The 110542-nt window shown below is 59.8% G+C and carries 114 protein-coding genes, 1 tRNA gene and 1 riboswitch (2 of these 116 running past the window's edge); of the genes, 40 read left to right on the top strand and 75 right to left on the bottom strand.

Annotated elements, in window-relative coordinates; all coding sequences use genetic code 11:
- Both B9Z41_RS01640 and B9Z41_RS01645 read left to right on the top strand, forming a co-directional pair.
- On the top strand, nt 1-756 hold the final stretch of the coding sequence (locus B9Z41_RS01640) for a bifunctional 3-(3-hydroxy-phenyl)propionate/3-hydroxycinnamic acid hydroxylase (protein WP_233202457.1). Its footprint begins 783 nt before the window's first position; 756 of the gene's 1539 nt are visible here — the last part of the coding sequence; its start codon lies off the left edge, out of view; its stop codon occupies nt 754-756.
- An 18-nt stretch (nt 757-774) separates the two neighbouring features.
- On the top strand, nt 775-1755 hold the full coding sequence (locus tag B9Z41_RS01645) for a tripartite tricarboxylate transporter substrate binding protein (RefSeq protein ID WP_100144337.1): 981 nt from the start codon (nt 775-777) through the stop codon (nt 1753-1755).
- 42 nt (nt 1756-1797) lie between these two features.
- Here the strand turns inward: B9Z41_RS01645 and B9Z41_RS01650 are convergent, their stop codons facing one another.
- The 4 genes from B9Z41_RS01650 to B9Z41_RS01665 form a co-directional block, all read right to left on the bottom strand.
- On the bottom strand, nt 1798-2310 hold the full coding sequence (locus B9Z41_RS01650) for a RidA family protein (protein WP_233202459.1): 513 nt from the start codon (nt 2308-2310) through the stop codon (nt 1798-1800).
- 76 nt (nt 2311-2386) lie between these two features.
- Complete coding sequence (locus tag B9Z41_RS01655) at nt 2387-3382, bottom strand: tripartite tricarboxylate transporter substrate binding protein (protein WP_100144339.1); 996 nt, start codon at nt 3380-3382, stop codon at nt 2387-2389.
- 42 nt (nt 3383-3424) lie between these two features.
- Entirely contained in the window at nt 3425-4303 is an 879-nt protein-coding gene (locus B9Z41_RS01660; RefSeq protein WP_100144342.1) for an alpha/beta hydrolase, read from the bottom strand.
- The gene (locus tag B9Z41_RS01665; protein WP_100144344.1) at nt 4300-5265 is read right to left on the bottom strand and encodes a tripartite tricarboxylate transporter substrate binding protein; all 966 of its coding nucleotides are present in this window, start codon (nt 5263-5265) and stop codon (nt 4300-4302) included. The genes B9Z41_RS01660 and B9Z41_RS01665 overlap by 4 nt, the downstream gene beginning before the upstream one ends.
- An 87-nt stretch (nt 5266-5352) precedes the next feature.
- Here B9Z41_RS01665 and B9Z41_RS01670 point away from each other — a divergent pair, with 87 nt between their 5' ends.
- The gene (locus B9Z41_RS01670; RefSeq protein ID WP_158236113.1) at nt 5353-6204 is read left to right on the top strand and encodes an alpha/beta fold hydrolase; all 852 of its coding nucleotides are present in this window, start codon (nt 5353-5355) and stop codon (nt 6202-6204) included.
- On the opposite strand, the gene B9Z41_RS01675 is transcribed toward B9Z41_RS01670, so the two are convergent.
- The 8 genes from B9Z41_RS01675 to B9Z41_RS01710 all read right to left on the bottom strand — a co-directional run bounded on the left by B9Z41_RS01675 (nt 6190) and on the right by B9Z41_RS01710 (nt 12978).
- A complete protein-coding gene (locus tag B9Z41_RS01675; RefSeq protein WP_100144346.1) occupies nt 6190-6615 on the bottom strand; it encodes a universal stress protein in 426 nt (141 codons plus the stop codon). The two genes, B9Z41_RS01670 and B9Z41_RS01675, sit on opposite strands and share 15 nt — an antisense overlap.
- A gap of 151 nt (nt 6616-6766) precedes the next feature.
- Nucleotides 6767-7801 carry a DctP family TRAP transporter solute-binding subunit gene (locus B9Z41_RS01680; RefSeq protein WP_100144348.1) on the bottom strand — a complete coding sequence of 345 codons (1035 nt, stop codon included), beginning with the start codon at nt 7799-7801 and terminating at the stop codon, nt 6767-6769.
- Nucleotides 7802-7835: 34 nt separating this feature from the next.
- On the bottom strand, nt 7836-9134 hold the full coding sequence (locus B9Z41_RS01685) for a TRAP transporter large permease (RefSeq protein ID WP_100144350.1): 1299 nt from the start codon (nt 9132-9134) through the stop codon (nt 7836-7838).
- Nucleotides 9131-9658: a TRAP transporter small permease gene (locus tag B9Z41_RS01690; RefSeq protein ID WP_100144352.1), complete on the bottom strand. Its 528-nt coding sequence runs from the start codon at nt 9656-9658 to the stop codon at nt 9131-9133. Before B9Z41_RS01690 ends, B9Z41_RS01685 begins: the two co-directional genes overlap by 4 nt.
- A 26-nt stretch (nt 9659-9684) precedes the next feature.
- Nucleotides 9685-10641 (bottom strand): alpha-ketoacid dehydrogenase subunit beta, encoded by a 957-nt coding sequence (locus tag B9Z41_RS01695; protein WP_100144354.1) that lies wholly within the window; start codon nt 10639-10641, stop codon nt 9685-9687.
- A complete protein-coding gene (locus tag B9Z41_RS01700; protein WP_100145072.1) occupies nt 10632-11606 on the bottom strand; it encodes a thiamine pyrophosphate-dependent dehydrogenase E1 component subunit alpha in 975 nt (324 codons plus the stop codon). The genes B9Z41_RS01695 and B9Z41_RS01700 overlap by 10 nt, the downstream gene beginning before the upstream one ends.
- Nucleotides 11607-11673: 67 nt before the next feature.
- Nucleotides 11674-12285, bottom strand: coding sequence for a LysE family translocator (locus B9Z41_RS01705; protein ID WP_100144356.1), 612 nt, complete (start codon nt 12283-12285; stop codon nt 11674-11676).
- Nucleotides 12286-12978: a glutathione S-transferase family protein gene (locus B9Z41_RS01710; RefSeq protein ID WP_100144358.1), complete on the bottom strand. Its 693-nt coding sequence runs from the start codon at nt 12976-12978 to the stop codon at nt 12286-12288. It abuts the gene before it with no gap.
- Between the two features lie 100 nt (nt 12979-13078).
- On the opposite strand from B9Z41_RS01710, the gene B9Z41_RS01715 reads away from it, so the two are divergent.
- Entirely contained in the window at nt 13079-14251 is a 1173-nt protein-coding gene (locus B9Z41_RS01715) for an ABC transporter substrate-binding protein (RefSeq protein ID WP_100144360.1), read from the top strand.
- Nucleotides 14252-14269: 18 nt separating this feature from the next.
- Nucleotides 14270-15541 (top strand): MFS transporter, encoded by a 1272-nt coding sequence (locus tag B9Z41_RS01720; RefSeq protein WP_100144362.1) that lies wholly within the window; start codon nt 14270-14272, stop codon nt 15539-15541.
- Here the strand turns inward: B9Z41_RS01720 and B9Z41_RS01725 are convergent.
- From B9Z41_RS01725 to B9Z41_RS01735, 3 genes are read right to left on the bottom strand one after another with little or no spacing between them, the layout of a single operon-like run.
- Nucleotides 15514-16158, bottom strand: a complete 645-nt coding sequence (locus tag B9Z41_RS01725; protein ID WP_100144364.1) for a glutathione S-transferase family protein — start codon at nt 16156-16158, stop codon at nt 15514-15516. The genes B9Z41_RS01720 and B9Z41_RS01725 overlap by 28 nt on opposite strands.
- 18 nt (nt 16159-16176) lie before the next feature.
- Nucleotides 16177-16782 (bottom strand): nuclear transport factor 2 family protein, encoded by a 606-nt coding sequence (locus B9Z41_RS01730; protein ID WP_100144366.1) that lies wholly within the window; start codon nt 16780-16782, stop codon nt 16177-16179.
- 2 nt (nt 16783-16784) lie between these two features.
- Entirely contained in the window at nt 16785-17666 is an 882-nt protein-coding gene (locus B9Z41_RS01735) for a tripartite tricarboxylate transporter substrate binding protein (protein WP_158236114.1), read from the bottom strand.
- A 248-nt stretch (nt 17667-17914) separates the two neighbouring features.
- Here B9Z41_RS01735 and B9Z41_RS01740 point away from each other — a divergent pair, with 248 nt between their 5' ends.
- A complete protein-coding gene (locus tag B9Z41_RS01740) occupies nt 17915-18553 on the top strand; it encodes an NAD(P)H-dependent oxidoreductase (RefSeq protein ID WP_100144370.1) in 639 nt (212 codons plus the stop codon).
- A 13-nt stretch (nt 18554-18566) separates the two neighbouring features.
- Here the strand turns inward: B9Z41_RS01740 and B9Z41_RS01745 are convergent, their stop codons facing one another.
- Nucleotides 18567-19538 (bottom strand): tripartite tricarboxylate transporter substrate binding protein, encoded by a 972-nt coding sequence (locus B9Z41_RS01745; RefSeq protein WP_233202461.1) that lies wholly within the window; start codon nt 19536-19538, stop codon nt 18567-18569.
- Between the two features lie 246 nt (nt 19539-19784).
- Nucleotides 19785-20774 (bottom strand): tripartite tricarboxylate transporter substrate binding protein, encoded by a 990-nt coding sequence (locus B9Z41_RS01755; RefSeq protein ID WP_199172909.1) that lies wholly within the window; start codon nt 20772-20774, stop codon nt 19785-19787.
- 82 nt (nt 20775-20856) lie between these two features.
- Between B9Z41_RS01755 and acnA the strand changes: the two genes are divergently transcribed.
- The 4 genes from acnA (at nt 20857) to B9Z41_RS01775 (ending at nt 25240) form a co-directional block, all read left to right on the top strand.
- The gene (gene acnA, locus B9Z41_RS01760) at nt 20857-23610 is read left to right on the top strand and encodes an aconitate hydratase AcnA (protein ID WP_100145078.1); all 2754 of its coding nucleotides are present in this window, start codon (nt 20857-20859) and stop codon (nt 23608-23610) included.
- Nucleotides 23611-23621: 11 nt separating this feature from the next.
- Nucleotides 23622-24518 (top strand): GntR family transcriptional regulator, encoded by an 897-nt coding sequence (locus B9Z41_RS01765; RefSeq protein WP_100144372.1) that lies wholly within the window; start codon nt 23622-23624, stop codon nt 24516-24518.
- A gap of 72 nt (nt 24519-24590) precedes the next feature.
- Nucleotides 24591-24821, top strand: a complete 231-nt coding sequence (locus B9Z41_RS01770) for an antitoxin (protein ID WP_100144374.1) — start codon at nt 24591-24593, stop codon at nt 24819-24821.
- 2 nt (nt 24822-24823) lie between these two features.
- Entirely contained in the window at nt 24824-25240 is a 417-nt protein-coding gene (locus tag B9Z41_RS01775) for a type II toxin-antitoxin system VapC family toxin (protein WP_100144376.1), read from the top strand.
- Nucleotides 25241-25286: 46 nt separating this feature from the next.
- On the opposite strand, the gene B9Z41_RS01780 is transcribed toward B9Z41_RS01775, so the two are convergent.
- Nucleotides 25287-26141 carry a DUF6671 family protein gene (locus B9Z41_RS01780; RefSeq protein WP_100144378.1) on the bottom strand — a complete coding sequence of 285 codons (855 nt, stop codon included), beginning with the start codon at nt 26139-26141 and terminating at the stop codon, nt 25287-25289.
- A 7-nt stretch (nt 26142-26148) separates the two neighbouring features.
- A complete protein-coding gene (locus tag B9Z41_RS01785) occupies nt 26149-27156 on the bottom strand; it encodes a sodium-dependent bicarbonate transport family permease (RefSeq protein WP_100144380.1) in 1008 nt (335 codons plus the stop codon).
- 85 nt (nt 27157-27241) lie between these two features.
- Between B9Z41_RS01785 and B9Z41_RS01790 the strand changes: the two genes are divergently transcribed.
- Nucleotides 27242-28150: a LysR family transcriptional regulator gene (locus B9Z41_RS01790; protein ID WP_100144382.1), complete on the top strand. Its 909-nt coding sequence runs from the start codon at nt 27242-27244 to the stop codon at nt 28148-28150.
- A 68-nt stretch (nt 28151-28218) separates the two neighbouring features.
- Here the strand turns inward: B9Z41_RS01790 and B9Z41_RS01795 are convergent, their stop codons facing one another.
- The 3 genes from B9Z41_RS01795 to B9Z41_RS01805 form a co-directional block, all read right to left on the bottom strand.
- Nucleotides 28219-28620 carry a type II toxin-antitoxin system MqsA family antitoxin gene (locus tag B9Z41_RS01795; RefSeq protein ID WP_100144384.1) on the bottom strand — a complete coding sequence of 134 codons (402 nt, stop codon included), beginning with the start codon at nt 28618-28620 and terminating at the stop codon, nt 28219-28221.
- Between the two features lie 2 nt (nt 28621-28622).
- Nucleotides 28623-28919, bottom strand: coding sequence for a type II toxin-antitoxin system MqsR family toxin (locus B9Z41_RS01800; RefSeq protein WP_100144386.1), 297 nt, complete (start codon nt 28917-28919; stop codon nt 28623-28625).
- Nucleotides 28920-28980: 61 nt separating this feature from the next.
- On the bottom strand, nt 28981-29958 hold the full coding sequence (locus B9Z41_RS01805) for a tripartite tricarboxylate transporter substrate binding protein (RefSeq protein WP_100144388.1): 978 nt from the start codon (nt 29956-29958) through the stop codon (nt 28981-28983).
- A 211-nt stretch (nt 29959-30169) separates the two neighbouring features.
- On the opposite strand from B9Z41_RS01805, the gene B9Z41_RS17200 reads away from it, so the two are divergent.
- The 7 genes from B9Z41_RS17200 to B9Z41_RS01840 all read left to right on the top strand — a co-directional run bounded on the left by B9Z41_RS17200 (nt 30170) and on the right by B9Z41_RS01840 (nt 43942).
- A complete protein-coding gene (locus B9Z41_RS17200) occupies nt 30170-30382 on the top strand; it encodes a hypothetical protein (protein WP_100144390.1) in 213 nt (70 codons plus the stop codon).
- Between the two features lie 435 nt (nt 30383-30817).
- The gene (locus B9Z41_RS01815) at nt 30818-32563 is read left to right on the top strand and encodes a class I SAM-dependent DNA methyltransferase (protein WP_100145080.1); all 1746 of its coding nucleotides are present in this window, start codon (nt 30818-30820) and stop codon (nt 32561-32563) included.
- Nucleotides 32564-32596: 33 nt separating this feature from the next.
- The gene (locus tag B9Z41_RS01820; protein WP_199172910.1) at nt 32597-35362 is read left to right on the top strand and encodes a hypothetical protein; all 2766 of its coding nucleotides are present in this window, start codon (nt 32597-32599) and stop codon (nt 35360-35362) included.
- A complete protein-coding gene (locus B9Z41_RS01825; RefSeq protein ID WP_100144392.1) occupies nt 35346-39554 on the top strand; it encodes a DEAD/DEAH box helicase in 4209 nt (1402 codons plus the stop codon). The genes B9Z41_RS01820 and B9Z41_RS01825 overlap by 17 nt, the downstream gene beginning before the upstream one ends.
- A 12-nt stretch (nt 39555-39566) precedes the next feature.
- A complete protein-coding gene (locus tag B9Z41_RS01830) occupies nt 39567-41774 on the top strand; it encodes a hypothetical protein (RefSeq protein ID WP_100144394.1) in 2208 nt (735 codons plus the stop codon).
- Between the two features lie 25 nt (nt 41775-41799).
- Nucleotides 41800-42660, top strand: coding sequence for a phospholipase D-like domain-containing protein (locus B9Z41_RS01835; protein WP_158236115.1), 861 nt, complete (start codon nt 41800-41802; stop codon nt 42658-42660).
- Nucleotides 42661-43084: 424 nt separating this feature from the next.
- Nucleotides 43085-43942: a fumarylacetoacetate hydrolase family protein gene (locus B9Z41_RS01840; RefSeq protein ID WP_100144398.1), complete on the top strand. Its 858-nt coding sequence runs from the start codon at nt 43085-43087 to the stop codon at nt 43940-43942.
- A 47-nt stretch (nt 43943-43989) separates the two neighbouring features.
- Here B9Z41_RS01840 and B9Z41_RS01845 read toward each other — a convergent pair whose 3' ends face one another.
- The 7 genes from B9Z41_RS01845 to B9Z41_RS01875 are packed head-to-tail and all read right to left on the bottom strand — an operon-like array spanning nt 43990 to nt 51022.
- The gene (locus B9Z41_RS01845; RefSeq protein ID WP_100144400.1) at nt 43990-44988 is read right to left on the bottom strand and encodes a tripartite tricarboxylate transporter substrate binding protein; all 999 of its coding nucleotides are present in this window, start codon (nt 44986-44988) and stop codon (nt 43990-43992) included.
- Between the two features lie 30 nt (nt 44989-45018).
- On the bottom strand, nt 45019-45699 hold the full coding sequence (locus tag B9Z41_RS01850) for a CoxG family protein (protein WP_100144401.1): 681 nt from the start codon (nt 45697-45699) through the stop codon (nt 45019-45021).
- A 7-nt stretch (nt 45700-45706) separates the two neighbouring features.
- Nucleotides 45707-46444, bottom strand: a complete 738-nt coding sequence (locus tag B9Z41_RS01855; RefSeq protein ID WP_100144403.1) for an enoyl-CoA hydratase/isomerase family protein — start codon at nt 46442-46444, stop codon at nt 45707-45709.
- Nucleotides 46441-47268: an alpha/beta fold hydrolase gene (locus B9Z41_RS01860; protein ID WP_158236116.1), complete on the bottom strand. Its 828-nt coding sequence runs from the start codon at nt 47266-47268 to the stop codon at nt 46441-46443. The genes B9Z41_RS01855 and B9Z41_RS01860 overlap by 4 nt, the downstream gene beginning before the upstream one ends.
- A 1-nt stretch (nt 47269) precedes the next feature.
- Nucleotides 47270-49666: a xanthine dehydrogenase family protein molybdopterin-binding subunit gene (locus tag B9Z41_RS01865; protein WP_100144407.1), complete on the bottom strand. Its 2397-nt coding sequence runs from the start codon at nt 49664-49666 to the stop codon at nt 47270-47272.
- On the bottom strand, nt 49659-50147 hold the full coding sequence (locus B9Z41_RS01870) for a (2Fe-2S)-binding protein (protein ID WP_100145085.1): 489 nt from the start codon (nt 50145-50147) through the stop codon (nt 49659-49661). Before B9Z41_RS01870 ends, B9Z41_RS01865 begins: the two co-directional genes overlap by 8 nt.
- Nucleotides 50148-50149: 2 nt before the next feature.
- Nucleotides 50150-51022 (bottom strand): xanthine dehydrogenase family protein subunit M, encoded by an 873-nt coding sequence (locus B9Z41_RS01875; protein WP_100144409.1) that lies wholly within the window; start codon nt 51020-51022, stop codon nt 50150-50152.
- Nucleotides 51023-51200: 178 nt separating this feature from the next.
- Between B9Z41_RS01875 and gcvA the strand changes: the two genes are divergently transcribed.
- The 5 genes from gcvA (at nt 51201) to B9Z41_RS01900 (ending at nt 55782) form a co-directional block, all read left to right on the top strand.
- A complete protein-coding gene (gene gcvA / locus B9Z41_RS01880; protein WP_100144411.1) occupies nt 51201-52127 on the top strand; it encodes a transcriptional regulator GcvA in 927 nt (308 codons plus the stop codon).
- Between the two features lie 98 nt (nt 52128-52225).
- On the top strand, nt 52226-53857 hold the full coding sequence (locus tag B9Z41_RS01885; protein WP_100144413.1) for a UbiD family decarboxylase: 1632 nt from the start codon (nt 52226-52228) through the stop codon (nt 53855-53857).
- A gap of 8 nt (nt 53858-53865) precedes the next feature.
- On the top strand, nt 53866-54471 hold the full coding sequence (locus tag B9Z41_RS01890) for a UbiX family flavin prenyltransferase (protein ID WP_100145087.1): 606 nt from the start codon (nt 53866-53868) through the stop codon (nt 54469-54471).
- Entirely contained in the window at nt 54468-55463 is a 996-nt protein-coding gene (locus tag B9Z41_RS01895) for a tripartite tricarboxylate transporter substrate binding protein (protein ID WP_100144415.1), read from the top strand. The genes B9Z41_RS01890 and B9Z41_RS01895 overlap by 4 nt, the downstream gene beginning before the upstream one ends.
- Before the next feature lie 10 nt (nt 55464-55473).
- Nucleotides 55474-55782: a DUF4936 family protein gene (locus tag B9Z41_RS01900; protein ID WP_100144417.1), complete on the top strand. Its 309-nt coding sequence runs from the start codon at nt 55474-55476 to the stop codon at nt 55780-55782.
- A 2-nt stretch (nt 55783-55784) separates the two neighbouring features.
- Here B9Z41_RS01900 and B9Z41_RS01905 read toward each other — a convergent pair whose 3' ends face one another.
- Genes B9Z41_RS01905 through B9Z41_RS01920 form a run of 5 tightly spaced genes read right to left on the bottom strand, consistent with a single transcriptional unit; the run spans nt 55785 to nt 58878 of the window.
- Nucleotides 55785-56762, bottom strand: coding sequence for an NADPH:quinone reductase (locus tag B9Z41_RS01905; protein ID WP_100144419.1), 978 nt, complete (start codon nt 56760-56762; stop codon nt 55785-55787).
- A gap of 31 nt (nt 56763-56793) precedes the next feature.
- Nucleotides 56794-57423 (bottom strand): hypothetical protein, encoded by a 630-nt coding sequence (locus tag B9Z41_RS01910; RefSeq protein WP_100144421.1) that lies wholly within the window; start codon nt 57421-57423, stop codon nt 56794-56796.
- 48 nt (nt 57424-57471) lie between these two features.
- Nucleotides 57472-57693, bottom strand: a complete 222-nt coding sequence (locus tag B9Z41_RS17010) for a hypothetical protein (protein ID WP_158236117.1) — start codon at nt 57691-57693, stop codon at nt 57472-57474.
- Between the two features lie 9 nt (nt 57694-57702).
- Nucleotides 57703-57915, bottom strand: coding sequence for a hypothetical protein (locus B9Z41_RS01915; protein WP_100144423.1), 213 nt, complete (start codon nt 57913-57915; stop codon nt 57703-57705).
- 54 nt (nt 57916-57969) lie between these two features.
- Complete coding sequence (locus B9Z41_RS01920; RefSeq protein WP_100144425.1) at nt 57970-58878, bottom strand: LysR family transcriptional regulator; 909 nt, start codon at nt 58876-58878, stop codon at nt 57970-57972.
- Between the two features lie 147 nt (nt 58879-59025).
- Here B9Z41_RS01920 and B9Z41_RS01925 point away from each other — a divergent pair, with 147 nt between their 5' ends.
- Nucleotides 59026-60678 carry an FAD-dependent monooxygenase gene (locus B9Z41_RS01925; RefSeq protein ID WP_100144428.1) on the top strand — a complete coding sequence of 551 codons (1653 nt, stop codon included), beginning with the start codon at nt 59026-59028 and terminating at the stop codon, nt 60676-60678.
- Nucleotides 60675-61637, top strand: a complete 963-nt coding sequence (locus B9Z41_RS01930; RefSeq protein ID WP_100144430.1) for a VOC family protein — start codon at nt 60675-60677, stop codon at nt 61635-61637. Before B9Z41_RS01925 ends, B9Z41_RS01930 begins: the two co-directional genes overlap by 4 nt.
- Here the strand turns inward: B9Z41_RS01930 and B9Z41_RS01935 are convergent.
- Both B9Z41_RS01935 and B9Z41_RS01940 read right to left on the bottom strand, forming a co-directional pair.
- Nucleotides 61626-62030 (bottom strand): RidA family protein, encoded by a 405-nt coding sequence (locus B9Z41_RS01935; RefSeq protein ID WP_100144432.1) that lies wholly within the window; start codon nt 62028-62030, stop codon nt 61626-61628. The two genes, B9Z41_RS01930 and B9Z41_RS01935, sit on opposite strands and share 12 nt — an antisense overlap.
- A 33-nt stretch (nt 62031-62063) precedes the next feature.
- Nucleotides 62064-62528: an Lrp/AsnC family transcriptional regulator gene (locus B9Z41_RS01940; RefSeq protein ID WP_100144434.1), complete on the bottom strand. Its 465-nt coding sequence runs from the start codon at nt 62526-62528 to the stop codon at nt 62064-62066.
- 104 nt (nt 62529-62632) lie between these two features.
- Here B9Z41_RS01940 and mdeB point away from each other — a divergent pair, with 104 nt between their 5' ends.
- Nucleotides 62633-65251 (top strand): alpha-ketoglutarate dehydrogenase, encoded by a 2619-nt coding sequence (gene mdeB, locus B9Z41_RS01945; protein WP_100144436.1) that lies wholly within the window; start codon nt 62633-62635, stop codon nt 65249-65251.
- Here the strand turns inward: mdeB and B9Z41_RS01950 are convergent.
- The 4 genes from B9Z41_RS01950 to B9Z41_RS01965 are packed head-to-tail and all read right to left on the bottom strand — an operon-like array spanning nt 65243 to nt 68093.
- Entirely contained in the window at nt 65243-66244 is a 1002-nt protein-coding gene (locus B9Z41_RS01950; RefSeq protein ID WP_100144438.1) for an ABC transporter substrate-binding protein, read from the bottom strand. The genes mdeB and B9Z41_RS01950 overlap by 9 nt on opposite strands.
- 15 nt (nt 66245-66259) lie before the next feature.
- Nucleotides 66260-66541: a hypothetical protein gene (locus tag B9Z41_RS01955; protein WP_100144440.1), complete on the bottom strand. Its 282-nt coding sequence runs from the start codon at nt 66539-66541 to the stop codon at nt 66260-66262.
- A gap of 18 nt (nt 66542-66559) precedes the next feature.
- Complete coding sequence (locus B9Z41_RS01960; RefSeq protein WP_100144442.1) at nt 66560-67261, bottom strand: RraA family protein; 702 nt, start codon at nt 67259-67261, stop codon at nt 66560-66562.
- Between the two features lie 7 nt (nt 67262-67268).
- Nucleotides 67269-68093 carry a TauD/TfdA family dioxygenase gene (locus tag B9Z41_RS01965; protein ID WP_100144444.1) on the bottom strand — a complete coding sequence of 275 codons (825 nt, stop codon included), beginning with the start codon at nt 68091-68093 and terminating at the stop codon, nt 67269-67271.
- 112 nt (nt 68094-68205) lie between these two features.
- Between B9Z41_RS01965 and B9Z41_RS01970 the strand changes: the two genes are divergently transcribed.
- The gene (locus tag B9Z41_RS01970; protein ID WP_233202463.1) at nt 68206-69168 is read left to right on the top strand and encodes a tripartite tricarboxylate transporter substrate binding protein; all 963 of its coding nucleotides are present in this window, start codon (nt 68206-68208) and stop codon (nt 69166-69168) included.
- 21 nt (nt 69169-69189) lie between these two features.
- Here B9Z41_RS01970 and B9Z41_RS01975 read toward each other — a convergent pair whose 3' ends face one another.
- From B9Z41_RS01975 to B9Z41_RS01990, 4 genes are all read right to left on the bottom strand, one after another.
- Complete coding sequence (locus B9Z41_RS01975) at nt 69190-70134, bottom strand: dioxygenase (protein ID WP_100144446.1); 945 nt, start codon at nt 70132-70134, stop codon at nt 69190-69192.
- Nucleotides 70131-70826, bottom strand: a complete 696-nt coding sequence (locus B9Z41_RS01980; protein WP_100144448.1) for a class II aldolase/adducin family protein — start codon at nt 70824-70826, stop codon at nt 70131-70133. Before B9Z41_RS01980 ends, B9Z41_RS01975 begins: the two co-directional genes overlap by 4 nt.
- A complete protein-coding gene (locus B9Z41_RS01985) occupies nt 70826-71695 on the bottom strand; it encodes a VOC family protein (RefSeq protein WP_100144450.1) in 870 nt (289 codons plus the stop codon). The genes B9Z41_RS01980 and B9Z41_RS01985 overlap by 1 nt, the downstream gene beginning before the upstream one ends.
- Nucleotides 71696-71827: 132 nt before the next feature.
- Nucleotides 71828-72742, bottom strand: a complete 915-nt coding sequence (locus B9Z41_RS01990) for a LysR family transcriptional regulator (protein ID WP_100145092.1) — start codon at nt 72740-72742, stop codon at nt 71828-71830.
- Nucleotides 72743-72892: 150 nt separating this feature from the next.
- Here B9Z41_RS01990 and hpaH point away from each other — a divergent pair, with 150 nt between their 5' ends.
- Both hpaH and B9Z41_RS02000 read left to right on the top strand, forming a co-directional pair.
- Nucleotides 72893-73675: a 2-oxo-hept-4-ene-1,7-dioate hydratase gene (gene hpaH, locus B9Z41_RS01995; RefSeq protein WP_100144453.1), complete on the top strand. Its 783-nt coding sequence runs from the start codon at nt 72893-72895 to the stop codon at nt 73673-73675.
- Between the two features lie 9 nt (nt 73676-73684).
- On the top strand, nt 73685-74443 hold the full coding sequence (locus B9Z41_RS02000) for an aldolase/citrate lyase family protein (protein WP_100144455.1): 759 nt from the start codon (nt 73685-73687) through the stop codon (nt 74441-74443).
- A gap of 28 nt (nt 74444-74471) precedes the next feature.
- On the opposite strand, the gene B9Z41_RS02005 is transcribed toward B9Z41_RS02000, so the two are convergent.
- The 3 genes from B9Z41_RS02005 to B9Z41_RS02015 are packed head-to-tail and all read right to left on the bottom strand — an operon-like array spanning nt 74472 to nt 75423.
- Nucleotides 74472-74750, bottom strand: coding sequence for a YqjK-like family protein (locus tag B9Z41_RS02005; protein WP_158236118.1), 279 nt, complete (start codon nt 74748-74750; stop codon nt 74472-74474).
- Nucleotides 74743-75135: a phage holin family protein gene (locus tag B9Z41_RS02010; RefSeq protein WP_100144459.1), complete on the bottom strand. Its 393-nt coding sequence runs from the start codon at nt 75133-75135 to the stop codon at nt 74743-74745. The genes B9Z41_RS02005 and B9Z41_RS02010 overlap by 8 nt, the downstream gene beginning before the upstream one ends.
- Before the next feature lie 12 nt (nt 75136-75147).
- Entirely contained in the window at nt 75148-75423 is a 276-nt protein-coding gene (locus B9Z41_RS02015) for a YqjD family protein (RefSeq protein ID WP_369823277.1), read from the bottom strand.
- A 212-nt stretch (nt 75424-75635) separates the two neighbouring features.
- Here B9Z41_RS02015 and B9Z41_RS02020 point away from each other — a divergent pair, with 212 nt between their 5' ends.
- Both B9Z41_RS02020 and B9Z41_RS02025 read left to right on the top strand, forming a co-directional pair.
- Complete coding sequence (locus B9Z41_RS02020) at nt 75636-77165, top strand: thymidine phosphorylase family protein (protein WP_100145094.1); 1530 nt, start codon at nt 75636-75638, stop codon at nt 77163-77165.
- Nucleotides 77165-78058: a ribose-phosphate diphosphokinase gene (locus B9Z41_RS02025; protein WP_100144463.1), complete on the top strand. Its 894-nt coding sequence runs from the start codon at nt 77165-77167 to the stop codon at nt 78056-78058. The genes B9Z41_RS02020 and B9Z41_RS02025 overlap by 1 nt, the downstream gene beginning before the upstream one ends.
- Here B9Z41_RS02025 and B9Z41_RS02030 read toward each other — a convergent pair.
- The 3 genes from B9Z41_RS02030 to B9Z41_RS02040 form a co-directional block, all read right to left on the bottom strand.
- Nucleotides 78038-78880, bottom strand: coding sequence for a class I SAM-dependent methyltransferase (locus B9Z41_RS02030; protein WP_233202464.1), 843 nt, complete (start codon nt 78878-78880; stop codon nt 78038-78040). The genes B9Z41_RS02025 and B9Z41_RS02030 overlap by 21 nt on opposite strands.
- Nucleotides 78881-78979: 99 nt before the next feature.
- Nucleotides 78980-79795: a class I SAM-dependent methyltransferase gene (locus tag B9Z41_RS02035; protein ID WP_100144467.1), complete on the bottom strand. Its 816-nt coding sequence runs from the start codon at nt 79793-79795 to the stop codon at nt 78980-78982.
- Between the two features lie 7 nt (nt 79796-79802).
- Complete coding sequence (locus B9Z41_RS02040; protein ID WP_100144469.1) at nt 79803-80786, bottom strand: tripartite tricarboxylate transporter substrate binding protein; 984 nt, start codon at nt 80784-80786, stop codon at nt 79803-79805.
- A 232-nt stretch (nt 80787-81018) separates the two neighbouring features.
- Here B9Z41_RS02040 and B9Z41_RS02045 point away from each other — a divergent pair, with 232 nt between their 5' ends.
- From B9Z41_RS02045 to B9Z41_RS02060, 4 genes are read left to right on the top strand one after another with little or no spacing between them, the layout of a single operon-like run.
- Entirely contained in the window at nt 81019-81567 is a 549-nt protein-coding gene (locus tag B9Z41_RS02045; RefSeq protein ID WP_158236119.1) for a DUF5132 domain-containing protein, read from the top strand.
- 1 nt (nt 81568) lies between these two features.
- Entirely contained in the window at nt 81569-82180 is a 612-nt protein-coding gene (locus tag B9Z41_RS02050; RefSeq protein WP_100144473.1) for a cation transporter, read from the top strand.
- On the top strand, nt 82161-84299 hold the full coding sequence (locus B9Z41_RS02055; RefSeq protein ID WP_158236120.1) for a heavy metal translocating P-type ATPase: 2139 nt from the start codon (nt 82161-82163) through the stop codon (nt 84297-84299). The genes B9Z41_RS02050 and B9Z41_RS02055 overlap by 20 nt, the downstream gene beginning before the upstream one ends.
- A 10-nt stretch (nt 84300-84309) precedes the next feature.
- The gene (locus B9Z41_RS02060; protein ID WP_233202465.1) at nt 84310-84594 is read left to right on the top strand and encodes a polyhydroxyalkanoic acid system family protein; all 285 of its coding nucleotides are present in this window, start codon (nt 84310-84312) and stop codon (nt 84592-84594) included.
- Nucleotides 84595-84615: 21 nt separating this feature from the next.
- On the opposite strand, the gene B9Z41_RS02065 is transcribed toward B9Z41_RS02060, so the two are convergent.
- Both B9Z41_RS02065 and B9Z41_RS02070 read right to left on the bottom strand, forming a co-directional pair.
- Complete coding sequence (locus B9Z41_RS02065; protein WP_233202466.1) at nt 84616-85290, bottom strand: heme-binding protein; 675 nt, start codon at nt 85288-85290, stop codon at nt 84616-84618.
- A complete protein-coding gene (locus B9Z41_RS02070; RefSeq protein WP_100144479.1) occupies nt 85283-86275 on the bottom strand; it encodes a MerR family transcriptional regulator in 993 nt (330 codons plus the stop codon). The genes B9Z41_RS02065 and B9Z41_RS02070 overlap by 8 nt, the downstream gene beginning before the upstream one ends.
- 117 nt (nt 86276-86392) lie before the next feature.
- Here B9Z41_RS02070 and B9Z41_RS02075 point away from each other — a divergent pair, with 117 nt between their 5' ends.
- From B9Z41_RS02075 to B9Z41_RS02090, 4 genes are all read left to right on the top strand, one after another.
- Nucleotides 86393-86890, top strand: a complete 498-nt coding sequence (locus B9Z41_RS02075) for an Rrf2 family transcriptional regulator (protein WP_100144481.1) — start codon at nt 86393-86395, stop codon at nt 86888-86890.
- 81 nt (nt 86891-86971) lie between these two features.
- Nucleotides 86972-88822, top strand: coding sequence for a M14 family zinc carboxypeptidase (locus B9Z41_RS02080; protein WP_233202488.1), 1851 nt, complete (start codon nt 86972-86974; stop codon nt 88820-88822).
- Between the two features lie 21 nt (nt 88823-88843).
- Nucleotides 88844-89131: a TIGR03643 family protein gene (locus B9Z41_RS02085; RefSeq protein WP_100144485.1), complete on the top strand. Its 288-nt coding sequence runs from the start codon at nt 88844-88846 to the stop codon at nt 89129-89131.
- Between the two features lie 243 nt (nt 89132-89374).
- Nucleotides 89375-90223, top strand: a complete 849-nt coding sequence (locus tag B9Z41_RS02090; protein WP_100144487.1) for an endonuclease — start codon at nt 89375-89377, stop codon at nt 90221-90223.
- 52 nt (nt 90224-90275) lie between these two features.
- Here the strand turns inward: B9Z41_RS02090 and B9Z41_RS02095 are convergent.
- From B9Z41_RS02095 to B9Z41_RS02115, 5 genes are all read right to left on the bottom strand, one after another.
- A tRNA-Asn gene (locus tag B9Z41_RS02095) sits at nt 90276-90351 on the bottom strand.
- Nucleotides 90352-90388: 37 nt separating this feature from the next.
- A complete protein-coding gene (gene thiE / locus B9Z41_RS02100) occupies nt 90389-91285 on the bottom strand; it encodes a thiamine phosphate synthase (RefSeq protein WP_100144489.1) in 897 nt (298 codons plus the stop codon).
- On the bottom strand, nt 91282-92076 hold the full coding sequence (locus B9Z41_RS02105) for a thiazole synthase (protein ID WP_100144492.1): 795 nt from the start codon (nt 92074-92076) through the stop codon (nt 91282-91284). Before B9Z41_RS02105 ends, thiE begins: the two co-directional genes overlap by 4 nt.
- Before the next feature lie 18 nt (nt 92077-92094).
- The gene (gene thiS, locus B9Z41_RS02110) at nt 92095-92310 is read right to left on the bottom strand and encodes a sulfur carrier protein ThiS (protein WP_100144494.1); all 216 of its coding nucleotides are present in this window, start codon (nt 92308-92310) and stop codon (nt 92095-92097) included.
- Nucleotides 92303-93388: an FAD-dependent oxidoreductase gene (locus B9Z41_RS02115; protein ID WP_100144496.1), complete on the bottom strand. Its 1086-nt coding sequence runs from the start codon at nt 93386-93388 to the stop codon at nt 92303-92305. The genes thiS and B9Z41_RS02115 overlap by 8 nt, the downstream gene beginning before the upstream one ends.
- Nucleotides 93389-93441: 53 nt before the next feature.
- Between B9Z41_RS02115 and thiD the strand changes: the two genes are divergently transcribed.
- Entirely contained in the window at nt 93442-94293 is an 852-nt protein-coding gene (gene thiD, locus B9Z41_RS02120; protein WP_100144499.1) for a bifunctional hydroxymethylpyrimidine kinase/phosphomethylpyrimidine kinase, read from the top strand.
- A gap of 8 nt (nt 94294-94301) precedes the next feature.
- Here the strand turns inward: thiD and B9Z41_RS02125 are convergent, their stop codons facing one another.
- The 18 genes from B9Z41_RS02125 to B9Z41_RS02210 form a co-directional block, all read right to left on the bottom strand.
- The gene (locus B9Z41_RS02125; RefSeq protein WP_100144501.1) at nt 94302-95084 is read right to left on the bottom strand and encodes a 3-oxoacyl-ACP reductase; all 783 of its coding nucleotides are present in this window, start codon (nt 95082-95084) and stop codon (nt 94302-94304) included.
- Nucleotides 95081-96103 (bottom strand): ABC transporter substrate-binding protein, encoded by a 1023-nt coding sequence (locus B9Z41_RS02130; RefSeq protein WP_100144503.1) that lies wholly within the window; start codon nt 96101-96103, stop codon nt 95081-95083. Before B9Z41_RS02130 ends, B9Z41_RS02125 begins: the two co-directional genes overlap by 4 nt.
- A 3-nt stretch (nt 96104-96106) precedes the next feature.
- Nucleotides 96107-96871, bottom strand: a complete 765-nt coding sequence (locus B9Z41_RS02135) for an ABC transporter permease (RefSeq protein WP_100144505.1) — start codon at nt 96869-96871, stop codon at nt 96107-96109.
- A complete protein-coding gene (locus B9Z41_RS02140) occupies nt 96871-97653 on the bottom strand; it encodes an ABC transporter ATP-binding protein (protein ID WP_100144506.1) in 783 nt (260 codons plus the stop codon). Before B9Z41_RS02140 ends, B9Z41_RS02135 begins: the two co-directional genes overlap by 1 nt.
- Nucleotides 97643-99103 carry an acyl-CoA reductase gene (locus B9Z41_RS02145; RefSeq protein WP_100144508.1) on the bottom strand — a complete coding sequence of 487 codons (1461 nt, stop codon included), beginning with the start codon at nt 99101-99103 and terminating at the stop codon, nt 97643-97645. Before B9Z41_RS02145 ends, B9Z41_RS02140 begins: the two co-directional genes overlap by 11 nt.
- On the bottom strand, nt 99100-100185 hold the full coding sequence (locus tag B9Z41_RS02150; RefSeq protein ID WP_100144510.1) for a long-chain fatty acid--CoA ligase: 1086 nt from the start codon (nt 100183-100185) through the stop codon (nt 99100-99102). The genes B9Z41_RS02145 and B9Z41_RS02150 overlap by 4 nt, the downstream gene beginning before the upstream one ends.
- A gap of 70 nt (nt 100186-100255) precedes the next feature.
- Nucleotides 100256-100358, bottom strand: a riboswitch (TPP riboswitch).
- Nucleotides 100359-100381: 23 nt separating this feature from the next.
- Entirely contained in the window at nt 100382-101413 is a 1032-nt protein-coding gene (locus tag B9Z41_RS02155; protein ID WP_100144512.1) for an NAD(P)/FAD-dependent oxidoreductase, read from the bottom strand.
- Nucleotides 101414-101424: 11 nt separating this feature from the next.
- Complete coding sequence (gene fdxA, locus B9Z41_RS02160) at nt 101425-101751, bottom strand: ferredoxin FdxA (RefSeq protein ID WP_100144514.1); 327 nt, start codon at nt 101749-101751, stop codon at nt 101425-101427.
- A gap of 74 nt (nt 101752-101825) precedes the next feature.
- Nucleotides 101826-103094 (bottom strand): sulfate adenylyltransferase subunit 1, encoded by a 1269-nt coding sequence (locus B9Z41_RS02165; protein ID WP_100144516.1) that lies wholly within the window; start codon nt 103092-103094, stop codon nt 101826-101828.
- Complete coding sequence (gene cysD, locus B9Z41_RS02170) at nt 103094-104044, bottom strand: sulfate adenylyltransferase subunit CysD (protein ID WP_100144518.1); 951 nt, start codon at nt 104042-104044, stop codon at nt 103094-103096. The genes B9Z41_RS02165 and cysD overlap by 1 nt, the downstream gene beginning before the upstream one ends.
- A 47-nt stretch (nt 104045-104091) precedes the next feature.
- Nucleotides 104092-104847 (bottom strand): phosphoadenylyl-sulfate reductase, encoded by a 756-nt coding sequence (locus tag B9Z41_RS02175; RefSeq protein ID WP_100144520.1) that lies wholly within the window; start codon nt 104845-104847, stop codon nt 104092-104094.
- Between the two features lie 45 nt (nt 104848-104892).
- Entirely contained in the window at nt 104893-105267 is a 375-nt protein-coding gene (locus B9Z41_RS02180) for a DUF934 domain-containing protein (protein ID WP_100144522.1), read from the bottom strand.
- A 17-nt stretch (nt 105268-105284) separates the two neighbouring features.
- Nucleotides 105285-107075: a nitrite/sulfite reductase gene (locus B9Z41_RS02185; RefSeq protein WP_100144524.1), complete on the bottom strand. Its 1791-nt coding sequence runs from the start codon at nt 107073-107075 to the stop codon at nt 105285-105287.
- A 9-nt stretch (nt 107076-107084) separates the two neighbouring features.
- Complete coding sequence (locus tag B9Z41_RS02190; RefSeq protein WP_100144526.1) at nt 107085-107876, bottom strand: sulfite exporter TauE/SafE family protein; 792 nt, start codon at nt 107874-107876, stop codon at nt 107085-107087.
- Nucleotides 107877-107995: 119 nt separating this feature from the next.
- Nucleotides 107996-108367, bottom strand: a complete 372-nt coding sequence (locus B9Z41_RS02195) for a DUF5615 family PIN-like protein (protein WP_199172911.1) — start codon at nt 108365-108367, stop codon at nt 107996-107998.
- Nucleotides 108364-108594, bottom strand: coding sequence for a DUF433 domain-containing protein (locus tag B9Z41_RS02200; RefSeq protein ID WP_100144529.1), 231 nt, complete (start codon nt 108592-108594; stop codon nt 108364-108366). Before B9Z41_RS02200 ends, B9Z41_RS02195 begins: the two co-directional genes overlap by 4 nt.
- 59 nt (nt 108595-108653) lie before the next feature.
- Nucleotides 108654-109781 (bottom strand): ring-opening amidohydrolase, encoded by a 1128-nt coding sequence (locus B9Z41_RS02205; protein WP_100144531.1) that lies wholly within the window; start codon nt 109779-109781, stop codon nt 108654-108656.
- Between the two features lie 17 nt (nt 109782-109798).
- Nucleotides 109799-110542 carry the 3' portion of a LysR family transcriptional regulator gene (locus tag B9Z41_RS02210; RefSeq protein ID WP_199172912.1) on the bottom strand. 198 nt of this gene lie beyond the right edge of the window, so the window shows 744 of its 942 coding nt (coding positions 199-942); its start codon lies off the right edge, out of view; it ends in the stop codon at nt 109799-109801.

Here is a 110542-nt window from a genome sequence, read left to right on the forward strand (position 1 = left end):
GCCACGCTGTGGCGCCAAGCCAGTTACCGATTCCATGCCTTGGTGGCCCAAGACTGGCGCCAAGGTCGCGTGTTCCTCGCCGGCGATGCTGCGCATCAGCAGCCGCCGTTCCTGGGCCAAGGCATGTGCCAAGGTGTGCGCGATGCCGCCAACTTGAGCTGGAAGCTGGCCGAGGTGTTGAGTGGTCGCGCCCACGCCAGCTTGCTCGACACCTACGGCGAAGAGCGCAAAGCCCACGTGACCGAGCTGACCCGGCGCATCAAAGGCATTGGGCAATTGGTGGGCCAGCGCGATGTGGCCAAAGCCCGCGAACGCGACGCCCAGTTGTTGGCCGAGTGTGGCGGTGTGGTTCAACCCATGCCGCGTCAAAACGTGCAGCCCGCCTTGGCCCAGGGCTGTCTGGTGCCCGGTACTGCGGCGGCTGGCACGCTGTTTCCGCAAGCGTGGTGGCAGCAGGGCGCGCACAAGCAGCGCATGGACACGGTGCTGGGCACAGGCTGGCGCGTGTTTGTGGCTGCCGGTGCCGATGCGGGCTTGGAGGCCGCACTGGCCGCAGCCCCTGCGTCGCTGCAACTCAAAGTTGTGCGCTTGGGCACCCCCGACGCGGCTGAGTGCGATGGTGTGCTCGCCGCATGGTTCCAAGCCAACGGCTGCCAAGCCGCTTGGGTGCGCCCCGATCACTATGTGTTTGCCACGGCCCACAACGTGGCAGAGCTCACCGCACAGCAACAAACGTTGCGCGCTTACTTTTCATAAATACAACCGGAGACCTTCATGACACGTCGTCACTTTCTGCACACCGCCTTGGCCACGGCTGCGGGCTTGAGCACCACCACCTTGTGGGCGCAAAGCGCTGCATGGCCTGACAAACCCATCAAAGTGGTGTTGTCGCAGCCCCCAGGCTCGGGCCCCGACAACGTGGCGCGTTTGTTGGGCGACCGCATCAGCAAGCCCTTGGGTCAACCTTGGGTGATCGACAACAAACCCGGTGGTCAAAACATCATCGGTGCGCAGGCGGCAGCGCGTTCGCCGGCCGATGGTTACACCTTGTACTTCGCCACCACCGCAGCCTTGGTGACGAACAAACACCTGTTCAAGACCATGCCCTACGACCCACAGAAAGACTTTGTGCCGGTCGCCTTTGTGGCCAAGAGCCCGTTTGCGGTGTTGGTGAGGGCCGAATCACCCATTGCCTCGATCCAAGACCTGATCGCCCGTGCCAAAGCCACGCCGGGCAAGCTCTCGCTGGCCAATGAGGGCCCGCGCACCTTTGGCGGCATCATTGCGCGCCTCATCAATGCGCGTACCAAGATGGAAGCCAACTTGGTGTCTTACGCCTCGGTCAGCGTGGCGGTGCAAGACGTGTTGGGTGGACATGCTGAAGCCGTGGTGGCCGACTTGGCCTCGACCGCGCAACTGGTGCGCCAAGGCCGTCTGCGTTTGTTGGCTGTCACAGCGGGCAAGCGTGTGGCAGGTTGGGAGCAAGTCCCTGCCTTGTCTGAGCTGCTGCCCAACTTTGAAATGGTGGGCTGGTTTGCCTTGATGGCACCGACTGGTACCCCGGCGGCGGTGATTCAAAAGCTCAACGTCGAAGTCAACAAATTGTTGGCAGAGCCCGAGTTTGCGCAGCGCATGCTCACCATGGGCCCGATTGCCGAGCCTTTGGGCGGAGCCGACAAGGCCGAAGCCTTCTTGAACCGTGAGCATGAGCGCTGGGCCGAAGTGGCCAAAGAGATTGGCCTGTTGCCCGAATAACGCTGATCAAGGGCCCTCACGCAGGGCCCTGACTCCGAGCGCTTACTTCTTCTTGGCCATGCCCTCGGCCGAGCAGGGGTTCTCGGTTGAGCAGCGGTCGCCAATCACACCCACGGCTTGAATTTCAATTTCAATGCCGGGGCGTGCAAAGTTGGTCACGGTGATCAGGGCGCTGCCGGGGTAGTTGCCGTTTTGAAAAAAGTCTTTGCGCATTTCCACAAAGCGGTCGCCATAGCGTGACTCTTTGATGAACACCGTCATGCTCACGATGTTGGCCAAGCTGCCCCCAGCTTTGCGCATCACTTGGTCGATCTGCGACACCACTTGCTTGGTTTGCGCTTCAAAGTTGTTGGAAATATCTTTCCCGTCGTTGTCGCGGGTGGCGGTTTGCCCGGCCACCCAGACCGTCTTGCCGCCTTCGGTGATGACGCCGGGTGAGAAGGCACGCGACAACTGGAATGGTGTTTTTTCCATGTACTCGGCTGCAGAGGCAGCGGGGAGATAGCCAGCAGCCAGCGTCACAAACGCAAGAATCGATGCAGTGAATTTTTTCATAGGGCTCTCTGTGTCAATGCATGGTCAAGATCAACCACCGCCCCAATGTAATTCAGACCGAGCGCCTTGACTGTGCTTACTCCGCCTGCACACCCGCCAGGCGAACGGCCTTGCGGGTTTGTTCAATGTCACGCGTCAAAAACTCGCGGAAAGCCTCGCCTGTGGTGCTGATTGGCACAGCGCCGTTCAGGGCAAACGCGTCGCGCAGCTCTTTGCTTTGCAAGGCTTGCGCCAGTTGACGGCGCAGCAGATCGGTCACTTCGGCGGGCAGGCCTTTGGGGGCCATCAGCCCAATCCAGCTCGCAAACTCAAAACCAGGCAAGGTCTCGGCAATCGACGGCACCGCGCCCAGCGGCTGCGTGCCTTTGGGCATGCTGTGGCCCAGGGCTTTCAAGCGGCCGCCTTTGACCAGGGCCATGGCGGCGGGTGCGGGGGTGAGCGTCCAGTCGGTCTCGCCACTCACCACCGATCCCACCGATTGGCTGCCGCCTTTGTAGGGCACATGCAAGGCTTCAAAACCCGCCGCTGCACTCAAGGCCACACCTGCCAAATGGCTTACCGAGCCCGGCCCGGCTGAGGCCATGTTGAACCTGCCGCCCTGTGCCTTGGCATAGGCCAAAAACTCCGACAGCTTGTTGACGGGCAGGGAGGTGCGACACACCAGCACATTGGGTAACAAGGCGATGAGCGAGATCAGCTCGAAGTCTTTCAGCGGGTCGTAGTTGACCGCTTTTTGCAGCAGCGGGGCCACCGTGGTCGAGCTGCTTGACGCCACGATCAAGGTGTAGCCATCGGGGGTGGCGAACTTGCCTGCATCCATGCCCACAGCGCCTGCGGCACCGGCCTTGTTGTCCACCACCATGGCTTGTCCCAACAGCGGGGTGAGCTGTTGACCCACCAGGCGACCCATGGTGTCGACCGAGCTGCCCGGCGCATTGGGCACGATCAAGCGCACCGGACGTGACGGGTAGCGTGGCGCTTGCGCCCACAGTGTGGCGGGGGCAGACAAACCAGCGCCACAGAGCAGGGCGCAAGACAACAGTTGGCGGCGAAATGGATCGGCAGATGGCATCCGTGACTCCTAGGTGTGTGGGGCCGATCTGGCGCAGTGGGCTCAGCCCTGCATCAGCTCTTGCAAAGCCTGCGCCATCAGGCCATCGGCTTGGGCAAAGGTTTCCAAAATTTCAAAATGGTTCAAACCCGTGCCCCATCGGAAGGTCAGTTCAACCTCTTGCCCAGACAGGTCTTTGGCAAAGTCACGCGCCTGGCGCTTGAACTCAGGTGACTCTTTGTCGCCACACAGCAACATCACGGGCATGGTGAATTTGCGTAAGTGCCTCTGCGGGCTCAATGCATAGACGTTCTCGTCTGTGAAGGCCACGTACTGGCTGCGTGCCGACAGGCGCACCGGCTCCAGGTCGTACATGCCACTGCAACACAACAAACCATGGATGGGGGTGTGGGCCAAGCCCTCTTGTGCCCAGTTGTGTGTGGCCAAGCAGGCGGCCAGGTGTGCGCCTGACGAATGGCCCACCACGTAAATGCGTTCTGGGTCTGCCCCCATCGCCGCTGCGTGCTGAGCCGTGAAAGCCAGGGCGCGCTGCAATTGTTCGGCCAGGGTCATCAAGCGACCTTCGACGTCGGTGACGGCTGCAAAGTCTGGAATCACCACATGTGCCCCACGCTTGAGCAGCCATGCCACGGCCATCGCATAGTCCTGCGCCTGACCACGTCGCCACGCGCCGCCATGGATGAAAAAAACCAGCGGCGCGTTGGCGTTTGGGCTGGGGTACCAATCCAACGCTTCTATGGGGGTGGGGCCGTAGGCCATGTGCTGCACCTGCGTGCCTTGTGCATGCACGTACGCACGCGCTTCGGCGCTGCGCGCGGCACAACGTGCCATCACCTCCACCATGTTGGGGGCATGTTGGGTCTGGTCATAGGCCCAGTCGAGTTGGTCTTGCGTCAAGTCTCGCCAGATGGTTGTTTTCATTCGATCACTGCTCCTGATGCTTTGATGGTGGTTCTGCGGGAAGCACTTTCGCTGCGGATGTGGCGACGAAACTCGTCCGGTCCCAAACCCACAAAGTCGTACGACTTGCCTTCGATCTCTTTGCTGCGAAAGTCGGGCTCGCTGATCACCGCCAAGATATCGCGGTGCATGCGATTGACCAGGGCAGGCGCAAAGCTGGCTGGTGCAAACACGCCCACCCAGACATTGGCATCCACTTCTGGAAAACCCAACTCGGTCATGGTGGGCACATCGGGGTAGGCCGCTGCACGGGTTTTGCCGCCATAGGCCAAAGGCTTGATGCGCTTGCTGGCAATGTGGGGGCGTGCCGACACAATGCCCGACCACGTGAGCGGCACTTCGCCACTGACCACAGCGGTCACCGCCTGCGGAATGCCGCGGTAAGGAATGTGCACGATGAACACGCCCGCTTTTTGTTTGAGCATCTCGGTGGCCAGCTGCGGTTGGCTACCCGGCCCATACGACGCGTACGACAAAGACCCGGGCTTGGCTTTGGCCATGGCCAGCAATTCTTTGAGGTTGTTGGCAGGCAGGCTGGCGTTGGCCACCAGCATTTGGCTGAACGCCACCAGTTGCGTCACAGGCGCAAAGTCTTTGTCAGCGTCGTAGGGCAGCTTGCTGTAGAGATGTGGGTTGATGGTGAAGGTGGCATCGGTGGTGAACAGCAAGGTGTGGTTGTCCGTGGACTTGGCCACCGCTTCGGTGCCAATCAAGGTGTTGGCGCCGGGGCGGTTGTCGATGGTGATGGGCTGCTGCCATTTGTCTTGCAAGCGTTGGGCCAGGGCCCGTGCCATCACATCCACGCCGCCGCCTGCGGGGTAGGGCACGATGAGTTTGACGGGGCGTGTGGGCCACTCTTGCGCGCTTGCTGAACCTGCGGCCACACAGAGCGCCGCGAACAAAACCGCCATCCAATGTTTCATGTGTGTATCCAAATACCAAAGGTTAGGATGCGGCCCAACGTCCAAGCACCCACAGAACTCAAATCGGCCCCGATCATGACACACCCCATGGCCTTTCCTTCTCTGCCTGAAGTGCGATTTGCACGTATCCCGCAAGAGTCCCAAGCACGCTACTTGGGCGACCGCTTCTCTTACATCGAAGCTGGACCTGCGGATGCGCCGTGTGTGTTGTTTTTACATGGCATTGGCAGCAATGCCACCTACTTTCGCTTTCAATTTGCGTCACTGAGCCATCGCTTTCGCGTGGTGGCCTGGAACGCACCCGGCTACTGGATGAGCGACAACTTGAAGACCGAGCACCCCAGCGATGCCGACTACGCACAGGCCGTGGCGGACTTTACCCAGGCATTGGACATCCATGACATGGTGTTGTGCGGCAACTCGTTTGGTTCGGTGGTGGCGCAGGCCTTTGCCATACGTCACCCGCAGCGCGTGCAGCGTTTGGTCTTGACGGGCACAGGCGTGGGCCAAAAGCAGCTCAGTGCACAACGGCGCGAAGCCTTTGAGGCACGGGCCCGACGCATACGCTTGGGTAGCTACCAATACGGTGATGCGGGGGTGGACAACCTGGTGGGGCCTCACGCCTCGCCCGCGTTGCGGGCCATGTTGGTGGCCGTCACGCGCGGCACGCAAGCGGCGGGCTTGTTGCGGGCGGTGTCATTCAGATTGAGCGACTTTTACACGCCTGATGTCGCAGCCGCTCTCACCATGCCCGTGTTGCTGGTGCAGGGCAGCGAAGACCGCACCAACCCCAGACAAGACAATGCCGACCTTCTCTTGCCCCAATTGCCGCATGGGCGATTGGTTGAGTTGGTCGGCATTGGGCATTTGCCCGAGGTGGAAGCCCCGGACACCTTCCATCAGTTGCTGGAGAGTTTCCTCAGCTCACTTGACCAGTAGCACCGGCACTTTGGCCACAGCCAGTACCTTGTGAGCCACCGAGCCCACCACCAAGTCTTTGATGGATGAGCGGCCTTTGGAGCCCATCACGATCATGTCGAACTTGCCCGATTCGGACTCGGCCTTGATTTGATCGGCAGGGTGACCATAGCGAATCACCATGTCGTGGGCCACGCCCATTTTGTCGAACAGCTTTTGTGCGCTGCCAATGTCTTTCTCGCTCAGCCCGCGCAGGTAGTCGCTGACCGCGTCTTTGGGCACGTATTTTTTGAAATGTTTCAAAGCCGTGTCGTCATGCACAGAAATGATCGTGATGTGACTTTTGCCCTTGAGTGACGCAGCCAATGTGGCGGCGTACTTGGCGCCAGACAGCGAATTTTTTGAACCATCGATCGCGACTAAAAGCTTCATGCGTTGCTCCTTGGAAATGAGTTGGTGAACTATAGAGTGAATAAACAGCACCTTGCGTGATCTTGATCAAACTAACTTGAATCAAGATTCGATGAAGATGCTGTGTTTGCCCCTTTGCTCCAGAAATTCAGATGTGCTGACTCTGCGCCGCTTATTTCTTGCGAGCAGCAATGGCTTTTTCAGCCATGTCCACCAGCTCGACGCCGACGGTCTTTTTCCACTTCTCGTACACGGGGCGAGTGACTTTCACAAACGCGTCGCGTTCGGCAGGAGTGAGTTGGGTCACAGTCACGCCCATGGCAGCAATGTCTTTGAGCACCGGTTTGTCGGCTTCGATCAAGCCTTTGCGGGCCATGGCAATTTCTTGATGACCGGCATCGATGGCGGCTTGGCGCACGATGGCTTGGTCAGCCGCGGTCCATGAGTTCCAAATCTCTTTGTTCACCACAAAGATCAGCGGATCGGCCATGTAGCCCCAAGTGGTGACGAATTTTTGACCCACGGTGTGCATCTTGAGCACCGTGAATAAGAACAAGGGGTTTTCTTGACCATCCACCGCGCCGCTTGAGAGGGCGGGTTGCGCATCGGCCCAGCTCATTTGCGTGGGATTGGCTCCCATGGCGCTGAACATGTCCGAGAAGATGGGCGAACCCACCACACGAATCTTCATGCCCTTGAGGTCTTCGGGCGACTTGATCACGCGCTTGGAGTTGGTCACTTCGCGGTAGCCGTTCTCACCCCAGGCCAGTGGCATCACGCCAGACTTGTCGAGGGTTTGAAAAATCTTCTTTCCCACCTCGCCTTGCGTCAGCGCGTCCAGCGCAGCGTAGTCGGGCATCAAAAAGGGCAGCGAGAACAAATTGAGTTCTTTCACCTGGGGAGACCAGTTGATGGTCGAGCCCACCGCCATGTCGATCACACCTTGGCGCAGGGCGCTGAACTCGCGCGTTTGGTCGCCTTGAATCAGCGACACACCGGGGTAGAGCTTGATGTTGATGCGCCCCTGCGTGCGCTCTTTCACCATGTCGGCCCACAGCTTGCCCGCTTGTCCCCAAGGGGTGGGAGGGCCCAGCACCAGTGACATGCGGTACTCAGCTTTGTAGGTTTGTGCCGGTGCGGCCACCGAGAAGGCGGCCAGCGCGGTGGCCGCAGCCAACACGCTCACGAGAGTTCGACGAAGTTTCATGAATGTCTCCTTATAAAAATCAACGGTCGCAAAATCAGTAGCCCATGTAACGCGGCAGCCACAAGGCCAACTCTGGCCAAGCGATGACGGCCACCATCACCAAGAACATCGAAAACAGCATCCAGCCAACCCAGCGCACGGTCTCCTCCATGCGCACGCCCGCAATGCGGCAAGACACCATCAGGTTCACCGCCAACGGGGGCGTGAACTGACCCAGCGCCACTTTGAGTGTGAGGATGACGCCAAACCACACCGGGTCCCATTTGTAGAACTGCACGATGGGCCACAGCAAGGGCACAAAAATCAAAAAGATCGACACGCCGTCCAAGAACATGCCCACGGTGATGAGCATCAAGATCAACAAGGCCAACACACCGTACTCGCCCAGCCCAGAGTTAACGATGGCTTGGGTGATCGGGTCGATCACGCCCAGTGTGGACAACGAGTAGGCAAAGATGCCCGCCAGCGACACCACTAGCAAGATGATGGCCGACAACTCCCCCGACTCGCGCAAGATGACAAACAGGTCGCGAACTGCAATGGTGCGGTGAATCACCATGCCCACAAACAAGCCGTAGAACACGGCCACCACAGCCGCTTCGGTGGGGGTGAACCAACCGGCACGCATGCCACCCAAAATCAGCACCGGTGCGGCCAAGCCCCACGAGGCTTCGCGCAGGCTTTGCCAAAACGGGGGGCGTGGCAGGCTGGCCTCCAGCGCACCCATCTTGTGTTTGCGCGCCATCCACACGGTGGGGATGATCAAGGCCAAACCGGCCAACACCCCCGGCACCATGCCCGCGGCAAACAGCGCAGGCACCGAAGCCCCTGGCACCAACACCGAATACACGATGAAGGCCACCGAAGGCGGAATCAAGATGTCGGTGGCAGCCGCAGCCCCCACCACACTGGCCGAAAAAGCCGCTGGGTAACCGGCCCGCGACATGGCCGAAATCATCACCGCGCCTACCGCGGCTGCATTGGCCGGACCAGAGCCCGAGATGCCGCCCAAGAACATGGCCACCACAATTGCCACCAAGGGCAACATGCCGGGACCCCGCCCCACCATGGCCACGGCAAAGTTCACCAGCCGCAAGGCCACGCCCGAGCGGTCAAAGATGGAGCCCACCAACACAAACATCGGAATCGCCAGCAAGGGGTACTTGCCCAGACCCGCGTAAAAGTTTTGCGGCACGGCCAACAGGCCAAACCATTGCGCATCGGCATTGGCCAAGGCAATGCAGGCGGCACCCGCCAGACCCAAGGCCGCGCCGATGGGCACGCCCATCAGCATCATCACCACAAAGGCGGTAAACAGCAGGGTGGGGATCATGCGCGACGCCCCCGACGGATGAACAGACCCAAGGCACGGCCTGCAATGGCCACCGACATGATCGGCAGCCAGATGGTGTACCACCACTGCGGCACGCCAATTCCCGGTGAGGTTTCGCCAAAGCGGATGTCGTCCCACACCATGCGCGTGCTGAGCACCGCGATCAGGGCGAACAACACAAACACCATCAGCGCGCCAAATCGTGCCAGCGCGCGCTGGCGTGCAGGCGAGCCACTGTCGGCAAAGTACTCGATGCGAATTTGGCGGTTGCGCGCCACCGACGCCGAGCCCGCCACCAAGGCCAGCACGATCATCAGAAACACCGAGAACTCCTCGGTCCAAGCAAACGACTGGTTGGTGAAGTAGCGCACCAACACATTGCCAAAGGTGATCAAGGCCAACAGCCCCATCACGATGACGGTGAGCCAGTCTTCAATTCTTAGGGGGATGACGGTGACTTCGTCTTGTGCAGACGGGTCCGGCACTTCAAGGGGCAAGTGCGTTGGGTCGTGGGGATGTGTCATGAGAGGAGAGCGGTTCAATCTGAAAATCACTTTAGCATGGCATGCACAGTGGCCATCACCTGTGCGGCGCTGATGCGCGACTGGGCTTCCAGCACCGGCGCGTAGCCCACTGGAATGCGCGGCGCACCCAGGCGCTTGACTTTGCAGCCGGTGGCTTCGGCGGCAGTGGCTGCAATCTCAGCGCCAAACCCTGCGGCTTGCACGGCCTCGTGCACCACCAGCAAATGGCCGGTGCGTGCGCATGAACTGAGCACCGCGTGGCGGTCCCAAGGCCAGATGGTGCGCAGGTCGATCAGCTCGACCTCAATGCCTTGTTGCGCCAGTTGCGCACAGGCCTCGGCGCAAATTTGCACCTGCTTGCTCCAGCTCACCAGCGTCACGCGCTGGCCTGCACGCAAGGTCTGGGCTTGGCCCAGGGTGGCGGTGTGCGTGGGGTCCACCTCGCCACTCAAACCCCACAGGGTTTTGTGTTCCATATAAACCACCGGGTCGCCACTGGCCAAGGCGGCACGCAGCAAGCTGTAGTTGTCTTGCGGGGTGGCGGGGCAAACCACCACCACGCCTGGCAGGTGGGCAAACCAGCTCTCCAGCGACTGCGAGTGTTGGGCGGCCGAGGCATCCCAAATGCCAATCGGCATGCGCACCACCATCGGCACCCGGCCTTGACCGCCAAACATGAAGCGGTTTTTGGCGGCTTGGTTGACGATCTCGTCCATGCCGCACAGCGCAAAGTCGACCACGCGCATTTCCACCACCGGGCGCAAACCCGCCAAGGCCATGCCCACGCCCGCGCCCAAAATAGCCGCTTCGCTGATGGGCGTGTCGATCACACGCTGCGCGCCAAACTGGGCTTGTAGACCTTTGTATTGGCCAAAAATACCGCCGCGTCCCACGTCTTCGCCCAGCACCACCACGCTGGCGTCAGCGCTCATCTCGTGTTGCAGGGCCAGCACGGCGGCTTCTGCATAAGTCATCACAGCCATTGACCGTCTCCCAAGGTTTGCACATCGGTGAAGGCCGCGCTGGCCAGGGGCCAAGCCGCAGCATGGGCCACAGCCACGGCAGTGTCGACCTCGGCCTGAGCTTCGCGCGAGATGGTGTCGAGCACCTGTGCATCGCTGCCGGGCAGCGACAGGTAGTGCTGACGGGCGCGTGCAATGGGGTCGGTCAGCAGGGCTGCTTGCAGTTCAGCTGGGTCGCGGTAAGCGGCCAGGTCCACCGACACATGGCCTTTGACACGGTAGGTGTGGGCATGCAGCAAGCGCGGGCCACTGCCGCCACGTACTTGCGCCACCAGCTGTGCGGCGCTGGCATGCACGGCCAACACGTCGTTGCCATCCACTTTTTCGGCAGGAATGTCCAAGCTCGCGGCGCGTGCAGATGCCCCAGCGCCAGCGGTCATGGGGCCGCTCGCTGTGGTGGCGCTCCAGCGGTTGTCTTCACACACAAACAACACCGGCAGTTGGTACACCTGCGCCCAGTTGAGCGCTTCTAAAAAAGGCCCCCGGTTGATCGCGCCATCGCCAAAAAAACACACGGTGATGCCGCTGCGCTGTTGCAGCTTTTGCGCATGGGCCGCACCCACGGCAATGGGCAGGCCGGCTGCCACCACGCCGTTGGCACCCAGCATGCCCACCGAAAAATCGGCAATGTGCATCGAGCCGCCCTTGCCGCCGTTGGTGCCGTCGGCTTTGCCAAACAACTCGTTCATCATGCGCTGCAAGTTGGCACCTTTGGCCAAGGTGTGGCCATGGCCACGGTGGGTAGAGGTCAGGTAGTCGTCGGCGCGTAAATGGGCGCACACGCCCGCAGGCACGGCCTCTTGTCCGGTGGACAAGTGCAGCGGGCCGCGCACTTTGGCACTGCCGTCGGCTGACTTGCCATAGGCGCTCACGCCACCTTGGCTGGCTTGCTCGGCGGCGTTTTCAAATGCGCGAATGCGCACCATGGTGCGGTAGAGCGCAAGCAGTGTTTCGGTCTCTGGGGTCAAGGTGTCTCCTCCAGGTTGTAGGGTGTCAGAGCTGGGTCATCCAAAGTGCTGTAGCGACCAAGACAGCCGCCATGCAGCGGTTGAATAGGCGCAAGCGTTGGTGCGTTTGGTGGGGCCCACTCAGCCAGTCACGCAGCAGCGAGCCTACCAGCGCGTAGGTCAGGTTGCTGACCAAACCAAAGACTAGCATCAACGGCAAGATCACGGCAAAGCGTTGCAGCGCATCGTCGTGCCCAGCCATCCAGCCTGCCACCACGGTCAAGGCCAGCATCCAGGCCTTGATGTTCAAAAATTGCAACAACACGCCTTGCGCAAAACCCACCCGCAATGCTGCGCCGTCGGCAGCCACCAAACTCCGTGTGCGCGCCAGTTTGAAGGCCAGCCACAGCAAGTAGCCCACGCCCACGCTTTGTATTGCCAAGCGCAGCATAGGCCAAGCCAGCACCAAGCTGCCCACGCCTGCGGCGCACACGCACAGCAGCAGGCCCCATCCCACCGGCACCGCCAACACAAAACGCAGCGCATGGCGCAACCCCAAGTTGGCCGCCAGTGCGGTCGACAAGGTGGTGTTGGGCCCGGGGGTGAAGCTGGTCAAGGTGGCCAGCACCAGCAAGGCCGTGAGCTCGCTCGGCGGCAATTACTTTTTCAAGCGTTCGTTTTGCGGAAACATGAAACGTTTGGCCTCATCGTCCAACTCGGCTTTGAAGGTGCTGCGGGTTTTCAGCGCTTCAGCACGCTGCGCGGCAGGGCGTGCATTGATCTCATCGAGCAAGCGCTTGATGTGTGGGTACACCGTCCATGGGTTTTCCAGACCCAACACATAAGGCACCATGCGTGCCCAGCCCCAAAACGCCATGTCAACGATGGAGTAGTGCTCGCCCAGCATGTAGTGGTGGGTGCTCAGGTGTTCGTTGATCACGCCCCAATGCCGATGCGCCTCAAAGTCGTAGCGGTTCAAGGCATATTCTTTGGGCTCAGGCGCTGCATGGCGAAAGTGCACCGACTGACCCGAGAAAGGGCCAATACCCGAGGCAATGAACATCAGCCAAGACAGCATTTGTCCGCGCTCGGCGCTGTTGGCCTGCAAGGGCACAAACTTCTTCTCGCGATCGGCCAAGAACAACAAAATCGCGTTGCTGTCGAACACCGTCACCTCACCGTCCACGATGGCTGGCACCTTGCTGTTGGGGTTGACTTGCTTGAACGCGGGGTCGAACTGTTGCCCTTTGCGGGTGTCTACGGGGATGGCCTCGTAGGGCAAGCCCAGCTCTTCGAGCAGCAGCGCAATCTTCATGGGGTTGGGTGCTGCGTTGTAATAGAACTTGAGCATGCGGTGTCTCCTGAGGCAGTGGTTAGAAGCTGTCATTCTATGGACAGGACTTGGGGCGTTTTGATGCTGTAATCTGCCCATTCATCACCAAGGAGACACGATGCAAAAAAGACACATGATGGCCCTGACCGCTGCCTGCCTGATGGGCTTGGGTTTGACCACGGCACAGGCCCAAGACGACACCTTCAAGGTCGGCCTGCTGTTGCCCATGACGGGACCCTTTGCGTCCACCGGCAAGCAGCTCGAAGCAGGGGCCCGTTTGTACTTGGCGCAAAACGGCAGTACCGTGGCTGGCAAAAAAATTGAACTCATCTTGCGCGACGACACCAGCACACCCGATGTGACCAAGCGCTTGGCCCAAGAGTTGGTGGTGAACCAAAAAGTCAATGTGTTGGCAGGCTTTGGCTTGACCCCCTTGGCCTTTGCCACCGCACCCGTGGCCACCCAATCCAAAACACCGATGGTGGTCATGGCTGCTGCGACTTCCAGCATCACCCAGGCGTCGCCCTACATCGTGCGTTCGAGCTTCACCGTGCCTCAGGTGGTGACGGCCCTGGCCGATTGGGCCTACAAAAACAACATCAAAAAAGTGGTCAGCTTGGTCACCGACTACGGCCCTGGCGTGGACTCTGAAAAGTTTTTCAAAGACACCTTCATTGCCAACGGCGGTGTGGTGGTTGAGACCTTGCGCGTGCCCTTGCGCAACCCCGACTTCGCCCCGTTCTTGCAAAAAGTGCGTGACGCCAAGCCCGATGCCTTGTTTGCCTTTGTGCCTGCCGGCGTGGGCACTGCTTTGATGAAGCAGTTCACCGAGCGCGGCTTGGACAAAGCTGGCATCAAGGTGATTGCCGAAGGCAGCGTGACCGACGACGACATCTTGAACGACATGGGCGAGGTGGCTTTAGGCTTGGTCACCGCACACCACTACTCGGCGGCGCACAACTCGCCACAGAACAAAAAGTTCGTCGAGGCCTTTGCCAAAGCCAACAACGGCATGCGCCCCAACTTCATGGCCGTGGGTGCCTACGACGGCATGCGCGTGATTGTGGAAGCCCTCAAAGCCACCCAGGGCAAGGGCGACGGCGACGCCTTGTTGGCCGCCATGAAAGGCCAGATTTTTGAGAGCCCACGTGGCTCAATGTACATCGACGCGCAAACCCGTGACGTGGTGCACAACATCTACATCCGCAAGGTCGAGCGCAAAAACGGCCAGCTCTACAACACCGAAATTGAGACCATCAAAGACGTGAAAGATCCCGGCAAAGCCCGCTGATCTTTTTCATCTGAAGTCATGCCCAGCACACCGGCCAGTGCCGACCTGATTGACTCGCGCTACGCTGCGTGGCGCTTGCTCACCACCCTGGTGTTGGTGACGTTGGGCAACAGCAGCATGTATGTGGTGTCCGTGGTGCTGCCCACGGTACAAGCGGAATTCGGCGTCAACCGCGCTGACGCTTCGCTGCCCTATACCTTCATGATGATTTGTCTGGGCTTGGGCGGCTTGTGGACGGGCAAGTGGGCCGACCGCTACGGCATCACCCCGGTGCTGCAAGTGGGCTCGGTCGCGGTGTGCGCGGGCTTTGTGTTGGCCGGCATGTCGGGCAGCATCTGGACTTTTGGTTTGGCCCATGGTTTGTTGCTGGGCTTGTTGGGTGGGGCTTCCACCTTTGCGCCCCTCATGGCCGACACCTCGTTGTGGTGGAACAAACGCCGTGGCATGGCCGTGGCCATTTGTGCCAGCGGCAACTACGTGGCGGGCACCTTCTGGCCACCGGTGGCACAGTGGGGCATCGAGACCATTGGTTGGCGCCACACCTACATTGGCATGGGGCTGGTGTGTGGTGCGGGCATGGCCTTGCTGTCTTTGCGCATGCGTCAGCGCCCGCCCATGGTGGTGCTCACGCCTGCCGCCTCACCTGAGCGCGCGTTGCAAAGTGTGCCCATAGCGGCCACTGCACGTCCCTTTGGCCTGAGCCTCAACCACGCGCAGTGGCTGTTGTGTGTGTCGGGGGTGGCTTGTTGTGTGGCCATGTCGATGCCGCAGGTGCACATCGTGGCGTATTGCACCGACCTGGGCTTTGGCGCCGCGCGTGGTGCCGAAATGCTGTCTCTCATGCTTGGCTGCGGCATCGTCAGTCGCTTGGCCTCGGGTTGGATTTGCGACCACATTGGTGGCATTCGCACCTTGTTGCTGGGGGCGAGCTTGCAGGGCTTGGCCTTGTTGCTGTTCTTACCCTTCGATGGCCTGGTGCCGCTCTACCTCATCTCGGCCATGTTTGGTTTGTTCCAGGGTGGCATCGTGCCGTCCTACGCCATCATCGTGCGCGAACACTTCCCGCCTCAAGAGGCCGGGGCGCGCGTGGGGGCTGTGATCATGGCCACCTTGGTCGGCATGGCGCTGGGTGGCTGGATGTCGGGCAAGGTGTTTGACTTGACGGGCTCTTACCAAGCAGCCTTCCTCAACGGCATCGCTTGGAACTTAGTCACTGTCTCCATTGCCGCTTGGCTGTACTGGCGGGTGGTGCGAAACAAGCGTCAAGCAGCTTTGGCAAACTCAGCCTGAATCTGCGCTTCGTAGGCCAGCAACTTTTGCACACTGGCGCGCTGCTCCATGCGGTGCATGTGGGCCATGCAATTCTTGAAACCCGACACATCGGGTTTGAACTGCGTGGCACGACGGAAACACCAGTAAAAGTAGGCGTCGACACAACTGAAGTGGTCCATGAACCACTCGCGTCCTGCCAATAAATCGTCGGCAATTTGGAGCATCTCAAACAAGGAGTGCGAGGCCAGTTCTCGCACGTTGTTGGCGGCACCTTCCAGTGTGCAATAGCGCTCGGTGCGGGCTTGCTGCGTGAGCTTGGGGTGAATGCCCGATGCGCACCAGGCCATCAAGGAAATCGCCTTCACATAAGCCATGGGGTCTTGGGGCAACAACTTGGCCTCTGGAAATTGACGCGCAATCCAAATTTGAATGGCCACGTTTTCGGTCAACGGTTCGCCATCAATGATCAGCGTGGGCACTTTGGCTTTGGGGTTGATGCGCAAATACTCCGGGCTGTTGTGCTGGTTCTTGCCGAGGTTGATGGGCATCGGTTCGAACTCGGCGCCTGCTTCGGTGAGCAAGATGTAGGGCACCAAAGAGCAGGCGAGGGGGCAGTAGGCGAGGGTGAGTTTCATGGAGGGTGTCTTTCAAAATCAAGTGTTGAGCCAGGCAAGGCCTTCAGCATACAAGCGTGTCAGCACCTCGCTGTTGGGGGTGGGCAAGCCTTCGGTGATGGTGGCGCCCCCTTGTGCTTGCATGTACGCCAAATGGCGGTAGCCCTCGGGGTGTTTGGCCAATTGCGCGGGGTCGAGTTGCAGCGTTGCGGCGGGGTCGAGCACATCCATGCGGTCTTTTTCGTAAATTGGCACGCGCTTTTGAATGCGCCATGCATCGCCCTGGCGGACAAACTGGTCAAAAAAGCGACCGTAGCAGGTGATGTCCACCTCGACGCCATGCACCATGCCACGTGCCAGCAAGATCATGCGCGTCTCGGCCAGGGCTTTGTCGCCTTGGATGTCAATGGTTGCCGCGCCAATGAAGTGCTGGGCCTTGGCGCCACGCTTGGCTGCTTCTGTCGAGCGGTTCACAAATTCATGGGCAGGCCCGACAAACCACGTGGTGTACATGGTGGCGTCGGCTGTGTAGAACGAACGCAATAGGTCCCAACGGCCGGCATCGCGTGCCAAGCCCCAGTCTTGAACCACCTGTGTGATGGTGGCACGGTCCATCAGGGTTTGAAGTGCTGTGGATGTGGTCATGTTCACTCTGCCTTGATGCCGGCTTGGCGTAAAAATTGTGGCCACTTTTCAGCTTCTGCTTTCACATAACGCTCGGTGTCTTTGAGGTTCATGTTGAGTGGGCGCACGCCTGAAGTTTCGAGGCGTTTGCGCAAGTCAGGCTGTTGCATGACCTTGCCCATGGCAGCGCGCAATTTGTCAAGAACCACGCTGGGGGTTTGGGATGGGGCAAAAATACCAATCCAGCTCTCCAACACCAAGCCAGGCAAACCAGCTTCACGACCAAATGGGACATGGGGCAACAAGGGGTCGCGGCTGGCGTTGGAGGTGACGATGGCCTTGACGCGCTCACCCTCCAAGAACGGACGCACCGTGGCGGTGTTGTCAAAGAACAAGTCCACTCGGCCACCAAACAAATCGGTGTAAGCGGGTTGTGCGCCCTTGTAAGGCACTTCCAAAATATTCACACTCGCCAAGCTCTTGAGCAAGGCGGCCGCCACATGTTGACCCGTGCCTGCACCGCCCGTGGCAATGGTCAGTTTGCCGGGGTTGGCGCGGGCGTAGTCGATCACCTCTTGCAGTGTCGACAGAGGCAGGTCTTTGCGCGCAATCAAGGTGTACGAAAACGAGCCTGCCAAGGCCACCGGCACAAAGTCGGTGACCGGGTTGTAAGGCAGCTTGTCGTACAGGCCAGGTGTGAACGCAATATTGGCCAGACCGCCCACCAGCAAGGTGTAGCCATCGGGCGCTGCTGCGGCAGCGGCTTGGGTGCCCACCACTGTGCCTGAACCTGTGCGGTTCTCGACAACCATGGATTGACCGAGTTCGGACGAGAGCTTTTCAGCCAACAAGCGCCCCACCAAGTCGTAGCCGCCACCGGGCGCGGTCGGCACGATCAGACGCATGGGTTTGGACGGATAACTTTGTGCTGTGGCGACCCCGCAGAAAAGTGCAACCGCAAACCATGTTGTTTGCGTCAATCGGTATACAAAACGATGCATGAATTGGGCCTTGTTTGTCTCGGTCTATGTTGCTAGGGCTGCGGCAGTCTAGTGACGCAAGTCCTTGCGCAGAAGATGTCAAATTCTTCAGGGTGATCGCAATAACGGATACCTGTGTTCGAATACAGCCTTGACGAACTAGGAAGATGTGAATGTCTGAGCTGCTGAATAAATTGCGATGGCGCTATGCCGCCAAAAAACTCGATCCCACCCAAGCGGTGCCACAAGACAAGGTGGACCGTATCTTGGAGGCTGCCCGTCTCGCCCCCACCTCCAGCGGTTTGCAGCCGTTTGAAATTTATGTGATCAAAAACAAGGCCCTGCGCGAAAAAATCAAGCCTTTGGCGTTTGGCCAACAGCAAGTCGAAGATTGCTCGCATCTGCTGGTGTTTGCCGCGTGGGACAACTACACCCCCGAGCGCATCAACATGATGTTTGACCTGACCAATACAGAACGCAACTTTGTCAGCGAAGGTGGTGAGAACTACCGCCAGATGCTGCTGGCCAACTACCCCAAGCGCGACGCCGAAGTCAACTTTGAGCACGCTGCCAAGCAGGCCTACATTGGTTTGACGGCCGCCATGATTTCTGCGGCCTTCGAAGGCGTGGACTGCACCCCCATGGAAGGTTTTGATCCCAAGGGCCTGGACGAACTGCTGGGCTTGCGTGCCAAGGGTTTGCGCAGCGTGGTGATCTTGCCCCTGGGCTACCGCGAGGCCGACAAAGATTGGTTGGTCAACCTCAAAAAGGTTCGCCGCCCCAACGACCAGTTCATCACCGAGATCGACTGAGCGGCAAAAGGTCTCAGTCCACCGAGACCTTCACTTTTTTCAACACCTCGGCATAGCGGGCCAAATCAACGCTCATCAGGTCTGACACCTGCTGCGGTGAACCGGTGCTGATGGTGAAGCCGAAATTCGCCATCTTCTCTTTCACGTCGGGCTGCGACAGGGCGTCGTTTACCCCTTTGTTGATCTCTGCAATCACGCTGGCAGGTGTGCCACGTGGAGCCATCAAGGCCACCCAAGTCAGTGCGTCCAAATCTTTGGGCCCACCGCTCTCGGCCAAGGTGGGCACATCGGGCATGGCGGGTGAGCGTTTGGCATCAGACACGGCCAACACGCGCAACTTGTTGCCGCGAATCAATGCGCCTGCGGTGGCAATGCTGCCGTAGGCCCAGTCGACTTCACCCGTTGACACGGCGGCGTACAACTGCGAGGTTTCTTTGTAGGGCACGTGCAGCATCTCAGCGCCGAGCGCTGTTTCTAAACGTGCAGAGCCCAGGTGAATGGGGCCGCCCACCGCATTCGATCCATAACGCAAGGGCGCGTCTTTTTTGCTGGCCGCTGCCATGAAGTCTTTGAGCGATTTGTTCGGGCTGTCCATGCCCACCACCACAAAGAAAGCTGCCTTGTAGAGCACGGCAACGGGCACCAAGTCTTTGGCAGGGTCGTAGGACAACTTCTTGAAGATCAAGGGGTTGATAGACATATTGCCCACATCCACCACCACCAAATCATGGCCTGTTGGCGGTGCGTTCTTCATGGCGTTGATGGCCACTGCACCAGCGCCACCGGGCTTGGCTTCCACGATCACGCTTTGTCCCCAACGCCCTTGCAATTTGTCTGCCACCAAACGTGCCACCACATCGGGGCCACTGCCGGTGGGAAACACGCTCCACATCTTGACAGGTGCTGTCGGTGTGAATTGGGCCAAGGCCGTGCTGGCTGTCAAAGCCATGGCGCTGCATGCAATCAGGTGTTGGATGAGTTTCAAAAGATGTCTCCGTTGTATGTGTAGTTTGCGTGTTCAACCGCCCGGCATCCTATGCAAGCCTTGATCTTCGAGGAAGATGTCAGTATGCCCAGGCCGATGCCAAAATGCGATCGCCTCGTCTTTAAGAATTCCGATTGGCAATCCAACCATCAAGACCTTGCTGGCTGTGCTGAACGCATCAGGCCTGCACCTTTCTGTCAGCCGACAGAACGCACCTTAACGCTCTCTACCAGAGCGCGCAGATTCTTACTCCGCCGTGATCTTGGCGGTGTCCACGATGCGCTGAAACTGCACCGACTCGGTTTTGATGAAGTCGCGGAACTGTTGCGTGCTCATGGGCGCGGGCTCGCCGCCTTGGTCTTGCAGCTTCTTGGCCAGCTCGGGGTCTTTGATGGCTTGGGTCACTGCGGCGTTGAGCTTTTGCAGCACGTCGTCGGGGGTGCCCGCCGGGGCAAACAAACCAAACCAGTTCTCCAGTTGGTAGTTGGCCAAGGGCTTGTACTCGGCAATGGCCGCAATGTCGGGCGCAAAGCTGGTGCGCTTGGCTGATGTCACGGCAATGGCCTTGACCTTGCCGTCTTTGATGAAGCCTTTGGCCGCGGTGTAGCTCACAAAGGTCATGTCCACGTTGCCCGACACCACGTCAATCAATTGGCCCGCTGCGCCCTTGTAGGGAATGTGAACCATGTGGATGCCTGCCAACTCTTCCAGCAGCTCACCGTTGAGGTGCTGCGGGTTGCCCACGCCGCTGGTGGAGTAGGCCACCTTGCCAGGATTCTTTTTCGCGTAGGCCACCAGCTCTTCGATGTTCTTGGCCGGAAAAGCCGGGCTCACCACCAACACGTTGGGAATGCGTGTGACCAGCGTGATGGGTGCCAAGTCTTTTGACGGCGAGTACTGCATTTTGTTTTTGTAAACAAACGCGTTGATCGCTGTTTCGCCCGCAGACCCCAGCAACAGCGTGTAGCCATCGGGCGCGGCCTTGACCACGGCCATGGCACCAATCATGCCGCTGCCACCGGCCTTGTTGTCGACGATGACGTTTTGCTTCAAGGTGGCGCGCAACTTCTCGGCCAGCAGCCGCGCAATGGTGTCGACCCCACCGCCCGCCGAGAACGGCACCACGATCGTGAGGGTCTTGTTCGGGAACTCTTGTGCACTGGCAGGCGCAGACACACCCATGCCCGCTGCCATGCACATGGCGGTGAGTAAAAGCTGACGACGGACATTGAACATGGGTGACTCCAAAGGGGGGGAGGTGTTTTCGAGGTGAACGATTGATTGCATTTTATATTTGTAAAATGCAATAATGCAAGCCATGGAAAACACCTACCCATTCGCCCCAGCCCATTTCAGCGTCAACCAAGAGACCTATGCGTATGTGGACTTGCCCACGGTCTGTGGCGAGCGCTTGCAGCAGTTGCCCATGGTGTTGCGCTTGTTGTTGGAGAACGTCATTCGCAACATGCAAGGTGCCGAGCGCGAGCAAGCCGTGCAAGCCATCTTCGATTGGTTGCCCAGCGGCACCAGCGAAGCCGAGATTGCGTTTCAACCGGGCCGCGTGCTCATGCACGACACCACCAGCACCCCCGCCTTGGTGGACATTGCCGCCATGCGCAACGCGCTGCACGAGGCGGGCGTCGACCCTGCGGTGCTCAACCCTGGCTTGTCCGTGGATGTGTCCATCGACCACTCGCTGGCGGTGGAAGTGTTTGCGGTGCGCGACGCGGTGACGGTGAACTTGCAGCACGAGATTCGGCGCAACGGCGAGCGCTACCGTTTTTTACGCTGGGCCGCTTCGGTGTTGCAAGGGGTGCGCATTCACCCACCGGGCACGGGCATCATGCACACCATCAACCTGGAGCAACTCGCCACGGTCGTCACCACGCAAGACAAGCAGGGCGTGACTTGGGCCGTGCCCGACATGATGATTGGCACCGACAGCCACACCCCCATGGTCAACGGCATCGGCGTGCTGGGCTGGGGCGTCGGGGGCTTGGAAGCCCAGACCGTCATGTTTGGCATGCCCACCATGCTGCGCATTCCCGATGTGGTGGGTGTCAAGCTGGTGGGGCAGTTGCCACCAGCGGCACTGGCCACCGACTTGGCCTTGACCGTCACCCAGCGTTTGCGCCAGCTGGGCGTGACCGGCGAGTTTGTGGAGTTTTACGGCCCCGGCGTGTCCACGCTGAGCGCGGGCGACCGCGCTGTGGTGGCCAACATGGCGCCTGAATATGGCGCCACCACGGGCTTCTTTGGCATCGACGCCAATACCTTGGCCTACCTCAAAACCACCGGGCGCACCGACGCCGCCATTGGCTTGGTCGAGGCCTATGCCCAACACGCAGGCTTGTGGTTTGACCCGCAAGCCGAGCCGCGTTACACCCAAACCCTCACCATCGACCTCAGCACCATTGGCCTGCACGTGGCGGGTCCACGCCGCCCGCAAGACCTGTGGCTGTATTCGCAAACGCCCGAGGCTCTGGCCGAGGTGGGCTTCACGCCCTCAGTTGGCGCGGGTCACTCGGGTTCCTCAGTTCAGCCAGTTCAGGCAATTCAGTTAGGTCAGCCAGTTCAGTCAGGTCATTCACTGAACGCAGTCAGTGCCTCGAGTGCGGCCATCCATGGCCAAGCCGACACACTGCCACGCCATCCGGTGGCCATTGCCGCCATCAGCAGTTGCACCAACACCACCGACCCTGCTTTGTTGGTGGCCGCAGGCCTGCTGGCGCGCAAAGCCAGGGCGCTGGGCTTGCGTGTGCCTGCGTGGGTCAAAACCTCATTGGCACCGGGCTCGCCAGCGGCGGCGACCTACTTGGCGCGTGCGGGCTTGCTGGAAGACCTTGACGCGCTGGGCTTTGGCATCGTGGGCTACGGCTGCACCAGCTGCATCGGCAACACCGGCCCATTGACCGCAGCTGTGCGCGACGCGCAGCGGGCAGGCCAGTGCAAGGGCGTGGCCATTTTGTCGGGCAACCGCAACTTTCCCGGACGCGTGCACCCCGACCTTGAGCTGAGCTTCATCATGTCGCCACCCCTCGTCATTGCTTTTGGCTTGTGTGGCGACGCCCAAAAAAACCTGGCCACCGAGCCGCTGCAAACCGCGCCCAACGGCCAAGCCGTGTACCTGAAAGACATTTGGCCCACGCACGAAGACATTGCGGCCCACGTGGCCCTGGGTGCCAACCCCGACGACTACGCGCGCGACTTTGCACGCGCCACTGCCAACCCCTTGTGGCACGCTCTGCAAGCACCGCATAGCCCGCTGTTTCCGTGGGACGAGCGCTCCACCATCCTGCGCCGCCCGCCGTTTGCCGCCGTGACCGAGGGCAGCCAACTGGGCCACTACAGCGCCTACCCCTTGTTGGTGGTGGGCGACGACGTGACCACCGACCACATCTCGCCCGCCAGTGCCATTCCACCCGACAGCTTGGTGGCCGACTTCTTGGTGGCACGCGGCGACGACCGCCACGACTTGAACGTGTTTGCCTCACGCCGTGGCAACTGGGAGGTCATGCTGCGTGCGGCCTTCCACAGCAAAACCTTGGTCAATTTGTTGCAGCCGGGTTTGCCCGTGGCGCACACCCTGCACGTGCCCAGTGGCGAGGTCATGCCCATCTGGGACGCCGCCCAACGCTACCGCGACGCCGGTGACGCGGTGGTGCTTGTGGCGGGCGAGCGCTACGGCATGGGCTCGTCGCGCGACTGGGCGGCCAAAGGCCAACGTCTGCTGGGCATTCGCGCCGTACTGGCCGTGAGCTTTGAGCGCATCCACCGCTCCAACCTGATTGGCATGGGCATCTTGCCGCTGCGCATGCCAGCAGGCATGAGCCCTCACACCTTGCAACTGCAACCGGGCGATCAACTGCAAGTGCACGCCGCGCCCGAGCTGTTGCAACCCCGGGGTGCCATTGCGGTGTGCGTGCGCCGCGCCGATGGACGCGAAGAAAGCTTTCAGGCCACGGCCGCGGTGGAAACGCAACTGGAGCTCAGCTTGCTGCGCGCGGGTGGGGTGATTCCGTCCATCTTGCACAGCACCATCCAAGCGCACGCTGATCACAAGGCCTGCTAGGCTCGCATGCCATGAGCACCGACACCTCCATCGCAGCCCAAGTGGTGGCCTACATCCACGCCCAAGGCTTGGCGCCGGGCAGCCACTTGCCCGCACAAGCCATGGCCGACCACTTGAAGGTGTCGCGCTCGCCCGTTAACGACGCACTGGCTTTGCTACATAGCCAAGGCGTGTTGCGGCGCGAAAAAAACCGGGGCTACTTTTTGGCCAAAGCGGTGGACGTGAACAACCGCAAATTGGCCAAAGCCCTGGGCCTGCATGCCCCAGACGCCGTCAGCGCCGCTTACTTTCGGGTGGCCGAAGACCTGCTGCAAGGCAACTTGCCCAACGCGTGTTCAGAAGCCTTGCTCAAAACCCGTTACGACTTGACCACGGCCCAACTGCAAGCCGTGTTGAGCCGCATTGCGCAAGAGGGCTGGGCCCATAAAAAACCGGGCTATGGCTGGGAGTTCTCGACCATGCTGACCACGCCCGACAGCTTGCTGCAGTCGTACCGCTTGCGCATTGCGCTAGAACCTGCGGCTTTGTTGGAGCCCGACTTCTACCTCGACCCCCAGGTGCTGCAAAGCTGCCGCGCTGCCGAGTTGCACTTGCTGGCTGGCGGTATTGAAACCGACACCCCCGACCAACTGCACAACCGGGGTGTGCGCTTTCATGAGTCGTTGGTGGAGGCCTCGGGCAACCCGTTTTTCATCGACACCATCCAGCGCCTCAACCGTGTGCGCCGCTTGCTGTCGTACCGATCCATGCAAGACCGCCAGCGTTACAAAGAGCACTGCCAACAGCACCTGCGCATCTTGGACTTGCTGGAAAAAGGCCGCAACGCCGAGGCCAGTGAGGCGCTGCGCCGGCACCTCACCCGCACGTTGAAAAATCTGCAAAAAATTCAGGGGATATTGAAGGCTTAAAAAACGTCTGAATTGGACTTTTTAAGGACGAATGTATATACTTTAAATATATACATCGTGTGAGGATTCACCATGACCTACGCCCGCATTTTTCAGTCTGGCAACAGCCAAGCTGTGCGTTTACCCAAAGAATTTCGGTTTGAGCAAGACCGCGTCGAGATCTTTCGGCAAGGCAACGACGTCGTGCTGCGCCAAGTGCCCGCCAACGCTGCTGCTGTGTTTGACTTGCTGGGTAGCTTGCCCGCTGACTTCATGGCCGACGGCCGCCAAGACACCCCGCCCCAAGAGCGCGAGGAGCTTTGACAATGGCCCGTGCGCCCACCCGCTACCTGCTGGACACCAACATCTGCATCTACATCGCCAAAGGGCAGCCAGCGGCTGTGCGCCACAGGTTTGAGGCACTGTCGATACAGCAATTGGCCATGTCCACCATCACCGTGGGCGAACTGCGCTTTGGTGCCGAAAAAAGCCAATCCCGCGAACGCGCTTTGGCCACCATTGCGCAATTGGTGCAGATGATTCAACCCTGCGCCTTGCCCATGGCCGCTGCTGAGCACTATGGCCATGTCCGCGCCACGCTGTCGCAACAGGGCTTGCCCATTGGCAACAACGATCTCTGGATAGCCGCTCACGCATTGGCAGAGGGGTGGACGCTGGTGACCAACAACTTGCGCGAATTCAGCCGCGTGCCTGGGCTGCGCGTCGAAAACTGGGTGGTCTGACACGACAACCATTCACCCCATAGGCGGGTAGCTGAAAGCGCAGGCCTCACGGGTTGCACGCATCACACCGGCTCGGGTCGGCCCAGGGGTCTGTTTGCAGCGCACGTTGCGCTTCATGTCCGCAGTTGTCGCAATGCCACACCTCGGCTATGGGCAGCCGGGTGTTGTGGCCACACGCGCGGCAAGGCAAGCCTGTGATGTGGCGAGTGGGGCTGTAACCCGGTGCTTGGCATTGGGGGCAGGCAGACAGCAATTTGTGGATCAAGTCGTCAGCCGCTTTGCGAATCATGGCTTGCCGGGTGGGGTTGCAATACGCACGCAGGTCGTTTTCGACCCACACCGCGCCGTTGGGCGACTCGGCCTTGACCAAGCGGAATGCATCGTCCAGGTCGTGCCATGTGCACACACCTTTGAAGAGGTGCGCACCTTGTGGCTCGGCGCGCACCACCACATGGTGCTCGGGGAATTGGGCTTGCGCGGCGAACTGGTGCAGTGCCTCCAGCGTGCGCACACTGGCGTGCGCGCTTTGTGCGGGCCCATGTGCCAGGCCCATCACTTCAAAGCCTTGGCGCTGGTCGACCCACAGCAGCACCTCGGTGTTCCAGGGCATCAGGCCGGTGAAGGGGTCGGTGTCAAACGCGCCCTCGCTGGCCAGCCCCACCGGTGCGCCCGTCAAGTCCATCGCGATCTGCGCTTTCTTTCGGGCCGCTTCGCGTTGAGAGCCCAGGCGCTTCACCTCGCCCGTGAAGGTGCCCAAGCTGTCGGTGTCGTAGCCGTTGGTGTGCAGCACATGGCAGCCCAAGGCGGCCTCCAACGGGGCCTTCAACAGGTCTTGCTTGCCGTGCTGTGTCAACAGGGCAACTTGAAGGCCTTGGTAAGAAGGCCGATGAGAAATTGCCATGCGAGTGTCAAACAAGAACAGCGTGCGCCAGGCTCACGTAGATGGGGATGCCCACCAGAATGTTCAATGGAAACGTCACCCCCAAACTCAAGCCGAAGTACAGCGACGGGTTGGCCTCGGGCAGCGCGAACCGCAACACAGCGGGCACCGCAATGTACGACGCACTGGCCGCCAACACCATCAGCAAAGCACCATCGCCTGCGGGCAGTGCCAGCAACCACGACAGCCCCAAGGCCGCGCTGGCGTGCACCACAGGGCCCAACACCGCATAGGCAATCAGCACCGGCGATTTGTCTTTGACTTGGGGCAAATTGCGCGCAGCCATCAACCCCATGTCGAGCAAGAAGAACGCCAACATGCCTTTGAACAAATCGCCAGAAAACGGTTGCATGGCTTGCTTGCCGCTGTCGCCTGTGATCAGCCCCACCACCATGGCACCCAGCAGCAGCAACTGCGCGCCATCGGTGAACGACTCGTGCAAGATCTTGCCCACCGACACCGTGGGCTTGCCCGCTGGGCCACCCAGCGCGGCCACGCCACCGCCCACGGTCACCACACCGGTTGCGGCCTTTTGGCGCAGCGCGTTGGCAAACACCACCGCCATGATGATGGCGGGCGACTCCATCAGCGCCATGGCTGCGGCCATGTGCCCGCCGTAGGCGATCTGTTGGTTTTCTAAATACTGCACCGCCGTGACAAACGTCACCGCACTCACTGAGCCGTAGGTGGCGGCCACTGCCGCTGCATCAAAGCCCGACACAAAGCGCTTCAACATCCAGTAGCCTGCCCACGGAATGCAGATGGCCAGCAGCACGGCGGCCCCTAGGCTCGTGCCTACGCTGGCCGTGAGCCCAGAGTGAGACAGTGCAAAACCACCCTTGAGCCCCAGCGCCATCAACAGGTAGAGCGACAAAAAACGCGAGATGGCAGGGGGAATTTCGAGGTTGGATTTGACGGTGCCTGCCAGCACCCCCACCCCAAAAAAGAGAATGGCTGGGTCGAGTAAGTTGTTCATGGGTGTTGTCCTTTGCGCCCATCTTAGAAATTCAGGTGTATCTTGTAAAATCGATTTTTATGTACTTGTGAATAGATAAAAGTCTATGAATATCACCTTCCGACAACTGCGCTTGTTCTTGGCCTTGGCAGACACCGGCAGCGTGAGCGCTGCGGCCAAAGCCATGCATGTGACCCAGCCCACGGCCTCGATGCAATTGAAAGAGGTGAGCCAGTCGGTCGGGCTGCCGCTGTACGAAGTGGTCAGCAAAAAAATCTACCTCACCGACGTGGGCAAAGAGCTGGCCGCCACCGCACGCGCAGTGGCCCAGGCTTGGGATGGGTTTGAACAAAACGTAGACGCCATCAAAGGCCTGTCACGCGGCAAGTTGCGGGTGGCGGTGGTCAGCACGGCCAAATACTTCATGCCGCGCCTGGTAGGCAGCTTTTGCACCAAGCACCCGGCCATCGATGTGTCGCTGGAAATATTGAACCGTGACGGCGTGGTGCAGCGCCTGCGCGACAACCTGGACGACCTCTACATCATGTCTCGGCCACCGGTGGACATGGACTTGGGCGACGAAGTGTTCATGCCCAACCCACTGGTGCTGATTGCCCCCAACGCCGACCCACTGGTGAAACGAAAGTCTGTGCCCTTGCATGAGCTGGCGCAACGCCGCTTCATCCTTCGCGAAACCGGTTCCGGCACCCGCATGGTGGGCGACCAGTTTTTTAAAAAGATGAAGTTCCGGCCCGACATTCGGCTGGAGCTGGGCAGCAACGAAGCCGTCAAAGAGTCGGTGGCGGGTGGTTTGGGGTTGGGGGTGATTTCACGCCATGCGCTGCATGGGCTGAAAAAAGAACACGGCGTGAGCGTGATTGATGTGGAAGATTTTCCGCTGCCCTCGGCGTGGCACATCGTGCACCCCTCCAGCAAAAAACTGTCGCCATTGGCCTTGGCCTTCAAACAGCATTTGCTCAAAGAGGTGACGCGCCGTCAGTGGAACTTGGTGTGAGTCAACGGCGCTTGGTCGTCACTTGCCCGTCCTTCACCACCTTGGCCATGGTGGTCATCTGATTGCGATCAGGCGGAGCGAACTTCCTTGAGCAGGTCGGGGTGTCGATCGAGTAACTTGAACAGTTTGACAAGTGCCAGCGGGGGCTTGGTTTTTCCGTTCTCGTAGCGAGAAAACGCGTTCACACCGCCACCGAAAATTTCGGCGGCCTCACGCTGACCAAGATCCAGCTTCTTGCGGACATTGACGATGAAACTGGGATCAACGATTGCTGCGTTGACCTGCTTGTTGAATGCTTGCATCTCACGCATGACGCGCTCTGTTTCTGCCATGTCTGTGATCGACTCATCACAGGCAGGACAAAAATCGGCGGTCACTGCGGGAATCGTGGTTGTTTCACCCTTGTAGGTGTAGGGCACATCCCGGGTGTCATGGATCAATTTCGCCGCACCACAGACTGGACATTTCATTGTCATAACTCCTTGAAAGAAACAATCAACACGTCATCCACGACCGTCAGTTTCAAATACACGTCTCCTGCCTTTGTGCTTGGGCGGTATACGTCTTGCCATATCGTGTGGTCGGCATGCGTGGTCATGCTCTTGTAAAAGTCCGTTGGAGTCAGCGCCTTCACCACCTCCAACATGTCATGAAACCCGAACCCCAATGCAGTGGCACCTAATCTTGCTGACTGCGTTGTACGAACCTTTCCCGTCTCAACGAGTGCTTTGACGATGGAAAGTTTGCAATGCGGGGTTCGCTTTTCCATGAATTAATTATAACCTATTTGGTTATTTTTAATGGCGTGATTTTGACTGCGCCTGCGCCCGTCAATCCACCGTCACCTGTCCGTCCTTCACCACCTTGGCCATGGTGGTCATTTCGAGTTTGAGCCACTGGCCAAACTGATCGGGGCTCATGGCCAGGGGCTCTGCGCCCAGGGTGGTCAGGCGTTCTTTGATGTCGGGCAACGCCACAATGCGTTGCACCTCGGCATACAGCTTGTCCACCACCGGCTTGGGTGTGCCAGCGGGGGCCAGCAGGCCTTGCCAACTGCCGGTTAAAAAGCCTGGCAAAGTTTCAGCCACTGTGGGTGTGTCGGGCACTTGGGCATTGCGCTTGGCGCTGCTGACGGCCAACAGTTTGAGCTTGCCCGACTTGACGTGCGGGTACGTGGCCACCATGCCATTGAAGGTGACGTCCACTTGGCCACCCACCAAATCGGTCATGGCTTGTGCGCCCCCCTTGTAGGGCACATAGCTCCAGGCCACGCCCGTGCGCTGCGCAAACATCACGCCCGCCAAGTGCGTGGCACTGCCCATGCCAGCGGCTGCTGCAAAGTTGACCTTGCCGTTTTGTGCTTTGGCATAGGCCACCAACTCGGCCACGTTATTCACGGGCAGCTTGCTGGGCACCACCAGCAAGTGGGGTGAGTAAGCCACCATGGTGATGGGTGCAAAGTCTGTCGGCACCTGAAACGGCAGTTTGTACAACGCGGGGCTGATGGCCAAATTGCCCACATCCATCAACGCCAAGGTGTAGCCATCGGGGGGCGACTTGGCCAGCGCATCGGCACCCACATTGCCGCTAGAGCCTGCGCGGTTTTCCACCACCACGGGTTGGCCCCAGGCGTCGGTCATCTTTTGGCCAATCAAACGCGCCAACACATCCGACGTGCCACCGGCAGGGAAGGGCACAATGATTTTGATGGGCTTGTTCGGGTAGCTGGCAGCTGCGGTTTGCCCATGGGCCAGTGGCAACAAGCTGCATGCACCCAGGGCCACGGCCCACACCAAGTGTTTCAACATACGGGGTATTCCTTGTTTGAGTGGGCAGAGGCTATCACCACGGCGCATGGTGGGCGGTAGGGGTTTTCTGTGGGGCGGCAGATGGTGCGCGTACAGAGCAGATGAGGTGTGGGTGGCAATTGGACAAAAAGCCCGAGCCCCCAAGGTGAACCACCCGCCTTTGCGCATTGTTCGAATGAGCGACATCGAATAAGGCATCACGCAGACAGCCGTGGGTGATGTGGTGCAAATTCCCGTCACAAACATTGCCAAGACGATTGCCGACTGCTTCAAGTTCAGAAACAAAATTGGACTTGATGTGGCGCTAGAGGCATTGAGAGATGCATGGCAACAAAAAAAGGTCACGATGGATGAACTTTGGAAAGCCGCTGAACATTGCCGCGTTGCTAACGTCATGTGCCCTTACTTGGAAAGCTTGGTATGACAACGAAGAACATAGGATTCGAAGTAATTGGAATTTGGTTTGGCGTATATAGAAAAATAAGTTTTCTAACTGCTAATTGAAGATTTTGATGAATTTATAGGTTTGTAATTTAGGCAGAATATAGATAACAAAAATATGAAGAATAAAAGTACGTATTTTTGTCTGTCAAAAGACTGTTGCATGTTGCACTTGGTGAGGGATTTATTTCCGCATATAACCGCCGCGCAGACGGTGTTTGGAGCAAACGATAGAGCGCAAGGTAGTAGTCGAAAACTGACATGTTCGAGAATCAGGTGTGTGGCTATTACCGTGCAAACCATCTAACCGGCTCACCAAAGAACCTACTAACAAAACCGTTCCTCGGGAGAGAAGCATGACCGCAAGGTTGCCAATTGATGCGACGACTGCAGTAAGTGGAAGTTGGGGCTAAGTCTGATGGCGCTGTTATCGAAGCTGTCCATCAAACGAAACATCCGCGCCCTCGGCCAGGCTGCTGAACGATGCGGATGCGACGCGGCGACGCTCGTTGGCACGGTGCTTCGGCTTTGGTGTAAGACTGCCTTCCCGGCGCTTCCCAAGCCTTTGCTGCCCTATTCCAAGGTGCTTGCCGCGGAGCCACAAATTCCGGCCTTCGTGGCGGTGCTGGGCGAGCTCAGCTTTCTGGAGGCGACGTACTGGTTGAGCTCTTGCTACGCTATGCTGGCCGACGACGGGTATCGGAAGAACCTAGCGATGTTCTTCACGCCAGCGTCACTGACCGAGGGCCTGCTCAATGACCTTGCCGAGCAGGGCGTCGACTTCGGTAGACAGACTTTCATGGACCCGGCCTGCGGCGGTGCAGCGTTTCTGGCGCCCATCGCCTTGCGCATGCGGACGGCGCTGGCGGCGCGCGGGTCCAGGGCGCTGAAGGTGCTCAAGCACATTGAGAAGCACCTCTACGGCTGCGACCTGGACAAGACGCTGTGTGAGTTGTCCAGGCACTTCCTGTGCATGGCTCTGCACGCGGAAATCCAGAAGACGAACTACGTCCCGTCGTTCAACATCCACGTGGCTAACTCCCTCACTAGCCTGGCCGCCTACCTCGGCACGCTGGACGTCGTCGTCTGCAATCCGCCCTACCGCAAGATGACCGCCGAGGAACTGGCGCCGTTGCGCGCCACCTACGCGGATGTCATCGAGGCCCAGCCGAATCTGTACTGCCTCTTCATCACCTTGTGCGTTCGCTCGCTCCGCATTGGCGGACGCGCTGCACTGGTAACTCCCACCAGTTTCCTGTCCGGGCAGTACTTCGGACGACTACGCAAGTTCCTCATCCGCAACACCGACGTAGAGCACATCGGCATGGTCAGCGATCGCCAAGGTGTTTTCATCGACGTCGAGCAAGAGACTACCCTCACGGTGCTGCGCCGCCGCTCCGAAGAGGACCGCACACATATTAGAGCTAACGTTTCGGTCGTCTCAGGGGGCGGTCAGTACACGAGCGTCGGAGAATGCACTCTACCCAACGCTGGCGCAGTGTGGCCAATCCCTCGTTCCGTTGCAGACGTGGCCCTGCTCAAGACAGCCACCCTGTCGAGGTTCCGGTTGTCCGACTACGGCTACCGGGTTCGCATCGGGGCGTACGTCTGGAATCGCGACAAGCGACCCAAGTTCGATTCGCTCTTGGAAGCACGTAGGGCCAAAGCGCACACCGCGATGCCGCTCATGTGGTCACGGGACATCGTCCCGGGCGGCATCGTTCGACTTGAGGACACCTCCGCCTACGACGGCGAGCATCGTTTTGTCGACCTGGGGTCCAAGGAGCACACTTCAGTAGTCACGTCGCCATGCGTGGTCATGCAGCGAGTGACGTCCAACGACCAGCCGCGGCGGCTTGTGGCGGCCGCTGTGTCGCCGGGCGTCTTCGACACATACGGCGGCTTCATCGGCGAGAACCACGTCGTAATCATCGAATCGGTCAGCCACAAGCCGGTCCTGCCAACCACCAAGCTGGCAAAGCTCCTGAGCACACGCGCCGTCGACCGCTGCTTCCGGTGCATCTCGGGCGCCACCAACGTCTCAGCGTTCGAGCTCAATCAGCTCGCGCTTCCCGACCCGCTGGCACTTAAGGAGGCGCTGGCCGATGGCAGGGCCATGGAGGAAGCAGTGCGCCTCGCGTTCGGATTCGTTTCCGAGAGATGACTGGACAAGACAAACAATAGTTCGGACATTGCAATGCCTCAATTCAAATCACTGGCCGACCGCCAGGCAGACCAGGCAAAGGCCCGCGAGAAGCAAGCCGAGCGGGCACGCAAATACGCTGTCAAGCCCATCGGAGGCAAGCAGCCACCAGCCAAGCGGTATGAGGTGCCGCCTGCTCCTCCGTCTGCCCAGACACGTCCACAACGGCCTTGGGCACAGGTTCGCGCCGGCAATGCTCGCCTGACTTACCAGTCACGAACCGCCAACGAAACAGTCGCTGAGCAGCCGTGGGCCAAGGAGCTCGTGAGCGCTGTGCTCGCGGCAGCCGACCAGGGTGGGGTGACACTGTGCCTGGTCTGGCCGGCGAAGGTGACGGCCCTGCCGTTGTTGCACGCGCTGGCCAATGTCGAGCGCGTTTTCGCCAGGGACCTGCGTGGCGTCCGTACCTTGCTCTATCCGGGCACGCATGCCTGCCGAGCGCCGCTCCATAGCGTGCTCGCCACCCGTGAAACGTTGAGCGCTTTTTATCGGACCTTGTGGGTGCAGCAGCCGAACGGCGCGTTTGAGGCGCAATCGTGTACGTCCTCGCCGGCATTCCTTGGCGCCTTGTGGGCGCTGAACGACCTGACGCAGCATACGCCTGGCGCCCCGAACCCCTCTCTCGCGGAGCTCGTTCCGACCTTCGTCTTTGACCCTTCCAAGCGCGCTTGGGCGACGACGACATCCAACCCGCTGGAACGCACCCTCGCGAAGGTCGAACGCCTGGCTCTTCGACGCGACCTGCGCCAGAGGGTGAATCTCGAGTGGGATAGCCCCATCAAGGCACCCGGTGCCCTCATGGTGATGCACCACACAGCGCGTAAGGAGTCGTGGCGTGCGGCATTGGTTGATACGGCCTTGAAGGGCTTGGGACGCCCGGAGGTTCTGCTGCTGGATGCAACGGACGCCGCGATGCGCACGAACTACGCCGCGGTCAAGCGAATCCCCGACTTCCTGTCGTTCGCAAAAGAGAACGGGTTCTCTGATACCGGGGCTGTCATCGTGACCGACGACCCGAAGTCCTTCTTTATCTTGCGGGCCCAACTCCGTGATGCCGCGGGGACGTTTAAGACAAATGTGTGGGCCGCTGAATCCGAGGATGCGGTGCTGTCAGCGCACCCGGTTGCCGCCGATTGGCAGCCTGCTCAGCGGAGCAATTCGAACTTCAGCGTGAGCATCATCGACCGTGATGCGTCCCAGCTCGCGCTCGCGTTCCAACGTCTGACCGCCTCGGCCGGCAGCGAGGAGAGCCCTGCCTACCAGGCACTGCTCGAGGCCTGCATGTACATCCTGCGGCTGTCCAACATGCCGGCGGGATACACCGACTTGACTGTGGCGTCGGCAGAGGCCGGTGAAGGAGATTACGTAAGCCAGCAAAACGCCTGGACGCCCGTGAAGCTCAAGCTCGCCTCGGTGCTCGACTCCGGCGCGTTGAACGCGGTGCGCGACGCTGTTGCGCGGGCCATCGCCAAGGCTGAGAAGCTCCTCGACGATTGGAGCGACGCCACGCCGATGGCGTCTCGCATGCTGGCCGAAGTTCGCAAACACGCAGTTGCCAGCCGACAAGGCATCTCGCTGGTACTGCCCAGCAACCGGTACGTGCTACTGGCGCATCGCTTCCTGCAGCGCAAGCTTGGGGCGGATTGGGCCGCTGCCGAAGGGCGTATCGAGTGGCACACGCTCTCTGCCGTGGGCAAGACGCTCACGGGCGATCGCAAAGGCAAGCACTTCACCTTCGTCGGCATCAACCCCGACGTACTTCGCATCCTTGTGACGCATCCGGAAGTGCCGCACGGCACTGCGGTGCTGGTGGCCTATCGTCAGGCTGAATCCACGCTCACGGCGCTCACCAGCATGAAGGACGTGGACGCGTTCAAGGCCTACCGCGGCCGCATCGGTCTACTGGCTCAAGAGCTGGAGCGGCGCCTTGCAGACGTGCCTAACCCGCTGGTCATCAGCAGGCTTCGTGAGATGCCCCTCACGTTCAAGTTCGATGACAACGGGCCGAACGGCAAAAGCGTCGAGCAGGCCTACTACAAGTTCGACCTGGAGGGTGGTGGCCGTGCGTATGCCTCCGGCTGGGTCTATCGCCACGTGCCCGACGAGGACCCTCCCTTCCGACGGGCAGCCGCGAGCGCCATCCAACCCGGCGACTTCATCTTCGACATGAGCGACGAGCTGCGGGCCAAACTGGAGTCGTCGCTGCAACTTAATGGCGAAGGCGTGAGCTCCGTGGTGGACCCTGTGCGCATGCTGCTCAAGCTTTACCACGAGGATGTTCAGCGGCGATGCGCGTTGATGTTCACGTCCACCAAACGGTCGGCGCTGGCTCGCGAGATTCACGCCAAGATGGTCGAACTGGACCCGAAGGCCGGGGACTGCCGGCCGGGTCGGGTGTATTACTGGTTGGCCCTGCAGACCAAGGACGACACACGGCCCCACGCCTCCAAGGACTCCAAGTACTTCACAGTCTTCTGCAAGGCCTTGGGCATCAGCAACGAGGCGGCCGAGCAGCATTGGGGCTTCGTGCGCAAGGCCCGGCGGCTGAACCAGGACCTGGGGCGAGAGCTAGTCGCCCGGTACGCTGAAATTCTGTTCCAACCGGAGAGCGCCGCGGCATACCGCAAGGTGTCTGAAGAAGTCATCCAGCAGCTGCAGCAAGAGGCGTTGCGCTGCGTCTATCGAGTTGAACAAGTGGTGCCGCCACCGGCGCGGGTGACCACAAGCAAGAAGGGAGAGACAAGTGCCCATCCTCAGTAAGAACCCCCGCGACATCCACCCGGCCTGCAAGGAAGCCGTAGTCGACAGCCTGCTTAATGGGCTGTCGGCGCGACTCGCCGGACGAGGCGACTTCTACAAGGTTATCTACGGGGCCAAGCCGAGTGCGGCGCTGATGTCGGAATTCATTGTGCCGATGCCGCCCGAGGAACGAGGAGGCGACGAGGAGGCAGACCCCATCCGCATCAGTGCGCACGGCATGGACTTCCAGGTTCGCTCGGCTGCCACAAGCAGCAAGCTGGGTGTGTCGTTGGCGGGCGCCGTATACGTCCGCATCCTGCCAACCGAGGACGAAGTGAAGCCTGGGGGTCGGCTGGAGGCCACGTTCCCCTTGACGCGAGAGGCCCGAGCTGACATACGCGCCAAGGTCAAGGACGCGCTCGGCAAGATCGCCGCCGAACTACCAGGAGGCAAGACGCACCCGGAGTGGGCCGCGAAGAGCTACGACGCTCGCAAGGCCGTGTACGAGTCGATGGACCTACCGTTCGACAACCGGCTCGACCGCGCGCCGGTGGAGGCAGAGGTAGAGGGCGTCGAAGGCGACGAGGAAGGCGAGGAAGGCGAGGAAGGCGAGGAAGGCGAGGCACGCCCGGTCCAGGAAGTTGCCGTCGGCCAGACAACGCCTGACGGATTGGCAGACGATATCCCTCCGCCACCGAAATGGCTCCGGCTCGAGCTCATGCTGCCCTCCTTCGAGTTCACGCCGGCGACAGCCGAGGCAGACGCCAATAAGGCGACCGATGCGCTGAACGAGGCCATCGCCAAGCAACTCGCCGACTGGGCCGCTAGCTCAAACCCTGAGACAGGCGGCAAGTTGTGGGGGTACCGGCGCACGCGAATCCGGCCATCCGATGTGCGCGACTGGAAGGGCTACTTGGAGCGGGTGCGCGCCTCGGGCCTTGCAGTCATCGTGCCGCAGGTTGAGCTGCGCTGGGTCGTTCAGGCGATGTCAGACCCGGTCGACGCGGCTCGCGTGACCGTCCACGTAGTGCTGGAGAACTGGACCGCTCCGCTCACGAAGACCAACTTCAAGGAGCTGGAGCCCTCACTCTTCCAGGTCTCGGTGACCACGGCCGTGCCGGCGGTCGACCACCAGTTTCTCCGTCTGGACCGCGTTAAGCCGTCCTACCGATACAACCAATACCTCAAATATCCGGCGCTCGGGTTCAACGGCGGAATCACGCTGACTGTCGATGGCGCACTGCACCGGCTGACCACGACGTGGGCGCCGCGCTACGTGCTACCGCGCATCATCCCAACCGATGGTGCCGTCGAGCGCAACATCGAGAAGCTGTCGCAACCCGACTGCTTGGACGGCCTGAAACCGCTCATCACGGCCTACGAGGCCTGGCTGACCAAGGTCGAAAAGCATCCCGTGGGCCAGGGCCTCGACGGACCGAATGCGTCGGAGCAGCTGGCAGCCGAGAAGGAGAAGCTGCACTTGGACCTTGCGGCGTGGCGTCGTGAACGGGATGCCATCCGCTGCGGTCTGGACATTCTGGAGAAGTCCCGCGCGAGTTGGAGCGGACCTGGCATCCAGAAGTCGCCGCTCGGCATCCCTTTCGAGGCGTGGGTGTCGATGAGCACCGCGATGGCCAAGGTGGCGAAGTCGAAGGGCTATGACGAGTGGCGCCTCTTCCAGCTCGCCTTCATCCTGGCGTCCATTCCGGCATTCGCAACGCGCATCCCCGAATTCCACAGCTTCTACACGCCCGAGGTTTCCAAGCATGCCAACTCTGTGACCCTGTTGTACTTCTCCACCGGTGGTGGCAAGTCAGAAGCTTTCCTGGGCCTGCTTACGTTCGTGCTCTTCCTCGACCGCCTCCGCGACAAGCATCGAGGCGTATCGGCCTTGATGCGCTACCCGTTACGCCTGCTCACTTTGCAGCAAGCGCGCCGCACATTTGCGACGATGGGTGCGGCCGAGGAGGTCCGACACGCGCGTGGCCATCCTGGCGAGCCGTTCTCGCTCGGCTTCTGGGTTGGAGGCAGCAACACGCCGAATTGGCATTCCGAAGACGGCTACAACGAAGTCCCCAGCGACGACGAAGTGGCCCCCTGTGAGGAGTCCAAGCACAAGGACGTTCAGCCCTACAAGGGTGCGCGTGAGCGCTGGCTGAAACTGTCGTCATGCCCGTTCTGCGGCAACAAGGACGGTAGCCTGTTAGCACTGCGTCGTCACTCGGGCAATTGCGACAACGCAATGGGGCACTACTGCACCGCACCGAAAGAAAAGTGCTCCTGGAACGCCCGGTACGCCAAGCCAACGCCGCTGCCCTTCTTCATTGTCGACGAAGATATCTACGACCTGGCGCCGTCCGTTCTTCTGGGTACCGTCGACAAGCTCGCTGCCATCGGTCAGTCGCAAGGCACCATACGCAAGTTCTTCGGGATGTTCGGCTTTGCGCCGCTGGTCGAGACCGGCAGCGAGCGCCTATACGTGCCGATGAAGCCCAAGGACTGGGATGGTCACCCGGGCGCCGGCACGCGTGCCCTGTTCCCCTCGTTCGCTTCAGGCGAAAAGAGGTTCTTTGACCCGTTTCCGGCCCTGCTGATTCAGGACGAGGCCCACCTGCTGGACGAGTCCCTGGGGACGTTCTCGGGTCTGTTCGAGTCGGCGCTGGAGGCGGCGCTCGACCAACTCTCGCCGCTGTTGAAAGGCCACCTCTCGTACGAGCCCGAGTCGACGGTCCGTCGAACAATCAAGGTCATTGCCGCGTCGGCCACGGTCAGCGAGCCGCAGCGCCAGATGCGGAACCTCTATCAGCGCGACAACACGGTCCAGTTCCCGTATCCGGGGCCCACGCTCTACGACTCGTTCTACGCGACGCCCCACCGACCCGACGCTACGTCTGACGACACAGAGCGGGCGGCCATACCTGCGGGCGACGTGGAGCTGCGCAGCCACTGGGCGCGCGTTTACGCCTCGGTCCTGACCAACGGACATCGCCATACCGTGGCGATGGCGTCGGTGCTCGGCCACTACCACGTGATGCTCACCGGCCTGTACGAGCGCCTACGCAGTGACGAACCGACCAAGGAGGAGGCGGCCCGCAACGAACTGATTCGATGGGTGTCTCCGGGACCCCTGCAGGCCCAGTTCGTCAGGCTCCTGGCAGGCGCGGATGCTGCCACTTTGCTTACGCTGGTGGACCTGCACCGTATCGCTCTGACCTACGTCACGAACAAAAAAGGTGGCGACCAGGTTATTGATACCGAGAAAGTCCAGTTCGAGAAGCTGCACCAGGTCGAGGGCTATGCCGACCAGACCCTGAGTTCGGAACTCATATCGGGGGCAGTCTCGGCCGCGGACATCCAAGACATCGTTCGGCGGGCCGAGACACGAGTCGGTGTCAACAAGCCGTTCCCGGAACTGAATGACACCCTTCGGTCGGTCATCGCGACCTCAGCCATCTCGCACGGGGTCGACGTGGAAGAGTTCAATGCGATGTTCTTCGCGGGCATCCCGTCGGATATCGCGGAGTACATCCAGGCGTCGTCACGCGTCGGTCGCACGCATGTGGGCTTCTCGCTGCTGGTGCCTGTGCCGCAGCGGTATCGTGACCGGTTCGTGCTGGAGATTCACGACATCTTCCACCGGTTCCTGGAGCGGATGATTCTGCCGGCGGCCGTCGACCGCTGGGCCGAGAAGGCGCTGGTGCGGGTGATGCCAAGCTTCTTCCAGGAGTATGTCTGCGGCATCAACGCCATCGAGCGGCTGTGCGCATCGGATGACGACAAGAAACGCAACAGCCCAATGTTTGCCATGGCGCCCGACGTGCGGGATTTCCTGGCCGTGCAGGCCAACATGAAGACCACCGAGGCCTTCTTGGAGAAGGCGCTTGGTCTGTCCTTCTCGCCATCCCCCGAAGGCAAGAACTACTACCGTTCGCTGCTCAAGGGGCAGCTTATCCACTACCAACAGGACTTGAACGTCGACCGGCTGGTGAACGGCACTCGCCTCGTGCAGTTCTTTGCGGCGCGCAACAGTCTGCTGCGACCAATGACGTCGCTGCGCGACGTGGACCAGCCAGGCCTCATCCACGAGTCGGGCGCCGATGCCTCTTACAAGCGCGTGGCGGATGGGGCGACAGCTCGCGCGATGACCTTCATTCGGCGAGGCTCCGGCGCCGACATCGATTCGACAGATAGCGCCACGGAAGTGCGGAGCTGAGGGAGACACAAGATGGCCAAAGCCAAGACAATGAACCGCTCGCGCAACCAGCTCGCGACGGCCTACGCCCCGGAGAGCTTCTTCACCTTCGAGGGCGGGATGGGGGCCTGCATTGCCCGCTCTTCGGCTGGCGAGCCCATCCAGCTCTCAGAGTCCACGATGGACTTGGTGTTCGAGCGGATGAACGAGCTGGGGCGGGCCTGGTTCAATACCGCCTCGTCTGCGCGCGACGGTGACGCGAAAAAGCCCCGCATCCTGCCGGCGCAGTGCGTCGACCAAGCCCTACTCGACCCGACCAGGACAGAATTTCAGCTGCCGGGCCAGGACCGCTTCTACCTGTGCCGCCCCTCGCACATGGAGTACACGCCAGCGCCATTGTCGTTCGTGTGCCGCACCTGCAGGATGTTCCAGGACTATGAGACCCTTGCAGAGCTGGACAAGGCCCTCGGGACCCTCACGCCTGACCACTGCCCTAACCCTAAGAAAAAAGGCCAGTGCGACTGGGAGCAGCTTGATGTCGTTTTCGTGCACTGGTCTGGTCACTGGGAGGCAGCCTTTCCGGGCCAATGGCACTGGAGCGACCGCGATGCCAGGGTTGTCAAGCGTCGCGACAACTGCGTCTGCGGGAGCTACCTGTTCAAGTTGAATCGGCGCTCGGCCGGCATCGGTGACTGGTTCTTCGAGTGCGCCGCATGCGACAAGCCGCTGTCGCCCAAGTGGCTGCAGAACGACCGTGACACCCTACGCATCCTTGGGCCGGCAATGGGGCCGGACCGGTTGACCGAGGTGCGGATGCAGGCGACACCCTACCGCTCGTCGAGCGCGTACTACGTCAAGTCGGACCTGTTCATCGACTTCAAGGACGGCAGCCAGCAGCTGCTCACACGCCTAAGGCCGGGTCGGGAGGCGGAGCTCAAGGACTTCGTGGCTAAGCAGTATGGCTTTGCAGCGCAGCCCATCACGGATGAGGATGTGCAGAAAGCCTGCGAGGGTAAGCCCGAATGTGCCAAGGACCTGGCGGACTACCTGAGCGCCGTGGGGCAGATTAAGGCCGTCGAGCCGCAGCTGGAGACCTTTCCCGAACCTGCCCGCACTGCAATGAAGGGGCTGCTGGACCTGGCCTATAACAATCGGCAGCGCATTCTTGAAGACCTGCGCCAGAGACAGATTCTGCTGCCCAAGGTCGACCTTCCGGTGTCGGTGGTATCGAACCTTCAGAACAGACAGTCGACATTCGCATCCAAGTTCGACCCCTTCCGCCTGGCGGTGGAACATGCAGCCCTCAAAAACACGCGCTTGGACGTGGAGACGCGCACCAACGGAAAGAAGCCCTACGTGTCCTTCATTCGGCTGGACGAGGACCTCGCGCCGGAGGACAAGGACAAGACGGACCAGGTGCAGGACGCGACGCGTGCCTTGCTCGACAAGCTCGGCCTGGAGGACATGGGCATCATCCGTGAGTTCGACCTGTGTCGTTTCAGCTTCGGCTACTCGCGCATGGAGTCGACGCCCATCCTGCGTGAGAAGCGGGGCATGGACATGCCCGTTCGCCTTAACCTGTTCCCGCCGGTGAAGCAGAACGACAGCACGCGGTATCCCGTTTACGTCGTGCAACAGGGCAACGAGGCTTTGTACGTGCGGCTCAAGGAAGAACTTGTTCTCGAATGGCTGCGCAGCCTGAAGTGCCCGGACATGTTTACGCTGAACGCGGGCGAGAAGATTGGCGCGGGCCTGCTCGGTGTGGCACAGCCGATGAGTCCGTTCCTGGACAACTTGCCGGAGACCACGACCCCGCCGGTCTATCTCTATTTGTACACCCTGCTCCACAGCTATTCGCACTTGTTGATGAAGCACGTGTCGGAGTACTCCGGCCTGGATCTGGGCTCGCTGGGCGAGTACATCTTCCCTGCCGACCTGGCCTTCGTGGTCTATCGCAACGGCACGACCATGGACCTTGGCAACCTGTCTGCACTCTGGCGCAACGCCGGCCCGCCGATGCTGACTGCGATGCTCGGCCCCAAGGCAACGCAGTGCGGCACGGGCTCGCTGTGCACGGAGCGCGGCGGCGCCTGTCCTGATTGCGTGATGATGCCGGAGACATCGTGTATTGCAGGTAACAAGTTGCTCTCAAGGTCGGTTCTGCGGTCCATCGGGGGCAGACCTCGCCTCGACAAGCGGGGCGCGCCGATTCGCGGCTACCTTGATATGGCCAAGCCGTAGGTGTTCCGGGATGGCGACGCAGAGGTTGACCGCGTTCGAGCAGTCCGTTCTGGCCGGTTTGGCTGAGAAGGCTGGGCTCACCGCGATGGTGCTGGAGGCCTGGGCGGAGCTGCCAGCCGACTCGGTGCAGTCAGCCCGTTCGCTCGTCGATGCAGCGCAACTGAACGTCACCGAAGAAGGTGCGACTCAGCGCCATCTCGAATGCGCAGCCCGCTTGGGGCTCGTGGAATCGACGCCCGCGGGATTCAAGCCGCGCAACGGTATGCACGAGCGCTTCCCGCGCCTGGCCTTCGCCCTTCATGCTGTGGAGCACTATCGGTCGTCGGTGCATCGCGACGCGACTCTGGCGCGGGTGGTGCTCACCAAGCCGCCGCGGCCCAGCGTGCTGGAGGAAAAGCTCTCGGCACTGGGATGGCGAACTGCCGAACTGGAGGCCACTGAGAACGCCTTCCACGGCATGGTGCGAGCGGCTCGACGACGTGTGGTTGTCATGACGCCGTTCTTTGACAGCACCGGAGCTGCCTGGCTGCGGGAGATGCTGTCGTATGCATCGCCGGGAGTCGAACGTACCCTGATTCTTCGCAGCCTGGAAGACGACATGCGGAAGGACTATCCGTCCGGCTTTGACGCTATCTCGCTGTGGCTCAAGGCGCACGGCATACGTGTCTTCAACTACTCGATTCCGCGCAAGGAGGGCGGTCGCGAGACCTTCCATGCGAAGGCGGTGCTGTGTGACAGGAGCGCAGCCTACCTCGGTTCGTCGAATGTGACGGCCGCCTCTTTGGAGCACTCGATGGAGATGGGCGTGGTACTGGAGGGGCGTGCTGCTACCGGTGTGGCTGAGGTTGTTGATGCTGTTCTGGCCGCTTCCACCCTTTGGGCTTAAGCTACTCTCCTAGCCCGAGCAATAGAAGACGAGGTTCTGAAGCCCTGAAGCACTCAGCGCACGAGCCTTCAAGTTTGCTATGCGGGAGTTTTTGCTAGCCTATCTGACCCGCTGTACAGAGGTAAGGCGACACTCAATATTGGATCGGGACGCTGCGGATTTTGCATATCGCCATTTCGAACGTCCGGTTATCGTACGAACGATCGAGCGTCTCTTGACGGTCAATGGCTGCAGTTCAACTTGCAACGATCGATGACTGCAACCGCCGCAAAGCGACCCTTCACAAAAGGACAATGACCGAAATGCTCAAACCTTTTATGAGCTTTTCTTAACCGCTACCCGCCCGGTTTCCTAAGAGACATCCCCCCACTAACCACCTCTCTCAACGTAGCAAAATACACAGCAACTTCCAAAGGAATTGCCTGTGAAAATTTGTAGATTCGACAACGACCAACTCGGCCTGGTAGAGGCCGATGGTGTGCGCGATGTGACGGCCGCTTTGTCGGTGCTGCCCACCTGCCACTACCCCTTGCCACGCAACGATTTGCTGATCACGCATTTGCCTGCGGTGATGGCCGAGATCACGCGCATGGCACCCACTGCACCCAAGCTGCCGTTGGCGGGGCGACGCTGGCTGTCGCCAGTGGCCAATCCGGGCAAGATTATGGCGGCCCCGGTCAACTACAAAAAGCATTTGGACGAAGCCCGCGAGCAAGCCGAGATTCACCACAACAACCAAATTTTGGAAATCCAAAAAATTGGTCTGTTCCTCAAGGCCAACAGTTCGCTGTGCGGTGCCAGTGCGGGCGTGGCCTTGCAGCACCTGGACCGCCGCAACGACCACGAGGCCGAGTTGGTGGTCATCATTGGCAAGGGCGGGCGCAACATCAAAGCCGCCGATGCCTGGGGCCACATTGCGGCTTACTGTACGGGGCTCGACATGACGGTGCGTGGGCCGCAAGAGCGCAGCTTGCGCAAGTCGATTGACAGCTACAGCGTGCTCGGCCCCTGGTTGGTCACCGCCGATGAAATTGGCCACGCCGACCAGATGGATTTTTCATTGCACGTCAACGGCGAGTTGCGCCAACAAGCCAACACACGCGATTTGCTGATTGGCATTCCAGAGCTGATTGAGTTTGCCTCGTCGTACTACAGCCTAGAGCCCGGCGACTTGCTCTACACCGGCACGCCCGAAGGCGTGGCGCCGGTGGTGCCGGGCGATGTGATCACCACCTCGTTCGCTGGCATTGGCGAGATGACGGTGGCGGTGCGCGCCGCTTAAAGCACGGAGCCAAGCCCCAAGTGCATTGGGGCTTGGGCGCGGCAGGCTTATTCTTTTTCCAAGCCGCTGCGCTTGACAATCTCGCCCCAGTTTTTGAGTTCGCTGCGCAAATAGGCAGCGGCTTCTTCGGGGCTGGTGCTGGTGCGCGGTTGCAGGCCCAGCGACACCAGTTTTTGTTCCATGTCGGGTTGCGCCATCACGCTGTGCAGCGCGTTGTAGGTGGTCTTGACCAGGTCTTTCGAGGTGCCCGCAGGGTAGAGCATCATCAGCCAAGTCACAGCCGTGAAGTCGGCAAAGCCTTGCTCAATCATGGTGGGCACCGAGGCCAGTGAACCGCTCAAGCGCTTGGAGCTGCCCGCTGCAAGGGCACGTAAGCGGCCCGACTCCACGTGGGCGCGCACGGCAGACGCGGTTTCCAGCGCCATCGACACGTTGCCCGAAATCACATCGGTCAAGCCCGCCACGCTGCCTTTGTAGGGAATGTGGGTGATCTTCAAGCCTGCTTTGCGTTTGAGTTCTTCCATGGCCAGGTGCGACACCGTGCCGTTGCCCGACGAGGCGTTGTTGAGCTTGTCGGGGTTGGCCTTGGCGTAGGCAATGAGTTCTTTGAGGTTGTTGACCGGCAAGTTGGGGTTGCACACCAGCACAAAGGGCAGGTCGCCAATCAGGCCCACGGCTTCAAAGTCTTTGCCGCTGTCGTAGGGCACGCTCTTGTAGATGTGCGGGTTGGTGGCCACGGCAGACATGTGGGCAATCATCATCACCGAGCCGTTGGTGGGCGACTTGGCCAACTGGCCCAGCGCCAGGCTGCCGCCTTGGCCGGGGCGGTTGTCCACCACGTAGTTGTCGCCGGTGATGGCGCGCATGCGCTCGGCCAACACACGCGTGACCATGTCGGTGGCTTGCCCCGCCGGGAAGCCCACCACCACTTTCACCACCTTGCCGCTGTCCATGATTTGGGCGTGGCCCAAGGGCGTGGCACCCAGCGCAGCAGCGCCTGCACTGGCCAGCACGAGTTGGCGGCGTGAGAGGTGAGAGGGGGTCATGCGTGTGTCTCCTAAATTTTTTTGTTCAGCTCAATGCATCCAGCGGCCAGCGGCGATGGCGATGAACGCCCCCAGCAACGCAGCAGGTGCCAACCACCATCCAGGCACCAGGGTGGTGTCGTGTGGGTTGGCATGTGCGGTGGCAGGGCTCGGTGCGCCAGCGGGTGCGCCAGACGATGCGCCATGCGATGCAACCGTGCTGGCAGACGCAGGAGCTGTGGCAGCCATAGGCGCAGCAGCTTTGTCTTTGGCGCTGTCGGGCGCAGCCTCAGCGGGCACCAGTTGCAAACGGAAGGCTTTGAAGAAGTCGTCCGTCATTTTTTTGGCCACGCTGTCGATCAGGCGTGAGCCCACCTGGGCCAGCTTGCCACCCACTTGGGCGCGGGCTTCGTAGGCCAGTTCGGTGCCTTCGGGCGTGTCGCGCAGGGCCACGTTGGCGCTGCCTTTGCCAAAGCCCACGGCACCGCCTTGGCCTTCAAAGTGCATCAGGCACGAGCTGGGGGCATCCACCTCGCTCATGCGCAGGCTGCCTTGAAAGCGCGCGCGCAGTGGGCCAATGACCGTCTTGATCGCCACCTTGAATTCGTTGGGCGCGGTCAGCTCCACCGACTCGCAGCCTGGCAAGCAGGCTTTGAGCACCTCGGGGTTGTTGAGTGCAGCCCACACCACGTCGCGTGGCACGGGGATGACTTGTTTGCCAATGATTTCCATAGGGGGCTCAGTGCGCTTTGCGTTTCATGGCGGCCGAGGTGTTGACCATCGAGTGCAAGCTGCGTGCATAGTCGATGGCGCCTTGCTCGTCCATGCGAGGGGCCACGCGCAAGTACTCTTTGAGACCCAAGATGGCAGGGCGTGGGCGGCTGAGCAAGATCTCGCAGAAGCGGTCCACTTCGGCTTGGAGTTTGTCGGCGGCCACCACGTTGCTGACGATGCCGTAGGTCATGGCCTGTTGGGCGCTGATGAAGTCGGCCGAGTAGGCCATCCACAAAATGGCGTTGCGGTTCATGCGGTCGTACACCGCAGACATGACCATGGTGGGCATCACGTTGTGTGCGATTTCTGGAATGTTGAAGGTGGCGGTGTCACTGGCAAACGACACGTCGCACAGCGACGCAATGGCGGTGCCAAAGCCCATGCAGCGGCCTTCGATCACACCAATCACAGGCACCTTGCAGCTGCGCAGCGCTTTGTAGCTGTTGAAGATCGAGTCATATTCGTCGCGGCGTGTGTAGGCTTCGGCAGCGGGCGGGGTGGTGCCTGCGTCGCGGATGCGGCCGGTGCAAAAGTCGGGGCCCACGCTGGTGAGGATCACGGCGTCAGAGGTTTCATGGGCGTTGAGCACCGCCTCAGACAAGGCGGCGGCCATGCTGTCGGAGGTGCCGTTGTCTTCGGCGCGGTTGAGTTGGATGCGAAGAAGACGACCGTCTTGTTGGATCAGCAGGTGGGGGTGGCTCATGGTTTGCTCCAGGCGGGGGTGTTGAAAAAGTGGCGCATCAACGCAGCGTTGAAGGCGGTGGGTTGGTCAATGTTGGGCAGGTGGCCCGCGTCGGCAATGATTTCCAGTTTTGCGTTGGGGATGACCTCGCACAAACCTGCCATCACCTGTGGAAACACGCCGTCGTTGGCGCCCGTCAGCAAGGTGGTGGGGGCTTGAATGCTGGCTGCTTGGGGCAGGTAGTTCAAGGTTTGAATGGCTTGGGCGCAGCCCACAAAGCCTTCCACTTGGGTGGCACCCACGGTGTCTTGAAAACGCTTGGCGGTGTCGGGATGGGCGTCCAAAAACGCTTTGCCAAACCAGCGCTCGGTGGTGGGCACGGCCAATACGGCGCAGCCTTGGGCACGGGCGGCGTCGATGCGTTCGTTCCACACCGCACCGGCGGCTTCGGGCATGTCGGCACGGCCGTCGCACAGCAGCAAGCTCAACACGCGCTCAGGGTGGCGAACGCCCAAACCAAAGCCGCTCATGGCACCCAGCGACAGGCCCACGTAGTGCGCGCGCTCGATGTGCAGGGCATCCAGAATGGCGATGGTGTCGGCCACCAAGTCGTCCATCACATAGGGGGCGGGGCCCGCTTCTGAGCCGCCGTGGCCGCGAATGTCGGCACGCAGCACACGCCAGCCGCAGGCGGCCAGCAGTTCGGCTTGTTGCGCCCACATCATGCTGGACGACAAGATGGAGTGGCTCATCACAATGGCGGGACCGTTGGGGTTGCCTTGTTCAAGCACCGACAGGTTGCCCACGGGGCCGGGGATGTGGTGTTGCAGGGTGGCGTGGCTCATGTCAAACATTTCCTTGTCTCTGTTGTAGGGCAGCCCAGATGGCTTGCGGGGTCATGGGCAAATGGTCGATCGAGGCACCCAGGGGCGCCAAGGCATCGTTGACTGCGCTGGCAATCGCGGCAGGGCTGCCGAGGTAGCCAGCTTCGCCCGAACCCTTTTGACCGAACTCGGTCAAGGGCGAGGGGGTGCAGTGGTCGACGATGGTAATGGCGGGCACTTCGGCGGAGCTGGGCAGCAGGTAGTCCATGAAGGTGCCGGCCAGCAACTGGCCTTCGTCAGAGAACGCGAACTTCTCCATCAGCGACGCACCCAGGCCGTGGGCAATGCCGCCGTAGGTCATCCCGTGAACGACGTCGGGGCTGATCATCACGCCGCAGTCGTGGCCGCACACATAGCGCTGGATGCTGACTTTGCAGGTCTCGGGGTCGATGCTGGCCAAGATCACGTGCGACTCGAACGAGTGGCAGGGGTACATCTGAATGCGGCCGTCTTCGGTGGGCAAGGCGCCCCCGGTGGGCACTTCCATCACAAACTTTTCTTGCAGGCCGGGCTCCATGTGCTCGGGCAGCAGGTGGTATTTGCGGTGGGCCACATCCACCATGGCGTCCCAGCTCATGCGCACGCTGGGGTCGCTGCGCAGGTGCACATCGCCGCCTTCGTACACCAACTGATCGAGCGGTTGCTTGAGGTTGTGGGCCGCAATGTGCAGCAGCTGTTGGCGAATTTTTTTGGCGGCACCGGCTGCCGCGCCACCCAGCATGATGGCCATGCGGCTGCCCACCGGGCTGTTGGAGGGCAGGGCGTTGAGCGAGTCGGCGTGGATGACGCGGATGCTGTCGGGCGCGCGGTGCAAGATTTCGGCCACCACGGTGGACACCAAGGTCTCATGCGCTTGGCCCGAGGTGGAGGTAGCCATCAACGCCGTGACGGTGCCGCCTAAGTCCACGCGCACCAGGCACGAGTCCATCCAGGTGGTGGTTTGGTTCTTGGGGTTGAACAGTGGCTCGAACGACGAGTTGCCGCCCGAAGGCTCCAGGCAGGTGGAGATGCCAATGCCAGCCAACATGCCTTGGGCGCGCAGGCGGTCACGCTCTTGCACGATGTGGGTCATGGGCGCGGCGTTGAGGGCTTTGTCCATCACGGTGGCGTAGTCGCCCGAGTCGTAGTGCGTGCCGCTGGGGATGAGGTAGGGGAACTCGTCTTTGCCAATCAGGTTGCGGCGGCGCAGCTCGATGCGGTCCATCTTGAGAAAGCGTGCCACTTTGTCGATCCCGGTTTCCAGCGCGTAGTTGGTGGGCGATTGGCCAAAGCCACGCACCGCTTCTTGCGGGGTTTTGTTGGTCATCACCGCCATGGCGTGGTACTCGACGCTTTGAATGCGGTACGGCCCCACGATGGCACCCACGGGCTTGCCCAACTGCAAGGGCGAGCGGCCCGAGTAGGCGCCAATGTCGTCCAAGGCGCGCATGCGCATGGTGCGCAAGGTGCCGTCGTTTTGAAAGCCCAGTGTCACATCAAAAATGCGATCCGGGCCTTGCATGTCGCCGCCGCGCATGTTCTCGATGCGGTCTTCCACAAAGCGCACCGGGCGACCGAGTTTTTTGGCGAGGTAGCCCACCATGATGGAGTGCTTCAAGCCGCGCTTGACGCCGTAGCTGCCGCCCACGTCGACGTCAAAGTGCACGCGCACGCCGTTGCCGGGCAAGCGCAGGGCTTTGGCCAGTTGGTCGGGGAACTTGGGCATCTGAATCGACGCCCACACGTCGAGCACCTCGGTGGCGTCGTTCCACTCGCAGGCCACGGCAAAGGTTTCGATGGGCACGGTGGAGTTGCGTGCCCAACGCACGCGGTAGCTGAGCTGGTGGTCGCACTTGGCAAAGTCTTCTTCGACCGGGCCCCACACAAACTTGCGGTCAAAAATCAGGTTCGAGCCGTGCGCGGGGTGCACCAGCGGCGCGTCGCTGTGCAGCGCCGCTTCGGGGTCGACGATGTGGGCGGTTTGTTCGTACTCCACCATCACCAGCTCGGCGGCGTCTTCGGCCAGGGCGCGGGTGTCGGCCACCACAGCGGCCACCCATTCACCGGCGTAGCGCGCCACGTCCGAGGCCATGGGAAAGCGCGTGACCTGCGGTGCATCCACGCCCGGCAACACCGGGTCGGTGGCGGCGCGCAACTCAGCACCGGTGACCACCGCATGCACGCCGGGCATGGCCAGGGCTTGTGAGGCATCGATGCTCAAAATTTTGGCGCTGGCGTAGGGGCTGGCCACCAAGGCCACGTGCAGCATGCCTTGGCGGTGAATGTCGGCGGCGTAGTGGCCTTGGCCCACGACAAAGCGTTTGTGTTCGACCGCGCGGCGGTGTTTGCCGATGTAGCGGAAAGGGGTGGCGTCACTCATGGCTGTGCTCCTGGGGGGAGGTGGCGTGCATCACCGCATCCACGATCTGTTGGTAGCCGGTGCAGCGGCACAGGTTGCCGCTGATGGCTTCGCGCACTTGCGCTTCGCTGGGGTGCGGGTTGTGGGCCACCAAGGCGTGGCAGGCAATCAACATGCCCGGCGTGCAGTAGCCGCATTGCAGGGCGTGTTTTTCGCAAAACGAATCTTGAATCTTGGACAGGCAGCCGCGCTCGGGGGCCAGGCCTTCGACGGTGGTGACCTGCATGCCATCGGCTTGCACAGCAAACATGCAGCACGAGCGCACGGGCTCGTCGTTGAGCAGCACCGAGCAGGCACCGCACACGCCGTGTTCGCAGCCCACGTGGGTGCCGGTCAGGGCCAGCTCGTCGCGCAGAAAGTCGACCAGGGTGGTGCGGGGTTCAACGTCGCGCTGTTGCAAGACGCCGTTGACGCGAATTTGGACGGTCTTTTTGGAGGGCATGGTCATTCTTTCGGGGTGGCGGCTTGCAACAAGACACGGGCCAACAAGGCGGCGGCCAAATGGCGGCGGTAGTCGGCGCTGGCGTGCATGTCGCTGCCGGGGTCACAGGTTTGGGCGGCGGCGTGGGCCACGTCTTTGGCCAGCTCGGGGCTCAGGCGTTGGCCCACCAGTTGTTGCGCGAGTTCTGCAAACACCAGCGGTGTGCCACTGACGCCACCCAAGCCAAAGCTGGCGCGGGCGACCAAGCCTTGTGCATCGAGTTGCACCTGGCAAGCGGCCGAGGCCATGGCGAAGTCGCCGTGGCGAATGGCGGTTTCTTGAAAGGCGGAGCGAATGTGCGTGCCTTGCCAGATGGGCCAGTCGATGCGATGCAGCAAGTCGGTGTCGCCGATGGCGGTGAACATGGGGCCCAAGAAGAAGTCTTGCGCGTCCACGCTGCGTGGGCCTTCATCCGCGCTGTCCAAGTGCAGCGTGGCACCCAAGATCAATGCAGCCAGCGGCAACTCAGCGGAGGGGTCGGCATAGACCAAGCTGCCACCCACGGTGCCACGGTTGCGGGTTTGTTGGTGGCCCACCCAGTGCAGGGCTTGGTGGATGAGGGGCAGTCGCTGGCCAATCTCGGCATGGCGCTCTACCTCGCATTGGCGCACACCGGCACCCAGGGTGAGGGTGTCGGGCGTGAGGCTGATGGTGCGCAGGGCGTCGAGGCGGTGGATGTCCACCAACAACTCGGGGCGTGCCAGGCGCATGGCCATCATGGGCACCAGGGTTTGGCCACCGGCAATCAGCTTGGCGTCGCCGCCGTGCTGTTGCAGCAGGCTCAGGGCGTGCTCGACGTTGTCGGCACGGATGTAATCGAAGGCTGCGGCTTTCATGGGCTGATGTTCCGAATGGCTGTGGGGGTGTGCTGACTATTTCTCACGCGCGGCTCCTTCTTGGGTCGGGCCAGAGTGTCTATTGAAAATGCCCATGCAAGCAATTCAGTAATATTCACGTTGCCTGAGAAAATCTCATACGGCAGAGCCGCCCCCCTAACTAACATTGCCTTCACTTATGAGAAAACTTCCTCCGTTGAATGCGGTCCGTGCATTTGAGGCAGCGGCGCGTCATGTGAGCTTCACCAAGGCGGCCAAAGAACTCTTTGTCACACACGGTGCCGTCAGCAAGCAAGTGGCGGTGCTGGAGGCCTGGTTGAGCACACCGCTGTTCAACCGCAGCCAGTCGCAGCTCAGCCTGACCGATGCGGGGCGCACGTTTTTGACGGCGGTGACCCCAGCCCTGGACCGCATTGCCGTGACGGCCATGCAGTTGGTGGAGCAGGCCGAGCCCACGGCCTTGCGCATCAACGCACCGCCCACGTTCACCATGCGCTGGTTGATCCCGCGCATCTCGGCATTTCAAAAACGCCGGGGTGGGGTGGAGGTCAAGCTCACCACCTCGACCGCGCCGGTGAACTTTGAAGAGCGCGGCTACGACGTGGCCATTCGCGGGGCCCACGAGCCCTTGCCCGGTATGGTGTCGGTGCCGTTCATGACCGAGACCATCGTGCCCATTTGCCACCCCGACTTGTTGGAAGGTGGGCGACTCCAAGACCCAGAAGATTTGGCCGAACACACCTTGATCAATTACGACACCGAGCCACTGACCTGGACCGAGTGGTTGGCAATGGCCGAGGTGTCGCCAGACGCAGCACCTAGCAAGTCTTTGCACTTTGAGCAGATGTACTTTGCCCTGCAAGCTGCCGCCGAAGGTTTGGGCGTGGTGCTGGTGCCTTTGTTTTTGGTGGCCGACGATGTGATTGCCGGGCGCTTGTGCGCGCCCTTTGGTTTGCGGGTGGCGCGTCAGCGCCGCTACTTTGCCAACTCGCCGCTGGGCGCGGCGCAAAACCCCGTCATTGAGAGTTTCAGTGACTGGCTGCTCAAAGAAGGACAAGACACCGAGCGCTCCATCGCGCAGTTGGCCGACACCATGAAGTGGTAAGGGGTGTGAGTTTTTCTCGGGTATTGCCGGATGCAGGGTGACAGCGATGCAGGCATCATCGCAGCCTGATTTCTCAGACTACAGATTGAACCTCTCCCATGAGCCAACACACCACCGGTTACCCCGATTTGCACGACCACTTGGAGGAGCTTAAGCGTCGCGGCTTGCTGCAAGTGATTGACCGTCCCATCGACAAAGACTCTGAGTTGCACCCCTTGGTGCGCTGGCAGTTTGTGGGCGGCATGGACGAGGCCGAACGCAAAGCGTTTCTCTTCACCAACATCGTCAACGCCCAAGGCCGCAAGTACGACATACCGGTGGTGGTGGGCGCACTGGCCGCTAACCGCGAGATTTACAGCGTGGGCATGGGCTCGTCGGTGGAGCAAATCCAGGCGCGTTGGGACCAAGCCATCAACCACCCCATCAAACCGCGCATGGTCGAGAACGCGCCTTGCCACGACGTGGTGCATGAAGGAGCCGACTTGCAAGGCGAGGGCAAGGGCCTGGACATGTTGCCCATTCCCATTTCCACACCTGGCTTTGACAGCGCGCCCACACTGACCGCGACCAACGTGATCACGGTGGACCCTGAGACCGGCGTGCAAAACATGGGCACCTACCGTTGTGCCCTGAAAGCGCCCGACCGCTTGGTGGTGCGCATGGCCACCCGCGTGGGCGGTGCTGGCGGTTACCTGCATTACCAAGCATGGAAGAAGGCCGGACACAAAACCATGCCCTGCGCCATCGTGCTGGGCTGCCCGCCGTATGTGGCGTTCATGGGCCCACAAAAACTGCCCATCGGCATGGACGAGTTCGATGTGGCCGGTGGCTTGGCGGGTGCGCCCATTGAGGTGACCCAGGCCCGCACGGTGAACCTGCGGGTGCCCGCGCAAGCCGAGATCGTGATTGAAGGCCAAATCGATTTGGAATTTTTGGAGCCCGAGGCACCGTTTGGTGAGTCGCATGGCCACGTGGCGCTGGAAGAGTTCAACCTGCCCATGACCATCACGGCCATCACCCACCGTGCCAAGCCGGTGATTCCGTCGTACATCAGCCAGGTGGCACCCAGCGAGTCGAGCGTGATCAAGCGCGTGGCCTACGAGCCCTTGTTCTTGGCGCACTTGCGCAATGCCTTGGGCATTCGCGGCGTCAAGCGCGTGTCGCTGCACGAGCCGCTCACGGGCTTGCTGCGCGTGACGGTGATCACCTTTGACAAAGACACCCCCAAGACCGAAGTGTGGCGTGCCCTGTATGGCGCGGCGTTCTTCAAAGGCGACTGCGGCAAGATTTGCATTGCGGTCAACGAGGACATCGACCCCGACAACGCCGACGCGCTGCTGTGGGCCATGGCCTACCGCATGAACCCCGTGGTCGATGTGCAAACGCTGGAGCACCGCGGCCAGGGCCACGGACCCAAGCGCGAGTTGGACGGCGAAGAAGACTCCACCTTGTTGATGGATGCCACCATGAAGTCGGTCATGCCGCCCTTGGCCTTGCCCACGCAGCCCTACATGGAGCGCTCCAAAGCCATTTGGGAAGAGCTGGGCTTGCCCAAGCTGCGCCCGCAAGCGCCGTGGTTTGGCTACACCCTGGGCGACTGGCTGCCCCAGTGGGAGGCCGCTGCCCAGCGCGCCGCCACCGGACGCTACCTGGAGAACGGTGCCATCAGCTTGACGCAGCAGCGCAATGACGTGAAGGCCGAAACCAAGTTTCGACCGGACGAGCAGTGAGCGCTGTCATGTCTAGTCCCTCTAGCAAAACACCACGACGTTTGATCGTGGGCATCAGTGGTGCCTCGGGCATTGTGTATGGCGTGCGCATCTTGCAAGCCTTGCAACACAGTGACATCGAAACCCATTTGGTGATGAGCGATTCGGCGCGTTTGACGCTGACGGCCGAGACCGACTACACCCACAAAGAGGTGGAGGCCATGGCCTTTGAGGTGCACAACGCCAAGAACATTGGTGCCACCATTTCGTCCGGGTCGTTCAAGACCATGGGCATGGTGGTGGCCCCGTGTTCGATTCGCTCGCTGTCTGAAATTGCCTATGGCATGACCACCAGCTTGTTGTCGCGTGCGGCTGACGTGGTGCTCAAAGAGCGCCGCCGCCTGGTGCTGATGGTGCGTGAGACACCGCTGCACGCCGGTCACCTCAAAGCCATGACGCAAGCCTGCGAGAACGGCGCCATCCTCATGCCACCGGTGCCCGCTTTGTATGCGCGGCCACAAACCTTGGACGACATGGTCAACCACACGGTGGGACGGTGCCTGGACCTTTTTGACATTGAGACAGACCTGGTGTCCCGTTGGGCGGGCATGGGCAAAACAGGAGACAAAAAATGACAACGACGATGGCTAAGTCTGCCGCCTGGTGCGCGCGGTGGTTGGTGTGTGTGGGGCTGCTGGGTGCGGCGTCTGTGCTGCATGCGCAAAGCAACAACTACCCCAACAAACCCATTCGTCTGGTGGTGGGCTATGCACCCGGTGGTGTGGCCGACATCACGGCACGCATGGTGGCGCAAAAGTTGTCGGACGCTTTGGGTCAGCAGGTGGTGGTGGATAACAAGCCCAGCGCGGGCGGCATTGTGGCCGGTGAAACCGTCGCCAAGGCTGATGCCGATGGCTACACCTTGCTGCACATGAACTACGGCAACGCGGTGAGTGCGGCCATGTTCAACAAAATGCCCTACGACATCAAGCGCGACTTTCAGCCGATCTCGGCCATGGGCTTTTTTGACGTGGTGATGTTGGTGGACAAAAGCTCTGACATTCAGAGCGTGCAAGACTTCATCACCAAGGCGCGCGCCAACCCCGAGAAGTACAACATTGGCACTGTGAGTTTGGGCAGTGGCCAACACATGTCGGCCGTGCTGTTCAAAAGCCTGACCGGCTTGAACGCCACCATCGTGCCTTACCGCACCACGCCCTCGTTGATGCTGGCACTCAAGAGCAAAGACATTGCGGTGGCGTTTGAAATCATCTCGCCTGCCATGCCCTTGATTCGCGGTGGCGAGATCAAGGCCATGGCGGTGTCCTCAGGCTCGCGTTTCCGTGGCTTGCCCGAGGTGCCCACCCTGGCCGAGAGCGGTGTGAAGGGCTACAACGTGACGGCCTGGAACGGCGTGGCCGCACCGGCCAAAACACCGCGCCCCATCATTGAGCGCTTGAACAAAGAAATCAACGCGGCACTGGCCTTGCCCGATGTACGCAGCAAGTTTCAAGACGTGGGCATTGACGCACGCGGTGGCACCCCCGAAGAGTTGCGTGACATTTTGTCGACCGAGATCGACAAGTGGAACAACTTGGTGACCACCATGAAGTTGGAGCGCCAATAAGGCCGGACCCATGAGCACCGCACACACGCACACCGGCGTCACTTTGTTTGTGTACTACAAGCTGCCGCTGCCCGAGCATGCGCAGTGGGTGGGGCGTGTGCGTGCGTTTCAGCAGGCGGTGGTGCAAGCCTGGCCGGGCATGACCGTGGAGTTGATGCAGCGGCCTGAAGCCTCACCCGAGGGCTTGGAGACGTGGATGGAGGTGTACCGCCACCCCCAGGGCGTGTTGCCTGACATGATGGCCTCAGTGGCCACCCTGGCGCAAGCGCACGGACTGCCCCCCAAACGTGCGGCCGAGCTGTTTGTGCCTTTGCACTGACGTTAGAGCGTGATCACCACGTTGCCCATCACCTGACCACTCTCCACTGCTTGGTGGGCTTTGACGATGTCTTGCAGCGGGTACTGCGCGGCCACCGCGTGGACCAGCGCGTTGTCTTGCAGCAGTTGGGTCAAATAGCGCAAGCCATGCTGGCGGTCTTCGGCTGTCAAGTCGTAGACCAAGAAGAACTTCAAGGTCATGGAGTTCCACAGCAAGGGGCGGAAGGTGACCGTCACATCGCCCGCCACGTTGGAGCCGTAGCACACCAAGGTGCCGTGGCGCTTGATGCTGCCGTCAGCGGTGAGGCGGTGTGAGGTGGAGAAGTCCATGTCAATCACCACATCCATACCTTGGCCGTTGGAGAGTTGTTTGATGCGCTCACTCACCGATTCGGTTTTGTAGTGAATCACCTCATGCACGCCGACACGGCGCACATGCTCGGCTTTGGCTTCGGAGCCTACGGTGCCAATCACGCGTGCGCCTTGCAGCACCGCCAGTTGCGCGGCGTAGTGGCCCACTGCCGACGAAGCGGCAACGACCAACACGGTTTTATCTTTGAGGTCGCCCGCCAAATGAATGGCTTGAACTGCGGTGAGGGCCGGGATGCCAAAGCAGGCCGCAGATGCAAAGTCGATGTGATCGGGCAGCGCCACGGCTTGTTGTGCAGGCAGGGCGATGTATTCACACGCGGTGCCCCAGGGGCGCTGCCACTGGCCATTCCAAATCCACACGCGCTCGCCGATGCGTGCAGCGCTGACGCCCGCACCCACCGCGTCGATCACGCCCGCGCCATCGCTGTGGGGAATGATTTCGGCGTCGGTGATGGGCCGCGTTTTGCGCGACTTCACGTCAGACGGATTGACGCCTGAGGTGGCGAGCTTGACGCGCACTTCACCCGCAGCGGGTTGTGGGGTGGGCAGTTCGCCCAACGTCAACACCTCAACGGCTTCACCGTTGCGGTTGTACCAAGCAGCTTTCATGAGAATGTCTTTCAGGATCAGTTGTTGTGAATCACATGGGCGGCGCAAAACCGTTGCGCCCCACGGTCACGCGCACAGCGGTGGGCTGACCGTCTTTGACCTGAGCCACCACCATGACCTTGGCACCAGGAATCAGCAACACATTTTCTTCTTGCTTGGCCGGGCGGATGGTGACGATGGGCGTGCCCGCAGGCACCAGCAACCGCTTTTCACCGTCTTTGTATTTCAGCAGCAGTTGCTGACCGCCAGGCATTTGGCTGGGAGCTACGGCTAGGCTTGCCACGGTGGCGTTGGTCATGGTGCTTTGCGGTTGCAAGTCCCACGCGTAGTGACCTTCGCCCGTGCCGCGTGCGGCTTCAGGAAACACCAACACTTCCAAGGCCACCTGAGACCCATCGGCTTGTGGCATGGCGGCCGAGCCGATGAAGCTGCCCACTTGAATGTCTTGCAACGCGATGGGCAAGACCTCAGACACGGGCATATCGGCAGGTCGCACCAGCGTGACGACTTCGCCGCTGCGGTCTTTCACCACCAGTTGAGTGGGGCTGACTTGTTCAATCGTGCCGCGCACGCGCACAGGCGCAGAGGGGCTGGCTGTTTGTGCGTTGATGCACAGGGTGAGACAAGATAAAAGGCCTGCAATGAGCATGCGTGGCAACATGGCAACTCCTAGAGGGGGACGGTGGATGTCTCTGGACGATACCGGGTTTCAAGAGGCCGTGCTGGCGTCGACGGCAGACCACGCCTCGCAGGCGTTGAACTCTTTGACTTCGGGGTAGTGCTCCATGCGTTGGAATTTACGCATGAGCACCGTGCTTTGAAAATATTTGAGGCCGCAGCGCAAGCCGGTGCTGGCGGAATACGAGGGCATCACATAACTACACGACTGGCATCGCGGCTCATTGGGATGCTGCGATGCCAGGCTTGTCATGGTCAGTCGTCAGGCCTTGACGGGTTTGCAGTCTCCGCACATGAACATGCTTTGGTTGAGCAAGCGCTTGAAGGTGCCCAACGCACGCGGTTTGTGTAAACCGCATTTGTAGCAGCTCATGCTGGCTGCTGTGTGCCCAGAGCCACCAAATGGAGACCCTCCGGCTTTGGATTTGTAGCGAAGTCCGTCGCTGGCGATCTTGGTGGTTTCGTCTCTGCTCATGCTTGTAATTTTAGGTCATGTGGATGAAGTGTGGGTGCCTGGTGTCTGGGACGCTCAAATCGCGTCTGCAACATGTCGATGCAAGACGGCGCGGCGCATCATGTCGCAAAAATATTCAGCGGCGGGGGTGAGTGGCAAACCGCTGCGTCGCACCAAGCAAATAGGGGGCGCAGGCAAAACTTCGCGCACAGGGATGGCTTGCACCATGTCGCGCAATGGCATGAATTGGGTCCACTGCACGGGCAGCATCATCAGCAAGTCTGAGTGAGTGAGGGCCACCAGGAAGGACAGGGTGGAGTGAGCCTGCATGACCAAGCGAGGTGCAGGCAAGCCGTGTTGGGCAAACAAGGGGCCGAGTTCTTCTTCGGCAATGTGGGTGACGGAGGTGGTGATCCACTCGGCGTCAACCAGCTCGGCCAAAGACTTGGCATGTGCCAGCGGATGGCCTTTGCGGCCATAGATCAAGCGTGTGTTGTCAAACAGTTTTTCGCGTGTTAACTCTGGCGCCATCTCGCCAGGGTCGGGGCCCATGTAGCAGTCCACACGGCTTTCTTTGAGGTCGGCTTCGATGGTGGGGTACATCGCATCGCGTATGTCGATGGTGACATGTGGGTAGCGCGCACGAAAAGGTTGCAGTGCGTGCGGCAGCAAGGCAATGTGCGGCACGCTGGAGAGGGCCACCGTCAATCGGCCATGGGTTTCGCCGCGCAGTTGGTCGAGTTCTTCTTGGGCCAAGCGCAACTCGTTGCGCACCGCGCTGGCGCGGCGCAAAAACACCGAGCCCATGGGGGTGAGCTGCACGCCGCTGGGGCTGCGTTCGAACAGGACCACGCCCAGTTCACGCTCCAACTCTTGAATGCTGCGGCTGATGGCGGGTTGTGAGCCATTGAGTTGGCGTGCCGCCGCACGCAGGCTGCCGCGTTCGGCCACGGCCAAAAAGTCACGAACCGCGCTGAACTTCATGCCATAGGCCTCGACAAAGCCGTGATGTTGGCAACATAGGGAAAACGAGAGGGATCGAATTTGGGCATCAGCATTTGAATATTGTCATCTTCCCGGTTCACCAACGCATCCGTACCATCCCTAGCAATTTACAAGGGAGAGCATTGCATGGGTGATTCGTTGTTGAAGACGGGGGTGTTGATCGTGGGTGCTGGGCCAGTGGGTTTGGCTTTGGCGATTGAGCTGGGACACCGATCCATTCCTTGCGTGTTGATTGAGCGCAATGAGCGTGTGGGCTATGCCCCACGTGCCAAGACCACCAATGTGCGCACCCGTGAACACTTTCGCCGTTGGGGCATTGCCGACACGCTGCGCGCTGCCTCGCCGTTTGGCATGTATTACCCCTCCAACGTGGTGTTTTGCACCAGCTTGTCGGGCCACGAGCTGACCCGATTTGAGAACGCCATGTACTGCGCGCCAGGGCGCAACCCGCTGTATTCGGAGCATGGCCAATGGATTCCGCAGTACACGGTGGAAGAGGTGATGCGTGAGCATGCGCAATCGCTGCCGAATGTGGACTTGCGTTTCAACACCGAGTTGACGACTTTTGAACAAGACGGAGACGGCGTACACGCGGTGGTGCGTGATTTGCGACAAGGCCAGAACATCACCATCGAGGCCAGTTTCATGGTGGGTGCCGATGGCTCGCGCAGTGTGGTGCGCGAAGGCATTGGCGCCAAGATGGAGGGCACGCGAGGTTTGTCACGCAACTACAACGTGGTGTTCAAGGCCCCAGGTTTGGCCGAAAAGCAAAAGCATGGGCCGGCCATCATGTACTGGCAAGTCAATGCCGAAGCGCCCAGTTTGATTGGTCCGATGGACCAAGGCGACAAATGGTTCTTCATGCCCACCGGCATGAAAGAGGGCACCAAGCTGGATGTGGCGAACACGCCCGATTTGATCCGCAAAGCCACGGGCATTGACTTGCCCTACGAGGTGCTGTCCACCGACGAGTGGGTGGCCAGCCGTTTGCTGGCCAACACCTACCGCGACCGCCGCGTGTTCTTGGCCGGCGACGCGTGTCACCTGCACCCGCCGTTTGGGGGCTACGGCATGAACATGGGTGTGGCCGATGGGGTGGATTTGGGTTGGAAGATCGCTGCCGTGCTGCAAGGCTGGGGTGGACCCGCGTTGCTCGACAGTTACGAGCAAGAGCGCAAGCCGGTGCACAACATGGTGTTGGACGAGGCGGTGGCCAACCACGCGATGCTGGGCAACCAGCTTTGGAAGGAGGGCTTGGATGGCGACAACGCCGAGGGCGCTGCGATGCGCCGCGAGGTGGGCGCTGTCATTCAGGCTGGCAAGTTGCGCGAGTTCACCACGCTGGGCGTGATGCTGGGCTACCGTTATGAAAACTCGCCCGTGATCGTGCCGGACGGCTCACCCATGCCCGGGCATGACTACATCAACTATGTGCCGAGTTCGCGCCCCGGCTCACTCGCACCGCACGCGTGGCTGCACGATGGCTCTTCGCTGTACGACCACTTGGGTCAAGGCTTTACCTTGTTGGCGTCCAAAGACGCGCCGTCTGAGGCGATTGAGCAAGCGCGCTTGCAAGCCCGCAACGCGGGGGTGCCTTTGACGGTGATTCAGCCCAACGAAGCAGGCATTGCCGAGCTGTATCCGACACGCTTCACGCTCATTCGTCCTGACCAACATGTGACATGGCGCGCCGATGCCTGGCCACACGCAAGCGTAGGATTGTTCGAAAAAATCAGTGGTCGCAACAATTCGTTCACACCTGGAGGAGTCAAAGCATGAGTTCAACCCCCCACCTCGAATCACGCCGTCCCGGCGTGTTGGCCGTTCATTCGGTCGATCGTTTTGTCTACACCGTGCCAGACCTCAGCGTGGCGATCAAGTTCTACACCGACTTTGGTTTGGATGTGCGCCAAGTCGACCAGCGTTTGGACTTGTACACCTTTGGTCACGACCACTGCTGGGCTTCGGTGTTTGAAGCCGGGGAGCGCAAGCAACTGCAATATGTGCGCTACGGCATCTTTGCTGAAGATGTGGCTGCATTTGAAAAGCGCGTGAAAGACTTAGGCATTGGCTGTGCGCCGCATCCGCTGGGCAGCCAAGATGGCATTTGGTTGCGCAACCCGGATGGCACGGCGGTTCAGCTGTTGGTGGCCAAGAAGGTGTCGCCATCGGTCAAGTCCACCCCCGCGCCCAAGAAGCCCGTGCCCGCTGGAAAAGGGGCCGCGCCAAGCCGCAGCCAGGTGGTGTCGACCCGCCCTAAGCATTTGTCGCATGTGTTGTTCTTCAGCCCCGATGTGTTGCGCATGACACGCTTCGCCGAAGACGTGTTGGGCCTGCGTTTGTCAGACTCCTCGGGGGACATCATTGCCTTCATCCACACCCCTCATGGCAGCGACCATCACCTGATCGCCTTGGCCAAGTCGCATGCACCCGGCCTGCACCACAGCAGCTGGGAGGTGGGCAGCATTGACGAGGTGGGCGTGGGGTCTGAGCAAATGCGCAATGCAGGTTGGGACCGTGGCTGGGGCTTTGGCCGTCACGTGTTGGGCTCGAACTACTTCTACTACGTGCGCGATCCGTGGGGCAGTTTTTGCGAGTACTCGCACGACATCGACTTTGTGCCCGCCGACTTGGATTGGCCTGCGGCTGACCACGCAGCCGAAGACTCGCTGTACGTGTGGGGGCCCACCATGCCCGAGGGCTTCATCACCAACCAGGAGCAGCCACTACCGGCTTGAGTCGGACACCACGGCCACGATTTCAATTTGAATCAGCATGCCCATGGGCAAGTCCATCACCATGGTGTGGCGTGCCGGGCGGTCGTGTGGGTCGGGAAAGCAGGCCAACCATTCGGCGTTCAGCAGTTCGCGCAGGCTGTTGTTTTGGATGTAGGCCTTGACATGCACCACATCGTCCAAGCTGGCGCCGCCATTGCGCAACAGCGTGCGCAGGTTTTGAAACACAAACTTGGCCTGCGTGGCCGCGTCGCCGGGCAAGGTGTCGTTGGCCGGGTCGCGGCCCATGATGCCGGAGGAATAAATCGTGTTGCCCACACGCGCGCCCATGGGAATGGGTGCGTTGCCATGGGTGATGCCGTCTACTTCGATGGAGCGGGGTCGTCTGGTGGTCATGGGTCAATCTCTCATGTGGAGGGGTGGTCTTGTTCAGTGCGGCAGTGGCAAGGCGGTTTTGTAGCGCACTTGCTTGAGGGCAAAGCTGGAGCGAATTTTTTCGATGCCAGGGATGGGGGTGAGTTGTTCCAAGATGAACTTCTCGAGTGCCGTGATGTCGGCCACGGCGACGCGAATCAGGTAGTCGCTGTCTCCCGTCATCAGATAGCACTCCATCACCTCGTCGTGCTCGGCAATGCGTTGCTCAAACTCGGCCAAGGCCGATTTGGACTGTTCTTTCAAACTGATGGAGATGAAGACCGACAAGTTCAGCCCCAGCTGTTTGGGGTTGACCAGGGCCACATAGCGGTCAATCACGCCAGCAGCCTCCAGGGCTTTGACCCGCGTGAGGCAGGGCGAGGGCGACAGATGCACCCGTCGTGCCAGCTCGATGTTGGTGAGGGAGCTGTCGTGTTGCAGCTCCGTCAAAATGCGCAGATCGGTGGCGTCTAAATTCATTTCATGCTTCTAAATCAATTGATCGAAGCATTTTATTTTGTTATTTGCCGAAGTCGACCTGAAAACAACAGCCTATTTGGGTCATTTTTTTTTACAGTGACCGCATGACCGATCACAGCCTTCTCCCTTTCTTGGCCGCAGCCAGCGGCGATGTGGACCCCTTTGAAACAGCCGAATGGCGCGACGCATTTTTGTCGCTGGTGGCCACCCATGGCCCCGAGCGCGCGCGTTTCATTTTGGACAACTTGGTGCAACTGGCCAACACCTCCAAGGTGCAGTGGCAGCCCGAGTTGGCCACGCCCTACGTCAACAGCGTCGCGGTGGAGCAGCAGCCCGCCTTTCCGGGCGACTTGGCGATGGAAGAACGCTTGGGTTCGCTGATGCGCTGGAACGCGCTGGCCATGGTGGCCAAGGCCAATGCCGCCTACGGCGAGTTGGGCGGTCACATTGCCAGTTATGCCAGCGCCGCCGATTTGTTTGAAGTGGGCTTCAACCACTTCTTTCACGCGCGCAACACCGCGCATGGCGGGGATCTGGTGTTCTTTCAGCCGCACAGCGCACCCGGCGTGTACGCACGCGCTTATTTGGAAGGGCGTTTGAGTGAGGCTGATTTGTCGCACTACCGCCAAGAGCTCACAGCTCCCGAGGGTGTGCGTGGTTTGAGCAGTTACCCGCACCCTTGGCTGATGCCTGATTTCTGGCAGTTCCCCACGGGCTCGATGGGCATTGGCCCGATCAGCTCGATTTACCACGCGCGCTTCATGCGTTACCTCACACACCGCCAGTTGCAAGACTGCAGCGCACGCAAGGTGTGGGGCGTGTTTGGCGATGGCGAGATGGACGAGCCCGAGAGCATGAGTGCACTCACGCTCGCCTCGCGCGAAAAGCTCGACAACTTGGTGTGGGTGGTCAACTGCAATTTGCAGCGCTTGGACGGCCCGGTGCGTGGCAATGGCCGCATCATTGACGAGTTGGAGCGCTTGTTCCGTGGTGCCGGATGGAACGTCATCAAGCTCGTGTGGGGCAGTGATTGGGATGGTTTGTTTGCCCGCGATGTCACCGGTGCCTTGGTGCGTGCGTTTGCCGACACGGTGGATGGCCAGATGCAAACCTTTGCCGCCAAAGACGGTCGCTTCAACCGCGACACATTCTTTGGTCAAAACGAAGAGCTCGCCCGTTTGGCGCAGGGCATGACCGATGAGCAAATTGACCGCCTCAAACGCGGCGGCCACGACCTGGTGAAGATCCATGCAGCCTATGCCGCTGCGGCGAACCACCAAGGGCAACCGACGGTGATCTTGGCCCACACCAAAAAAGGCTATGGCATGGGCGAGGCCGGGCAGGGCAAGATGACCACCCACAGCCAAAAGAAGCTCGACGAGACGGCCTTGATTGAGTTCAGAAACCGTTTCAACTTGCCGTTGACCGACGAGCAGGCCACACAGTTGCAGTTCTTCAAGCCCGCCGATGACAGCGCAGAGATGCATTACCTGCATGCGCAACGCCAACGCTTGGGCGGCTACATGCCCCAGCGCCACACCCAAGCCGATGAGGTGCCGGTGCCTGCACTGGCCCAGTACGCGAACTTCGCGGTCAATGCAGCGGGCAAAGAAATGTCCACCACCATGGCCTTTGTGCGCTTGCTGGGTAACTTGCTCAAAGACTCCGCGCTGGGGCCACGCATTGTGCCCATCGTGGCCGATGAGGCGCGTACCTTTGGCATGGCCAACTTGTTCAAACAGGTCGGCATTTACTCCAGCGTGGGCCAGCGCTACGAGCCGGAAGACATTGGCTCGGTGCTGAGCTACCGCGAGGCCTTGGATGGTCAAATTTTGGAAGAAGGCATCAGCGAGGCTGGCGCCATTGCCAGCTGGACAGCGGCGGCCACCAGCTACAGCGTGCACGGTTTGGCCATGTTGCCGTTCTACATTTACTACTCGATGTTTGGTTTTCAGCGCGTGGGCGACGCCATTTGGGCCGCCGCAGACCAACGTGCGCGGGGCTTCTTGTTGGGGGCCACGTCTGGGCGCACCACGCTGGGCGGTGAAGGTTTGCAACACCAAGACGGCAGCAGCCATTTGGTGGCCGCCACGATTCCCAATTGCCGAGCCTACGACCCAGCCTATGCGGGCGAGATGGCGGTGATCGTGGACCACGGCATGCGCGAGATGTTGGTCGAGCAGCGCGATGTTTTCTACTACGTCACCTTGATGAACGAAAACTACGCCCAACCCGATTTGCCCGTGGGTGTGGCGCAAGACGTGATTCGCGGTTGCTACAAGTTCAATACCTTCGAGGTCACGCAAGCCCAGGCGCCACGTGTGACCTTGATGGGCTCGGGCGCGATCTTGACCGAGGTGGTCAAAGCCGCCGAAACGCTGGCGGCACAAGGTATTGCCAGCGATGTGTACAGCGTCACCAGTTGGAGTGAGTTGGCGCGTGATGGCCTGGCGTGCGAAGAACGCGCGATGGCTGGCAATGCCACACCGGGCGCGCCGTTTGTGCAGCAACAGTTGGCGCACAGCCAAGGCCCCATCGTGGCGGCCACCGACTATGTGCGCGCAGTGCCAGAGAGTGTGCGTGCGTATTTGCCAGCGGGCCGTCGTTACCTGAGCTTAGGCACCGACGGGTTTGGCCGCAGCGACACGCGCGCGGCTTTGCGTGCCTTCTTCCATGTGGATGCGGCCAGCATTGTCAAAGCTGCTTTGTATGCCTTACGGTAAGGTGTGTTGCAGGGCACGGTTGAAGTAGCTCAAGTCCAAAAACTTGTCGGGTGCTGGTGCTTTGCCACCCCATTGGCCTTCGATCTCGGCGCGTAAGGCCAACACGTTTTTGAAGCCCTGCATGTCGAGCGCGCAGTCTTTGGACAAGCCGCTGCCCGATGGGTCGTTCAAGGCTTGGTAAGTCATCTCGGCTTTGTTGGCGTCGAGCTTCAACTCACGCGACAGCACCTTCAGGGTGAGTGCTTTTTGCGCGGGGTCTTGGGCCGCGCGGCAGCCTTCGATGTAAGCCGCGATGTAGCGCTCAACAGCCGATGCATGGGCAGCGGCCCAAGGGCGCATCACAAAAATACCACCGGCTTGGTAAGGACCGTACAACGCCGTGGTGGTGCCCAAGCTTTTGGCGCCACGTTCTTTGGCCAAGAAGTTCCAGGGTGGGTTGAGCAGGGTGGCCGCTCCAGCCGGACTGTCCAAACCTTTGAAGCGATTTTCTGAGCCGCCCAGTGGGTCAATCTTGTAGTCTTTGCCTTCCACCAAGCCTGCGTCTTTGAGGATTTTGCGGCCAATCAGGGCGTACGCCGTGTCGGGTGCGTCCACCACATAGGTGCGCCCGCGCATGTCAGACGGCTTGTTGATGTCTTGGCGCACCAGCATTTCGTTCATGCCGCCATCGCCCCCAGAAAGAATGACCACATCCTTTTTGGCCACCTCAATCATGGCAATGGCGTTGTCGACGGCTGCGTGTGCAATGTCAAATTTGCCTTCGGCCAAACCTGCGCGTTGTTGCTCAGAGTTGGGGGTGAACTGCATCACCGGGGTGATGCCCCGACGGGCAAAGTAGCCTTTTTCCATCGCCATGTAGATGGGGATGTTGCTGGCACCACGGAACACATTGACACGCAGAGTGACAGGGTCGTTGGCAGGCGCTTGAGTCACAGGGGTGGCGCTGCATGCGGCAAGGCAAAGGGCGATAGAGGCGGTGAGGGTTTTGTACATGGTGTCTTTCAAGGGTTAGCGAATGTATTGTTCGCAGCTTTTCTTCTTTTTGTCGTCGGAAATTCGTTTGCAGTATTTCGCGTCGTTGTTGACTTTGGCCAGGCATTTGTTTTGCAAATCGCCGTTGCCAATGCGGTTGCAGAACTCGGCTTTGTTGGCATCGATGGCTTGGCAGTAGAGTTTTTTGTCGTTGTTCTGGATACCGTTGCAGCCTTCGTAATCTGCTTTTTGCGCGTAGTCTTTGGTGGCCGCCGTGGCGTTCAAGCACAGCATCAACAGCACAATCAATAGGCGCATGGTGTTCTCCTTGAAGTCTCAGGGATGCCAAACATCGTCGATTTCTGTCACATCCAAGGCAGCATAGTTTTGCGCACATCCATGCAAATGCCATGGGTGTTGACCCGCCTCTATGTCGAGGCGAACGGCGTCTTCGTTTTGTTTCTTCGCCAGGGCTTTGTGCACCACCTCGGCCGCATCTTTGCGCGCAATCACGATCACCCCATCGCCATCGGCCACCACCAGGTCGCCGGGATAGACCGTCACACCATCACACACGATCGGTGCGTTCACAGTGCCGTGCCCCAGTTTTTCGGGGCTGCTGGGACCAATCTTGGTGGCCCACACAGGTGACTGCATGGCCAACAAATCGTCGGTGTCGCGAATGAATCCATCGACGATGGTGGCCTGCAGTCCTTTGACTTTGGCATAGAACGCGGCCATGTCGCCCCATTGGGCCCCAGACTCGGGGCATTGCACCACCAGCACATCCCCGGCCTGGGCCAGGTACAGCGCGCGGTGCATCATGAGGTTGTCGCCAGGTTCACAAAACGCGGTCACTGCCGGGCCTGCAATGCGCACGCCGGGCAGCAAAGGGCGCATGTGTGGCCCCATGGTGGCCAAGCGGCCTGCAATGCCGCCCATCGCTTCATGCAGATCGGACACGCTGACTTGGCGCGCCAGGGCGCAGAGGTCTGCATCGACGCGGTTGACCTTCAGATAGACGATGGATTTTTTCATGGCGTGCTCAAACGGGTGTGTCGCCCGCGAGGGTGATGCGGTGCATCACGCGCTTGAAGCCGTGGTAATCGTTGACCGGGTTGTGTTGTGTGCAGCGGTTGTCCCAGAACGCCAAAGAGTGGGGCCTCCAGACAAAGCGGCAGGTGAACTCGGCTTTGACTTGGTGTTCAAACAGAAACTTCAAGAGAGGCGCACTTTCCTCGTCGGTCATGCCCACAATGCCCGAGGTGTGGGCCACGTTCACGTACAAGGCTTTGCGGCCTGTTTCGGGGTGGGTGCGCACCAGCGGGTGTGCGTGGGTGTAGTTTTTGGGTGCACCTTCTTTGCCATCGGTCTTGAGGCGGTCTTCACGTGTTTTGGACACATCGGCCTTGGCCGAACTGCTGATGCCTTTCAAGCCATGCAGCAAGGACTTCATGGTGTCTGACAGTGTGTCCCACGCGAGGTACTGGTTGGCAAACAAGGTGTCGCCACCATAGGGGGGAATTTCATGTGCCAACAGCATCGAGCCCATGGGCGGTTGTTCGAGGTAGGTGGTGTCGGAATGCCAGATGCCACCAAAGTTGTTTTTTTCGTGTTCGAGTTTTTTGACTTCAATCACACATGGAAAGCCATCCAAGCCTTTGACGAAGGGGTATTCCACGGGCGTGCCCATGGCTTGGGCAAAACGCATGAACTGTTCGGTGCTGAGGTGTTGATCGCGAAAGAAGATGACCAAGTGTTCGAGCAACGCGGCACGAACGGCTTGCTGCACATCGGTTGACATGGGTTGGGTCAAATCAACCCCGTGCAACTCAGCGCCTAGTGCGCCTGCGATACGTTGAATTTTCATTAAATTATTCTGTCACAGCTCACGTTTTTGAGATCCCGCGTTTGTCCGCCCTGCGACAAGAGAAACAGGACGTTCATGCCATCCTCTCGCGACAAAAATATTTGGAGTTTGTGTGTTCAAAATTCTCATCAAAATCATGGCCTTTGCTTGGCTGGGCATTGCCATGCAAAGTCAGGCACAAGACTTTTTGTCGCGCCCCGTCAAGATCGTGGTACCGCAAACACCGGGCGGTGCATCCGATGCTTTGGCGCGCATCGTGGGGCAAAAGCTCAGCGAGAAATGGCAGCAGTCGGTGGTGATTGAAAACCGTGCAGGGGCCGGTGGCAATGTGGGCATGGAGTACGTGGCGCAAGCGGCGCCCGACGGCCATACCTTGCTGATGAGCTATGTGGGATCGCACGCGATCAATGCATCGCTGTACAAAAAACTCCCGTTCGATCCTGAGAAAGATTTCGCCCCTGTGGCCACCTTGGCCACTCTGCCGTTTGTGTTGGTGGCCCGTCCTGATGCTTCTTTCAAAACCGTGAAAGAGTTGGTGGAGCAGGGCAGAAAAGCGCCACTGACTTTTGGCTCCGCAGGCAATGGGTCGGTGAACCATTTGCTGGGCGTGATGTTCAACTCGGCCGCTGGCACCAAGCTTGAACACATTCCTTATCGCGGTGCCGCGCCCGCGATGCAAGACTTGATGGGCGGACAAATCAACATGGTGTTCACCAGCTTGCCTTCGGTGGCCGGGTCGATCAAGAACGGGACCTTGCGTGCCATCGCGGTGACCAGCGGCGCACGTTCATCCAATTTCCCCAGCATTCCCACGATTGCTGAAGCAGGCTACAAAGAGTTTGATGTCTCGCCTTGGTTTGGTTTGTTCGCCCCAGCCAAAACGCCTGCGGCGGTGGTGCGTCGCATCAACCAAGACATCCAAGAGGTGTTGAAGAACAAAGAAGTGATCGAGAAGTTCAACGCCCAAGGCGCTGATGTGTTGATCACCCAGCCCGCCGAGTTTGGTGCCCTGTTGAAAAACGACCTCGTCAAATGGGGCGAGGTCGTCAAGGCCTCAGGCGCACAGATCGATTGAGGCGCCTGTGCGCGCTGCCCTTCAAGCGCGGGCGGGCAGCACCACGTTCACAGGTTTGCCGCCCTCGGCCTTGCCGGTGATGGGCGGCTTGGGCAAGCGGTTCTCACCCGGTTCAATCACGAACGTGTAGTCGAGCGAATACCAATCGCCTTCGACCTGTGGGTCAGGCGCGGGCGTGTTGGTGTGCAGCACGTAGTGACCAATCAGGGCTTGGGTCACCGCAAACTGCACATCGGTTTCCAAAAACGGATCGTCGCTGGAATACACCTGCGAGAACTGGGTTTTGTAGCCCGGTTTGTTGATCATGAAGTGGATGTGTGCGGGCCGCATGTTGTGGCGGCTTTGTGCCCGCAGCAACGCGCCCACTGGACCACTGAGTGGGATGGGGTAGCCCGCAGGCTTGACGCTTTGAAATGCAATGTGACCCTGGGCGTCGGTGGTGAACTTGCCACGCAAATTCATGTCGGCTTGTTCGGGGTCTTGGTTTTCATAGAAGCCCTCGGCCGAGGTGTGCCACACATCCACGTCGGCATCGGCCACGGGCTGGCCTTGACGGTCACGCACCCAGGCGTTGACGAAGATGGGCACGCCTGCCGTGAGCGAACGCACCAGCGATGCCCCCGACGCCATGCGCGGTGCGTCTTGACGCCAAAACGGGCCCATCAAATTCGCGGTGGTTTCGGACTGGCCGTTGTCGCCGTTGTTGAGCAAGCACACCAGCGACGACAGCCCCATAGAGCCCGCAGCCAACACCACCTCGTTGTGCGAGGGGGTGGTGAGTTGCCCGAGTTGGGCGATCACGCCACAGACTTGGTGAAACTCGGCTTCGGTGAGTTGGGCGTCGCGCGCAAAACCGTGCAGGTGGATCACCGCTGCTTTCATGATGGTTTTGAAGCGTTCGTCGGTGGCGTGCTCCAACTCTGCCAAAACAGCGGTGGTGACGTCTTGCTGGTTTTTGATGATCATGTGTTTGTCGCTTCGATGTCGTCGTGTGTCAGGTAGTCCCACATGCGCTCCACAATGCCACCGTTCCAGGTGGCGCGCTCTTGGGCTTCTTGGGGGGTGTTGAAGATGGATATGTCGGTATGACCGGCGGCTTGCACCGCATTTTCAACCCGACCCGCATCTTCCAAGAACCAGGCCAAGACCAAGGCTTTTTGAATCGAGTCGGCCACGGTCACGGCACCGTTGACACTGACCACCACCGCAGGGGCGTTGCCCAAGGTGTCGACCACGCCCTCGGCGGCAGCTTCGTTGCGCACCAGAGCCGTGTGCTCCCACCGGGGCACGTGTGGGTAAAAGTAGCTAGAGAACCCGTGTCGTGCGCTGGGCGTCAATTTCATGGCGGCGAGGGCCATCACATGCGGTGGGAAAAACCGGCAAATGCCGTTCACCTCGGTGCGTCGTTTGTAGACCTGTTGGTGGATGCGCACCTCACCCAACACGCCGTCGGGCAAGGGGCCATGGACCGACACCACGGTGCCACTGTTTTGTGGGGTGAGCAGCCCCATCGGACGTGGGGCGCACACCAGGAAGTGCTCAGCGTCGAGTCGTAAGCTGCAATGGCCATAGGCGGTGGCCAAACCAGCGCGCGCCAAGGCGCGCCCGGTGGTACGCACAAGCTGCTCTTGTGCTGGCGTAGGGATGGGCTTTGTCATCAGTTTTTGAATTCAGGAATATCGGGCACCGAGCCCCACATGCAAAACGATTTGGTATCGAACGGAAATTGACGTGGCATGTCATCGGGATCGGTGATCATGCGCACGCCGCTGGAGAACTCGTAGACCATGCCGTCTGGCCCTTCAAAGTACAAGAACATCGCGCCCGATGTGGGGTGACGGCCTGGGCCAAACACCACCCGCACGCCGTGCTTTTGCAGCAGATACCAGGTGCGCATGATGTCGTCGATCGATTCGACCTGGTGGTTGATGTGTTGGACTCCGGCAAAGGTAGACGGGAACAAGGCAATCTTGTGGTGCACCTCGTCGATGCGCAACAAGGGGGCTTGCCCAATGCGGTCGCTCACCTTGGCGCTGAGCACCTCGGTCCAGAATTTTTCGTCGCGCACCGGGTGGGTGGTGCGCAGCCCCACATGCGAAAAGCCTGTGCTGCCCGTGTCTCGGGTCGGGAAGAAGCGCACCCCGCAGTGATGTGGGCGAACCACCAGGTCGATGGAGTTGCCGCTGGGGTCTTTGAAGTTCAAGAACGCTTGGACGTGGCGCATCTCACACGCGTCGGCATCGCCCTGTGTGAAGGCGTACCCAATCTGTTCCAAATGCGCGGCAGCGTTTTGCAGGGCGGCCTCGTCGCGCAATTCAAAACCCACGGTGTGGTCGCTGGGGTCGCCATCGAAGTACACCAAGGTGTGGTCTCGGTCATCGCTGCGCAAATACACGCTGCTGCCATGCTTGGGGTTGCCGACTTGTTCGCCCACACGCAGGCCCAAGATGCGGTCGGCGTAGCGGGTGGCACTCTCTAAATCACGGGTGCCTAGGCGAACGTAGCGTATGTCGTGGAGATGGATCATCGGTGCTCAGTGACGGTGTACAAGGTGCCCCAGAGCTTATCGACAGTTCAGACCGTGGCAAATATCGGGTGATCAATTCCTACCATTGATGAAACGAATGGTGCGTTGTGACAGGAAAACGTTTGCTTACGCTCATTGTTGGAAAAGTTGCTGAAACTGTGCACGCAACCATTGGTTGGCCGAGTCCTGGTGAAAGCGCGTGTGCCAATGCTGGCGAATGTCGATCATGCCAATGTCGATGGGCAAGGGCAGCACCCGCACGCCCTCGCCGGGTTTGAAGGTTTCTGCCAACCGGGAGGGAATGGTGACCATCAAGTCGGTCTGCGACACGATGCTGGACAAGCCCATGGAGTGGGCCACCCGCAAGCCCACCTGGCGCTTGACGCCGAGGTTGCTGAATTCGCGGTCGAGCAGTTGGTCGAGCGAGTCATGGCTGGCCGACGAGGGCAGGTAAGAGATGTGTGAGCTGTTGAGGTAGGTGTCCAAGGTCAAGGTGTCTTTGATCTTGGAATGGTTCTCTCGAATCATCACCACGTAGTGTTCGCGAAATAGGCGTTGGATGTAAAAGTTGGGACCAAAGTCGCCAAAGAAACCCACCGCCAAATCAATCTCGCCGCTGGTCAGGCTCGCGTCAATGCGGTCGGTGGGCGTGTCCACAATCGACACGCTGACTGTGGGCGCGACTTGGTGAAGGTGTGCCAGCAGCTTAGGTAAAAACACGCGCTGGCCCACTTCGCTGGTGCAAATGGAAAACATGCGCTGGCTGGTGGCTGGGTTGAATTGCCGCTGTTCTTCAATGGCTTGTCGCAAATGCCCCAAGGCGGTTTTGACGGGGTCGGCCAAGTTCTGCGCAAACGGTGTGGGTTGCATGGCGCCTTGGATGCGCACAAACAGGGGGTCTTGAAAGTAATCACGCAAACGCCCGAGAGCGTTGCTCACAGACGATTGCGTCAGGCCCAACTCTTCCGAAGCCAATGTGACGCCTTGGGTGCGATAGATGGCGTCGAACACCAGCAGCAAATTGAGGTCAAGGGCGTTGAGTTTCATGTGGTTGTTCAATCATTGATGCCCTCAATAGTAGACATCATTCAAGTCCCCTTTGAAACTGGCTACAGTCTTGCCCTGACAGCGGCACGCACGGCGACCTTCGGCGAGCGCTGCACCTATTCTTTGTATTGAATCCATGGAGATAGACACATGATGAACGAAGCAGAAAGACAGCAAGCGGTTGAGCGTTTGTTGCAGGCAGAAAAAAACCGCAAGCAGGCAACGCTGTTGTCAGACACCTTTCCGCACATTCAGCTCGAAGATTCTTATGCGATTTCAAGTGCTGTGGCTGCGCAAAAAATCAAAGAAGGTGCCAAGTTGATTGGCCACAAAGTGGGCTTGACATCCAAGGCCATGCAAGCGTCTTCCAAGATCGATGAACCCGATTACGGCCATCTGCTCGACACCATGCTGATTGCCGAGGGTGCCAAAGTGCCGCATGCCAACTTTTGTTTGCCCCGCGTGGAAGTGGAGTTGGCGTTTGTCTTGGGTGAGTCACTCAAAGGCCCGGGCATTGGTTTGGTCGACGTGTTGCGTGCCACCGAGTACGTGGTGCCTGCACTTGAAATTGTGGATGCTCGCCTGGTCGATCAACGCAAGATTTACGACACCGTGGCCGACAACGGTGCCGCAGCGGGCTTGGTATTGGGGGGGCGACCCATCCGACCTTTGGACGTGGATTTGCGCTGGGTCAGTGCGCTGATGTACCGCAACTCTGACATTGAAGAAACAGGCGTGGCTGCCGGTGTGCTGGGCCATCCCGCTTTGGGCGTGGCCTGGTTGGCCAACAAACTGGGGCAGCACGGCGTGACGCTTGAGAAGGGGCACATCATCTTGTCGGGCTCTTTCACGCGTGTGGTGTTCGCCCGCAAAGGCGACACCTTGTTTGGCGACTTTGGTCCTTTGGGCAGCGTCAGCGTTCAGTTCGTTTAAGAGACCGTCATGGATTTGCCTGTCAATGTGTTCAAACGCGCCATTCAATCGGGCGTGCATCAAAAAGGTTTGTGGACCACACTGGCCAACACGTATTCCACCGAAGCGGTGGCCGGGGCTGGATTCGATTGGTTGCTGCTGGACATGGAGCATTCGCCCAACGAGATGGACACCATCTTGCAGCAATTGCAAACCATTGCAGGCTACGCCACCCAAGCGGTGGTGCGTCCGGTGTGGAACGACCCCTTGGCCATCAAACGCTTGCTCGACATTGGCGCGCAGACCTTGTTGATCCCGTATGTGCAAAACGCATCTGAGGCGGAGCAAGCCGTCCGCTCCATGCGTTATGCACCGCGCGGCATGCGGGGGGTGAGTGCCTTGACGCGTGCCACGCGCTTCGGACGCACCCCCGATTACATGCAGCGCTGCGAAGATGAGTTGTGTTTGTTGGTGCAGGTTGAAACCCAGGCTGCCTTGGACGAGATTGAGGCCATCGCGGCAGTAGACGGTGTGGACGGCATCTTCATCGGACCGGCGGATTTATCGGCCAGTTTGGGGTTTCCCGGCCAACTCAAACATCCAACGGTGTTGGCTGCGATTGACGGTGCGATTCAACGCATCCGTGCAGCGGGCAAAGCTGCTGGTATCTTGACTGGGGACAAGGAATTGGCCCATCACTTCATCCAGCGCGGCACCTTGTTCACCGCCGTGGGTGTGGACGCCGGCTTGTTGGCGCGCGCAGCAGACGCTTTGGCCAAAGAGTTTTGAACGCTGCTGTTTGAGCGCTGTCTGCGTTTCAGGCCAACCATTCCTTGAGGCGTTGAAGGGTCAGCCAGCCTCCCAATAAGCGCCGTCCCCAGACCAAGACACGGCGGGGCTTCCAGATGGCCAAGGCGAGCAAGCCCGCCGCAGAGGGAACCGGGTGGCGGTACAGCCACTGCACCCCCGAACGTGCGCGGTCAAACAACGCAACCGGTGCTTGAATGGCCTGTGTTTGTTGCGCCCAATTCGCGCGCAGTTGGGCGCTGCGCAGCAGCAGGCGTTGTTGGCGTAACAGCAAGTCGGTGTTATCCATGAGACTTGGAGGATTGAAGGCTTTCTTTGTCACGTTCAAGCTCGCTGGTGCTCGCATGAAACATACCCAAAGGGTTGTGCAGTCGCTTGCGCGCCTGCATCAACAACACACCGGCAATACCGAGACACAGCACTGCCATGACACCCATGGCGGCCAGTCGGTAACCTTCCCAAAACATCCAGATGATGGTGCTGCACAACAGCAAGACACCAACGATTAAAAACACCATGGCGATCGCGGCACATAAAAAACCATCGAACAAACGACGTTTTTCAAACTCCAGTTCCGTGCCGATCAGTTCAATGCGTACTTGCACCATTTCCAGTGCCGTGGCCATCAATTGCCGCACGGAACCGAATAGTCCGTTTGTTTGGGGATCATGCATGGCAGGTCTGGCCTAGCGGCGGCTGATCAGCAAGCCCACAACCAAACCAATGCCAGCGGCAATGCCAACCGACTGCCATGGGTTTTCATGCACAAACTCATCGGTGGCATGGCCTGCCGCTTTGACTTGGGCCACCGCAGCATCTTGCAGATGCTGCAACTCGTCTGTGGCTTGGTGCAGACGCGCTTTCACGCGGGAGCGAACACCCTCTGCGTGATCGCCCACCTGATCGGCAGTCATGCGCAGCAACTCTTCAGCGTCGGCAATCACGGTACGCAGGTCGCTCATCAATCGGTCTTTGTCCGCTGTCTTTGTGTGAAACATGAGAAGCCTCCGTGGCGGTTTAAAAACTTCAATATAAATGATCAGTGATGTCTTGTGTTTGATACGTGTCAAGCGATAGTGTGATCTTTCCGGTGTAGGCTAGAGCCATGAGTCAAGAACCTGTTGATGTCTTGCCGGGTGAACCTATGCCTGGCAACCATGCCCCGTCTTCTCCCATGGCTTTGCGTCGCGTGGCCATTGATACCTACCACGAGAACGTCGTGTACTTGAACCGCGACTGTGCGGTGTATCGAGCGGAAGGTTTTCAAGCGCTGTCCAAAGTGGAGGTGCGTGCCAACGGAAGAAAAATATTGGCCACGCTCAACGTGGTGGACGACGGATCTATTGTGGGCTGTGGCGAAGTGGGCCTGTCTGAAGATGCCTTTGCGCAAATGGGTGTTGACAACGGGCACACAGTCTCCGTATCTCAGGCCGAACCCCCAGAGTCGATGGGTGCCTTGTTTCGCAAGATCAATGGCGAGCGGTTGAATAAAAACGATTTTTTGGCCATCGTGCGTGACATTGCGCATCACCACTATTCGAAGATCGAGCTGACCGCTTTCGTAGTCGCCACCAACCGAGGTGAGATGGACCGCGATGAGGTGTTTTATTTGACCGACGCGATGGTGGCGTGCGGCCGTCGTCTGGATTGGCGCTCCAACCTGGTGGTCGACAAGCATTGCATTGGCGGCATTCCTGGCAACCGAACCTCGATGTTGCTGGTGCCCATCGTGGCTGCGCACGGCATGTTGTGCCCCAAGACCTCGTCACGTGCCATCACATCCCCTGCGGGCACGGCGGACACCATGGAGGTGTTGGCCAATGTGGAGTTGCCGTTTGACCAGTTGTCCGACATTGTGCGAGATCACCATGGCTGTTTGGCCTGGGGGGGCACGGCCGATTTGTCACCTGCCGACGATGTGCTGATTTCAGTGGAGCGGCCTTTGTCGCTCGATTCGCCAGCGCAGATGGTGGCCTCCATCTTGTCAAAGAAGATTGCGGCGGGTTCGACCCATTTGGTGTTGGATATTCCCATCGGGCCCACGGCCAAGGTGCGCTCCATGCCCGAGGCACAGCGCTTGCGCCGACTGTTTGAATATGTGGCGTCGCGTATGCATTTGTCTTTGGACGTGGTGATCACCGACGGTCGGCAACCGATTGGTTTTGGCATAGGCCCTGTGCTGGAAGCGCGCGATGTGATGCGTGTGTTGGAGAACGACCCACGCGCCCCGAACGATTTGCGACAAAAAGCCCTGCGCTTGGCCGGGCGGCTGATCGAGTGTGACCCCGATGTGCGTGGTGGCGAAGGCTTTTCGATTGCCCGCGATATTTTGGATTCTGGCCGCGCACTGTCTTGCATGAACGCCATCGTCCAAGCGCAAGGCTCCAAGCACTTCAACCACAACCAACCGAAATTGGGCGCCTTGACTTTTGAGGTGCTGGCTCACGCCAACGGTGTGGTGACAGGCATCGACAACCTGCACATCGCACGGGTGGCCAGATTGGCCGGCGCACCCAAAGTGCAGGGCGCTGGGGTTGACCTGGTTCGCAAGTTAGGCGATGCCGTGTCGATGGGTGACGTGTTGTACCGCGTGTATGCCGACTTCAGCACCGATCTCGAATTTGCCCGGCAACTCAGCAACAAGTTCAGTGGTTACACCGTGGGTGGCGTTGAAGACTTGCCACATGTCTTCGTGGAGTTCTGATGGCCGACAGCACGTGTTTGTTGTATTTCGAAGATGAGGCGAGAGCTGCCTTGCACTTGGCCGATGTTGCAGGCATGGTGCCGCAACTGGTGCAGCGTCACCGTTTTCCAGATGGCGAACTCAAACTGCGTCTGCCTGCGACCTTGCCTTCTCGGGTGGTGGTGTTGCGCAGCTTGGCGTATCCGAATGAAAAACTGGTCGAGCTGATGCTGACTGCCGACACCGCACGCGAACTGGGTGCCCAGCACCTCACACTGGTGGCCCCTTACTTGGCCTACATGCGTCAAGACATTGCCTTCGTGCCGGGTGAAGCCGTGAGCCAGCGCATTGTGGGACGTTATTTGGCGTCCATGTTTGACGCCTTGGTCACCGTGGACCCGCATTTGCACCGTATCGCCAGTTTGGACGAGGTGATGCCTGGCTGCACAAACACCGTGCTCAGCGGCGCGCCTTTGTTAGGCGATTTGATTGCGCAGCGTCGCACGCATCCGTTTCTGTTGGGCCCAGACAGCGAGTCCGCACAGTGGGTGGCTCGCGCTGCGGCCGCGCACGGCTTTGAGTTTGCGGCCTGCGAAAAAATTCGTCATGGCGATCAAGCCGTTGAGATTGCCATGCCCAACATCGATGTGCGTGGACGCGCCGTGGTGCTGCTCGACGATGTGGCCAGCAGCGGTCGCACCCTGGCACGCGCCGCGCAGCTGGCCTTGGCTGCTGGAGCGGCCAGTGTGGACGTGGCGGTGACGCATGCCTTGTTTGCGGGCGATGCTTTGTCGGTCCTCATGGCAGCCGGTGTCACCGAGGTCTGGAGCACCGACTGCATTGCGCACAGCAGCAATGCGGTCAGCGTGGCACCTGCGATTGCTCAGGCGCTGTCACGCGGGGGCCGTGCCTAAACGAATCAGACCGTACAGCGGTCCCCCTGTGAACGGGGCTGTGAGCAACTCGGTGAGACAGCATGCCATGCCATAGGCTTCGGAGACACTGCGTTGCTCAAGCATTTCCAGCCCAGGAAAGGTTTGTACGAACTGCGGCACATGGCGCATGCCCCACATGAACTCTGCGCCTGTGTCTTTGACGCTTGGATGCAGGCAGGCCGTGCCGATACCCACCGGGGAGATGAAATCAAAAACGAACTCGGAGCCAGGCGGCGCGTTGTCACTGATTTCCTGCAACACCGCGTGTACTTGCGTCGGTTTCAAATACATCAACACGCCTTCACAAATCAGCAGCACCGGTCGGCCCCGCTTGCCTCGGGGCAGTTTCAGACGTCGCCACCAGCCCGGGCGCGCGATGTTGAGTGTCTGGTGCCGACAGTGAGGCGGCAGCACATGAAAAATTAGCTGTCGCAGTGTCATCACTTCGGGCAGATCGGCATCTAGCCAGCGGTTTCGGCCGTTGTCAAACCATTGGAAGTAGTTGGACAAACCAGCGCCCAAGTTAACGCCTTGGCTGTTTGGATGACGCCCAAAGAAGTCGAGCCCCATGCGCTTGATGGCCTGCGTGCGCCACAACACGTTGAGCACCGTCATCCAGTCATTCAGGTAGGTCTGAACGTTCGTGTGCAGGGCTTCGAGTACCTCATTCGCGCAGACATCGTGTGGGTCGAGTTGCGGAAACAAGCTGGCCCCTCTGGCCCGTGCTGCCAGCGGGATGAGCAAGGTGCTGGGAACTGCCCCCAGCTTTTGCCACGCCAAGTGATGTCCGGGGAGTTGCAAGGGGAAGTGTCCCTTTGATGAAAGCTCCATTCTGACCAGGGGCCCACGGTGCCATATTGATTCATATCAAATCAATAGAAGAGTCTGGCTTGGTCTGTGTCAGCGTTTGATGAACCGCAGGGTGAAGCGGTCGCTCTCGCCAATGGCTGTGTATTTTTGCCGGTCCTTGTCTTTCATACGGTAGGCGGGCGGCAAAGTCCAGACACCCTCTGGATAGTCTTTGGTGTCTTTGGGGTTGGCGTTGATTTCTGAGCTGGCGTCGAGCTGGAAGCCCGCTTGCTCAATCAGCGCAATCGCCAAGTCCTGGCGTACATAGCCCGAGGTGGTTTGTTCGGCCTGTGTTTGGTCGTTGCGCCCTCGGTGATCGACGATGCCCAACACGCCACCGGGTTTGAGCGCCAGGTGAAAGGCTTTGAGGGATTCTTGCAACTCGTTGCGTGCCATCCAGTTGTGCAGGTTGCGAAAACTGATGACCACGTCAACACTCCCTGCGGGCGCAATGGGGTGGTGGTCTGCTCTGAATTGGGTGACCTTCACCTGGTTGTACAAGGCGGGTTCGTCTTGGAGCCGTTTCAACAACTTTTGATGGTCTGCCAAGTATTCAGGCAGCGAGGCATCGCGATCTGCGGCAATGTACAAGCCTTTGTCTCTGAGCCAGGGGGCCAGAATTTCCAGGTAATAGCCGCTGCTGCCAGGCAATATTTCAACCACCGTGCTGTTGGGCTGAATGCCAAAAAATGCCAAGGTTTCAGCCGGGTGGCGAAACGGATCGCGCACCACATTGCCCGATGAGCGGTGGGGGGCCGACAGCAAGGGCCGAAAGCTGTCTGGTGAGACTGTGTCGGCCAGGGCGGCCCCGCACAGAAGACTCACCAGTGCGCAGAGTTGACCGATGGATTTGAAAAATCTAACCATGTGCAACTTAATCGAGTTTGATGTTTGCCGACTTGATGAGCTTGGACCACTCCACCAAGTCTTCGCTGATTTGTGTGGCAAATTCTTCCGGTGTGTTGGCCACAGGCTCCATGGCGTCGGCATAAATACGCGCCTGAAACTCAGGGCGCTTGATGATGGAGGCCACGTCGTCGTGGATTTTTTTCACCAACTCTTTGGGCATGCCAGCCGGGCCCATGAAGCCATACCAGGCGTCGATGCGAAAGCCGGGCAGTGTTTCGGCAATGCTGGGCACCTGTGGCATGGCTTTGGAGCGCTTGGCGCTGGTCACTGCAATGGCTTTGAGCTTGCCGCTCTTGGTCAGTTGAATAGAAGCCGTGATGCCGCCAAAAATCAAGGGCACGTGGCCTGCCATCACATCGTTGACACCTTGACCAAAGCCTTTGTAGGGCACGTGTGTGATGTTGACATCTGCCATGTGCTTGACCATTTCCATGGACAGATGCTGTTGCCCGCCTGCACCCGATGAGGCGTAGGTGATTTTGCCGGGCTGCTGCTTGGCCATGGCAATCAGGCTCTTCATGTCATTGGCAGGGAAATTGGGATTGGCCAACAGCACAAAAGGTCCTGTGGCCGCGTTGATGATGGGCGTGAGATCTTTGGTGGCGTTGTACGGAATGTTGTTGAACAGATGCGGTGCGATGGTGATGGTCGCGTCGGCGGCAAACAGCAAGGTGTAGCCATCGGGGGCGGACTTGGCCACAAAGTCGGTGCCAATCGTGCCACTGGCGCCAGTCTTGTTTTCAACCACGACAGATTGTTTCCACAAGTTCGAGAGCTCTTGCGACAAGATGCGTCCGTAAATATCAGGCGTGCCACCGGGCGGAAACGTGACGATCACTTTCACAGGCTTGTTGGGGTACGACTGTGCGAGGGACAAAGATGGGGCGAGGGCCAAGGCACAGAGCGCAGCCCAGCTCAAACACAACAACCGACGGCAAGATTTTTTCATCACGAACTCTCAGTCCATTCAAGGTGGGGGGCAAACAAGTTGCTGATCCTAAAACACGCGCAGGCGAGGGCGGTGTCGCCATGGCGCTTGGCCCCCATCTTGGTTTGGACACCCACACTAGGTTCGCTGGCGAACAGACTGCACATGTCCCCGCCTTTACTGTCGGGCCACAGAGTCAGCAGTTGGCACTGGCGCGCTCTCAGGGCGTTGCAATACCAGCATGGAGAAATACGTGGTCACACAAATCAAAAGCTCAGACATTCGCAAAAAACCGAAGGTCTCAACACCCAAGAGCACCCCAAACCGCGGCCCACGTCGGACAGTGCCCCTTGAGGATGACTTGCAAGACGCCGCGTACACCGAGGCGCATCGCCCAGCCCAGCCAGACCGCTTAGCGGCTGGCGCAACGCCTCGGCTCAGCCACTTGGTTGCACGTGGCAAAGACTTGGTGTCGGGTGACGCCACCTCAGTGGCCACGGCTGCGGCCATCGTGGTGGGGGCAGCCTTGATTGAGGTGGAACTCATTCCTGGCCTGATCATTGGTGCCGGTGCGGTGTTGCTGAGCAAATTTTTTCCTGAAATGGGCGACTACGTGCGTCCCGCCATCAAAGGTGCCATACGTGCAGGCTTTGCCATGACGCAAAAGGCACGGGAAGTGATGGCGGAGACCAGTGAGCAAGTGCACGACTTGGTGGCTGAAGTGATGCTGGAAGAAAAGCATCCCCAAGCCACCCAGAAGACGCCGCCAAAGCCAGCCAGCGCTGCCGTGCCAAAGGCTTGATGTGCCGCAGACCGACCACAGGGCCGTGCGCACGGTCCGCATTGCGCACCATGTGCCTGGTCGCATGCGGCTCAAGGTGTTGGGAGTTCGCGCAGAGCCAGAATTTTTTGCGACGGTTCAACACGTGATCGCTGGCTTGGAGGGAGTCGACAAGGTGCGCGTGAATGCGGCATCGTCGAGCATCGTGATCGACTACAGCCCGGCTGACACGGTGTTTCACTTCCGCCTGCAAGACGATCCAGATGTCAACAGTTGGCTCAGCCTACAAGGCGATGATGCCTTGCTGGCGGGCATTGACGAGGCAGTGGTCACCGGTTCACACTATTTGGCACAGCATTCGCGTTTGGCTGAAGACTTGGTCTCGGGCGCAGAACAACTGGATGTTCGGTTGCGCCGTGCAAGCGACGGTTATCTGGATCTCAAGCTGTTGTTGCCATTGCTGTTTGCGGCGGCCACTTCGATGCGTCAGGCACGTGGCAGGGGCACACCCATGTGGCTGAGTCTGGGTACTTTTGCGTTCAACACCTTCATCTCGCTGCACCGCAACCGCATCTATGCACCGGTGGTCAAGGTTGTGTCAACCGGCCTTGCGCATGCACGAACCAAACCTTAACGCCAGCCTCGCGCTGACTCGTGCGAGCTACCAGGTATTGCATGAAATGCCAGGGCGCTGTCGCATCCGCGTGGCCCGTCTGCGCATGGATGCCACCGTGCGTGAGCGCATCAGCGAGCGCTTGACCCACAGCGCCTTGGTGTCGAGCTTTCGTCTCAACCCCGCGTGCGACTCGGTCACCATCGAGCATCTGGGGCAACTCGACGCGCTGTTTGACATGCTCTTGCAACCCCTTGTGATATGCGTCACATCGCCCGACAAGCAGACGACAGAGATCCAAAGCACACAAGGTGAAGCCAACCCGTTTCGTGCCATGGCTTGGGCCAGCACGGCCTTTGTGCTGGGGCCAGCAGGCGGCTTTGGCTTAGACCTGTTGTTGATCGTGCTGACCGGTTTGCCTATTTGGCGTCGTGCCGTGAGCACGATGGTCAACGAGCGCCGCTTGAATGTTGATTTCTTGGATGGCCTGGCCTTGGCCATTGCGGTGCTGCGCCGCCAGCCACGCACAGCTGCCTTGATGGCGATGATGGTGCACCTGGGCGATGTGGTGCGGGAGCTGACCGCACGTCAATCGCGTGGCCACATTCGTGAGTTGCTTGATTTCCAGACTGTGCAAGCCCGGCGCCTGGAGGCTGATGCCAGCGTGACGCTGATTGCAGCGCAAGCACTGCGTTGCAACGACATGGCGCTCATGCTGGCAGGCGACTTGGTGCCTGCTGACGGCATGATCAGCAGCGGCTTGGCCTCGGTGGATCAGCGCCACATCACGGGTGAGTCGGTGCCCGCCACGCGCCGTGTGGGTGACATGGTGTTTGCGGGCTCATCCATTGTGGAAGGCGCCATCACCGTGCAGGTCACGGAAGTCGGTGCTGCCACGGTGGTGGCCAAGATCGTGCAGGTCATTGAATCGGCCCCTGTGGGTGAAACGCGCATTCAAAACTATGCCGAACAGTTTGCCGACCGACTGGTGGCACCGCTATTAGGTGTGAATGTGGCCATGCTGGCACTCACCGGCAATGTGGACCGCTTCATGTCTATGGCCATCGTCGATTACGGCACTGGCATCCGGGTGGCGGCCCCCACCAGCATTTTGTCGAGCATGACGCGCGCTGCACGGCAGGGCATTTTGATCAAGAGTGGCCACCATGTGGAGCAGTTGGCCACGCTGCGCGGCATGGCTTTTGACAAGACGGGCACCCTGACTTGCGGCCATCTCACAGTGCTGGATGTGCGGCCCATGCATGCGCGCATGAGCGCCGACCGCGTGCTGCAACTGGCCGCTGCGGCGGAGACCCAACTGCGCCATCCGGTGGCACGCGCCTTGGTCTTGCATGCCGAGCGCACGCGCGGGCTTACCTTGCCGCTGTGCGACGACGTTCAGTTCATCATTGGCATGGGGGTGACTGCGGTGATTGCGCGCCAACGTTTGCATGTGGGCAGCGAGCGTTTTTTGCGCAGCCTGGGCATTGCCACGGGCAAGGCTGCCAAGTACTTGGCGGAGGCCGAGCGCCATGGCGACATTGCGCTGTTGGTCGCCTTGGACGACAGCTTGATCGGTGTCATTGCGTGTAGCGACACGCCCAGACCCGAAGCCCGCGCAGTGGTTGACGGACTCCGAGCGCGTGGTGTGCAGCACATTGTGATGCTGTCTGGCGACCGCGAAGGCGTGGCCCGACGCGTGGCAGAAAAAGTGGGCATTGACACGGTGTATTCAGAAATACTGCCGCACGACAAAGCCGAGATTGTCCGCACGCTGCGCCAGCAATACGGGCCGTTTGCCATGGTGGGCGACGGTGTGAACGACTCGCCCGCTTTGGCCCAGGCCGATGTGGGCATCTCGCTGGTCGATGGTGCCGACATTGCGCGTGCCGCAGCCGATGTGGTGCTGATGGAAGAGGGCTTGCATTTGTTGCTGCCCACCATGGACATTTGCCGCGACGGCATGGCCTTGGTGCGTCAAAACTTCAGTTTGATTGCAGGGGCCAACACCTTGGCTTTGGCGTTGGCGGTGCCCACCGGTCTCATGTCGCCCATGGCCTGTACGCTGCTCAGCAATGGCTCTGGGTTGCTGGCCACTCTCAATGCCATGCGCCCCTTGCTGGCTTCCAAGAATGGCTGATGTTCATATCTTGCGCAAGCATGCACTGGGCTTGCTGGCCATTCGAAAAATTGCGTTCAGGTGGGCAGAGCTTGCGGAGGCCGAGTACGGCATGCGCTGTGTGTATCAGGAAGGCCGGGCAGCCGACGAATTGTTTTTTACTGGAGCAGGTGTGCAAGGTCACTTGGTAGCAACGCGCAGCAAATTAGAAATCAAGGTTGAACTTGGCATTTTGCTGCGTGCATTCAAATCGAGCATTGAACAAGAGATGGTGAAAAACATCGACGCGCTTCTTCCTGCAAAGTTGTCGAAGTAGAGCGCGTCATGGTGGTTCAGTTCACGGTGCTGAAATTTCCACCATGATCTCGTTGCGTCTGAACATGGGCAGTGTCCAAGGAGGGTCATACCTTGCGAGTTGTGGTTTGCCGACGACTGTGAGCGATTTTTGATGGGCCCATTCAAGCGCCTCTTCGCTTTTTTTCTGAACTCTCGCGAGCGTGTTGAACCCCGAGTATTTGAGGACTACAAAGTGCTTGCTTGGAATTTCTCTCAAACTCACAGCAGGGTTCTTGGGCTGTGGAATGTTGGCCAAGTTGTACTGGCTAGGCATCACAAAATGAATGCGCCATTTGTTGGCGGTTTGCATATTTGTTTCTGCTGACGCGGGCTGTGCCGTGACAGATGCCGTCATTGAAATTTTGGAAGACTGTGGCTCGACCGTGACAGGGGCTGTCATGGCGATTTTCGACCTTTGCGTGGACTCAGGCAGTTGGTTGTTTCCAAAAATAAAGTCTGCAATGAGCCGAAATCCTTTGCCAGAAGCTTCATCCATATCGCCTTCTACCAACGTCTCGGCAATGAGGCTGGGTGCGTAGTGTCGAATTTCAAATGGATCTTCGGATGAAATGACGTTGTATGTCGGTTCTTCGATGGCCATGGCAGGTCCAATCCAGCAAAGGCTCAGTATGAGGCTTATGCGCAGCAGTGTGTTTTTTTTCATGTCATCAAGCATGGCGCTGATCCTCACGCAGATCAATGCCTTCATGCTGGGCAATTTTTTCAAGTGCGTTTTCAAACAGCGAACGGGCAGAACCTGAAATAGATCGGAGGTAGGCGTGCAGGTGGGCATCCTCGGTGCTGTTGTTCAAACACGCTTGGCTGTATTCCTCAAAACTTGCGAGCTGTGAAATCAGCTCCGCGACATGCCTGGGACATTCGCACAAGACTTGGGTGGAGATGCTGGCCACTCGGCTGAGTGTTTCCTCCGAGTATTTGCGTGCGGCAATCACGGCACCGCTTGTTCCGAATTGTTGTGCGTGGTCGCGGTCTGCTAACAAAACGGATTGCAGCAATTCGGCCAGCTCACTGTCTGAAATCGGTTCGCGCCTGACGATCAAGCCTGAAAATTTCATCGCTTGGACCACGGACTCCGGCGCAAAGTTGTAAATGACGATGGTTTGCGCAAACTTGTGTTGATCAATCAGGGCTTGAATTGACGTGTGAACATTGGTTTGCAGAGTGTTGACTTTGATCAACAAGACTTGTGGTGCGTCGGACAGTTTGGCTTTGCTTGCCGCATCCAGATCCATCCACACGTTCGTGACCTTGAGTCTGTGTTGCTGCAAACCCGCCGCAAACTTGGTGGATTCAATGCGATTGGCCATGCTCAGACCCACGACACCCAGAGACACCGGTTGTCCGGGTGTCACCAAGCGCTTGTGGGCGTTGTGGGGCATGTTGCTGATGCGCCTGAGTTGCTCCAAATCCAAGTGGGCCACCGCGCTGATGGCATGCCCCGCATGAGAGAGCTGCTTGAGCAGCAATGCCTTGGAGACATCGTGCTCTGCAAACAAACGCTGCTTGCCTGTTGTCTTGATTGGGCTGAACGCGCCGTAGCGCGTTTCCCAGATGCGCAAAGTGGAAACGGGAATGCCTGAGGTCTTGGATACCGCTCCAATTCGATAGAGGGCAATGGTGGCGTGGTGTGGTGTGTTCAACGTTGCACCTTTGAGTAGATGTTGCGTAGATTATTGTTCGAAATGTCGATAATTTACCAAATATTTAGATTTTGCGTAGATATATGGCTGAAAATCCTACTCATTAGGAGTTAAGCCATGATTTCGAAGAAAACAATCAACGCCATTGAAGTTTGTGTCTTCCTCGCAGGGCGGCGCAACGTCGGTTATGTCACCACGACAGAGCTGTCCCCCAGGCTCGACCTGTCCATCTCTTACCTGGAAAACATCCTCAAGCTTTTGAAGGACCACAAAATTGTGACTTCTATGAAGGGGCCTGGCGGCGGGTACATGATTCAGGGCGATGTGTCTTGCATCTCCATGTGGGATATCGCTTTGGTGTTTGAGCAAACTCTCGATGGCGCACTCCCTGACCACGAAGACAAGCGGTCTAAGCCTGCAAGCTACGAGCTGGGTCTTGAACACGTCATCAAGGACACGTTGAGCAAATTCACCTTGTCAGACTTTGCGGACACATCCTCCGCCGTGATGAAGTCCTACGCACAAGAGATGGGTCGTTTCCATTTCAAGCCATTGGCTGCACCGTTCATGCCAAAAGCTCCCAATTCGGTGTTCCAACTTCACATGACGTTTTGATGCGCAGCCAAAGAAATTGGCTGAGTGATTGAGCTCATGAACCTAGCTAAGATTTTTTGGTGCTTGTGCATATTTTTGTGGATGTCGAGCGAGGGGATCGCACAAAACAAGCCGGTAACTTCTGAGCTGTTGGAGGCTGAAGTCAGTCAATTTCGGCGTACCGGTACGTATGCAGAGGTCGAAGCGACGTGTCATCGCTTTGCAAGCACATATCCTGAGGCGGTTCGTTGCGTCAGCATTGGGCGCACGGCGGAAGGGCGTTCCATCATGGCCTTGGTCGTCAGCCGCAGTGGCGCTTTGACGCCCGATCAGGCGCAACGCATGAAGGTGCCTGTGGTGTTGGCCATTGGAGGGACGCATGCGGGTGAGATGGACGGCAAGGATGCGGGGTTGATCGTTGTTCGAGACTTGTTGAAAAAAGTCTCTTCTGACGACCCGCTCAAACATCAAGTCTTTTTGTTTGTCCCCGTGTTCAATGTGGACGGGCATGAGCGTCCCAGTCCCTTCAACCGACCCAATCAAAACGGCCCCAGCTTGCAAGGCGAGCGGGTGACCGCACAGCGCATCAACCTCAACCGCGACTGGATATTGGGCCAATCATCCGAGATGAATGCCATGCTGCAATTCATCGCCGATTGGGATCCATTGCTGACCCTGGATTTGCATGTGACAGATGGCGTTCGCTTTCGTCACGATGTTTCGTTGTCCATGTCGCCCATGTTCGGTGTGGACGATGCATTGCGTGAAGTGTCAGATCAGTTCTCTGTGGACATGATGAAGCGCCTGTCTGCCAGCGGCCATCGTCCCCTGGACTTCACGCCGGTTTTGCTGGATTTTGAAAATCCGCGTGCGGGCATCATGCGTGATGCAGATGCGCCTCGGTTTTCGCATGTGTACGCCGTATTGCGCAATCGCATGGGCATCTTGGTGGAAGACCACGCTTGGGATCCCTATGCGCAGCGCGTGAAAACCAGCCACGATGTGTTGACCGCTGCACTGGATCTCATCGCCAAACAAGGCAAGCAGTTGTTGGATGTTGCACTTCAAGCGGATGAGAAATCCGAAACGATGTACAGCCAAGCTGTGGCCCTGGACTGGCACAACATGCTTGAGGCAGGAATTGACATTCCTACGGGGCAAGCCAATTTGTTGGGTTACGAATACACCACACACAGCGATGCGCCTGTGGTCGGCGGTCGCCACATCACCTACCATTTGCAGAAACCCACGGTGTGGCAGGTGCCTGTGTATGGTGATATTCAACCTGTCAACGAAGCCATCGTTAGTTTTCCTCAAGCGGGTTACATCATTCCAGCCGGATGGGCTTCGGTGGTGTTGCCCTACCTGCAAAAGCACCACATCACCTACCAGGTGCTGACGAAAAATATGCAGGGCGTCGATGTGCAGGAACTGCATGTGGACCCCGAGAGCATTTCCTTCGAGTCGCGAACTTTTCAAGGGCGCTTGCGAACTCAGATCAGCGGTGAATGGGTGACGGCTCAGGTCAACCTGACATCAGGCTCACTGTATGTGCCCATTCGACAGGCGCGTGCATTGCTGGTGGCGCATTTGCTTGAACCCGTTTCGCCTGACTCCTTGTCGCGCTGGGGTTTGTTCAACACGGCCTACGAAATTACAGACCACATCTCCAACCACAGACAGCTGCAAATTGCGCAGTGGATGTATGCGCAAGACCGACGTATTCGGGAAAGATACGGTGAAACACTTCACAAAAAACTGTCGGCGTTGCGGCAGGAATATCAAATACGCATGGACCGGGATGAACGCTTTCACGAAGATCCCGAGCAAAGAATGGACTTTTGGATCAGCCAAATCCCGTACCACGACCCAACGTTCAACAAGTACCCGGTGATGCGTACCGATCACTTGCAGAGTTCCGCATGGTTATCTCGTGCTGAATCAGGCCACTGATCTGCGTTATTGAGGAAAAAAATGCGCATCAAATTTTCACAAAAGTTGGCAACTCTCACACCCGGTGACGTATCGGCCGTGATTCAAATGGCGTGGGAGGACAGAACTTCATTTGAGTCAATCAAAGAGCGCGTGGGCCTGTCTGAATCTGACGTTGTACGCTTGATGCGTCACGAACTTAGCCCCAGCTCATACCAGTTGTGGCGCACGAGGATGAAGGGGCGAGTCACAAAGCATCGTGCGTTAAGAAGCCCGAAAATGAAATTCGATGACCGAATGATTGCAAATCATCGGCGTGCCAATTGCTAATTCAAAACGATCGGAGCTCCACATGACAAACGACCCTAGATGCTGCGGAACCGGCACTTGCATCATCAACGATGAAGGCCTTTGCTGGTGCGGTCAACAATGGGATGGCCAAAAAATGTGTTTCACAGCCTCAGCGGATGTCAGCAACGTTGACAACTCGGCCGAGCCTCAAGAGCCTGTGCCCAATGAGTGATTTGTTCGCAACAATTGGTCGAATCAATGACCTGTAAGTTGTGTTGACCTATGGCAATTGCCGATCCAACTGTTGTTGCACACAAGATTGATTCAACCAGTCTTGCCGCGTTACCTCGCACCTCGGGCGTTTACATCTTCAAAGGCGAGGGCACGTTGCCCCTGTACATTGGAAAAAGTGTGGATATTCGTAGTCGGGTGATGAGTCACCTCAGGGCGCCAGACGAAGCCAGCATGGTGGCTCAGACACGCAGGATCGACTTCATCGAGACAGCCGGGGATATCGGGGCCTTATTGCTTGAGTCCCGCATGATCAAAGAGCAAAGTCCACTGTTCAATCAGCGCCTGCGACGAATCAAAACGCTGTGCGCCATTCGCGTGAATCAAACAGCCCAAGGGGTCGTACCTGAGATCGTTGACAGCAAGTCAGTCCACCTTGGATCAACGCCTGAGCTTTATGGATTGTTCTCATCGGCTCACTCCGCGAATGCAAAGTTAAAAGACCTGGCACAGCAACATCTGTTGTGTCTATCGGTTCTGGGTTTGGAGAAGACGTCTCAGCGAGGGTGCTTCGGTTGGCAAATCAAAACCTGCTTAGGTGCTTGTGTGGGCAAAGAAGATCGACACACCCACGATCAAAGACTTTTGTCAGCGTTGGTTGATTCACAGGTGGAGGTCTGGCCGTTTGGTGGTCCTGTTGATCTCGTCGAAGAGAGGGATGGTTGGGTGCAAAGACACAGAGTCAACAACTGGTGCTACCTGGGTACGCAATGCTCAAAAGCTGGGCCAGCGCGTATGTTAAAGGCGCATCCACAACATGACTTTGATCTGGACAGCTACAAGATACTGGTCAAGCCCATCATGCTCAAAAAGGTGAAAGTTGAAGCAGTTGAGCCATGACGCCACAAAAAGAAAAACCCCTCTTGCATTGCTGCAAGAGGGGTTCTTTTTTTGGCTCCTCGACCTGGGCTCGAACCAGGGACCTACGGATTAACAGTCCGGCGCTCTACCGACTGAGCTATCGAGGAATAAGACCGAAATTATAAAGCGTTTTTTGGCGTTTTTCTAGACCGACTGCATGATTTTTATAAAACCTTGCGCGCGGGCTTGTGGGTCTGGCGCATCGGTGATGGCGCGCACCATGGCCACCGAACCCACACCGGTTTGCAACACCGCAGACAGGCGCGATTCGTTAATGCCGCCAATGGCCACCAGCGGGTGCTGCTGCATCAAGCGGGCATAGGCTTGCAAGCGTCCCATGCCTTGCGGTGCGGTGGCCATGCGCTTCAAGGTGGTGGGAAACACCGCACCCAAGGCGATGTAGCTGGGCGACACCGCATCAGCGCGCAGCATCTCGGCGTAGCCGTGGGTGCTCAGGCCCAAACGCAGGCCTGCGCCGCGGATGGTTTGCAGGGGTGCATCGGCCATGTCTTCTTGGCCCAGATGCACGCCGTAGGCACCCGCATCAATGGCCGCTTGCCAGTGGTCGTTGATGAACAGCAAGGCTTGGGTGCCTTGCACGGCGGCCACGGCGGCGTGCACTTCACGCGCAATGGCGGCGGCATCGTCTGACTTGAAGCGCAGTTGTACGGTGGGCACACCGGCACGTGCCATGCGGCCCACCCACTGCGCATCGGGCAGCACGGCGTACAAACCCAAGGCGTGCGGGCAGGGCGCAAACGCGTGGTCTCTGGGCGCGGGGGCGATGCCAAAGTCTGCGGGGTGTACAGGCCATGCGCTCACATCAAAACCACCCAGACGCAGGCTTTGTTGTTGCCAGGCTTGCATCACGCATTGCGCGTCGTGTTCTAAAAAGCCCAGCATGCGGCAGCCTTGCAGTACGCCTGCCATCTCGGGCGTTAAGGTGTTGTCCGACGGTGCTTGTGCATGGCTTTGCGGCTCACCGGCCAGCATGTGGGCATGTTGTTGCGCAATGGCGTTAGCGATGTCGTGTGCGTTCATGCTTGGTGCCAAAACGGTGTGCCCAACACGGGGGTGCTGGGTTGGGCGCTGTCTTGCGCTTGCATAGCGCCTGCCACATAGGCGCTGTGCCCGGCATCTACCGCATCGGCAAATGCGCCGGCCATGCGCACCGGGTCTTGGGCCAGGGCCACGGCGGTGTTGAGCAACACCGCGTCGTAGCCCCATTCCATCACCTGGCAGGCGTGCGAAGGCAAGCCCAGCCCAGCATCCACGATGAGCGGCACATCCAGCCGCTCACGCAGTGTGCGCAGGGCGGTGGGGTTGACGGGGCCCTTGCCGGTGCCAATGGGTGCGGCCCAGGGCATCACGGCTTGGCAGCCCACATCGACCAAGCGTTGGCACAGCACCAGGTCTTCGGTGCAGTAGGGCAGCACCTTGAAGCCGGCCTTGATCAAACGGCTGGCGGCTTCGGGCAAGTTCAGCGTGTCGGGTTGCAAGGTGTAGTCGTCACCGATCAGCTCCAACTTGATCCAGTCGGTTTCAAACACTTCGCGTGCCATCTCGGCGGTGGTGATGGCTTCTTGCAGGCTGTGGCAACCCGCGGTGTTGGGCAACACCGGCACACCCGCTTGGCGCAGCAGGTTCCAAAAACTTTGCGAGGCTTCGCCACCGCTGCCAGTTTGTCGGCGCAAGGAGGCGGTCAGCATGGCTGGCTTAGCGCGCTCAATGGCAGCCAGCAACACGCTGGGTGAGGGGTAGCGCGAGGTGCCCAGCAGCAAGCGGCTGGCAAAGGTTTCGCCGTAGAGCGTGAGAGAGGTCGAGTGAGGCATGGTGTGGTGGGGTTGCGATCAACCGCCCGTGATGGGCGCGATCAATTCAATCTGGTCGTTGTCGTTCAAGCTGTGTTGGGCATATTGGGTACGTGGCACAAATTGCAGGTTCACGGCGGCGGCAAACGGCGGTTGAATGCCCGCGTGTTGCACCGCATCGGCCAATGTGGCACCTACGCTCAGATCGTGTGGGGCTTGGTTGATCAGCACCCGGATGGTGGTGGTTTCAGACATGTTCAAACTTCAATGCAAATTTTGCCGCAAGCTCAGTGCTCTGGTGCTCCACCCATTCCAGCGCCACGTCGAGCATGGCCGGTGCTATCAAAAAGCCGTGGCGGTACAAGCCGTTGAGTTGCACGCAGCGCGGGCTCAAGCAGCGCACCGCAGGCAGGTTGTCGGCCAGCGTGGGGCGCGCTTGGGTGTTGATTTCCAAAATGCGTGCCTCTGCAAAGCCACTGTGCACGGTGTAGGCCGCGCTCAGCAGCTCCAGGGTCGAGCGCACGCTGGCGGGTGACAGGTCTTCGGTTTCAATTTCGGTGGCCCCAATCACAAACACATGGTCTTCTTTGGGCGCGATGTAGATCGGGTATCGCGGGTGAATCAAGCGCGTGGGTCGCAGCAGCATGACCTCGGGTGCATGCAGGCGCACCACCTCGCCGCGCACACCGCGCAGCTGTGTCCAGTCGCTGCGTGCGCCCAAGCCACGGCAATCAAACACCCAATCGGGTTGACCGGGCGTGCCCGGTGCAAAGTCGCTGGGTGACTTGGGGCTTTGCCAGTGCAGCGCCACGCCGTGTGTGTGCAGGCTGTCTAACAAGGCCGCCAGCAACTGGCGGTTGTCGAGTTGGCCTTCCTCAGGCAAATACAAGGCGCGTTGAAAGCGTCCATCCAACGCGGGCTCGCAGGCCGCCAGTGACGGTGTGTCCAGGCTTTGCGATGCGGGCAGACTGGGCAGTTGGGTGTGGGTGCGCGCCAGCAGTTGTTCAAAGCGTTGGGCTTCGCCAGCGTCTTGGCGGTGCCACACGATCAAGGTGCCGTTTTGTTGAAAAAACACCGGTTGCTCTAACTGCCCAATCAATTCAGGCCAGCGCGTCAGCGCGTGCTGGCCCATGCGCACCACCGGCAGTTCGGTGATGGCCGATTCGGCCAGCGGTGCCAACATGGCCGCGGCCACACGGGCCGCTGCGCCTTGGGCATCGGGGCCCAGGGCTTCGTGCACTTCCACCCGGTGACCGCGTCGTGCCAAGCTGTGTGCCAACAAGCGGCCCATCAGGCCCGCCCCCAGAACCACGCTGTGTTGTGGTGAACTCATTGATCTCTGTCTTTCTGAAAAATACCTGAAGCGAGTTGCGGATAATTCAACGCATGAGCAGCATCACTTCTACCTCTCCATCGCCCTTGCATTACGCACGCGTTCTCACGATTGCCGGTTCGGACAGCGGCGGCGGCGCGGGCATTCAGGCCGACCTCAAAACCTTTGCCGCCCTGGGCTGCTATGGCATGAGCGCCATCACGGCGCTGACCGCACAAAACACCGTGGGCGTGCAGGGCATCCATGGCATACCGGCTGAGTTTTTGAAGGCGCAAATCCAGTCGGTGGTGGAAGACATTGGCGTCGATGCCGTCAAGATCGGCATGCTGCACGCGCCCGCCATCGTTGACGTGGTGGCATGGGCCATTGACCATTACCAACTCAACAACGTGGTGCTCGACCCCGTGATGGTGGCCACCAGTGGTGACCGGTTGATTGCCAGCGAGACCGTGCAGGTGCTGGTGCGCGAGCTGTTCCCGCGTGCGCGCTTGATCACGCCCAATTTGGACGAAGCCGCTTTGCTGCTGGGGCACGACATTGCCAACGCAGACGCGCTTGAAGCAGCCGCACAAGATCTGTTGGCCCAAGGCGCACGCGCGGTGTTGCTCAAAGGCGGGCATTTGCCCGGTGACGAGGTGGTGGACCTGCTGGCACAACCTGGCATCGCGTCGCAACGGTTGGCGTCGCGCCGCATTGCCAGTCGCAATGTGCATGGCACGGGCTGCACCTTGTCGTCGGCCATTGCTGCACATCTGGCCTTGGGGCACGACTTGGCGCAGGCCGTCACGCTGGCACGCCGCTTTATCTTGGGCGCCATCGAGCACGGCGCAGCGGTCACCACGGGCCACGGCCACGGGCCACTCAACCACGGCTTTGCGCCCGTGGCCATGCACGTGCGGCGCTGACGCTCGGCTCATGCCATCACCAACCCGCCGTCCACCACCAGCACTTGCCCGGTCATGAAGCGGCTCCAGTCGGAGGCCAAAAACAGCACGGGGCCCGCCACATCGTCCGGCGTGGCCAAGCGTCCCAGGGGGGTCTGTGCCACCAGCACGTCTTTGACAGCTTCCTTGGTGTGCTGACTCGACGCCGTGGGGCTCACCAGGCCAGGTGCCACGCAGTTGACCCGAATGCCCAAAGGCCCTAGCTCAGTGGCCAAGTTGCGGCTGAAGCCCACCAACGCCGACTTGGCGGTGGTGTAGTCGTGGTACGCAATGCTGGGGCGTTGCACCAGGTCGCTCACCAGGTTGACGATGCTGCCGCTGGCCCGTTGACGCATGTGGGGCAATACCGCTTGGCACACGTGGTAGGCGGCTTGCACCGCGCCGTCGAACTGGCCTTGGTAGGCACTCCAGGGCACTTCCCAAAAACGCTGGCGGTGTTCGGGGTCAAACGCGTAGGGGCTGAAGGCGTTGTTCACCACCGCATCAATGCGCCCGGTTTCGGCCACCGCTTGGGCCACCATGGCTTGCACGGCCTCAGGCGCGCGCACATCGGCTTGCAAGGCCCAGGCATGGCCGCCCGCTTGCTCGCAAGCGCTGACCACTTCTTGGGCGGCGGCTTCGTTGTGCAGGTAGTTCACCAACACCAGCGCGCCTTCGCGCGCAAAGGCTTTGGCAATGGCCGCACCGATGCCCCGGCTGGCCCCGGTGACCAAGACCACTTGGCCATCAAAGCGTGCGCTGGACGTGCTCATTTTTTGCCGGGCAACAGGTCTTGGCTGACCACGTCGCTGACCTTGATGTCGCGTTGAATCACACCAAACGCTTTGTAGGCTTGCGCGCCTTTTTGCAGCGCGGCCAAGTCGAAGGCTCCCAAGCCGCGCTGTGCGGTGGTGGTGGACACGCTGGACGCGTTACGCAACTTGATGACCTCCAAGTTGATGGCTTCGTTTTGTCCGTCAATCGCCACCTTCACCGCCAGCTTGGCCGCTTCTTGGGGCGAGCGCATCATCCACTCTGCGCTGTCTTGGTAGGCCTGCAAAAAGCGTTTCAGCGCATCTTTCTTTTGGGCGTAGGTGTCTTCGCGCACCACAAAGAAGTCGCTGGAGATGTTCACGTAATTTTTCACCTCCATCACGTTGACATCCCCCAGGCCTTTTTGTTTGCCCATCAGCAAGCCGGTGTCGGTGGCGGCGGTGGCGTCAACTTGGCCTTGCATCAGCGGCGCAAAGTTCAACAAGCCCGTCACCACCACGGTCACGTCAGACTCACTCAAACCGGCTTGGTGCAACAGCACTTGCAGGTTTTGCCGGGTGCCGCTGGCGAGGCTGTACACCCCAATGCGCTTGCCTTTGAGGTCCGCCGGTTTGGTGATGTTTTGGGACTTGAGTGACACCACGTTGAACACGTTCTGCGGATAAATGTCGTAGATGGCGCGCAGCTTCTCGCCCTTGTCGAGCGCAGCGAAGAAGGAGCCTGGGTCGGTGAAGGCGATGTCGGCCTGGCCGCTCAAGATGTTGCGCAGCGCGTCACCGCCACCGGCACCGGGCACGTAGGCGAGTTCAATGCCACGGGCTTTGAAAAAGCCCTTGTCTTCTTCCACCAGCAGGTTGGTGATTTCGGTGATGGGTTTGCTCCAGCCCGCCACCACCACTTTGTCGGTCTTGGGGCTAGATTGCGCAAGGCTGCTCAGCGGCAAGGCACCGGCAACCAGGGCAGTGAACAACGTGGTACGCGCAAAAATCAGGGCTGCGCGGCGGGCAAGAGAGGTCATGCGTCAAACTTTCGAAGAGGTTGAAGAAGGGAAAGGTGAAAACCGGCGTTCAAGCGCTTGAACGCCGCTGTAACTCAAGAGGCCCAGCACGGTGATGAGCACCAGCACGGCAAACATCAAGGGTGTGTCCATCGAGCCTTGGGCCGCAATGATCAAGGCCCCCAGGCCTTTGCTGCCGCCAATGAATTCGCCCACCACCGCGCCCACCCAGGCCAGCACCACCGCGACGCGCAAGCCGGCCATGATGTGGGGCAGGCCCGCTGGAATTTTCAAACGCCACAAGGTTTGCCAGGGCGTGGCACGCAGCATGCGAAACAGCTCCAGCCGTTGTGCATCGACTTGCTGCATGCAGGTGGCGGTGTTTTCAAGCAGCGGGAAAAAGCAAATCAGAGCGGTCATCACCACCGTGGGCAAGGTGCCAAAACCAAACCACACAATGAACAGCGGCGCCAGCGCGAGTTTGGGCACCACTTGGCTCAGCACCACATAGGGCATCAACACGCCACGCAAACGGGCCGACTCACCCAAGGCCACGCCGCCCGCAAACCCCAGCGTGCCGCCGAGCAGCAGCCCCAAGCCGACCTCGCTCAAGGTTTGCAGCACATGGGGCCAGAGATAGCCGTTGCCCAAACCCCGCCACAAGGATGAGGCGATCACAGTGGGGGCCGGCAACACCAAAGCCGAGGTGGCGAGTTGTTGCACCGCCAGCTCCCACAGGCCCAGGCACAGCAGACCCAACATCACAGACAGCAGGCGTGTGTGGCGCATCACAGCCCCTCGTCCATGCGCTGGCGCAACTGGGCACACACGGCATTGAATTCGGCGCTGTGACGCAAGCCATGGGCACGTGGCCGAGGCAAGTCAATGCGCAGCGTGTGATCCATTTGCCCTTGGTGCATCACGGTCACCTGGTCGCCCAGGTACACCGCCTCGGCCATGTCGTGGGTGACAAACAGCACCGTGGTGCCTTGCTGGGCGCACAACGCGAGCAAGTCGTGTTGCAGTTCTTCGCGGGTGATGGCGTCGAGCGCGGCAAACGGCTCGTCCATGCACAAAATTGTCGGCTCGCCCATCAGGGCACGCGCCAAGGCCACCCGGCTTTGCTGCCCACCCGACAAGGCCAGTGGGTTGTGCTGCCCGTGATCGCCCAAGCCCATGCGCGTGAGCAGGTGTGTGGCCTGGTCGCGGTCGCTGCTGCGCACCTGGCGTTGCAGCGAGACGGGCAACAACACGTTATCCAGCACGTTGAGCCACTCCAGCAGGGTGGGGCGTTGGAACACAAAACCCACGTCGGCCCTCGGCCCGTTCACGCTTTGACCGTGGCATACCACCTGGCCGTGTTGGGGAGTTAGCAAGCCCGCCGCGAGTTTGAGCACGCTGGTTTTGCCGCAGCCGCTGCGCCCGACCAAGCAGTGCACGCTGCCGGGTGCGATGTCCAAGCTCACGCCCCGCACGGCTTCGCCGCCCGTGGCGTAGGCGAAGCGCAACGCGTGCAGGCGCAACGCGTGCAGGCGCAAGGCGGGTTGTGGGGGCAGGGTGTCAGGGCGCATAGGCTGTGAAGTTCTCGGCAGCCGCTTCGGTGGACGCTTCGATGTCCACCATGCGCACCAGATCGAGCAGGCTGAAGCGTCCGTCGTGGTGCCAACCCGCAGCGGGTGCGGTCATGGCGCCTATGGCGCAGATGCGCGTCACACCCGCTTGCGCCAATGACTCACCGAGGCGCAGCAGTTCTTCAGGCGCTGCTGCCAGCCCCACGGTTTGCAGGTAGTCGCGTTGGGCGCGGGCCAGCTCGGCCACTTCGTCCAGTGTGTCCACACCCACCACCAACACACAGCGGTTCAAGGGGCCGGGTTGCAGGGGTGTGGGCGCGTCGCAGTAGACCACCGCCCAGGCCTGGGTGGCGTCGCCCAGCACCTGGGTCTCGGGGTGGTTGACCATGGCGAATTCGTGGGACTCGCGCCAAGCGGCCACGCTTGCGGCCTCTTCCAACGACAGAGTGCGGCGCACAAACTTGTGGCTCAAGGCGGCCAGCTCGCTGGCCAGGCTCTGCGCAAACTCGTGCGGGCTGACCTGGGCACCACGTTGCACATAAAACATTTGCGGCGAGTAGCACCCTTGCTGCTCGTAGCGCGCCACGTCCAGCGCGGCCAGCGCCGCGGTGGCCTTGGCACGGCGCAGTGACAGCGCTGCACGGGACACCATGCCAAAACTCAGCTTGTGGCCGTGCGGCAAAAAGCGTGCGGTCACAGGCGCATGTGCTTGCATGGCCTGCAAGGCAGTGTTACCACCATAGGCCAGCACCACCTCGGCTTGTGCAAACAAGGGGGCCGCTTGCGCTGCATCGCTGCCAGGCCACCACACCACAGCCAGGCAGTCGGCCAAGCGCGGTTCCACCGCCACCAGCACACGCGCCAACACGCTGGCAAACACCGGCTCGGCGCTGGCGACTTTGCCCACCGAGCCCGCTTTGACCAGCAGGCCCGACAACAGGCTCCACATGGGCAAGCCCGGCACATTGCCCGCCCACACATGGGCGATCAGTTCGGGGCCATAGGCTTTGCTCCAGCCGCCACCCACGCGGGGTTGAAACGCATCCAGCAACAGCGGGTTGGCAAAGTCTTCCACCACAAAGCGTTGCAGTTGCAGGGCTCGAAAGGTCTGCAAGTAGGCGCTGAGGTGGATGCGCACCATCTCGGCATCCAAGCCCGTGACACGTGGCAACAAGGTGTCGAGTTGTTGCCGGTAAGGGTCGTTGGCATCGAGCAAACGCGCCACGGCACGGTCGATCACGGCCACCATGTCAGACACCGGCCCGTGTTGCAACTGCGTGCGGCTGGCTTCGCGCACACGCGTGGCCAAGGCGGTCATTTGCGCGGGCTTGAGTTGCGGCACCTGCACCGTCAGCGGGTGCTCAGGCGTGCCAAAGTGCAGCGCGTGCCAGTGCACTTCGGCGTCAGACAGTCCCGGCAGGTAGCCCGCTTTGAAGCTGACCGTGCTCATGCTCGTGCGGCTTTCAAAAAGTCTTCCACGGCCAGCGAGCAGCCTTTGGCTTGCACACCCTGGGCGCGGCCCAGCAGCACAAAGCCGTCGTCGGTAGCCACGCCCACGTCTTCGGTGAGGATGGTGGTCACGGCGTTGTAGTTGCCCAAATCGGTGTGGACCAAGATGCCGCGCTCGCCGCGTGGCATCTCGCGTCCGCTGATCGGGTCGATCACACGCGAGCGAATCCAATGAGGCCCGCGTTTGACCGATGGCACCGTGGCATTGCCCCGGTCGTAGAACTGGGTGCTGAGTTCGGTCATGCCGTACATGTTGAGGCAATGCGTGCGTGGCACACCAAAAGTGGCTGAGAGCTGGTCGTAAAACGCATCCATCTCAATCTCGCGCGACTGGCCTTTGAAGCCCCCGGTGTCAAACAGCCAACTGCCTGCGGGCAACTGGAAGGATTGGCCCAGGGCCGCCAGGGCGTCCATGGCATGCACCAGGCTGTAGCTCGCACCGAGCAAGGCAAATGGCTGTGCTGTGTCTTGTGCCTGTTGTAGCGCGGCGGTCAGCCCAGCAATGGCCAAGCCTTGCGCGCCCATCAAGTAGCCGCTGTCTGCCGTGCCAAAGTGCGTGAGGGCCAGTTGCAGGTAGTGGGCCAGCGACGAATGGGGCAATGCCACTTCGTCGGGAAACAAAATGCCCATGCGGATGCGCTCTTGTCCTTGCATGACATGCTGCGCAAAGTTCAGGCGCATCGAGCTGTCGTACACCTCGAGAGCAGGGTGATGGTGGCGGCCTTTGACATCGCCACGCGTGGTGCCACTGGTCATGAACACGCGTGCGCAGGTGTCTGGCGGTACACAGCTGAGCGTGAGGTCTTTGAAGGCGTTGATCGGCACAGCCGGAATGTCATGCCAGTGTTTGACGGTGCGTGGCGTCTTGCCGCGCAGCTGGCAAAAGCGCTGGAAGGGCAGGTTGTGCTGCACCTGATGGGCAAACAGACGCAGCGCCATGGCATTGAAGTCGTCGTCGCTCACCTCGGGCAAAGCGAAGAAGTTCAGCAAGTCAGCAGGAATCGTGGACGCGTCAGAGGCCATCTGTGTTTCACTTGCAACAAGCAGGGGGCTGACGGGGAATCGGCAGTGGAGAGGCAGGTGTCCCTGTACCGGTTCTTTTGACAAGCTTCCCTGCGCGAGGATTACCTCAATCAGGTTCAAAGGGACTTTCTCAGTCGATGTCTGTCGAGACACCAACACCCCCAGCGGATGCGTTACTTAGAACGCGAAATGAATTCTACGACACACCCAGCAAGCGGTGCAGCTCGCTCGAGGTGGTGGTGTATTGCAACAAGGTTTTGCGGTTGGGGTGCACGATGTCGGCGGCACCAAAGGCGGCCAAGGTGGCTTCGTGAAAACCACACAGGATGAGTTTTTTCTTACCCGGGTAGGTGTTGATGTCACCCACCGCAAAAATGCCGGGCACCGAGGTGGCAAAGTTTTCGGTGTTCACCACCAATTGCTTGCGCGCCATCTCTAGGCCCCAATGAGCCACGGGCCCGAGCTTGGGTGACAGGCCCCAGCACATCACCAACTGTTGCGCGGTCTGCTCCAGGGTCTCACCTTCGGGGGTGGCCACCTGCACCGATTGCAAGTGTTGGTTGGCGCTTTGCAAGGCGGTGATCTGCCCAATTTGCAACTGCAAGCGGCCAGCGGCCACGGCTTCGCGCATGGCACTCAGCGCTTGAGGTTCGGCTTGAAACACATCGCGGCGGTGGATCAGGGTGACGCTTGCAGGGGCGTGGTCGGTGGCCTGGCTCAGTTGCACGGCCGCATCCACGGCTTGGGCTTCTCCACCCAGCACCCACACATGCTGGTCTGCCAACGGCGTGGTCTCGCTCAGGTGGTAGTGGATGTGGCGACCTTCCAGCTCAGCAGCACCCTCCAGGTTGAGCTTGCGCGGTTGGAACGCACCCACACCCGCCGCAATGAACAAGGTTTTGCACACAAAGTGTTGCTGTGCCGAGGTGTACACGTCGATGCGGCCATCGGGCCGTTGCGCCACTTGGCTGACTTCTTGGTGCAGGTGGAAGTGGGGGGCAAAGGGGCGGATTTGCTGTTGCAAACGCTCGACCAGTTCGCGCCCGGTGCAAAACGGCAAGCCCGGGATGTCGTAAATCGGTTTGTCTGCGTACAGCTCAGCGCACTGGCCGCCTACGTAGGGCAGTGCGTCGATGAGGTGGCAGCGGATGTCTTGCAGCCCCAGCTGAAAGGCTTGAAAGAGGCCGACGGGGCCGGCACCCACAATGACGGCGTCGGTCTCGATCATGGGGGTGTCAATCAGCGTTGCAACTCGGCCAGCTTGCCGGTGCGGTCTTTCCAGTCGTCGGCGTCAGGCAGAGGTGCCTTGCGCTTGGTGATGCTGGGCCAGCCGATTTGTGACAGCTCGGCATTGAGTTTTGTCATGTGCTGTTGACCATCGGGCACGTCTTCTTCGGCGTAGATGGCATTGACGGGGCACTCAGGAATGCACACCGCGCAGTCGATGCACTCATCGGGGTCGATGGTCAAGAAATTGGGGCCTTCGCGGAAGCAGTCGACAGGACAAACGTCCACACAGTCGGTGTACTTACAACGGATACAAGATTCGGTGACAACGTGCGTCATGACAATTCAATCGGTAAAGAGGTAGGCACTCAAAGGCGAGGGCCTGAGCGCTGAAGCCTTTGATTTTAAACGGTTCAGTTCACCAGCACGGCGCCTGAGGTTTTATGGCTGGCGGTGTCCACCAAGACCAAGGCACCCAAGATGCGTGACTGGGCAAAGGGCAGGGTCACCAAAGGCTCTTGCAGGGCCAAGGTCACGTGGCCAATGCTGTTGGGTGCCAGCTCGGTGGCCTCTTCTTCTGCCAGGGTGTTCACATCCAGGCGGTGCACCACGCGCTGCACTTTGGCCTTGACCCAACGGTGGCCATGCAGCGCCCAATACACACGACCGGCCACCAAAGGCTCGTCATCCATCCAGGCGATGGTGGTGTTGAGTTGGCGCTGGGCTTCGGGAGCATGCTCAGCCGACAGCAACCAGTCACCGCGTGACACATCCACTTCGCGGTCCAGCACGATGCCCGCACTGTGACCTGCGGCTTTGTTTTGCGGCTCGCGGGTGGCAGACAGAACTTGCGACACCACAGCGGTTTGGCCGCTGGGGAAGACTTTGACCGTGTCGCCAGGTGCCACGCTGCCGGTGGCCACACGGCCCCAGAACACGCGTCGACCTTGGGTCGTCACGTTGGAGTCGTGGAACTTTTCCACCCATTGCACAGGGAAGCTGAAAGCCACCTCGGTTTCAGCGGGGGTGACGGGCAAGCCTTCCAAAATGCTCAACAGGCTGGGGCCGTTGTAGCCGCACCAATCGGCTTGCGAGTCCACCACATTCCAGCCTTTGAGGGCCGAGACGGGCACCAAGGCCGTGATGGTGATGCCTGCGGCCTGGGCGAACTGCTTGAGCGCTGCGGCAATGTGCTGGTAGGCCAAGGTGGCGTCTTCTACCGCATCGAGTTTGTTGATGGCAAACACCACCGAGGGCACGCGCAGCAGGTTGACCAGCAATGAGTGACGACGGGTTTGTGGCAACAACTCCAACTCGGCATTGCGCCAGTCGAGTTTGGTGGCGTCGACCAACACCACCGCAGCATCGGCGCTGGAGGCTGCAGTCACCATGTTGCGGGTGTACTGCTCGTGACCGGGAGCGTCGCCGATGATGAACTTGCGGTGTTCGGTGTTGAAGTAGCGGTAGGCCACGTCGATGGTGATGCCTTGTTCACGTTCCGCACTCAGACCATCGGTTAAGAGGGCGAGGTCGGTTTCACCGGCACGCTGCACGCCTGCCAAGTGGTCTTGCAGCACGGCCTTTGTATCCACCAACAAGCGGCCAATCAAGGTGCTTTTGCCGTCGTCCACCGACCCGCAGGTGATGAATTTGAGGGCCGAAAAATGTGTGTCGTTGCTCATTAGAAATACCCGTCTTTTTTGCGCTTTTCCATTGAAGCGTCTGAAGTTTTGTCGTCCATGCGTGTCGCGCCGCGCTCGCTGACGTCAGCGGCCAAGGTTTCGATCACGATTTGCTCTGGCGTGGCGGCCGTGCTCTCCACCGGGCAGGTGCAGGTGATGTCGCCCACGGTGCGAAAACGCACATCGCGCACTTGCACTTGCTCGCCGTCTTTGGGCGGGGTGAGTTCGGTCACGGGCACCAGCAGGCCACGGCGGTCGACCACCTCGCGCTTGTGGGTGTAGTAGATCGAGGGCAGGGCGATTTTTTCGCGGGCGATGTATTGCCACACATCGAGTTCGGTCCAGTTGGAGATGGGGAATACGCGAAAGTGTTCGCCAGGCTGCAAGCGGGTGTTGAACAAGGTCCACAACTCAGGCCGTTGCGCCTTGGGTTGCCACTGGCCAAAGCTGTCACGGTGGCTGAAGATGCGCTCTTTGGCGCGGGCTTTTTCTTCGTCGCGGCGCGCACCACCAATCAGCGCGTCAAAGCGGAATTCTTCAATCGCTTCGAGCAAGGTGACCGACTGGTGCACGTTGCGGCTCTCACCTGGGTGGGCCAGGCGCACGGTGCCACGCTTCATCGAGTCTTCCACGCTGCGCACGATCAGCTCGGCCCCGAGTTCTTGGGCGCGTGAGTCGCGGAAGTCGGTGACTTCTTGGAAGTTGTGCCCGGTGTCGATCATCAACAGCGGGTAGGGGATGCGGCCGCTACCGGAGGGGCTGGTTTTTCCTCCAAAGGCTTTCTCGGCGCACTTGAGCATGACGAGCGAATCTTTGCCACCCGAAAACAGCAAGGTGGGGCGCTCAAAAGCGGCGGCAACTTCACGCAAGATGAAGATGGTTTCCTCTTCCAGCGCATCGAGGTGGGCGTTGCTCAGGCTGTGCAACTCGTTGTGGGTTCTGGCGTTCATACAAACTCTCGGTGAATCTTGTTCGGTGTGCTTCAGTGGTGTGTGGGTTAAGACTTCACATGCAAGCCACACTCTTTGGCAGCCTCGTCCTCCCACCACCAACGACCGGCGCGGAAGTCTTCGCCCATGGCGATGGCGCGGGTGCAGGGTGCGCAGCCAATGCTGGGATAGAACTGGTCGTGCAACGGGTTGTAGTCCACTCCTTGGGTGGCGATGTAGTGCCACACGTCGCCCCAAGTCCACTGGGCCAAGGGGTTGAATTTGCTCAAGCCTTTGCTGGCCACTTCGCTGTCATCGCGCAGGGGCACGTCGGCGCGGGCATTGGATTGCTCTTTGCGCAGGCCCGTGATCCAGGCGCGTTGGCCTTGCAGGGCGCGTGCCAGAGGCTCCATCTTGCGAATGCCGCAGCATTCTTTGCGCAGCTCAATGCTTCGGTACATCGCGTCTTGACCATGTGTGCGTACAAAGGTCATGACCGACTCGTGCGCAGGCTTGTACACGTGGATGGGGGCATGCGAGTTGGCTTCAGTGCGCTCGAGCAAGGCCAAGGTTTCGGTGTGCAGCGCGCCGGTTTGCAATACAAACACAGGAATGTCCAGCCGCAAGCTGTTGATGAGGTGGGTGATGACCACGTCCTCAGCCCCCAGGCTGGAGGCTTGGGTGACAGGCGAAAACTCAGCAGCGGCTTGTTTCAGCAAGGCTTGTGTATCAGCCAGTTTGGCCGCGTAGTCGTCGCTGGCGCGGGCGTTCATCACGGTCGCTTTGGTGGCGCCTTGTGAAGAAAGAAGAGAGGAAGTGCTCATGGGGATGCGCGGCTCAGTGGGGTGCGGGGGTGTTGTGGGTGTGCCTCAATCGGCGTCAGCAAAATGCGGCGCGGCATGCACCGCATCGCCTTGGTAGAAGCCTTTGTAGTGGCCCAGCAAGGTGTGGCCATGCGCGGCGTCTTGGTCGGCACGCAGCACGGCGCTGGAAAAACCACTGCGTTGCATTTGCAGCAGTTGGTCAATCAGCACATCGCCGTGGGCGCGAATATCACCCTTGTAACCACGGCGGCGCAGCACAAACGCTTGGCTGAAAGCGCGGCCATCGGTGAACTTGGGGAAGTTCAAGTCAATGCGTGTCACGCCATCCAAGGGCACGCTGTGGGCATCGGCATCGTTGGCCAACACGAGGCCCGCCGTCTCGTCGGCATGGGCAGTGGAAGTAATGAGTTGCAGGGTCATGGGGTGTGCTCAACAGATCAGGCAGTGGCGCGCGCGGTGGCGTGACGGGCCGCATTGGCGGCGTTTTTGAAGGCATCAAAGCCCACGCGTTGCAGCGCATCGGTGAAGGTTTCGCCCGCTGTGCGTTGGTCTTTGTAGACCTCCAGCACGGCTTCAATCACGTCCACCACTTCATCGGCGGCAAACGATGGGCCGACCACCTTGCCAGCCTTGGCTGCACCGCTGAGGGTGGAGCCGTCCGAGCCACCCAAGGTGACTTGGTACCACTCTTGGCCATCTTTGTCGACGCCCAAGATGCCAATGTGGCCGCTGTGGTGGTGGCCGCATGAGTTGATGCAGCCGCTGATGTGCAGGTCAATCTCGCCCAGGTCAAACAACTCGTCGAGGTCTTGGTAACGCTCTGTGATGGCGGCTGCAATGGGCAGCGAACGGGCGTTGGCTAACGCGCAGTAGTCGCCACCGGGGCAAGCAATCATGTCGCTGAGCAAGTGGATGTTGGGGCGGGCAAAGCCTGCCTTGCGCGCTTCGCGCCACAACTCGGGCAGCTGGTCGCAACCCACCCAAGGCAGCAGCAGGTTTTGGTCGTGCGTGACGCGCACTTCACCGGCGCTGTATTTGTCGGCCAAGTCTGCGGCCAGCTTGAGTTGGTCTGCCGTAGCGTCGCCAGGGGCTTGGCCCAAGCGCTTGAACGACAGGGTCACGGCGCGCATGTCCGGGTTTTTGTGGGCGGCCACATTGCGCTCGATCCAGCGACCAAATTCCACATCGTCTTCGGCGGCTGCTTTCAAGATGCGGGCAATGCGCGCTTCGGCGTCCGAGGCACTGCACTGTGTCAACACCGGTGCGACAAAGCAGGCGCTGACGCGGTCCAACTCGGCTTGGGGAATGGTGTGGTGCGCGCCGTTGGCCAAGATGCGCTGGTACTCGGCCTCCACCTCGTCAAAGTAACGCTGGCCTTCGGCTTTGACCAAAATTTTGATGCGGGCTTTGTAGATGTTGTCACGACGGCCCCAGCCGTTGTAGACACGCACCACGGCTTCGAGGTAGTTGATGATTTGGTTCCAGGGCAAGAAGGCACGAATTTCGGTGCCAATCACCGGCGTGCGGCCCATGCCGCCACCCACGAACACCTGAAAACCCACCTCGCCTTTGGCGTTGCGCAGCACGCGCAGGCCAATGTCGTGCCAAGCAATGGCAGCACGGTCTTCGATGGCGCCCGTGATGGCGATCTTGAACTTGCGTGGCAGGTAGGCGAACTCGGGGTGCAAGGTGCTCCATTGGCGCAGCACTTCGGCGTAAGGGCGTGGGTCCACCGCTTCGTCCACCGCAATGCCGGCGCGCTCGTCGCTGGTGATGTTGCGAATGCAGTTGCCGCTGGTTTGAATGCCGTGCAGGTTGACGCTCGCCAAGAGCTCCATCACATCGGCACTTTTCTCCAGCGGAATCCAGTTGAACTGCACGTTCTGGCGGGTGGTGAAGTGGGCGTAGTGCGTGGTCAGCCTCGGGGCGGCAATGTGCCCAATCTTGTCTTGCGTGGCTTGTGCCTGAGCCAGCAGTTCAGGCGAGGGGGCGTCATAGTCGCGGGCGATGGTGGCCAGCACGCGCAACTGGGCGCTGTTGAGTTCACCGTATGGCACGGCCACGCGCAGCATGGGCGCGTAGCGCTGGATGTACCAGCCGTTTTGCAAACGCAGCGGGCGAAACTCGTCGTCGCCCAAGGTGCCGGCCAGGTTGCGGGTGAGTTGGTCGCGGTACTGCGCAGCGCGTGCTTGGACAAACTCTCGGTCAAATTCGGTGTATTGGTACATCTTGAAAAATCAGGCTAAAACCAGTTTGCTGCCGGCCCAGGCCAGCAACACAGAAAGAATCGAACGGATCACGCGCTCGGGTGTTTTGTGCACCAGACGCGAACCGACCCAAATGCCGGGCAAAGAACCCGCCAGCAACAGCGACAGCAGCGACCAGTCCACAGACCCCAGTGAGGCGTGGCCCAAGCCTGCCATCAAGGTCAAAGGCACGGCGTAGGCAATGTCTGCCGCGATGATGCGCGACAGGGGCAGTTGCGGGTACAGGATCATCAGCACCGTCACGCCAATGGCCCCAGCCCCCACCGAGGTGAGCGTGACCAAGGTGCCAATCACCGCACCAAACAACACGGGCAAGGCCCAGTGACGTGGCAGGGTGGCTTCAGACAAATTGAGTTCTGCAACGCTGGCGGGTGCCTGCTTGCCGCGAATGGCTTTGTAGAGCATGGCGCAGGCGGTCAACAGCAGCGCGACGCCGAGTGTAAAGGTCATCACATGTTGCACCGCTGGGTCAGACGGCCCCACGGTGTGTAACACCCACAAGGTCAAGCCCGACGCCGGCAAGCTGCCCGCGCACAGCGACAACACCACACGCCAAGGTACCAAGCGCTGACGCGCCATGCTGAGTGTTCCGCCCGCCTTGGTGAAAGCGGCAAACAGCAAGTCGGTGCCCACGGCCAGGTAAGGCTTGACGCCAAAGAAAAAGATCAGCAACGGTGTCATCAGCGAGCCGCCGCCCACCCCCGTCAAACCGACGATCACACCGACAAAAAAGCCAGCAAACACAAAGCCAAAATCTTGCATGGCCGGGACTGTAATCGCCCCTTAGGTCAAATCAAACGATTTGTTTGTTGGGCATATATGCCTATGCGGCATAAAGGACTGGGCAAGGCGGTCGAACTCGTTAGGTTCAACGATGGGCCTCACTTTGAGATAGGTAAAAGTTTGATGTGAACTTTGCCTTTAGCCAGTGTGATCATCGCTCCCTGGTTGATTTCATCCTTGGCTATTGAAAGCACGTTGATGATGAGAGGGGCAAGATGTTCCGCCTTTTGCCCTTCCATGCGAATGCGCAATACGGATGGGCCGATGGCCTCTGACACCGCCAGATGGGCATGGAAGTCTGCGTCCAGAGTCACCACCATGCGCTGCTCCTTTTGCGCTAGGGCAATGATTGCGATGTCTTGCGCCTTGGACATGCCGCGTTCACTGACATGTTGAACGTCCCAGCCAATTTCACGTAAAAGAGTTGCTAAGGTTCGCGGCAAACCTTGATCAAGCAGAATTTTGATCATGCAACTTCGATAGGAATGACTCGGTCATCGAGGTTGCAGGCAGCAAAGTCCAATGCCTGAAGAATGTCATCGGCTTCGAGCTCTGGGTATTCACGGTGTAACTCGCTCCGGTCGGGGTACAAAGCCACGGCCTCAAGCACTCGTTTGACGGTCAAACGCATGCCTCGTATGCAGGGCTGCCCGTTGATGACTGCGGGGTTAACGGTGATGCGGTCAAAGCGATTCATGTTCTGATCTTTCTTGTAAAAATTACCGAGTGATCACGCAAGCCAATATGAATTATGACCTAGCCGCAAAGTTCGCCCGGCTGGTAAATCACACACACCGGCCCCCCGCCCGCAGGCCCTTGGTGTTCTGCACCGCCTGATACGTAAAGTGCGGTTTGCCCGGTCAGGCTGGCCAGCACACCGCCCACGGCGGCCCGCGCATGGCGGGTGGCGTTGATGTCAGAGTCGTCGAGCATGGTGTGACGCGTGCCGCGAATTTTGCCGCTGGGTGCAGCTTCGGCTTTGGCCAGCAGGTTGACCAGTTGCGTGGGTTCGGCCCCCGTGGTGTCAGACGTGTTCAGCAAACCGCAGGCGTGCAGCATCTGAGTCACCGAGCGAGCGTCGATGGCGTCTTGCATCACGGTGTGGGCGATGGCCAAGTTGGATTGGCCCGCGCGTGACATGCCCAGCACCACCACCACGTTGTTCTCCAGCTCAATGCCCGAAGAGGCCGAGGCCGTGGACGAATACAGCGACATGTCGCGCATCACGGCTTCGTCGCTGAGTTGTGTTGGCGTGATCTCACCCAGGGCCAGCGCAACGCCCAGGGCCGAGGCCGCGCGTGAATAGCCCATCGACTCGTAGGTGTCATGGGTGACCGTGTCGTGGCCTTGTTGTTGTGCGGCGCGAATTTTGTCCATGGTCAACAGGGGGCATTTGATTTGCACAAAGTGCACATCGGCTGCTTGTTCAATCTGCGCTTCTTGCATGGCGGCTTTGACCGCTTGCGCGGTGGCCTGGATTTGGGCCATGCGCCCCATCTCCCATGGTGCAAAGTCACGGGTTTGGGCCACGCCCACCACCAAGCGGGGGGTGGGTGAGGGCGCTTGTGCGCCCACCCATTGGCGTGAGAAAACAGTGAAGTGCGGCGACAGCACGCCTTCGGTGCCGCCAGACATCACCAAGGCCACGCGCTGGTGGGCTTCTTCAGGACTGCACCCCAGATGTGGTGCCAGCCAATGGCACCAAGCCATGCTGGCAAAGTCGCGCGTGTGGTCGTTGACGCAGCCGTTGCCTTCGGTCTTGCCCATCACCGCGACGATGTGGCGCGGGTCCAGCAAGCCCTGGTCAACCAATTGCTGCACGCCCGACAGATCGGACGGGCCTTGGCACAGCACGCGCTGCACAGTGACGATTTGTTGTGGCATGTGAGGTTTCTCCGATATCAAGCTTTGTGTATATGGGCTCTGGGTTTTTGCAGCTGTTTCTGCAAGGCTTCGACCCAGACGTTGGTGATGACTTCGAGTTGCCGCCCGCGCAAACGCGCCAGCACCAGCTCGCCACTGGGAAAACCACGTTCTGCAATGTCGCGCACGGCCAACTGGCCGCCTTCGTCTTGCGAGCCGATTTCGAACTGAAAGCTCACCATCTGGTTGTGGTGCAAGCAGCCACGCAAAAATTCAAAGCTGTTGCTGGTGATGACGGGTGCCAGCGTCAAGCTGCTGCGCTTGAGGTAGCGCTGCAACAGGCGTCTAGCACCAAAATCCGCGTCGGGTAGGACCACGGGGTAATTGAAGGCATCGCGCAGACGCACTTCGCGTTGACTGGCCAAGGGATGGCTGCGGTGCAGCATCAGCTTCAAGGGCTGGGGCAACACCAGCAGACGTTCGATGTCTGCTTCATCGGGCAGGTTCAACACCAAGGCCAAATCGGCTTGGTAGTTGCGTAAGGCGTTGAGGGCTTGCACATGGTCCAACACCAGCACATGGAATTCGACCATGGGATGGGTCTGTTGAAACAAAGCAATGGCACGCGGCAAAAAGCTCACCGCCACGCCTTGGCTGACCAACAAGCGAATCTGCCCCCGTCGAAGCCCCTTGAGTTCTTCAATGTGCGAACGGGTTTGGTCCAAAGCCGATCGGTGGCTGCGGATGTAGTTGATGAACAGCTCGCCCGCAGCGGTGAGCCG

This window comes from Limnohabitans sp. JirII-31, assembly GCF_002778315.1.
Lineage (GTDB): Bacteria > Pseudomonadota > Gammaproteobacteria > Burkholderiales > Burkholderiaceae_C > Limnohabitans.

Coding starts and splice junctions, on each gene's coding strand:
- B9Z41_RS01915 (WP_100144423.1), bottom strand. CDS start 57,915: ATGAGCAGAGACGAAACCACCAAGATCGCCAGCGACGGACTTCGCTAC.
- B9Z41_RS01855 (WP_100144403.1), bottom strand. CDS start 46,444: ATGAGCCACCCCCACCTGCTGATCCAACAAGACGGTCGTCTTCTTCGC.
- B9Z41_RS02195 (WP_199172911.1), bottom strand. CDS start 108,367: ATGATCAAAATTCTGCTTGATCAAGGTTTGCCGCGAACCTTAGCAACT.
- B9Z41_RS01670 (WP_158236113.1), top strand. CDS start 5,353: ATGGCCTTTCCTTCTCTGCCTGAAGTGCGATTTGCACGTATCCCGCAA.
- B9Z41_RS02150 (WP_100144510.1), bottom strand. CDS start 100,185: ATGGCCTCTGACGCGTCCACGATTCCTGCTGACTTGCTGAACTTCTTC.
- B9Z41_RS02080 (WP_233202488.1), top strand. CDS start 86,972: ATGTCGAGCGAGGGGATCGCACAAAACAAGCCGGTAACTTCTGAGCTG.
- hpaH (WP_100144453.1), top strand. CDS start 72,893: ATGATGAACGAAGCAGAAAGACAGCAAGCGGTTGAGCGTTTGTTGCAG.
- fdxA (WP_100144514.1), bottom strand. CDS start 101,751: ATGACGCACGTTGTCACCGAATCTTGTATCCGTTGTAAGTACACCGAC.
- B9Z41_RS01740 (WP_100144370.1), top strand. CDS start 17,915: ATGTCTGAGCTGCTGAATAAATTGCGATGGCGCTATGCCGCCAAAAAA.
- thiD (WP_100144499.1), top strand. CDS start 93,442: ATGAGCAGCATCACTTCTACCTCTCCATCGCCCTTGCATTACGCACGC.
- B9Z41_RS01935 (WP_100144432.1), bottom strand. CDS start 62,030: ATGACCACCAGACGACCCCGCTCCATCGAAGTAGACGGCATCACCCAT.
- B9Z41_RS02200 (WP_100144529.1), bottom strand. CDS start 108,594: ATGAATCGCTTTGACCGCATCACCGTTAACCCCGCAGTCATCAACGGG.
- B9Z41_RS01900 (WP_100144417.1), top strand. CDS start 55,474: ATGAGCACCGCACACACGCACACCGGCGTCACTTTGTTTGTGTACTAC.
- B9Z41_RS02190 (WP_100144526.1), bottom strand. CDS start 107,876: ATGCAAGATTTTGGCTTTGTGTTTGCTGGCTTTTTTGTCGGTGTGATC.
- B9Z41_RS01685 (WP_100144350.1), bottom strand. CDS start 9,134: ATGATCCCCACCCTGCTGTTTACCGCCTTTGTGGTGATGATGCTGATG.
- B9Z41_RS02020 (WP_100145094.1), top strand. CDS start 75,636: ATGGCTTTGCGTCGCGTGGCCATTGATACCTACCACGAGAACGTCGTG.
- B9Z41_RS01890 (WP_100145087.1), top strand. CDS start 53,866: ATGTCTAGTCCCTCTAGCAAAACACCACGACGTTTGATCGTGGGCATC.
- B9Z41_RS02130 (WP_100144503.1), bottom strand. CDS start 96,103: ATGACCTCTCTTGCCCGCCGCGCAGCCCTGATTTTTGCGCGTACCACG.
- thiE (WP_100144489.1), bottom strand. CDS start 91,285: ATGAACGCACACGACATCGCTAACGCCATTGCGCAACAACATGCCCAC.
- B9Z41_RS02155 (WP_100144512.1), bottom strand. CDS start 101,413: ATGATCGAGACCGACGCCGTCATTGTGGGTGCCGGCCCCGTCGGCCTC.
- B9Z41_RS01650 (WP_233202459.1), bottom strand. CDS start 2,310: ATGAAAAAATTCACTGCATCGATTCTTGCGTTTGTGACGCTGGCTGCT.
- B9Z41_RS01805 (WP_100144388.1), bottom strand. CDS start 29,958: ATGTTGAAACACTTGGTGTGGGCCGTGGCCCTGGGTGCATGCAGCTTG.
- B9Z41_RS01720 (WP_100144362.1), top strand. CDS start 14,270: ATGCCCAGCACACCGGCCAGTGCCGACCTGATTGACTCGCGCTACGCT.
- B9Z41_RS01715 (WP_100144360.1), top strand. CDS start 13,079: ATGCAAAAAAGACACATGATGGCCCTGACCGCTGCCTGCCTGATGGGC.
- B9Z41_RS01815 (WP_100145080.1), top strand. CDS start 30,818: ATGGCGCTGTTATCGAAGCTGTCCATCAAACGAAACATCCGCGCCCTC.
- B9Z41_RS01980 (WP_100144448.1), bottom strand. CDS start 70,826: ATGACAAAGCCCATCCCTACGCCAGCACAAGAGCAGCTTGTGCGTACC.
- B9Z41_RS02125 (WP_100144501.1), bottom strand. CDS start 95,084: ATGAGCACGTCCAGCGCACGCTTTGATGGCCAAGTGGTCTTGGTCACC.
- B9Z41_RS01680 (WP_100144348.1), bottom strand. CDS start 7,801: ATGAAACTTCGTCGAACTCTCGTGAGCGTGTTGGCTGCGGCCACCGCG.
- B9Z41_RS01990 (WP_100145092.1), bottom strand. CDS start 72,742: ATGAAACTCAACGCCCTTGACCTCAATTTGCTGCTGGTGTTCGACGCC.
- B9Z41_RS01950 (WP_100144438.1), bottom strand. CDS start 66,244: ATGTACAAAACCCTCACCGCCTCTATCGCCCTTTGCCTTGCCGCATGC.
- B9Z41_RS01660 (WP_100144342.1), bottom strand. CDS start 4,303: ATGAAAACAACCATCTGGCGAGACTTGACGCAAGACCAACTCGACTGG.
- B9Z41_RS01875 (WP_100144409.1), bottom strand. CDS start 51,022: ATGAAAGCCGCAGCCTTCGATTACATCCGTGCCGACAACGTCGAGCAC.
- B9Z41_RS01770 (WP_100144374.1), top strand. CDS start 24,591: ATGACCTACGCCCGCATTTTTCAGTCTGGCAACAGCCAAGCTGTGCGT.
- B9Z41_RS01845 (WP_100144400.1), bottom strand. CDS start 44,988: ATGACCCCCTCTCACCTCTCACGCCGCCAACTCGTGCTGGCCAGTGCA.
- B9Z41_RS02090 (WP_100144487.1), top strand. CDS start 89,375: ATGGCAATTGCCGATCCAACTGTTGTTGCACACAAGATTGATTCAACC.
- B9Z41_RS01885 (WP_100144413.1), top strand. CDS start 52,226: ATGAGCCAACACACCACCGGTTACCCCGATTTGCACGACCACTTGGAG.
- B9Z41_RS02065 (WP_233202466.1), bottom strand. CDS start 85,290: ATGCTTGATGACATGAAAAAAAACACACTGCTGCGCATAAGCCTCATA.
- B9Z41_RS01860 (WP_158236116.1), bottom strand. CDS start 47,268: ATGAGCCACGCCACCCTGCAACACCACATCCCCGGCCCCGTGGGCAAC.
- B9Z41_RS01940 (WP_100144434.1), bottom strand. CDS start 62,528: ATGAATTTAGACGCCACCGATCTGCGCATTTTGACGGAGCTGCAACAC.
- B9Z41_RS02205 (WP_100144531.1), bottom strand. CDS start 109,781: ATGCCACAACAAATCGTCACTGTGCAGCGCGTGCTGTGCCAAGGCCCG.
- B9Z41_RS01920 (WP_100144425.1), bottom strand. CDS start 58,878: ATGAAGTTCAGCGCGGTTCGTGACTTTTTGGCCGTGGCCGAACGCGGC.
- B9Z41_RS01690 (WP_100144352.1), bottom strand. CDS start 9,658: ATGACACATCCCCACGACCCAACGCACTTGCCCCTTGAAGTGCCGGAC.
- B9Z41_RS01755 (WP_199172909.1), bottom strand. CDS start 20,774: ATGTTCAATGTCCGTCGTCAGCTTTTACTCACCGCCATGTGCATGGCA.
- B9Z41_RS02005 (WP_158236118.1), bottom strand. CDS start 74,750: ATGGATAACACCGACTTGCTGTTACGCCAACAACGCCTGCTGCTGCGC.
- B9Z41_RS02135 (WP_100144505.1), bottom strand. CDS start 96,871: ATGCGCCACACACGCCTGCTGTCTGTGATGTTGGGTCTGCTGTGCCTG.
- B9Z41_RS01710 (WP_100144358.1), bottom strand. CDS start 12,978: ATGCTCAAGTTCTATTACAACGCAGCACCCAACCCCATGAAGATTGCG.
- B9Z41_RS01800 (WP_100144386.1), bottom strand. CDS start 28,919: ATGGAAAAGCGAACCCCGCATTGCAAACTTTCCATCGTCAAAGCACTC.
- B9Z41_RS01765 (WP_100144372.1), top strand. CDS start 23,622: ATGAGCACCGACACCTCCATCGCAGCCCAAGTGGTGGCCTACATCCAC.
- B9Z41_RS02180 (WP_100144522.1), bottom strand. CDS start 105,267: ATGACCCTGCAACTCATTACTTCCACTGCCCATGCCGACGAGACGGCG.
- B9Z41_RS02165 (WP_100144516.1), bottom strand. CDS start 103,094: ATGAGCAACGACACACATTTTTCGGCCCTCAAATTCATCACCTGCGGG.
- B9Z41_RS01820 (WP_199172910.1), top strand. CDS start 32,597: ATGCCTCAATTCAAATCACTGGCCGACCGCCAGGCAGACCAGGCAAAG.
- B9Z41_RS02185 (WP_100144524.1), bottom strand. CDS start 107,075: ATGTACCAATACACCGAATTTGACCGAGAGTTTGTCCAAGCACGCGCT.
- B9Z41_RS02055 (WP_158236120.1), top strand. CDS start 82,161: ATGCACGAACCAAACCTTAACGCCAGCCTCGCGCTGACTCGTGCGAGC.
- B9Z41_RS01965 (WP_100144444.1), bottom strand. CDS start 68,093: ATGAAAATTCAACGTATCGCAGGCGCACTAGGCGCTGAGTTGCACGGG.
- B9Z41_RS02010 (WP_100144459.1), bottom strand. CDS start 75,135: ATGCATGATCCCCAAACAAACGGACTATTCGGTTCCGTGCGGCAATTG.
- B9Z41_RS01925 (WP_100144428.1), top strand. CDS start 59,026: ATGGGTGATTCGTTGTTGAAGACGGGGGTGTTGATCGTGGGTGCTGGG.
- B9Z41_RS01850 (WP_100144401.1), bottom strand. CDS start 45,699: ATGGAAATCATTGGCAAACAAGTCATCCCCGTGCCACGCGACGTGGTG.
- gcvA (WP_100144411.1), top strand. CDS start 51,201: ATGAGAAAACTTCCTCCGTTGAATGCGGTCCGTGCATTTGAGGCAGCG.
- B9Z41_RS01645 (WP_100144337.1), top strand. CDS start 775: ATGACACGTCGTCACTTTCTGCACACCGCCTTGGCCACGGCTGCGGGC.
- B9Z41_RS01795 (WP_100144384.1), bottom strand. CDS start 28,620: ATGAAATGTCCAGTCTGTGGTGCGGCGAAATTGATCCATGACACCCGG.
- B9Z41_RS02145 (WP_100144508.1), bottom strand. CDS start 99,103: ATGAGCACGGTCAGCTTCAAAGCGGGCTACCTGCCGGGACTGTCTGAC.
- B9Z41_RS01830 (WP_100144394.1), top strand. CDS start 39,567: ATGGCCAAAGCCAAGACAATGAACCGCTCGCGCAACCAGCTCGCGACG.
- mdeB (WP_100144436.1), top strand. CDS start 62,633: ATGACCGATCACAGCCTTCTCCCTTTCTTGGCCGCAGCCAGCGGCGAT.
- B9Z41_RS01960 (WP_100144442.1), bottom strand. CDS start 67,261: ATGAAAAAATCCATCGTCTATCTGAAGGTCAACCGCGTCGATGCAGAC.
- B9Z41_RS17010 (WP_158236117.1), bottom strand. CDS start 57,693: ATGACAAGCCTGGCATCGCAGCATCCCAATGAGCCGCGATGCCAGTCG.
- B9Z41_RS01780 (WP_100144378.1), bottom strand. CDS start 26,141: ATGGCAATTTCTCATCGGCCTTCTTACCAAGGCCTTCAAGTTGCCCTG.
- B9Z41_RS01695 (WP_100144354.1), bottom strand. CDS start 10,641: ATGGCTGTGATGACTTATGCAGAAGCCGCCGTGCTGGCCCTGCAACAC.
- B9Z41_RS02000 (WP_100144455.1), top strand. CDS start 73,685: ATGGATTTGCCTGTCAATGTGTTCAAACGCGCCATTCAATCGGGCGTG.
- B9Z41_RS02015 (WP_369823277.1), bottom strand. CDS start 75,423: ATGAGCGACCTGCGTACCGTGATTGCCGACGCTGAAGAGTTGCTGCGC.
- cysD (WP_100144518.1), bottom strand. CDS start 104,044: ATGAACGCCAGAACCCACAACGAGTTGCACAGCCTGAGCAACGCCCAC.
- B9Z41_RS01975 (WP_100144446.1), bottom strand. CDS start 70,134: ATGATCATCAAAAACCAGCAAGACGTCACCACCGCTGTTTTGGCAGAG.
- B9Z41_RS01930 (WP_100144430.1), top strand. CDS start 60,675: ATGAGTTCAACCCCCCACCTCGAATCACGCCGTCCCGGCGTGTTGGCC.
- B9Z41_RS01870 (WP_100145085.1), bottom strand. CDS start 50,147: ATGCCCTCCAAAAAGACCGTCCAAATTCGCGTCAACGGCGTCTTGCAA.
- B9Z41_RS01790 (WP_100144382.1), top strand. CDS start 27,242: ATGAATATCACCTTCCGACAACTGCGCTTGTTCTTGGCCTTGGCAGAC.
- B9Z41_RS01665 (WP_100144344.1), bottom strand. CDS start 5,265: ATGAAACATTGGATGGCGGTTTTGTTCGCGGCGCTCTGTGTGGCCGCA.
- B9Z41_RS01895 (WP_100144415.1), top strand. CDS start 54,468: ATGACAACGACGATGGCTAAGTCTGCCGCCTGGTGCGCGCGGTGGTTG.
- B9Z41_RS01865 (WP_100144407.1), bottom strand. CDS start 49,666: ATGAGTGACGCCACCCCTTTCCGCTACATCGGCAAACACCGCCGCGCG.
- B9Z41_RS01905 (WP_100144419.1), bottom strand. CDS start 56,762: ATGAAAGCTGCTTGGTACAACCGCAACGGTGAAGCCGTTGAGGTGTTG.
- B9Z41_RS02175 (WP_100144520.1), bottom strand. CDS start 104,847: ATGAGCACTTCCTCTCTTCTTTCTTCACAAGGCGCCACCAAAGCGACC.
- B9Z41_RS02085 (WP_100144485.1), top strand. CDS start 88,844: ATGCGCATCAAATTTTCACAAAAGTTGGCAACTCTCACACCCGGTGAC.
- B9Z41_RS02140 (WP_100144506.1), bottom strand. CDS start 97,653: ATGCGCCCTGACACCCTGCCCCCACAACCCGCCTTGCGCCTGCACGCG.
- B9Z41_RS02075 (WP_100144481.1), top strand. CDS start 86,393: ATGATTTCGAAGAAAACAATCAACGCCATTGAAGTTTGTGTCTTCCTC.
- B9Z41_RS01955 (WP_100144440.1), bottom strand. CDS start 66,541: ATGCGCCTATTGATTGTGCTGTTGATGCTGTGCTTGAACGCCACGGCG.
- B9Z41_RS01730 (WP_100144366.1), bottom strand. CDS start 16,782: ATGACCACATCCACAGCACTTCAAACCCTGATGGACCGTGCCACCATC.
- thiS (WP_100144494.1), bottom strand. CDS start 92,310: ATGTCTGAAACCACCACCATCCGGGTGCTGATCAACCAAGCCCCACAC.
- B9Z41_RS02025 (WP_100144463.1), top strand. CDS start 77,165: ATGGCCGACAGCACGTGTTTGTTGTATTTCGAAGATGAGGCGAGAGCT.
- B9Z41_RS01725 (WP_100144364.1), bottom strand. CDS start 16,158: ATGAAACTCACCCTCGCCTACTGCCCCCTCGCCTGCTCTTTGGTGCCC.
- B9Z41_RS01675 (WP_100144346.1), bottom strand. CDS start 6,615: ATGAAGCTTTTAGTCGCGATCGATGGTTCAAAAAATTCGCTGTCTGGC.
- B9Z41_RS01735 (WP_158236114.1), bottom strand. CDS start 17,666: ATGCGTCTGATCGTGCCGACCGCGCCCGGTGGCGGCTACGACTTGGTG.
- B9Z41_RS01910 (WP_100144421.1), bottom strand. CDS start 57,423: ATGTTGCCACGCATGCTCATTGCAGGCCTTTTATCTTGTCTCACCCTG.
- B9Z41_RS02105 (WP_100144492.1), bottom strand. CDS start 92,076: ATGCCTCACTCGACCTCTCTCACGCTCTACGGCGAAACCTTTGCCAGC.
- B9Z41_RS01785 (WP_100144380.1), bottom strand. CDS start 27,156: ATGAACAACTTACTCGACCCAGCCATTCTCTTTTTTGGGGTGGGGGTG.
- B9Z41_RS01700 (WP_100145072.1), bottom strand. CDS start 11,606: ATGGTGCGCATTCGCGCATTTGAAAACGCCGCCGAGCAAGCCAGCCAA.
- B9Z41_RS02035 (WP_100144467.1), bottom strand. CDS start 79,795: ATGGTTAGATTTTTCAAATCCATCGGTCAACTCTGCGCACTGGTGAGT.
- B9Z41_RS02040 (WP_100144469.1), bottom strand. CDS start 80,786: ATGAAAAAATCTTGCCGTCGGTTGTTGTGTTTGAGCTGGGCTGCGCTC.
- B9Z41_RS02115 (WP_100144496.1), bottom strand. CDS start 93,388: ATGAGTTCACCACAACACAGCGTGGTTCTGGGGGCGGGCCTGATGGGC.
- B9Z41_RS01985 (WP_100144450.1), bottom strand. CDS start 71,695: ATGATCCATCTCCACGACATACGCTACGTTCGCCTAGGCACCCGTGAT.
- acnA (WP_100145078.1), top strand. CDS start 20,857: ATGGAAAACACCTACCCATTCGCCCCAGCCCATTTCAGCGTCAACCAA.
- B9Z41_RS01775 (WP_100144376.1), top strand. CDS start 24,824: ATGGCCCGTGCGCCCACCCGCTACCTGCTGGACACCAACATCTGCATC.
- B9Z41_RS01655 (WP_100144339.1), bottom strand. CDS start 3,382: ATGCCATCTGCCGATCCATTTCGCCGCCAACTGTTGTCTTGCGCCCTG.